Origin of the sequence: Sulfitobacter guttiformis, assembly GCF_003610455.1 — a bacterium.
Taxonomy (GTDB): Bacteria; Pseudomonadota; Alphaproteobacteria; order Rhodobacterales; family Rhodobacteraceae; genus Sulfitobacter; species Sulfitobacter guttiformis.
Genome location: NZ_RAQK01000001.1, coordinates 458,137 through 572,934 on the forward strand (window position 1 = coordinate 458,137; position 114,798 = coordinate 572,934).

112 protein-coding genes, 2 tRNA genes and 1 pseudogene (2 of these 115 cut by a window edge) are annotated in these 114,798 nt (G+C 56.5%); 50 read left to right on the forward strand and 65 right to left on the reverse strand.

Features of this window, described 5'->3' with window-relative positions:
- On the forward strand, positions 1–814 hold the 3' portion of the coding sequence (locus tag C8N30_RS02135; RefSeq protein WP_025062848.1) for a diguanylate cyclase. Its footprint begins 602 nt before the window's first position; only the last 814 of its 1,416 coding nucleotides appear in the window; its start codon lies beyond the left edge, outside the window; it ends in the stop codon at positions 812–814.
- A gap of 74 nt (positions 815–888) precedes the next feature.
- Here the strand turns inward: C8N30_RS02135 and C8N30_RS02140 are convergent, their stop codons facing one another.
- The 4 genes from C8N30_RS02140 to C8N30_RS02155 form a co-directional block, all read right to left on the reverse strand.
- A complete protein-coding gene (locus C8N30_RS02140) occupies positions 889–1,359 on the reverse strand; it encodes a periplasmic heavy metal sensor (protein ID WP_051567198.1) in 471 nt (156 codons plus the stop codon).
- A gap of 1 nt (position 1,360) precedes the next feature.
- Entirely contained in the window at positions 1,361–1,720 is a 360-nt protein-coding gene (locus tag C8N30_RS02145) for a hypothetical protein (RefSeq protein ID WP_156949575.1), read from the reverse strand.
- Positions 1,707–2,318, reverse strand: a complete 612-nt coding sequence (locus tag C8N30_RS02150; RefSeq protein WP_025062851.1) for an RNA polymerase sigma factor — start codon at positions 2,316–2,318, stop codon at positions 1,707–1,709. Before C8N30_RS02150 ends, C8N30_RS02145 begins: the two co-directional genes overlap by 14 nt.
- Positions 2,319–2,437: 119 nt before the next feature.
- Positions 2,438–2,983 (reverse strand): CREC-EF hand family protein, encoded by a 546-nt coding sequence (locus C8N30_RS02155; RefSeq protein WP_025062852.1) that lies wholly within the window; start codon positions 2,981–2,983, stop codon positions 2,438–2,440.
- Between the two features lie 282 nt (positions 2,984–3,265).
- Here C8N30_RS02155 and C8N30_RS02160 point away from each other — a divergent pair, with 282 nt between their 5' ends.
- A complete protein-coding gene (locus C8N30_RS02160) occupies positions 3,266–3,616 on the forward strand; it encodes a DUF983 domain-containing protein (protein ID WP_051567292.1) in 351 nt (116 codons plus the stop codon).
- A gap of 26 nt (positions 3,617–3,642) precedes the next feature.
- Positions 3,643–4,350 (forward strand): NUDIX hydrolase, encoded by a 708-nt coding sequence (locus C8N30_RS02165; RefSeq protein WP_025062854.1) that lies wholly within the window; start codon positions 3,643–3,645, stop codon positions 4,348–4,350.
- Here C8N30_RS02165 and C8N30_RS02170 read toward each other — a convergent pair.
- The 5 genes from C8N30_RS02170 to C8N30_RS02190 form a co-directional block, all read right to left on the reverse strand.
- The gene (locus tag C8N30_RS02170) at positions 4,347–5,252 is read right to left on the reverse strand and encodes a DMT family transporter (RefSeq protein WP_025062855.1); all 906 of its coding nucleotides are present in this window, start codon (positions 5,250–5,252) and stop codon (positions 4,347–4,349) included. The genes C8N30_RS02165 and C8N30_RS02170 overlap by 4 nt on opposite strands.
- Before the next feature lie 197 nt (positions 5,253–5,449).
- A complete protein-coding gene (locus C8N30_RS02175; RefSeq protein WP_025062856.1) occupies positions 5,450–6,919 on the reverse strand; it encodes a carnitine 3-dehydrogenase in 1,470 nt (489 codons plus the stop codon).
- Positions 6,916–7,434, reverse strand: a complete 519-nt coding sequence (locus C8N30_RS02180) for a lipocalin family protein (protein WP_025062857.1) — start codon at positions 7,432–7,434, stop codon at positions 6,916–6,918. Before C8N30_RS02180 ends, C8N30_RS02175 begins: the two co-directional genes overlap by 4 nt.
- On the reverse strand, positions 7,431–8,342 hold the full coding sequence (locus C8N30_RS02185; RefSeq protein ID WP_025062858.1) for a beta-keto acid cleavage family enzyme: 912 nt from the start codon (positions 8,340–8,342) through the stop codon (positions 7,431–7,433). The genes C8N30_RS02180 and C8N30_RS02185 overlap by 4 nt, the downstream gene beginning before the upstream one ends.
- A 99-nt stretch (positions 8,343–8,441) precedes the next feature.
- Positions 8,442–9,485 carry an aldo/keto reductase gene (locus C8N30_RS02190; protein ID WP_025062859.1) on the reverse strand — a complete coding sequence of 348 codons (1,044 nt, stop codon included), beginning with the start codon at positions 9,483–9,485 and terminating at the stop codon, positions 8,442–8,444.
- Positions 9,486–9,641: 156 nt separating this feature from the next.
- Here C8N30_RS02190 and C8N30_RS02195 point away from each other — a divergent pair, with 156 nt between their 5' ends.
- Complete coding sequence (locus C8N30_RS02195) at positions 9,642–10,874, forward strand: MFS transporter (protein ID WP_025062860.1); 1,233 nt, start codon at positions 9,642–9,644, stop codon at positions 10,872–10,874.
- 64 nt (positions 10,875–10,938) lie between these two features.
- Entirely contained in the window at positions 10,939–12,651 is a 1,713-nt protein-coding gene (metG, locus tag C8N30_RS02200) for a methionine--tRNA ligase (protein WP_025062861.1), read from the forward strand.
- A 174-nt stretch (positions 12,652–12,825) separates the two neighbouring features.
- Here the strand turns inward: metG and C8N30_RS02205 are convergent.
- The 3 genes from C8N30_RS02205 to C8N30_RS02215 all read right to left on the reverse strand — a co-directional run bounded on the left by C8N30_RS02205 (position 12,826) and on the right by C8N30_RS02215 (position 14,059).
- Positions 12,826–12,911 (reverse strand) — tRNA-Leu (locus C8N30_RS02205).
- A gap of 57 nt (positions 12,912–12,968) precedes the next feature.
- Entirely contained in the window at positions 12,969–13,538 is a 570-nt protein-coding gene (locus tag C8N30_RS02210) for a tetratricopeptide repeat protein (protein WP_025062862.1), read from the reverse strand.
- 44 nt (positions 13,539–13,582) lie between these two features.
- Entirely contained in the window at positions 13,583–14,059 is a 477-nt protein-coding gene (locus C8N30_RS02215) for an Lrp/AsnC family transcriptional regulator (RefSeq protein WP_025062863.1), read from the reverse strand.
- Between the two features lie 107 nt (positions 14,060–14,166).
- Between C8N30_RS02215 and putA the strand changes: the two genes are divergently transcribed.
- On the forward strand, positions 14,167–17,586 hold the full coding sequence (putA, locus tag C8N30_RS02220) for a bifunctional proline dehydrogenase/L-glutamate gamma-semialdehyde dehydrogenase PutA (protein WP_025062864.1): 3,420 nt from the start codon (positions 14,167–14,169) through the stop codon (positions 17,584–17,586).
- A 203-nt stretch (positions 17,587–17,789) separates the two neighbouring features.
- A complete protein-coding gene (locus C8N30_RS02225) occupies positions 17,790–18,506 on the forward strand; it encodes a rhomboid family intramembrane serine protease (protein WP_025062865.1) in 717 nt (238 codons plus the stop codon).
- A 3-nt stretch (positions 18,507–18,509) separates the two neighbouring features.
- Here the strand turns inward: C8N30_RS02225 and C8N30_RS02230 are convergent, their stop codons facing one another.
- Entirely contained in the window at positions 18,510–19,295 is a 786-nt protein-coding gene (locus tag C8N30_RS02230; protein WP_025062866.1) for an inositol monophosphatase family protein, read from the reverse strand.
- A gap of 149 nt (positions 19,296–19,444) precedes the next feature.
- Here C8N30_RS02230 and C8N30_RS02235 point away from each other — a divergent pair, with 149 nt between their 5' ends.
- Positions 19,445–20,485: an NADP-dependent oxidoreductase gene (locus C8N30_RS02235; protein ID WP_025062867.1), complete on the forward strand. Its 1,041-nt coding sequence runs from the start codon at positions 19,445–19,447 to the stop codon at positions 20,483–20,485.
- Positions 20,486–20,573: 88 nt separating this feature from the next.
- Here C8N30_RS02235 and C8N30_RS02240 read toward each other — a convergent pair whose 3' ends face one another.
- Positions 20,574–21,479, reverse strand: coding sequence for a LysR family transcriptional regulator (locus tag C8N30_RS02240; protein WP_025062868.1), 906 nt, complete (start codon positions 21,477–21,479; stop codon positions 20,574–20,576).
- A 108-nt stretch (positions 21,480–21,587) separates the two neighbouring features.
- On the opposite strand from C8N30_RS02240, the gene metF reads away from it, so the two are divergent.
- Together metF and C8N30_RS02250 are read left to right on the forward strand one after the other, a co-directional pair.
- On the forward strand, positions 21,588–22,454 hold the full coding sequence (metF, locus tag C8N30_RS02245; protein WP_025062869.1) for a methylenetetrahydrofolate reductase [NAD(P)H]: 867 nt from the start codon (positions 21,588–21,590) through the stop codon (positions 22,452–22,454).
- A 65-nt stretch (positions 22,455–22,519) separates the two neighbouring features.
- Complete coding sequence (locus C8N30_RS02250) at positions 22,520–23,002, forward strand: PaaI family thioesterase (protein WP_025062870.1); 483 nt, start codon at positions 22,520–22,522, stop codon at positions 23,000–23,002.
- Between the two features lie 91 nt (positions 23,003–23,093).
- On the opposite strand, the gene C8N30_RS02255 is transcribed toward C8N30_RS02250, so the two are convergent.
- Both C8N30_RS02255 and C8N30_RS02260 read right to left on the reverse strand, forming a co-directional pair.
- Positions 23,094–24,101 carry a DUF2235 domain-containing protein gene (locus tag C8N30_RS02255; RefSeq protein WP_025062871.1) on the reverse strand — a complete coding sequence of 336 codons (1,008 nt, stop codon included), beginning with the start codon at positions 24,099–24,101 and terminating at the stop codon, positions 23,094–23,096.
- Positions 24,102–24,213: 112 nt separating this feature from the next.
- Positions 24,214–26,511 (reverse strand): xanthine dehydrogenase family protein molybdopterin-binding subunit, encoded by a 2,298-nt coding sequence (locus C8N30_RS02260; protein WP_025062872.1) that lies wholly within the window; start codon positions 26,509–26,511, stop codon positions 24,214–24,216.
- A 206-nt stretch (positions 26,512–26,717) separates the two neighbouring features.
- On the opposite strand from C8N30_RS02260, the gene C8N30_RS02265 reads away from it, so the two are divergent.
- On the forward strand, positions 26,718–29,864 hold the full coding sequence (locus tag C8N30_RS02265; protein ID WP_025062873.1) for a valine--tRNA ligase: 3,147 nt from the start codon (positions 26,718–26,720) through the stop codon (positions 29,862–29,864).
- A 92-nt stretch (positions 29,865–29,956) separates the two neighbouring features.
- Here the strand turns inward: C8N30_RS02265 and C8N30_RS02270 are convergent, their stop codons facing one another.
- The gene (locus C8N30_RS02270) at positions 29,957–30,760 is read right to left on the reverse strand and encodes a crotonase/enoyl-CoA hydratase family protein (protein ID WP_025062874.1); all 804 of its coding nucleotides are present in this window, start codon (positions 30,758–30,760) and stop codon (positions 29,957–29,959) included.
- Positions 30,761–30,906: 146 nt separating this feature from the next.
- On the opposite strand from C8N30_RS02270, the pseudogene C8N30_RS02275 reads away from it, so the two are divergent.
- A pseudogene (locus C8N30_RS02275) lies at positions 30,907–32,008 on the forward strand (pyridoxal phosphate-dependent aminotransferase).
- A 158-nt stretch (positions 32,009–32,166) separates the two neighbouring features.
- Here C8N30_RS02275 and C8N30_RS02285 read toward each other — a convergent pair.
- Positions 32,167–33,456, reverse strand: a complete 1,290-nt coding sequence (locus tag C8N30_RS02285; protein ID WP_025062875.1) for a pyridoxal-phosphate-dependent aminotransferase family protein — start codon at positions 33,454–33,456, stop codon at positions 32,167–32,169.
- Positions 33,457–33,618: 162 nt separating this feature from the next.
- On the opposite strand from C8N30_RS02285, the gene C8N30_RS02290 reads away from it, so the two are divergent.
- Positions 33,619–35,478 (forward strand): ABC transporter ATP-binding protein, encoded by a 1,860-nt coding sequence (locus C8N30_RS02290; protein ID WP_025062876.1) that lies wholly within the window; start codon positions 33,619–33,621, stop codon positions 35,476–35,478.
- A gap of 28 nt (positions 35,479–35,506) precedes the next feature.
- Here the strand turns inward: C8N30_RS02290 and C8N30_RS02295 are convergent, their stop codons facing one another.
- Positions 35,507–36,190, reverse strand: a complete 684-nt coding sequence (locus tag C8N30_RS02295) for a TIGR04283 family arsenosugar biosynthesis glycosyltransferase (protein WP_025062877.1) — start codon at positions 36,188–36,190, stop codon at positions 35,507–35,509.
- A gap of 78 nt (positions 36,191–36,268) precedes the next feature.
- Between C8N30_RS02295 and ygfZ the strand changes: the two genes are divergently transcribed.
- The gene (gene ygfZ / locus C8N30_RS02300) at positions 36,269–37,012 is read left to right on the forward strand and encodes a CAF17-like 4Fe-4S cluster assembly/insertion protein YgfZ (RefSeq protein ID WP_025062878.1); all 744 of its coding nucleotides are present in this window, start codon (positions 36,269–36,271) and stop codon (positions 37,010–37,012) included.
- Positions 37,013–37,071: 59 nt separating this feature from the next.
- On the opposite strand, the gene efp is transcribed toward ygfZ, so the two are convergent.
- Positions 37,072–37,635 (reverse strand): elongation factor P, encoded by a 564-nt coding sequence (efp, locus tag C8N30_RS02305; RefSeq protein ID WP_025062879.1) that lies wholly within the window; start codon positions 37,633–37,635, stop codon positions 37,072–37,074.
- A gap of 219 nt (positions 37,636–37,854) precedes the next feature.
- On the opposite strand from efp, the gene C8N30_RS02310 reads away from it, so the two are divergent.
- Positions 37,855–38,175, forward strand: coding sequence for a DUF6280 family protein (locus C8N30_RS02310; protein ID WP_008228933.1), 321 nt, complete (start codon positions 37,855–37,857; stop codon positions 38,173–38,175).
- A 54-nt stretch (positions 38,176–38,229) separates the two neighbouring features.
- Here C8N30_RS02310 and C8N30_RS02315 read toward each other — a convergent pair whose 3' ends face one another.
- Positions 38,230–38,805, reverse strand: a complete 576-nt coding sequence (locus tag C8N30_RS02315) for a hypothetical protein (RefSeq protein ID WP_025062880.1) — start codon at positions 38,803–38,805, stop codon at positions 38,230–38,232.
- 64 nt (positions 38,806–38,869) lie between these two features.
- On the opposite strand from C8N30_RS02315, the gene C8N30_RS02320 reads away from it, so the two are divergent.
- Positions 38,870–40,330, forward strand: coding sequence for a cobyric acid synthase (locus C8N30_RS02320; RefSeq protein ID WP_025062881.1), 1,461 nt, complete (start codon positions 38,870–38,872; stop codon positions 40,328–40,330).
- 3 nt (positions 40,331–40,333) lie between these two features.
- Here C8N30_RS02320 and C8N30_RS02325 read toward each other — a convergent pair whose 3' ends face one another.
- From C8N30_RS02325 to C8N30_RS02335, 3 genes are all read right to left on the reverse strand, one after another.
- Positions 40,334–41,521, reverse strand: a complete 1,188-nt coding sequence (locus tag C8N30_RS02325; RefSeq protein ID WP_025062882.1) for a hypothetical protein — start codon at positions 41,519–41,521, stop codon at positions 40,334–40,336.
- A 182-nt stretch (positions 41,522–41,703) separates the two neighbouring features.
- Positions 41,704–43,131: a TolC family outer membrane protein gene (locus tag C8N30_RS02330; RefSeq protein ID WP_025062883.1), complete on the reverse strand. Its 1,428-nt coding sequence runs from the start codon at positions 43,129–43,131 to the stop codon at positions 41,704–41,706.
- A gap of 77 nt (positions 43,132–43,208) precedes the next feature.
- On the reverse strand, positions 43,209–43,862 hold the full coding sequence (locus C8N30_RS02335) for a protein-L-isoaspartate O-methyltransferase family protein (protein ID WP_025062884.1): 654 nt from the start codon (positions 43,860–43,862) through the stop codon (positions 43,209–43,211).
- Positions 43,863–44,027: 165 nt separating this feature from the next.
- Here C8N30_RS02335 and C8N30_RS02340 point away from each other — a divergent pair.
- Positions 44,028–44,101: transfer RNA gene (locus tag C8N30_RS02340), tRNA-Cys, on the forward strand.
- Positions 44,102–44,175: 74 nt separating this feature from the next.
- Here C8N30_RS02340 and C8N30_RS02345 read toward each other — a convergent pair.
- From C8N30_RS02345 to C8N30_RS02385, 10 genes are all read right to left on the reverse strand, one after another.
- On the reverse strand, positions 44,176–45,228 hold the full coding sequence (locus C8N30_RS02345; RefSeq protein WP_232222828.1) for a tyrosine-type recombinase/integrase: 1,053 nt from the start codon (positions 45,226–45,228) through the stop codon (positions 44,176–44,178).
- On the reverse strand, positions 45,215–45,418 hold the full coding sequence (locus tag C8N30_RS19150; RefSeq protein WP_025062886.1) for a hypothetical protein: 204 nt from the start codon (positions 45,416–45,418) through the stop codon (positions 45,215–45,217). Before C8N30_RS19150 ends, C8N30_RS02345 begins: the two co-directional genes overlap by 14 nt.
- 16 nt (positions 45,419–45,434) lie before the next feature.
- Positions 45,435–45,764, reverse strand: a complete 330-nt coding sequence (locus C8N30_RS02350) for a DUF2190 family protein (protein ID WP_025062887.1) — start codon at positions 45,762–45,764, stop codon at positions 45,435–45,437.
- Complete coding sequence (locus C8N30_RS02355) at positions 45,764–45,997, reverse strand: phage head-tail joining protein (RefSeq protein ID WP_025062888.1); 234 nt, start codon at positions 45,995–45,997, stop codon at positions 45,764–45,766. Before C8N30_RS02355 ends, C8N30_RS02350 begins: the two co-directional genes overlap by 1 nt.
- Positions 45,994–47,757, reverse strand: coding sequence for a prohead protease/major capsid protein fusion protein (locus C8N30_RS02360; protein ID WP_025062889.1), 1,764 nt, complete (start codon positions 47,755–47,757; stop codon positions 45,994–45,996). The genes C8N30_RS02355 and C8N30_RS02360 overlap by 4 nt, the downstream gene beginning before the upstream one ends.
- Before the next feature lie 28 nt (positions 47,758–47,785).
- Positions 47,786–48,085, reverse strand: coding sequence for a hypothetical protein (locus tag C8N30_RS02365; protein WP_025062890.1), 300 nt, complete (start codon positions 48,083–48,085; stop codon positions 47,786–47,788).
- Positions 48,075–49,493: a phage portal protein gene (locus tag C8N30_RS02370; RefSeq protein ID WP_025062891.1), complete on the reverse strand. Its 1,419-nt coding sequence runs from the start codon at positions 49,491–49,493 to the stop codon at positions 48,075–48,077. Before C8N30_RS02370 ends, C8N30_RS02365 begins: the two co-directional genes overlap by 11 nt.
- Positions 49,486–50,100 (reverse strand): hypothetical protein, encoded by a 615-nt coding sequence (locus C8N30_RS02375; protein WP_147419668.1) that lies wholly within the window; start codon positions 50,098–50,100, stop codon positions 49,486–49,488. The genes C8N30_RS02370 and C8N30_RS02375 overlap by 8 nt, the downstream gene beginning before the upstream one ends.
- A gap of 104 nt (positions 50,101–50,204) precedes the next feature.
- Positions 50,205–50,585, reverse strand: a complete 381-nt coding sequence (locus tag C8N30_RS02380) for a hypothetical protein (RefSeq protein ID WP_025062893.1) — start codon at positions 50,583–50,585, stop codon at positions 50,205–50,207.
- On the reverse strand, positions 50,582–50,764 hold the full coding sequence (locus C8N30_RS02385) for a hypothetical protein (RefSeq protein WP_025062894.1): 183 nt from the start codon (positions 50,762–50,764) through the stop codon (positions 50,582–50,584). Before C8N30_RS02385 ends, C8N30_RS02380 begins: the two co-directional genes overlap by 4 nt.
- Before the next feature lie 81 nt (positions 50,765–50,845).
- Here C8N30_RS02385 and C8N30_RS02390 point away from each other — a divergent pair, with 81 nt between their 5' ends.
- Together C8N30_RS02390 and C8N30_RS02395 are read left to right on the forward strand one after the other, a co-directional pair.
- The gene (locus C8N30_RS02390; RefSeq protein WP_025062895.1) at positions 50,846–51,073 is read left to right on the forward strand and encodes a helix-turn-helix domain-containing protein; all 228 of its coding nucleotides are present in this window, start codon (positions 50,846–50,848) and stop codon (positions 51,071–51,073) included.
- Between the two features lie 12 nt (positions 51,074–51,085).
- The gene (locus C8N30_RS02395) at positions 51,086–51,361 is read left to right on the forward strand and encodes a hypothetical protein (RefSeq protein ID WP_147419669.1); all 276 of its coding nucleotides are present in this window, start codon (positions 51,086–51,088) and stop codon (positions 51,359–51,361) included.
- Between the two features lie 15 nt (positions 51,362–51,376).
- Here the strand turns inward: C8N30_RS02395 and C8N30_RS02400 are convergent, their stop codons facing one another.
- From C8N30_RS02400 to C8N30_RS19155, 5 genes are all read right to left on the reverse strand, one after another.
- On the reverse strand, positions 51,377–53,155 hold the full coding sequence (locus C8N30_RS02400) for a phage terminase large subunit family protein (RefSeq protein WP_037967953.1): 1,779 nt from the start codon (positions 53,153–53,155) through the stop codon (positions 51,377–51,379).
- Positions 53,145–53,636, reverse strand: a complete 492-nt coding sequence (locus C8N30_RS02405; protein WP_025062898.1) for a DNA packaging protein — start codon at positions 53,634–53,636, stop codon at positions 53,145–53,147. The genes C8N30_RS02400 and C8N30_RS02405 overlap by 11 nt, the downstream gene beginning before the upstream one ends.
- Before the next feature lie 103 nt (positions 53,637–53,739).
- The gene (locus C8N30_RS19240) at positions 53,740–53,907 is read right to left on the reverse strand and encodes a hypothetical protein (protein WP_156949577.1); all 168 of its coding nucleotides are present in this window, start codon (positions 53,905–53,907) and stop codon (positions 53,740–53,742) included.
- A 320-nt stretch (positions 53,908–54,227) separates the two neighbouring features.
- Positions 54,228–54,482 carry a hypothetical protein gene (locus tag C8N30_RS02410; protein WP_025062899.1) on the reverse strand — a complete coding sequence of 85 codons (255 nt, stop codon included), beginning with the start codon at positions 54,480–54,482 and terminating at the stop codon, positions 54,228–54,230.
- Entirely contained in the window at positions 54,479–54,715 is a 237-nt protein-coding gene (locus tag C8N30_RS19155; protein WP_147419670.1) for a hypothetical protein, read from the reverse strand. Before C8N30_RS19155 ends, C8N30_RS02410 begins: the two co-directional genes overlap by 4 nt.
- A gap of 968 nt (positions 54,716–55,683) precedes the next feature.
- Between C8N30_RS19155 and C8N30_RS19160 the strand changes: the two genes are divergently transcribed.
- The 3 genes from C8N30_RS19160 (at position 55,684) to C8N30_RS02430 (ending at position 58,361) form a co-directional block, all read left to right on the forward strand.
- On the forward strand, positions 55,684–55,884 hold the full coding sequence (locus tag C8N30_RS19160) for a hypothetical protein (protein ID WP_147419671.1): 201 nt from the start codon (positions 55,684–55,686) through the stop codon (positions 55,882–55,884).
- On the forward strand, positions 55,881–57,356 hold the full coding sequence (locus C8N30_RS02425; protein WP_198021480.1) for a sodium:solute symporter family protein: 1,476 nt from the start codon (positions 55,881–55,883) through the stop codon (positions 57,354–57,356). The genes C8N30_RS19160 and C8N30_RS02425 overlap by 4 nt, the downstream gene beginning before the upstream one ends.
- A 345-nt stretch (positions 57,357–57,701) precedes the next feature.
- Positions 57,702–58,361, forward strand: a complete 660-nt coding sequence (locus tag C8N30_RS02430; protein ID WP_025062903.1) for a glutathione S-transferase family protein — start codon at positions 57,702–57,704, stop codon at positions 58,359–58,361.
- A gap of 592 nt (positions 58,362–58,953) precedes the next feature.
- Here the strand turns inward: C8N30_RS02430 and C8N30_RS02435 are convergent.
- Positions 58,954–59,853, reverse strand: coding sequence for a LysR family transcriptional regulator (locus C8N30_RS02435; protein ID WP_025062904.1), 900 nt, complete (start codon positions 59,851–59,853; stop codon positions 58,954–58,956).
- A gap of 209 nt (positions 59,854–60,062) precedes the next feature.
- Here C8N30_RS02435 and C8N30_RS02440 point away from each other — a divergent pair, with 209 nt between their 5' ends.
- The 11 genes from C8N30_RS02440 (at position 60,063) to C8N30_RS02490 (ending at position 71,123) form a co-directional block, all read left to right on the forward strand.
- On the forward strand, positions 60,063–60,845 hold the full coding sequence (locus tag C8N30_RS02440; RefSeq protein WP_025062905.1) for a 5-oxoprolinase subunit PxpA: 783 nt from the start codon (positions 60,063–60,065) through the stop codon (positions 60,843–60,845).
- A 19-nt stretch (positions 60,846–60,864) separates the two neighbouring features.
- Positions 60,865–61,101 (forward strand): acetyl-CoA carboxylase, encoded by a 237-nt coding sequence (locus C8N30_RS02445; RefSeq protein ID WP_025062906.1) that lies wholly within the window; start codon positions 60,865–60,867, stop codon positions 61,099–61,101.
- A gap of 1 nt (position 61,102) precedes the next feature.
- Entirely contained in the window at positions 61,103–62,488 is a 1,386-nt protein-coding gene (locus tag C8N30_RS02450) for an acetyl-CoA carboxylase biotin carboxylase subunit (protein ID WP_025062907.1), read from the forward strand.
- On the forward strand, positions 62,485–63,360 hold the full coding sequence (locus C8N30_RS02455; RefSeq protein ID WP_025062908.1) for a 5-oxoprolinase subunit B family protein: 876 nt from the start codon (positions 62,485–62,487) through the stop codon (positions 63,358–63,360). Before C8N30_RS02450 ends, C8N30_RS02455 begins: the two co-directional genes overlap by 4 nt.
- Positions 63,350–64,321, forward strand: a complete 972-nt coding sequence (locus C8N30_RS02460) for a 5-oxoprolinase subunit C family protein (RefSeq protein WP_025062909.1) — start codon at positions 63,350–63,352, stop codon at positions 64,319–64,321. Before C8N30_RS02455 ends, C8N30_RS02460 begins: the two co-directional genes overlap by 11 nt.
- A gap of 61 nt (positions 64,322–64,382) precedes the next feature.
- Positions 64,383–65,456 (forward strand): TMAO reductase system periplasmic protein TorT, encoded by a 1,074-nt coding sequence (gene torT / locus C8N30_RS02465; RefSeq protein ID WP_025062910.1) that lies wholly within the window; start codon positions 64,383–64,385, stop codon positions 65,454–65,456.
- A gap of 66 nt (positions 65,457–65,522) precedes the next feature.
- Positions 65,523–67,031, forward strand: coding sequence for a sugar ABC transporter ATP-binding protein (locus C8N30_RS02470; RefSeq protein ID WP_025062911.1), 1,509 nt, complete (start codon positions 65,523–65,525; stop codon positions 67,029–67,031).
- Positions 67,028–68,038, forward strand: coding sequence for an ABC transporter permease (locus tag C8N30_RS02475; RefSeq protein WP_025062912.1), 1,011 nt, complete (start codon positions 67,028–67,030; stop codon positions 68,036–68,038). Before C8N30_RS02470 ends, C8N30_RS02475 begins: the two co-directional genes overlap by 4 nt.
- 250 nt (positions 68,039–68,288) lie before the next feature.
- Positions 68,289–68,477: a transposase gene (locus C8N30_RS19920; RefSeq protein ID WP_120222834.1), complete on the forward strand. Its 189-nt coding sequence runs from the start codon at positions 68,289–68,291 to the stop codon at positions 68,475–68,477.
- A 211-nt stretch (positions 68,478–68,688) separates the two neighbouring features.
- A complete protein-coding gene (locus C8N30_RS02485) occupies positions 68,689–69,477 on the forward strand; it encodes a carbon-nitrogen hydrolase family protein (protein WP_025062913.1) in 789 nt (262 codons plus the stop codon).
- Positions 69,474–71,123: a flavin monoamine oxidase family protein gene (locus tag C8N30_RS02490; protein ID WP_025062914.1), complete on the forward strand. Its 1,650-nt coding sequence runs from the start codon at positions 69,474–69,476 to the stop codon at positions 71,121–71,123. Before C8N30_RS02485 ends, C8N30_RS02490 begins: the two co-directional genes overlap by 4 nt.
- Before the next feature lie 134 nt (positions 71,124–71,257).
- On the opposite strand, the gene C8N30_RS02495 is transcribed toward C8N30_RS02490, so the two are convergent.
- From C8N30_RS02495 to C8N30_RS02550, 12 genes are all read right to left on the reverse strand, one after another.
- Positions 71,258–72,028, reverse strand: a complete 771-nt coding sequence (locus tag C8N30_RS02495; RefSeq protein WP_025062915.1) for an SDR family oxidoreductase — start codon at positions 72,026–72,028, stop codon at positions 71,258–71,260.
- Positions 72,028–72,951, reverse strand: coding sequence for a dihydrodipicolinate synthase family protein (locus tag C8N30_RS02500; RefSeq protein ID WP_025062916.1), 924 nt, complete (start codon positions 72,949–72,951; stop codon positions 72,028–72,030). Before C8N30_RS02500 ends, C8N30_RS02495 begins: the two co-directional genes overlap by 1 nt.
- Entirely contained in the window at positions 72,948–73,619 is a 672-nt protein-coding gene (locus tag C8N30_RS02505; RefSeq protein ID WP_025062917.1) for an aspartate/glutamate racemase family protein, read from the reverse strand. The genes C8N30_RS02500 and C8N30_RS02505 overlap by 4 nt, the downstream gene beginning before the upstream one ends.
- 5 nt (positions 73,620–73,624) lie before the next feature.
- Positions 73,625–75,061 carry an amidohydrolase family protein gene (locus tag C8N30_RS02510; protein ID WP_025062918.1) on the reverse strand — a complete coding sequence of 479 codons (1,437 nt, stop codon included), beginning with the start codon at positions 75,059–75,061 and terminating at the stop codon, positions 73,625–73,627.
- Positions 75,062–75,063: 2 nt separating this feature from the next.
- Positions 75,064–76,491, reverse strand: a complete 1,428-nt coding sequence (locus tag C8N30_RS02515; RefSeq protein WP_025062919.1) for an ABC transporter substrate-binding protein — start codon at positions 76,489–76,491, stop codon at positions 75,064–75,066.
- Positions 76,488–77,522, reverse strand: coding sequence for an ABC transporter ATP-binding protein (locus tag C8N30_RS02520; RefSeq protein ID WP_025062920.1), 1,035 nt, complete (start codon positions 77,520–77,522; stop codon positions 76,488–76,490). The genes C8N30_RS02515 and C8N30_RS02520 overlap by 4 nt, the downstream gene beginning before the upstream one ends.
- A complete protein-coding gene (locus C8N30_RS02525) occupies positions 77,519–78,508 on the reverse strand; it encodes an ABC transporter ATP-binding protein (protein ID WP_037967954.1) in 990 nt (329 codons plus the stop codon). Before C8N30_RS02525 ends, C8N30_RS02520 begins: the two co-directional genes overlap by 4 nt.
- Positions 78,505–79,377: an ABC transporter permease gene (locus tag C8N30_RS02530; RefSeq protein WP_025062922.1), complete on the reverse strand. Its 873-nt coding sequence runs from the start codon at positions 79,375–79,377 to the stop codon at positions 78,505–78,507. Before C8N30_RS02530 ends, C8N30_RS02525 begins: the two co-directional genes overlap by 4 nt.
- A gap of 7 nt (positions 79,378–79,384) precedes the next feature.
- Positions 79,385–80,350, reverse strand: a complete 966-nt coding sequence (locus C8N30_RS02535; RefSeq protein WP_025062923.1) for an ABC transporter permease — start codon at positions 80,348–80,350, stop codon at positions 79,385–79,387.
- An 81-nt stretch (positions 80,351–80,431) separates the two neighbouring features.
- Positions 80,432–81,991 (reverse strand): ABC transporter substrate-binding protein, encoded by a 1,560-nt coding sequence (locus C8N30_RS02540; RefSeq protein WP_025062924.1) that lies wholly within the window; start codon positions 81,989–81,991, stop codon positions 80,432–80,434.
- Positions 81,992–82,067: 76 nt separating this feature from the next.
- A complete protein-coding gene (locus C8N30_RS02545) occupies positions 82,068–82,469 on the reverse strand; it encodes a VOC family protein (RefSeq protein ID WP_025062925.1) in 402 nt (133 codons plus the stop codon).
- A gap of 101 nt (positions 82,470–82,570) precedes the next feature.
- Positions 82,571–83,218: a GntR family transcriptional regulator gene (locus tag C8N30_RS02550; protein WP_025062926.1), complete on the reverse strand. Its 648-nt coding sequence runs from the start codon at positions 83,216–83,218 to the stop codon at positions 82,571–82,573.
- A 117-nt stretch (positions 83,219–83,335) separates the two neighbouring features.
- Here C8N30_RS02550 and hydA point away from each other — a divergent pair, with 117 nt between their 5' ends.
- From hydA to C8N30_RS02590, 8 genes are all read left to right on the forward strand, one after another.
- Positions 83,336–84,730, forward strand: coding sequence for a dihydropyrimidinase (gene hydA, locus C8N30_RS02555; RefSeq protein WP_025062927.1), 1,395 nt, complete (start codon positions 83,336–83,338; stop codon positions 84,728–84,730).
- Positions 84,731–84,889: 159 nt separating this feature from the next.
- On the forward strand, positions 84,890–85,477 hold the full coding sequence (locus C8N30_RS02560; RefSeq protein WP_025062928.1) for a TetR/AcrR family transcriptional regulator: 588 nt from the start codon (positions 84,890–84,892) through the stop codon (positions 85,475–85,477).
- Positions 85,478–85,534: 57 nt separating this feature from the next.
- Positions 85,535–85,951, forward strand: coding sequence for an organic hydroperoxide resistance protein (locus C8N30_RS02565; protein WP_025062929.1), 417 nt, complete (start codon positions 85,535–85,537; stop codon positions 85,949–85,951).
- A gap of 3 nt (positions 85,952–85,954) precedes the next feature.
- Positions 85,955–87,112: an iron-containing alcohol dehydrogenase gene (locus tag C8N30_RS02570; protein WP_025062930.1), complete on the forward strand. Its 1,158-nt coding sequence runs from the start codon at positions 85,955–85,957 to the stop codon at positions 87,110–87,112.
- A 12-nt stretch (positions 87,113–87,124) separates the two neighbouring features.
- Positions 87,125–88,159 carry an NADP-dependent oxidoreductase gene (locus C8N30_RS02575; RefSeq protein ID WP_025062931.1) on the forward strand — a complete coding sequence of 345 codons (1,035 nt, stop codon included), beginning with the start codon at positions 87,125–87,127 and terminating at the stop codon, positions 88,157–88,159.
- An 11-nt stretch (positions 88,160–88,170) separates the two neighbouring features.
- Complete coding sequence (locus tag C8N30_RS02580; RefSeq protein ID WP_025062932.1) at positions 88,171–88,851, forward strand: type 1 glutamine amidotransferase domain-containing protein; 681 nt, start codon at positions 88,171–88,173, stop codon at positions 88,849–88,851.
- 124 nt (positions 88,852–88,975) lie between these two features.
- Entirely contained in the window at positions 88,976–89,446 is a 471-nt protein-coding gene (locus C8N30_RS02585; protein ID WP_025062933.1) for a (2Fe-2S)-binding protein, read from the forward strand.
- A gap of 4 nt (positions 89,447–89,450) precedes the next feature.
- Positions 89,451–91,751: a xanthine dehydrogenase family protein molybdopterin-binding subunit gene (locus tag C8N30_RS02590; protein WP_025062934.1), complete on the forward strand. Its 2,301-nt coding sequence runs from the start codon at positions 89,451–89,453 to the stop codon at positions 91,749–91,751.
- 261 nt (positions 91,752–92,012) lie between these two features.
- On the opposite strand, the gene C8N30_RS02595 is transcribed toward C8N30_RS02590, so the two are convergent.
- Entirely contained in the window at positions 92,013–92,507 is a 495-nt protein-coding gene (locus C8N30_RS02595) for a hypothetical protein (protein ID WP_147419672.1), read from the reverse strand.
- Entirely contained in the window at positions 92,500–93,552 is a 1,053-nt protein-coding gene (locus C8N30_RS02600) for a DoxX family membrane protein (RefSeq protein WP_025062936.1), read from the reverse strand. Before C8N30_RS02600 ends, C8N30_RS02595 begins: the two co-directional genes overlap by 8 nt.
- Before the next feature lie 628 nt (positions 93,553–94,180).
- Between C8N30_RS02600 and C8N30_RS19245 the strand changes: the two genes are divergently transcribed.
- Genes C8N30_RS19245 through C8N30_RS02610 form a run of 3 tightly spaced genes read left to right on the forward strand, consistent with a single transcriptional unit; the run spans position 94,181 to position 95,912 of the window.
- A complete protein-coding gene (locus C8N30_RS19245) occupies positions 94,181–94,354 on the forward strand; it encodes a hypothetical protein (RefSeq protein ID WP_156949579.1) in 174 nt (57 codons plus the stop codon).
- A 14-nt stretch (positions 94,355–94,368) separates the two neighbouring features.
- Positions 94,369–95,595 (forward strand): FAD-binding domain-containing protein, encoded by a 1,227-nt coding sequence (locus C8N30_RS02605; protein WP_025062937.1) that lies wholly within the window; start codon positions 94,369–94,371, stop codon positions 95,593–95,595.
- An 11-nt stretch (positions 95,596–95,606) separates the two neighbouring features.
- Positions 95,607–95,912, forward strand: coding sequence for a hypothetical protein (locus tag C8N30_RS02610; RefSeq protein WP_025062938.1), 306 nt, complete (start codon positions 95,607–95,609; stop codon positions 95,910–95,912).
- Between the two features lie 307 nt (positions 95,913–96,219).
- On the opposite strand, the gene C8N30_RS02615 is transcribed toward C8N30_RS02610, so the two are convergent.
- The 6 genes from C8N30_RS02615 to C8N30_RS02640 all read right to left on the reverse strand — a co-directional run bounded on the left by C8N30_RS02615 (position 96,220) and on the right by C8N30_RS02640 (position 103,261).
- The gene (locus C8N30_RS02615; RefSeq protein WP_025062939.1) at positions 96,220–97,635 is read right to left on the reverse strand and encodes a M20 family metallopeptidase; all 1,416 of its coding nucleotides are present in this window, start codon (positions 97,633–97,635) and stop codon (positions 96,220–96,222) included.
- 44 nt (positions 97,636–97,679) lie between these two features.
- The gene (locus tag C8N30_RS02620; protein WP_025062940.1) at positions 97,680–98,690 is read right to left on the reverse strand and encodes an ABC transporter ATP-binding protein; all 1,011 of its coding nucleotides are present in this window, start codon (positions 98,688–98,690) and stop codon (positions 97,680–97,682) included.
- A complete protein-coding gene (locus C8N30_RS02625) occupies positions 98,687–99,679 on the reverse strand; it encodes an ABC transporter ATP-binding protein (protein ID WP_025062941.1) in 993 nt (330 codons plus the stop codon). The genes C8N30_RS02620 and C8N30_RS02625 overlap by 4 nt, the downstream gene beginning before the upstream one ends.
- Positions 99,676–100,599, reverse strand: coding sequence for an ABC transporter permease (locus tag C8N30_RS02630; RefSeq protein ID WP_120222835.1), 924 nt, complete (start codon positions 100,597–100,599; stop codon positions 99,676–99,678). Before C8N30_RS02630 ends, C8N30_RS02625 begins: the two co-directional genes overlap by 4 nt.
- Before the next feature lie 2 nt (positions 100,600–100,601).
- Positions 100,602–101,579, reverse strand: coding sequence for an ABC transporter permease (locus tag C8N30_RS02635; protein ID WP_025062943.1), 978 nt, complete (start codon positions 101,577–101,579; stop codon positions 100,602–100,604).
- Positions 101,580–101,656: 77 nt separating this feature from the next.
- On the reverse strand, positions 101,657–103,261 hold the full coding sequence (locus tag C8N30_RS02640; protein WP_025062944.1) for an ABC transporter substrate-binding protein: 1,605 nt from the start codon (positions 103,259–103,261) through the stop codon (positions 101,657–101,659).
- Between the two features lie 139 nt (positions 103,262–103,400).
- On the opposite strand from C8N30_RS02640, the gene C8N30_RS02645 reads away from it, so the two are divergent.
- Positions 103,401–104,342: a LysR substrate-binding domain-containing protein gene (locus C8N30_RS02645; RefSeq protein ID WP_025062945.1), complete on the forward strand. Its 942-nt coding sequence runs from the start codon at positions 103,401–103,403 to the stop codon at positions 104,340–104,342.
- A 21-nt stretch (positions 104,343–104,363) separates the two neighbouring features.
- The gene (argE, locus tag C8N30_RS02650) at positions 104,364–105,527 is read left to right on the forward strand and encodes an acetylornithine deacetylase (RefSeq protein WP_025062946.1); all 1,164 of its coding nucleotides are present in this window, start codon (positions 104,364–104,366) and stop codon (positions 105,525–105,527) included.
- Between the two features lie 8 nt (positions 105,528–105,535).
- On the opposite strand, the gene C8N30_RS02655 is transcribed toward argE, so the two are convergent.
- A complete protein-coding gene (locus tag C8N30_RS02655; RefSeq protein WP_025062947.1) occupies positions 105,536–107,164 on the reverse strand; it encodes an MFS transporter in 1,629 nt (542 codons plus the stop codon).
- A gap of 434 nt (positions 107,165–107,598) precedes the next feature.
- On the opposite strand from C8N30_RS02655, the gene C8N30_RS02660 reads away from it, so the two are divergent.
- From C8N30_RS02660 to C8N30_RS02670, 3 genes are all read left to right on the forward strand, one after another.
- The gene (locus tag C8N30_RS02660; protein WP_170151154.1) at positions 107,599–108,054 is read left to right on the forward strand and encodes a GNAT family N-acetyltransferase; all 456 of its coding nucleotides are present in this window, start codon (positions 107,599–107,601) and stop codon (positions 108,052–108,054) included.
- A gap of 433 nt (positions 108,055–108,487) precedes the next feature.
- Complete coding sequence (locus C8N30_RS02665) at positions 108,488–109,378, forward strand: lysophospholipid acyltransferase family protein (protein WP_025062949.1); 891 nt, start codon at positions 108,488–108,490, stop codon at positions 109,376–109,378.
- A gap of 134 nt (positions 109,379–109,512) precedes the next feature.
- A complete protein-coding gene (locus C8N30_RS02670) occupies positions 109,513–110,577 on the forward strand; it encodes a hypothetical protein (protein WP_025062950.1) in 1,065 nt (354 codons plus the stop codon).
- Between the two features lie 25 nt (positions 110,578–110,602).
- On the opposite strand, the gene C8N30_RS02675 is transcribed toward C8N30_RS02670, so the two are convergent.
- The 4 genes from C8N30_RS02675 to C8N30_RS02690 form a co-directional block, all read right to left on the reverse strand.
- On the reverse strand, positions 110,603–111,457 hold the full coding sequence (locus C8N30_RS02675; protein WP_025062951.1) for a glycosyltransferase family 2 protein: 855 nt from the start codon (positions 111,455–111,457) through the stop codon (positions 110,603–110,605).
- Positions 111,458–111,515: 58 nt separating this feature from the next.
- The gene (locus C8N30_RS02680; protein ID WP_025062952.1) at positions 111,516–112,574 is read right to left on the reverse strand and encodes a glycosyltransferase family 4 protein; all 1,059 of its coding nucleotides are present in this window, start codon (positions 112,572–112,574) and stop codon (positions 111,516–111,518) included.
- A gap of 106 nt (positions 112,575–112,680) precedes the next feature.
- The gene (locus C8N30_RS02685) at positions 112,681–113,637 is read right to left on the reverse strand and encodes a glycosyl transferase family 90 (protein WP_025062953.1); all 957 of its coding nucleotides are present in this window, start codon (positions 113,635–113,637) and stop codon (positions 112,681–112,683) included.
- Between the two features lie 85 nt (positions 113,638–113,722).
- Entirely contained in the window at positions 113,723–114,466 is a 744-nt protein-coding gene (locus C8N30_RS02690) for a 3-deoxy-D-manno-octulosonic acid kinase (RefSeq protein ID WP_147419673.1), read from the reverse strand.
- A 233-nt stretch (positions 114,467–114,699) separates the two neighbouring features.
- On the opposite strand from C8N30_RS02690, the gene C8N30_RS02695 reads away from it, so the two are divergent.
- Positions 114,700–114,798, forward strand: the start of a protein-coding gene (locus tag C8N30_RS02695) for a 3-deoxy-D-manno-octulosonic acid transferase (RefSeq protein WP_170151155.1). It continues 1,155 nt past the right edge of the window; 99 of the gene's 1,254 nt are visible here — the first part of the coding sequence; it begins with the start codon at positions 114,700–114,702; the stop codon falls past the right edge of the window.

A 114,798-nucleotide genomic window follows, 5' to 3' on the forward strand; every position in this document is an offset into this window, starting at 1 on the left:
TCTGGCTTTGCCCGACAACCTCTCACAAAGTGATACCTGCTTGCGCCTGATCTCAGCCTTGCGGGCCAGTGCACTTATGCAGGATATCGCGCTACTTGTTATCCAGAAAACCGAAGATCCCTTACAGGCGACGTCAGCTCTCGACTTGGGTGCTGATGATGTCATGACAGGTGGATTTGAGGCCGCCGAATTGGCGGTGCGGATTGACATATTACTCAAGCGCAAGCGTCAGCTCGCCCATCTTCTACAAAGCGTTCATACCGGCCTGCAGGCTGCGGCGTATGATCCGCTGACGGGTCTTTATAATCGCCGATATGCCATGCCGTATTTGAGTGGCCTGATCGAGCGGAGTGCTGCAACGCAGATCTCGTTTGCAGTAATCGTCGCCGACATGGACCACTTCAAACGGATCAACGACCTCTATGGCCATGCCTCCGGCGATGCTGTTCTGGTGGAAACCGCGCGCAGGCTGCGCAGGGCGGTACGCGGATCGGATATGGTTGCGCGGATCGGCGGGGAGGAGTTTCTCATCGCCCTGCCCGCAGCCGATGTGATCACAGCGCGCTCCCTTGCACACCGTATTTGCGATGCAATCGGCGGCACGCCCTTTATCATCCCCGGTGCGGCTGATCCGGTTCACATCACCATCAGCCTCGGCCTCGCCATGAGCAAAGCGCCGTTTCAAGCGGAACGCGGTATACCCGAAACACCAAGTACCCTGCTCGATCATGCAGACAAAGCACTTTATGCCGCGAAGATGCAGGGGCGTAACCGCGTAAATTTTAGCCTTTCCCAGGCCAGCCCAGCGGCCTGAACAAGCAGCTGAGGCGGGTGATCTACGCGCCACCTTGATAGTCACAAATCGCAGAACATAGTAAAACCCAACGATCAGCGCTCCTTTTTTCGCACTTTGTTGTCAGCTTCAAACGCCTCTATCCGGTCCGCATAGGCGGCGCGCTCCTCAACACTCATCGCGGCAACCTGCGCAAGCCATGCCGCACTGACAACACGTTGCTGCTGCGCGCCAGTATCGCGCTGCGCTTCCAGAACGCCCATCGCGGCTGCGTGATCGAACGGTTCACGGCGCAGGGCCTCTAGCATCGCATCGACACCGCCTGATGCTGCACGCGGGACAGTCTTGATTTCCTCGCGGATCGCCTGCCGTGCCTCATGGGGAAGGGCCTTCATAAAGATCGCACTGCCTTTCGCGCCGCCGCGGGGGCCACCGCCGCCACGCTCGTCGCCCTGATGGCGCAAGGCAGCACCGCCAAGGGCCGCTGCCACTGCAAGGTTGATCGCGAGCGAGACCCCCAAAATCACTGGCATCCAGCGTCTTTTGCTGCCTGTGTTAGCCATCATATCATCCCTCATCATTTTCCAGAACGAAACCGGACAAGCCAAAGCCGGTCAGATCCGTCACATCCTCGTCAGCCATTACCTCGACCGCGCCCAACAGGACCAGCGGGTCCATCGCATCTGCCGGTGGCGCTACGCCGAACCAGAAGCCGACCGCCGTCGCCGTGACCAATCCGCCAAACCCCGCAGGACCGCCAATTCCGCCCAAAATCCGCTGCCAGAGCCGTAGAAGTTTCCGCTGTCGTGGCATCTGCGCCTGCGCATCCGCAGCAATACGAGCTGCCAGATCCTGCGATATCTGGGGCGGCGTGGCACGTGCATCCTCGAAAAAGGCCTCCAGATCAAATTTTTCAGGTTGTGTCATCATCATACCCCAATGCATCGCGCTGTGCTGCCAGATCGGCGGAAAGCGCCCGTTTACCGCGGGCTGTCAGGCTCTCTACGGCCTCAACACCCACGTCCAAAATCTCGGCGATATCAGGGTTCGCCAACCCTTCGATGTGCCGCAAGATTACTGCCTGTCGCTGCCGCTCGGGCAAGCGCAAAAGCGCAGCCTGTAGCGCATCATGGCGCGCCGCGTTTTGCAGACGCGTCTCGATCGCGGGTGCGGGGTCTACTGGCGCATCAATCTCGTCGAGTGTTTGCGTCCGCTGCGTACGCAGGCGATCCATACATAGATTGGCCACCACACGGTATAGCCATGTTGCCGCCTGTGCGCGCCCGTCATCCCATTTCGGGGCCTGCTTCCACAGACGCAACAATGCTTCTTGGGTGACGTCTTCTGCCTCGGCCCGGTCCCCTAGTACGCGGTATGCATGCGCATACGCCCGCGGAGCAAGACGCGCGGACAATATCCGCGCCGCAGCTCCGTCTCCCGCCGCATAGCGGGCAAGCAAGGCGGCATCGGCATCACGCACCCCGTCGAAGTCGCCGTTTTCTTTATGATCGCTCGTATCTTTCAAGAGCTTCTTTCCGCAGATGCCGTCAGGGGGATCCAGCCCCGCAATATGCAGGGCCGGACAATATGCCGGACCTCGTTCTTTCAACAGCCGGTGGAATTTTCTACCGGTTGATCCGGACCTCAGCCCTTTTTATGGTCGTCTTTCTTGCCATGACCTTTGCCATGGTCACGGGCTTTTGCAAACTCTTCCATGCTCAACGAGCCGTTCTTGTCTGTGTCCAGCTTCTCGATCATCTTTGAGGGATCGCGACGGGCGTGCATCTCTTCGAGGGTAACGCCCCCGCTTTTATCCAAATCCAGCCGCTCAAAGCGTTTTGCCGCCTGCTTGCCCATTTTGCTGTCGTCCACAGCTGCCAGTTCTTGTGCACTCAAGGCGCCATCCTTGTCGGCATCGAACCTTTTGAGCAAGCGGTCGCGGAACATAGCCTGAGTGGCAGCTTTCATCTCCTCGGCGTTGAGCGCGCCGTCTTTATCCGCATCGGCAGCGGTAAAACGTTCGTTGGCCTGTGCCGACATCTCTTCCGCCGTGATCTGGCCATCGCTGTTGGCATCAATTTGGGCAAAGCGCTCCTGCTGTCTTGTGCCGCGGTCCTGATCCTGAGCCTGTGCAGTCGTTGCAACCAGACCTGCCACGATGGCCAATGCAGTGAGTGTTTCCTTAAACATGGTGTTCTCCATTTGTTATGTGGCTGCGCGGTCCGGGCGCCTGTTTGGTCCCGTTGTCGCCGTGCAGTTGGGAGTAATACGCATCCCCGCGCATCTTCCGTCGCAAAACATGCAAAAAACTTCTGGGCTCGCCCGTTGAGACAAATCGCCACCTTTTATTCTGGCTTCAGTTGGCCCATTTAGGGAATGAACCGCGATTTAGGACCTAACATGCCAAATTCCGCCACTGATACCGCTGCACTTCCTGCAAATGAGGTCACCGACCCTTCCGAACGGCTTCGAATGCCTGCGATGCGGCGCGGTTGGCGCGGACGATGCCCCAATTGCGGTGCGGGTCCGCTTTTATTCGGGTATTTGAAGGTTCACGATCATTGTACCGTCTGCGAGCAGGAATTCCATCATCACCGCGCCGATGACGGCCCCGCATATATAACCATTCTGATCGTCGGTCATCTGATGGCGCCGTTGTTGCACATCGTTTTTGTGCAGTTCCGCCCAGAGCCGATTGTCCTTTTTACCATCTTTGCTGTTGGCACGGTCGGTTTGTCGCTCTACCTTCTACCCAGACTGAAGGGGGCCCTGATCGGCTTTCAATGGGCCAAGGGAATGGGCGGCTTTGCCCGAGACACCTGACAACGCCCCGAACAACCGAAGGCCCTATGAGCATCGATAAAACAGCGATCCGCCACGCCGCCACTGTTATTGTGATCCGCGACCGCATGACAAACCCTGCAATCCTGATGGGGCAGCGCGGCGCGAATGCAGCATTCATGCCAAATAAATTTGTTTTCCCGGGCGGGGCTGTTGACGCAGCCGATGCGCATATCCCCCTCGCCACGCCGTTGACCGCACAATGCGCGGCCCGCATCGGTGAGGATGCGGATGCCGACCTCGCACACGCGATCCCTGTCGCTGCCGTCCGCGAGTTGTGGGAGGAAACCGGCCTGATCCTCGGGACACGCGGCACATGGGAGGGCGACATTCCTCCCGATTGGGAAACATTCGCGGCAACGGGCCATGTTCCGCACGCGGCGCCGCTGCAATTTGTGTTCCGTGCCCTTACCCCTCCCGGACGTCCCCGCCGCTTTGATGCACGGTTTTTCCTGCTTGATGCTGATGCAGTTGCCAGCGATCCCGATAATTTCGATGCTGCATGCGACGAGCTTTCACACCTTCAGTGGGTGCCCCTCACACAGGCGCGAAAATTCGATATGCCCTTCATAACCGAGGTAGTTCTCGCCGAGGTAGAAGCCCGCGCACGCGACCTCAACGCGCCTACCTCTGTCCCATACTTCAAGAACAATGACGAAGAGAGCCTGTTTTTGCGCTTGCACGGTCACGCGGCACCCTACACCTCCAAGCCCTAGATCACGAGCACAAGCAACAGGATCGACGCAACAAGGACCGTCATCCCGATTGCTTCGCGCACTGTTATTTTCTCTTTGAAAAACAACGTTGAGGCTATCACGCTCAGGATCAGTTCCACCTGCCCCAACGCTTTTACGTAGGCGGCATTTTGCAGCGTGAAGGCGATAAACCAGCACAGAGAACCGCCCATGGACGTCAGGCCGATCCATACCGCGACCCGACGTGCCTGCCAGACCCGTGTCATTTCCCCCCGCTCCCGCAGCCAGAGCCAGACCGTCATGATCACAGTCTGCATTGCCACTACTGCCATCAGCGTCACACCGGCCCGCATCAGTGGATCATCAGTCGCTAACGTTAGCGAAGCGCCACGATAACTTACCGCCGAAAAGGCGAACAGGACACCGCTCGCGATGCCCAGACCGGCCGCACGGTTTGCCATTCCTGACAGGCGAAACCCGCGCGCCTCCTTTTCCCCTGACAAAAGCAACAGTCCCACCAGCCCCAGCAAAATTGCACCCAGCCCGCCCCAACTGACGCGGTCGCCCAACAGAATCGCGCCCACCAGCACAGTTTGGATAACTTCGGTCTTTTTAAATGTGATCCCAACGGCAAAATTGCGCTCTTTGAAAAGCAGAACCACACAAATTGTTGCGAAAATCTGGGTCGTGCCGCCTAACAGGCCAAACCCCCAGAACCGCGCATCAAGCGCCGGCAGGCGCGCCCCAGTTGCTTGCGTATAGCCAACTAAAAGCAGCGCAATGAACGGCGCAGAGTATAAAAAGCGCGCGAATGTCGCTCCCGCCGCTGATAGCGTCGAGGTTGCCAGCACTTTCTGCAGCATAAAACGAACCGTTTGGAAAATCGCTGCCATCAGCGATACAACGATCCAGAGATCGGGCATGGTCATAATAATTCCTTCACGCCGCCAGCGCGGTTTTCATCGGACAGACAAAGCCCCGATTGGGTTTGTTGAAAAAGATCTCATCAAGACCGCGCCCCGCCATGACCAGCCACAGATCTATGCGCCAAAAGATAAGCGCGCACCTGCGCAATTATTTCCGACTGCCAAAAGCCGAACCTTCAACTGGCCCCGCTTTTTCACCGTGGTGCGCCGATGGCCCGTCCAATTCCCGCAGGGAGCGGCAATTGCGCGTGACCCGCTGCAATCCGCATCAATGCCGCCTCGATCTGCGGTACCGGTGCTGTGGGTTTGCGGGTCTCAAGGCTTACGTGGAGCAGAAAATGCTCGCCTGTGGCCAACAGCCTGTCGCCCTCGTGCATCTCGTGGAACAAATGCATTTTCTTGCCTTCTCCCAGCACCACACGGGTCCGTATGGTGATTAAAGCACCAGCATGGACCTCGTCGATGTGGCGTATATGGGTTTCGGCGGTGAAATAGCTGCCACCGGTTTTGATATATGCAGCATCACAGCCGATGATAGTCATGAACCTGTCCGTGGCATCGGCAAAGGCCTGCAGATAACGCGATTCCGTCATGTGCCCGTTGTAATCCGTCCAGTCGAGCGGCACCGTGCGGTGCGCGGTCTCCACCAGTTGGGCAGGATCCAGATCAGCCGCGACAGCACCGTGCACAGTTCCCGCCCGCATTGCGGCCTCCTGCGCGTTGATCAGTGCACCAGCGCCCCAATCCTGCGCTTTGAGGGCCCGCAGCATGCTCACCAGATTGTTGTCACGAATACGTTCCAGATCACGGATGGCATGCATGCCCGATTGCGCGTCCGACTGTCCTGCGATCAGATCAACAAGCGCGTCGTTGAAGTCGGGCACATCCATCAACTTTGTCCACGGCCACTTCAATGCGGGCCCGAATTGCGCCATAAAATGCTTCATTCCAGCCTCGCCTCCCGCCACACGGTACGTCTCGAACAGACCCATCTGCGCCCAGCGAATGCCAAAGCCGTAGCGGATAGCATCGTCGATCTCCTCTGTCGTGGCGATGCCATCCTTTACCAGCCACAACGCCTCGCGCCAGACAGCCTCTAGCAGACGGTCGGCCACATGGGCGTCGATCTCCTTTTTAAGGTGCAGCGGGTACATCCCCAGCGAGGAAAGAATCGCCTTGGCTGAAGCAACGCGATCTATGACCATATTCGTAGCAACAACCTCGACCAACGGCAGAAGGTATACAGGGTTGAACGGATGCGCGACCATGATTTGTTCAGGCCGCAACGCGCCCCGCTGCAATTCTGTCGGCTTAAAACCCGAGGTGGAGGAGCCGATGAACGCATCCGCGTCGCAAGCCGCCTGTATCTGCGCCAGTGTCGCGTGCTTGATGTCCAACCGTTCCGGCACGCTTTCTTGGATCCAGACGGCCCCTGCAACCGCCTGCGCAATCGTGTCGCAAAACGTCAGCGTCCCTTCGAGAGGCAGCGCAACATCGGTCAGGCCCGGCAGGGAGCGCCGCGCATTTGACAGTACCTCAGCTATTTTGCGCTGCGCCTGCGGGTCGGGATCGTACACCGACACATTCCACCCGTTGAGCAAGAAGCGCGCAGCCCAGCCGCCCCCGATGACTCCTCCACCAATAATCGCAGCCGTTTTGCTCATTTCATCATCCTCAGCTTGCGTACATCATACCCGTTGAAGTCCAGTATTTCGCGGGCAGCCGCGATCCGGTCTGCGCCGCCCGTGGTGCTGCGGTCCACGATCCAGCCAAATGTGCCATCGCGATTGCCCAGCACCGCAGTGCGAAACCCCTCGTCCACCCACAAGACCCAAAACTCCCGCGCCTCGCCGCTGGGCATTGTAACGGTAAAGCGCCCCTTGCCGTTGCGCCGCAAGGCAAGATCTTCGGCCACCTCGCCACACAGGCCCGATACATCACAGACAGGCGCCCCCAGACGCATAGACGTCGGGGTCAGACGAAACGATAATTTCGGCACACCCGGATCGAACTGCGCCCGCACGTACCAGAGCCCGTCAAATTTCGCATCCTCGAAACGGGAGGTTACACCGATCAACGCATCCGGGTCGCGGTACCCTTGAAGAGTCGTAACCTTGGGCGGATTCGCGGCGCAGGCGCCCAGCGCCAGCATTACCGTGCCCACGAAAAAAAATCTCATTTCGGCATACGCTTTTGCAACCCCAACCGCTCGCGCACATCCTGTGGTCCGATCAGGCGCGCACCCATCGCTTCGATAATTCCGCGTGCGCGGCTGACCAATTGGTGGTTTTCAGCCAGAACACCACGATCAAGCCACAGGTTGTCCTCAAGGCCCACGCGCACATGTCCGCCTGCCAGCACGGATGCCGCGACATAGGCCATCTGGTTACGGCCCAGCCCGAATGCCGAAAACGTCCAGTCATGGGGCACATTGTTTACCATCGCCATAAAGGTGTTGAGATCGTCAGGCGCGCCCCATTTCACGCCCATACACAACTGGACCAGTGCGGGACTGTCGATAATACCCTGCTCTACGAGATGCTTAGCGTACCACAGATGGCCTGTGTCAAAAGCCTCGATCTCGGGCTTCACACCCAGATCGGTCATCATCTGGCCCATAGCCACCAACATACCGGGCGTGTTGGTCATCACATAGTCGGCCTCGGCGAAATTCATAGTTCCGCAATCGAGCGTGCAAATTTCGGGACGGCATTCGGCGATATGGGCCATCCGCTCGGTGGCGCCCACCATATCGGTGGCATCGGTGTTGACGTCCATGGGGGCCTCAACTCCGCCAAATACGATGTCGCCTCCCATACCAGCAGTCAAGTTCAGCACCACATCAGTATCGCTGTCACGGATCCGCTCCGTCAGCTCACGGTAGAGCGCTACGTCACGGCTTGGCGCGCCCGTTTCAGGGTCGCGCACATGGCAATGCACCACCGCCGCCCCCGCTTTTGCAGCCAGTATCGCGCTTTCGGCAATCTGCTCAGGCGAGCGTGGCACATGATGGCTACGGTCTTGTGTGGCGCCCGATCCGGTTACGGCACAGGTGATGAACACCTCGCGGTTCATGGTAAGTGGCATGGCAAACTCCCTGATATTTTGCGCGATACTGCGCGAGGGGATGGCACATTTCCATCCCCTAATGCGGCCATCCGATGTCGTGTTTGGCCCAAGCTGCGGTTAGTAAGGCATCGGATGCGCACGGTGGGCTGCATCTATATCGGCCATCACCTCCTCGCCCAACACCAGGTCGGCGCCCGCGATGATCCGCTTCAGCTGTTCCAAACTGGTCGCGCCGAAAATCGCACTGGCCATGAACAGGCGGTCACGCACGAAGGCCATTGCCATTTGGACCGGATCCAGCCCGTGTTTTTTTGCCACCCCCAGATAGGCATCCACCGCCTCAAACGCACGCGGCGTCTTGCGCCCGCCCAACTCTCCGTTGAGTGACATCCGCGACCCCTCCGGCACTTCGCCCCTCTGATATTTCCCCGTGAGCAAGCCCGCAGCCAGCGGCGAGAAGGACAACATGCCAATATCCTCGTTGTGACACACCTCGGCGACATCCGTGTCGGCCAAACGGCACATCAGCGAATATTCATTCTGCACCGTGGCAATGCGCGGTCCGCCGACGCGCTCCGCCGCATTGGCCCACTGCGTCAGCCCCCAAGCACTGTCGTTACTCATGCCAAAGGCGCGGATACGGCCCTTGTCCACCTCGATCTGCAGGGCTCCCAGACAGTCCTCGATATTCTGGATCGTTTCCGCGCGGTTCTGCGAAGACGGATCAAAAGTCCAGTTCTTGCGAAACATATAACTGCCGCGGTTGGGCCAGTGAAACTGGTATAGATCGACATAATCGGTTTTGAGCCGCTTGAGTGATCCCTCAAGCGCCAGCGGGATGGACTCTGCGGTAAAGTCCTTGCCCTCCCGCACGTATTCAATGCCATTGCCGGAATGTTTGGTCGCCAGAACCATATCGGCACGTTTGCCCCCCTTGGCAAACCATTCGCCGATCACCTCTTCGGTGCGCCCTTGCGTCTCTGCGCTCAGCGGGTTGACGGGATACATCTCGGCAGTATCGACAAAGTTGATGCCATTAGCCAACGCATAGTCGATTTGCGCATGTCCTTCGGCGGCAGTGTTCTGCGTGCCCCATGTCATGGAGCCGAGGCAGAACTTCGATACCTCGATATCGGTGCGGCCCAGTTTCGTCATTTGCATCGCAATATCCTCTCATCCTTATTTCGCCGCAAACTACGCCCGTCCCAGCGCCATGCAACCGACATTCGCGGCGCGGCACATATTTTCAGCGCTCCGCGACGCCACCCTGTCGGTTTTCGCTGTCCATCGCTTTGCAAATGCGCACAAGATCGCAGCATGCGATTAATGATCTCTTTCGCGGCGCTGTTTTTCTCGGTCGTCCTTCTACAACTCTCCTCCGGTGGGGTTGGCCCGCTCGACGTGCTGTCGGGCTCCGAGCTGGGGTTTTCGCGGCAGGAAATCGGGATGCTGGGCTCCGCGCATTTCTTCGGTTTTTTCATCGGCTGCTGGTTCGCTCCACGCCTGCTGGGCTCGGTGGGCCACTCCCGCGCATTTGCGGCCTTTACCGCAGCAGGCAGCATCGGCCTCATTGCGCATATGATGGTGATTGATCCCTACGCATGGGCGCTGATGCGCGTGGCCTCGGGCTTGTGTGTCGCGGGATGCTATACGGTGGTCGAAGCGTGGCTCCAGGCAAAAGTTACCAATGAGACACGCGGCCGCGCAATGGGCACCTACCGTATGGTCGACATGACCGGCAGCCTCGCGGCGCAAGGGATCATCGGCATCCTCGCACCTGCTGATTACATCTCTTACAATGTGCTGGCCATTCTGTGTTGCGCCGCGCTGCTGCCCATCACCCTCACAACCGCCGAGCAGCCAGAGACGCCAAAGTCCCCGCGCCTGCGCCCCGCGCTGGCCTATAGCCGGTCCCCCCTTGCTGTCGCGGGTGTGATTGTCGCCGCCCTGTCGAGCGCATCTTTCCGAATGGTCGGGCCCATCTATGGACAGGAAATGGCACTGACGGCAGGGCAGATCGCGTGGTTTCTGGCGTGCTTTGTGATCGGCGGAGCAATCGCGCAGTTTCCAATCGGTTGGCTGGCGGATAAATACGATCGCAGAAAAGTACTAATCTGGCTGTCGGTTGCAGCCATCGGCAGTTGCGTGTTCACGATGCAGACTACAGGCTGGGGTGTTGCTGGCATCCTGCTTTCTTCGGGTATCTTCGGCCTGACCACCTTCCCTATCTATTCGGTCGCAGCCGCCCATGCCCATGACTTTGCCTCCTCAGACGAACGGGTCGAGCTGTCGGCAGCGCTGATGTTCTGGTTCGCCATGGGTGCCATCGCAGCACCCTATGGCGCGTCCGTGCTGATCGACAATTATGGACCGCAGTCGATGTTTATAATGTTGGCACTTGGGCACGCGGTGCTGATCGTATTCGGTATCGTCCGTATGCGCGCAGGCCGAAGCCCGCGCCGCCGCACCCGCTATATCAATTCACTGCGCACCAGCTTTGTTGTGGGCAGGCTTACAGGGCGCAGCCGCGACACAGCACCGAAGGATTGAACAGGCTGGAAGCTACGGCGCGCCCCTGCTAAAGCAGCTTCAACACAAGTAAAGGCGCCCCATCATGACCCGTCACCTGATCACCTCTGCCATTCCCTATATCAACGGGATCAAACACCTCGGAAACCTTGTGGGCAGCCAGCTTCCCGCCGACCTCTATGCCCGCTACCTGCGCGGCCGCGGGAACGAAGTGTTGTTCCTGTGCGCCACCGACGAGCATGGCACCCCCGCAGAACTTGCCGCCGCGAAGGCAGGCAAACCGGTCGAAGAATATTGTGCGGAAATGTACGCCGTGCAGGCCGATATCGCCACCCGCTTCGGTCTCAGCTTTGATCACTTCGGGCGCAGCTCCTCGGAGCAAAACAAGCGCCTGACACAGCATTTTGCCGGTGCACTGGCCGATGAGGGCCTGATTGAAGAAGTCGAGCAATCGCAGATTTACAGCGAGACCGATGGCCGCTTCCTTCCAGACCGGTATGTCGAGGGGACCTGCCCCAATTGCGGGTTCGAGGACGCACGCGGAGATCAGTGCGACAACTGCACCAAACAGCTTGATCCCGAAGACCTGATCAACCCCCGCTCGACCGTATCGGGCGCTACCGATCTGGAAATGCGCGCCACCAAGCACCTGTTTCTCAAACAGTCAAAGATGAAGGACCGCTTGGGCGACTGGATCAATTCCAAAACCGACTGGCCCGTCCTCACCACTTCAATTGCGAAGAAATGGCTGAACGATGGAGACGGCCTACAAGACCGCGGCATTACCCGCGACCTTAGCTGGGGCGTGCCCGTCAAACGCGGCGATGCAGCGTGGCCGGGGATGGAGGGCAAGGTGTTCTATGTATGGTTCGATGCGCCCATCGAGTACATTGCCTGTTCGCAGGAATGGGTGGATGCAGGTAAGGGTGCTGATTGGGAGCGCTGGTGGCGCACCGACAAAGGTGCGGATGACGTCCGCTACACCCAGTTTATGGGCAAGGATAACGTCCCCTTCCACACCCTCAGCTTCCCCGCCACGATCATGGGCTCGAACGAGCCTTGGAAGCTGGTCGATTACATCAAATCGTTCAACTACCTCAATTATGATGGAGGCCAGTTCTCGACCTCGCGCGGGCGCGGCGTTTTTATGGATCAGGCTTTGGAGATTCTGCCAGCCGACTACTGGCGCTGGTGGCTACTGTCCCACGCACCAGAAACGTCCGACGCAGAATTCACGTGGGAAGCCTTCCAAACCGACACGAACAAGGATCTTGCCGATGTTCTGGGCAACTTTGTCAGCCGCATCACCAAATTCTGCCGTTCCAAGTTCGGCGAAGCGGTACCATCGGCGGGCGAATACGGCGATGCCGAGAATACCCTCATCGCCGATCTGACCACCCGCGTTGCGAAGTACGCCGAGCTTATGGACGCCATGGAAGTCCGTAAATCAGCCGCAGAATTGCGCGCCATCTGGGCCGCGGGCAATGAATATCTACAAGCTCAAGCGCCGTGGACAACCTTCAAAACCGATCCGGATACTGCGGCGGCCCAAACCCGCCTCGCGCTCAACCTGATTCCGCTCTACGCCACTCTGGCTGCCCCCTTCATCCCCGACGCTGCTGAGAAAATGCTTGCTGGCATGAAGGTTAGCGACGCAGGCTGGCCCAACGATGTTCCAGCCGCAGTAGCCCAGCTGCCTGCGGGCCATGTGTTCGAAGTGCCTGAGGTGTTGTTTGCCAAGATCACAGACGAACAGCGCGAGGAATGGGCGGAGAAATTCGCAGGCAAGCGGGACTGACACAGGCGAGGGCAAGCCCAAGTGGCCTGCCTTCTGACCATTGTGACGCTTCATGCATAAACACTGCTTATCAAAGACGCAGCGTAACCGCTGACAAAAATGACGACCGGAATAAATCCGTGCGACCATCCCGGAAAGTCCAAAAGGAAACACATAAGTCTTGCTGAATTATTGTGGTACGGACGGGGGGACTTGAACCCCCACGGGCATACGCCCAACAGATTTTAAGTCTGGTGTGTCTACCATTCCACCACGCCCGCACTGCCCGCACCATACAAAGCAATGCGCGGGTGTAAATATGGCACGGTTCAATTAACTCAAATGTCTTGGCCGGTGTCGCCCAAAGGGGCACCTTTTGCCAGCAACGCTTTTTCCGATAGCCACGGATTATTGGCCACAGCCTCCAGCATCTGTTGGCGCGCCTCCGCGATCCGCCCCAAGTTCATCAGCGTGAGCGCCCGTCCCGATTGTGCTGCCACATGGCGCGGCTGAAGCGCCAATGCACGATCAAGATCCGTCAACGCTGCGTCATAATCCTCGCGCAGAAATGCGATGTAGGCCCGCTGGTTCCAGCCCTCGGCATAGTCGGGGCAATATTCGGTCAAACGCGTAAATTCGCTGTAAGCATCGACAAAGTTATAGCTTGAGCGCGCGGCCATTCCCCGATCAAGCACCGCCTGCGCAGCCTCGTCAGGTGCCCGCAGCCAGACCTTCCACATCGCATCCGACGCTGCCTGCCCCTCGCGGAAATCCGATGCCGCCTGCGCCTGCGCAAACAAGCCTTCCATCTCCGCACTTACATCGGGCGCAGCGGGACACTCCTGTGCCGAAACTACAGTGGAAAAGGCGGGGCCGACCATGACGGCTAAGGCAAAAAGAAAACGCATGCTAAATAGGATGGCGCGCCTTACCTCTGCGTCAAGTCCTGATATTATGTACCGTCAGACAACATCACTTCCTTCACGGCTTCCATCGCGACGTAGGTTGAGGTGGATGCCACGTGCGGCAGCGCAGAAATCGTATCCCCCAAAAAGGCGCGATAGCTGTTCATATCACGCGTGCGAACCTTCAGCAGATAGTCGAAATTACCCGCAATCATATGTGCTTGCTCGATCTGTGGTACCCGTAAAACAGCAGCGTTAAATGCCGCCAGTGCCGCCTCGCGGGTGTCTGTCAGGCGCACCTCGACAAATGCAACATGATCCAGCCCCAGACGGATCGGATTGAGCATCGCACGATAGCCCAAAATCACGCGGTTTTCTTCCAGCCGTCGCAACCGCGCCTGTGTCGGTGATTTCGACAATCCAATCCGCTTTGACAGGTCGGTAATACTGATACGCCCGTCCTCGGCCAGCTTTGCAAGAATCGCCTGATCGAACTGGTCGAGGTCAGAAGTGTTTTGCGCCATAAATTTACCCTTAATAACACAATCCGCCCTGCAATCAGGGCATCTTAAGTCAACATGCCTGCGAATTCTGCAATACACTAGAAAAATACCATTGATGGAGTTACCAAATGGCCCGTGACACCTCCTCCTCCTTGCGCGCAACCATCGACGCGAGCACCTATGCCGAACCCGAAAGCGTGCTGGTCACCTTGATCGAGACTGCGAATTTGTCCGCGCAGGATCGCAAAGATATCACCTCTGTGGCCGCTGGCCTTGTCCGCGACATTCGCGGCACGACCGCCCCCGGTATGATGGAAGTATTCCTCGCCGAATATGGGCTTTCAACAGATGAGGGCGTGGCGCTGATGTGTCTCGCAGAGGCACTGTTGCGCGTGCCAGACGCCGATACCATGGATGCGCTGATCGAGGACAAGATTGCGCCCTCCGACTGGGGTCGCCACTTGGGTCATTCCACCTCTACGATGGTGAACGCCTCCACTTGGGCGCTCATGCTGACGGGCCGCGTTCTGGATGATGCACAGCCTGGTCCCGTGCGCCATTTGCGCGCCGCAATCAAACGCTTGGGCGAACCTGTGATCCGCACTGCCGTTGCCCGTGCCATGAAAGAAATGGGTCGCCAGTTCGTGCTGGGCGAAGACATTCACAAAGCGATGAAACGTGCGGCCGGAATGGAGGCAAAATGCTTCACCTATTCCTATGACATGCTGGGCGAAGCTGCACGTACCGAAGGCGATGCCCGCCGTTATCACCTAAGCTATTCTGACGCGATTTCTTCTATCGCACGCGCCTGCACGCATGATGACATTCGCAAAAACCCCGGCATCTCTGTAAAGCTCTCCGCCCTGCACCCCCGATATGAGGTCGCTCAGGAAGCAAGCGTGATGAAGGATCTCGTCCCGCGCCTCCGTGCGTTGTGCCTGCTTGCCAAATCCGCCGGCATGGGCCTGAACGTGGATGCAGAAGAGGCCGACCGCCTTGGCCTTTCGCTCGATGTAGTCAATGCTGTGATGGCGGAGCCCGCACTCGCCGGTTGGGACGGCTTCGGCATTGTGGTTCAAGCCTATGGACCCCGCGCTGCCGCCACCATCGACGCACTCTATGATATGGCGGTCCGCCACGACCGCCGCATCATGGTCAGATTGGTGAAGGGCGCCTACTGGGACACCGAGATCAAGCGCGCACAGGTTGAGGGCATAGACGGCTTTCCTGTCTTCACTCGCAAAGCCGCTACCGATGTCAGCTACATCTCGAATGCGCGCAAGCTGCTGGGGATGACCGATCGCATCTATCCCCAGTTTGCGACCCATAACGCCCACACTGTCGCCGCCGTTCTGCACATGGGCAGCGACAAGGAAACCTATGAATTCCAGCGTCTGCACGGTATGGGTGAGACCCTGCATAACATCGTGCTGAAAAAATTCGGTAGCCGCTGCCGCATTTATGCCCCTGTGGGTGCACATAAGGATCTACTTGCCTATCTGGTACGCCGCCTGCTTGAAAACGGTGCCAATTCCAGCTTCGTAAACCAGATCGTAGACGAGGATGTGGCCCCGGAAGAGGTCGCCGCCGATCCGTTCTCCAAGCTTCAGGAATCAATTCCGGTTATTCCGCGTGGTCCAGAAATCTTTCGGCCCCTGCGCGCGAATGCCCGCGGCTTTGATCTCGCACATACGCCGACGCTGACTGAAATCGAAAAAGCCCGTGCGCCCTTTGCCGATGCGACCTGGACCGCGACGCCACTTATCGTCGGCGGTTCAAAAGGCGGCGCGGCGCAGGCCGTGCAAAATCCGACCGGCGCCACCTCGCTCGGCACCGTACACCCTGCTACACCAGCAGATGTGGCGCAGGCACTTGATGCTGCGACGCCTTGGGCTGCCCCGCTCGAAGAGCGCCGCAAAGCATTGTTACGCGCCGCCGACATCTACGAGGAACGCTTTGGCGAAATCTTTGCCCTGCTGACCCGTGAGGCAGGCAAAGGACTGCCGGATTGTGTGGCCGAACTGCGCGAAGGCGTCGACTTCCTGCGCTATTACTCAGCTCAGGCGACCAATATGCCCCCTGCAGGCGTGTTTACCTGCATATCACCATGGAACTTTCCATTTGCGATATTCATGGGCCAGATCAGCGCAGCGCTCGCGGCAGGCAATGCCGTTCTCGCCAAACCGGCGGAGCAAACGCCCCTGATCGCTCATATGGCAGTTAAGCTCCTGCACGAGGCCGGTGTACCAGTCAGCGCCCTTCAGCTTTTGCCGGGTGGAGGCGATATCGGTGCGGCACTAACTTCCGACAGCCGGATCAAGGGTGTGGCCTTCACCGGATCCACAGGCACCGCGCAACGCATCCGCACTGCTATGGCCGACCACTGCGATCCGGGCACGCCACTCATCGCTGAAACAGGTGGCCTCAACGCCATGATCGTGGACAGCACCGCCCTCCCCGAACAGGCCGTGCAGGCCATCGTCGAAAGCGCCTTCCAATCCGCTGGTCAACGATGCTCAGCCCTGCGCTGCCTCTACGTTCAGGAAGACATCGCAGACAGCATCAGGCACATGCTTATCGGCGCCATGCAGGCCCTCGAAATGGGCGACCCGTGGCAGCTGAGCACCGATGTGGGGCCAGTTATCGACGAGACAGCGCGCAAGGGCATCGCCGATCATATCGCAATTGCCCGCGAGGAGGGTCGCCTCATCGCTGAACTCCCCACACCGGCCGAGGGTACCTACATTGCGCCCACCATCCTGAAGATCAGCGGTATCGCTGATCTGGAGCGTGAAATCTTTGGCCCTGTCCTGCACATGGCCACTTTTAAAGCTGGCGAGCTTGACCGCGTCATCGACGCGATCAATGCCACTGGCTACGGCCTGACCTTCGGCCTGCACACCCGCATCGACGATCGGGTACAGCACGTATCCGAGCGGATCACCGCAGGTAATATCTATATTAACCGCAACCAGATTGGCGCCATTGTAGGCTCCCAACCTTTCGGCGGCGAGGGATTGTCAGGGACCGGCCCAAAAGCGGGTGGACCGAACTATTTGCCGCGATTCTCTGCGCCTGACCTTGCTGACATCTCTGCTTATTGGGACACAACCGGCACGCTGCCAGCACTTCCCGTTCATAATGAGGCCTTGCAAACCCTCGACACACTGTCTCTTCCCGGCCCTACCGGCGAGAGCAACCGCCTCTCTACCCTGCCCCGCGCGGCCTTGCTCTGCCTCGGACCGACAGCCGAAACAGCCGCAGCGCAAATGCGTGCCGTCGAGGCATTGGGCGGTATCGCGGTCGTCACAAAGGGTGCGATACCGCCAGATGCACTGGCGACAGGTCCCGATTATGGGGGGGTGATCTGGTGGGGCGACGAGGAAAGCGCGCGCAGCTATGATCAGGCACTCGCCAAGCGGACGGGCCCGATTATACCCCTGCTGCGTGGATTGCCAGACACCGCACGCGTCAGGCTCGAACGCCACGTCTGTGTCGATACTACTGCATCTGGCGGAAATGCAGCCCTACTGGGTGCCTCTGCCTGACACGTAAACGCCAGCTTCCTTTCAGCAGGAAGCTGGCCCGCCTGCCACTGTTTTTAATTTTTCCCTTTAAACTCAATTTGACTGCACCCCTTCAGGCCATCCGGCTGCCGGAGCGCATACCCACTGCCAAGCGTTTAGAATTACTTATAAATCCCCTACTTACACTCTTGACCAGCCACAGCCGATCGCGGAACGTGCCGACTATGTTTCCTATCCGCGATCATAACCCGTCCGGCCGCGTTCCTTATGTGACCTATGCGCTGATGGCCGCAAATATCGGGATATTCCTCAGCATGCTGCCCATTTCGGGCGATGAGCGGGCCTTGGCGCAGGTCTATTATGACTACGCCTTGCTGCCGCGCCGTGTGACCGGCGGTGATGGCTACGCAGGCCTGCTGACCTCACAATTCTTGCATGCAGGATGGGCGCATATTGCGGGCAATATGCTGTTTCTTTGGATTTTTGGTGACAATATCGAGGATAGGATGGGCCATCTGCGTTATCTGGCCTTCTACCTCATGGCCGGCATGCTTTCCGGCTATGCACATGTCATCGCAGATCCACTGTCCTATGTGCCTACTGTCGGTGCCTCGGGCGCGATTGCGGGTATCATGGGCGGCTACCTGCTACTTTTCCCCAAGGCGCGCATCGACATTCTGTTTTTCGTAAAGATTTTCCCGATCCCTGCATGGATCATGCTGATGGTATGGTTCATGATGCAGTTTATCGGCGGCTTGGGCGCTACGCCGGACACCGGCGGCGTTGCATATTGGGCCCATGCAGGCGGCTTTGTCTCGGGGATTTTCCTGGCTTTGCCGCTCTGGCTCCGCTTGGGCGGGCCTGTGTTCTGGGACAAAACACACGGCCACCCTCCGCATCCACCTGCGCGCTACGCCATGCCAAAGGTCAAAAGAAAATAGCGGCTAGCCGCGCACAAGCTTGGCAAATCCGCTGAAAACCTGCTCGTTTGATGCAATAATCTCACCATTGGCAAGTATATCGCCCTGCGGATTGATCGGCTCCACCAGACCGCCAGCCTCGCGCACGATGATCACGCCAGCCGCCAGATCCCAGGAGTTCAAACGACGCTCCCAAAACCCCTCGTAACGTCCTGCCGCGACATACGCGAGATCGAGGGACGCCGCCCCCCAGCGCCGTATGCCAGCACACGAGGGCGCAAGACGTGCTATATCTTGCAAAGTCGCGGGAAGGTCCGACCGGCCTCCGAACGGAATACCGGTGGCAAAGATCGACTCGATCATCTTATGGCGCGCCGACACGCGCAAGCGGCTGTCATTCATCCACGCACCAGCGCCTTTTTCGGCGAAAAACATCTCTTCCTTGGCTGCGTCAAAAATTACACCGGCCACAACCTGCCCCTTATGCTCCAGAGCGATGGAAATCGCCCAGTGCGGCAAACCGTGCAAGAAATTCGTGGTGCCATCCAGCGGGTCTACGATCCAGCGGCGCGTGGGGTCTTCACCCTCTTCGGCGCCACCCTCCTCGGCGATCCAGCCATAGGTGGGGCGGGCGGTTCGCAACTCGTCTTTAATGATCTTCTCGGCATTTATGTCGGCACGGCTCACAAAATCGCCTGCACCCTTCATCGAAACCTGAAGCTGCTCGACCTCGCGAAAGTCCTTGACCAGCGCGCGCCCCGCTTTGCGCGCAGCCTTGATCATGATGTTAAGATTTGCACTGCCTACCATGTCAAAACGGCCTTTTTCAAAGTGGATTTCCGCCCTCTTAGGCCGTGGCGCTCGGATTGCCAAGGGCCAGCAGAAAAGCTGTGACGCTGCGTGCCCCTTGTAAGGCAGTACAACTGCGATACCGTGCCCGCGAACCATAGGAGAATACCATGTCCGACATAATGAAACAAATCGTCCTCGCCAGTCGCCCCGACGGGGCTCCCACCCTCGAAAACTTCCGCCTTGAAGAGCATCCTGTACCGACCCCCGCCGAAGGCGAAGTCCTCGTGCGCGTACATTATATGTCGCTCGACCCCTACATGCGCGGGCGCATGGACGACGCAAAATCCTATGCTGCAAACATTCCGGTAGACGGCAAAATGGAAGGTGGCTCCGTAGGTGAGATCATCGCGTCGAACGCAAAAGGTTTTGAAGTGGGCGAATTCGTCATGGGTGGCTTTGGCTGGGCTACACACGCTGTAGCGCCCGCTGCCGGATTGGCAAAGGTTGATCCCGCCACTGCCCCTATCACCTACTCACTTGGCGTACTGGGTATGCCCGGCCTGACAGGATGGTACGGTCTGACGGAACTCGGCAAACCGAAATCCGGCGAAACACTTGTTGTAGCAGCGGCCACCGGGCCGGTCGGCTCGATGGTGGGCCAGATCGCGAAATCCATGGGCCTGCGCACCGTCGGGATCGCCGGTGGTGCAGCGAAATGCAAGATGGCGGTCGAGCACTTTGGCTTTGACGTCTGCCTTGATCACCGCGCCTACGAAAGCGCCGCCGATCTGCGCACGGCACTCAAAGAAGCGGCTCCAAAGGGCGTTGATATCTATTTCGAAAACGTCGGCGGCAAAGTCCTCGAAGCGGTAATGCCTCTAATGAACCCGCATGGCCGCATCCCGATTTGCGGCATGATCTCATGGTACAACGAGGGCGGTCTTGGCGCAGATGCCATCGAAAAAACCCTTACGGCCCCCAAACTGTGGCGTACCATTCTGGTCAATTTCCTGAGCGTGAACGGCTTTATCATCTCCAACCACTGGAACCGCATGGGCGATTTCCACAAAGCAGTTGGCCCGATGATTGCCGATGGCTCCGTAAAGGTTCAGGAAGATATCACCGAAGGATTGGAGAATGCCCCTGATGCCTTCATCAAACTCCTGACTGGCGGCAACACCGGCAAAGCCATGGTAAAAGTGATCTAAACCATAGTGCTGCGCGCCGCCGCAACAGGTGGCGCGCAACCTATCGCTTCATTTTCCTCGCTGTACTCAGGCTCCACCTGCACAGCGATTACACCGCCTGTAATTTGCGCGCCTCTGTGCCCGCCAGCGCAAGCAGCTCCTGCATAAACGGCTTTTCGCGATCATCACTACGGATCGCTGCATAAAGCCTGCGTGTCACGCCGTCTTTGGTGAGTTGCCGCGTCACGTAGTCGGACGAATATTTGACTTCGCGCACCACCCAGTCGGGCAGCACCGAAACCCCTCGATTTGATGCCACCAGCAGCAAGATTACCGCCGTCAGTTCTACCTGACGGATGCTTGCAGGCTCGACCTTCGCGGGAATCAGCAACTGGCTGAAGACATCCAGCCGCGAGCGCTCGACCGGATAGGTGATAAGCGTCTGGTCGCGAAAATCCTCCGCCTCGACAAACTCTTTTTGTGCCAAAGGATGCGTGCTCGCTGCGACGAAAACCGCGCGGTAGTCGAACAGTTCGATAAACTCTACGCCCGCGATCTCCTCTGGATCTGAGGATACGACCAGATCGACCTCCTCGCGCAGCAGAGCAGGCAGCGCGTCGAAGGCCAACCCCGGCCTGATGTCTACATCCACTTCGCCAAAGCTGCGGCGGAATTGCTCCAGCACAGGAAACAGCCACTCAAAGCAGGCGTGGCACTCAATGGCTATGTGCATCCGCCCCGTACTCCCCTCCCGCAATCCGCTGAATTCTTCTTGCAGGGCTGCCACTTGCGGCAATACCTGCTCGGCCAGCTTCAACAGCCGTTGCCCTGCCGGCGACAACTTGAGCGGCTTGGAGCGGCGCACGAACAGCTCGACCCCCGCTTGATCTTCCAACCCTTTGACCTGATGGCTCAGCGCGCTTTGGGTAATGTTCATCATCTCTGCCGCCCGCGCCAATCCCCCCGCACGGTGGATCGCCTGAATTGTGCGGAGATGTCGGAATTCGATATGCATGGCAGAATCTTCCTTATGAGGCGGAACTCATGTTCAAGATGAAAGTTATGAATTTGTTTCACATCTCTCTTCATGCGACAAGAGGGCAACCAAGTAAGGATTTGCACCATGACAACCCCCGCTGTCTCATTCGAAGTTTTCCCGCCCAAAACCGTCGATGCCGCGTTCAAGCTGTGGGATACGGCTCAGGCACTTGCTCCGCTCGCGCCGCGCTTTTTCTCGGTTACATATGGTGCTGGCGGTACCACTCGTGACCTGACCAAGGATGCCGCGCATGTTCTGCGCCGCACGTCGGGGCTGCCGGTGTCTGCCCATTTGACCTGCGTTGGTGCCTCGGTCGCAGAAACACTGGCCGAAGCTGAAAAATTTCACGCCGCCGGTGTCACTGAAATCGTCGCCCTACGCGGTGACCCCCAAAACGACGAGACAACCTTTACCCCCCATCCGGAGGGCTTCAAAAACTCCGTAGAGTTGATCGAGGCGCTTGCACTGCTTGATAAGTTCACCATCCGTGTCGGCGCCTACCCCGATTGCCACCCGGATGCGACAAGCCAGCATGCAAATATCCAGTACCTCAAGCGCAAGTTTGACGCTGGTGCCCATGAGGCGATCACGCAGTTCTTCTTCGAGCCGGAGCAGTTTCTCCGCTTCCGCGACCAATGCGCCGCTGCTGGCATCGATAAACCTATTGTTCCGGGAATCCTTCCTGTCACGAACTGGGCCTCGGCGCGCAAGTTCGCGATCCGCTGTGGCACGAAAATTCCAGCATGGCTGGACGAAGCGTACCGCGCCGCCGAGCGTGACGGCAGGACCGAACTGCTGTCGACATCGCTTTGCTCCGAGCTCTGTAGTGATCTGGTCGATGAAGGTGTGGATAGCCTGCACTTTTACACGCTCAACCGCCCCGACCTGACGCGCACGGTCTGCCGCGCGCTAGGCGTTACACCGCAGTCTGCTCTTTCAAACGTGGCGTAACACCTTGCACGCCTGCGCAAAACGGCTCTAGGCTGGACCTAAATATATCCAGCCGGAGCCATCCTATGCCACGCCGCGCCCTCTCTCCCGATGATCTTCTGTCCCCAACCGAAGCGCTTGCGCTGTCGGGGCTTGAGTTCATGCAAAAGATTCTCGATGGCACCAACGCCGGTCCGCCCATTGGCGCCACAATGGGCTACACACTTCACAGCGTCGAGGAAGGGCGCTGCGTGTTTCGTGGCGCGCCCGAATTCAACGTCACAAACCCGATGGGAACCGTTCACGGTGGCTGGTACGGCACATTGCTGGACTCGGCGATGGCCTGTGCAGTGATGACCATGGTTCCGCGCGGTTCGGTCTATACGACGCTGGAATACAAGGTGAACATTCTTCGCTCTATCCCGCTGGGAATGGAAATCGATTGCACCGGCGTGATTGACCATGCGGGCCGTTCGACGGGCGTTGCGCACGGCGAGATCAGAGGCGTCGAGGATGGCAAACTTTATGCAACAGGGTCAACCACATGCATCATCATGAAAATCACCTAATACGCATTTAGAAAAAGATAGCTCATGACTGGTAGCGTTCGGGAGGAGAGAGCGAATATCTTTCAGGACATTGCAGATTTTCAAAAACCGCTCAACCGCCAGATGCGACTTTCACCACTATATCTGATGAGGCTATTTCGTTCCCGCCGATACTGTGATGCAGGCGCTCTGACGGGTCGCGTCCCACCACCCGCCTGCGTCGCGTCATCAGAAAGCGGCCGATTCCAACCCAAGTTCCGATCGAAGGGGCGGACACGTCTTGGGCAAATCTTTCTTCCCAGCTTGCTGGAAGAGGCAGTCCTGCCGCCTGCGCCTGTTCCAACATCCACACCAGAGGAATATTCGCCAATGGCCTTGCCGCGTGGCGCCCGCCCAACTGCCCGCCCACATCCCCGTGACTGCCGCGGAACCAGACCTGCTCTATCTTTTGCTGAAGCGCTGGGTCGCTGTCCCATAGCACAGGGCGATAAGCGACGCGGGTTTCGTCACGGCCCAGCGCGTGAAAGCCGCGTTTCACCCCACGCCCCAACGCATGATTGTGAAACGCATGACGCGATACGCTCAACCGCCACAGAATAGGCGCATTGATCCCTAACGATTTGACGGTATCCCAGACGCCGATCATCTCGATGGGTACTTCGGTGTGGCAATGCGTACGGGCGAAAAATCGCGCTGCCTGCCCGTCAGGATTGCCTTCATAATGGCGGTAGATTTGTCGTATGTTACGCTCGGTCGCGCAGTCACTACGCAGCAATCCCAAACGGTCGATCACCCCTGCAAGCGACCGTACAGCATAAGCACCCCGCGAGTAGCCTATAAGATAAATCCGGTCTCCCACGCGATAGCGTGATGAAAGGTAGCCATAAGCGCGCTTTATCTGGCGGTTTATGCCGCGCCCGGTGCATACATCGCGCAGTGAGCGCCAGTCGCTCCATTGCAGCCCAGGCTCGTAATAGATCGAAATCCGCGGTCCCACTTCCTGCGCCAGCCGGTAGAGCAGGCCCGCGTTCGTCTCAGCCCCCTCGCCGAGCGATGACATGGTGCCATCGAGGATTATCAGATGCGTTTGCGCCCTGCGCTCAGGCCTCTCGTTGCGCATCCCACCCGCATTACTGCCGGTATCACCACCCTCCCCTGTCAGGGGGGATGGGCGATGCCAGAGGCGGCCGAACAGCCGCCTCAGATATCTGTTTTCCAGGTCACCCTGTCTATTACTCTGCCGCGATGGCCTCACCTTGCAGCAACTCCCAAACTTTATGCGGCGTAAACGGCATATCCGCCTGACGTACCCCATGATCCCACAGCGCATCCTGCACGGCGTTCGATACCGCCGCCAGCGCGCCAACCGTGCCTGCCTCGCCGCAGCCCTTCATCCCCATTATATTGGCTGTGGAAGGGACGGGCTCACTGGTGAAGGCGATGAACGGTACATCCTGTGCACGTGGCATGGCGTAATCCATAAACGAAGCTGTGAGAAGCTGCCCGTCTTCGTCATAGACGACACGCTCCTGCAAGGCCTGCCCGATGCCTTGCACCACACCGCCATGCACCTGACCCTCCGCCAGCAATGGATTGATCAGATTGCCGAAATCGTCAACAACTGTATAGCGATCGGTGGTTACGATTCCCGTTTCGGGGTCAATTAAAACCTCGCAGAAATGCACCCCGTTGGGGAAGCTGCGCCCCTCAAGTGTAGCGCGTTCGTGATGGCTCAGCAGATCGTCGCGCCCCTTTTCGCGGGCCATATCCGCTACCTCCAGCATGGTGGGCGTGAGGTTACTTCCCTCCGCACGGAACCGCTCGTCGTCAAAGCTGATCTCGGTGGCAGGTACGCCCATCTCCTCCGCCAGAAATGCGGTGAACGCATCCTTGATCACAGCGACAGTGGCCAGCGTTGCATTTGTCTGCGTTGTTACAGATCGCGACCCGCCTGTACCGCCACCTGTTTTGATCCGGTCGCTATCGCCCTGCACAACGATGATTCTGTCTGCAGGAATTCCCGTCTGATCACTCAAAAACTTGGCGTAGACAGTCTCGTGCCCTTGCCCGCCTGACTGTGTGCCTACCAGAATCTCCACTGTACCATCCTCAAGGAAATTAACCTTTGCCCCTTCGCTCGGGTCTCCGAGGATACTCTCGATGTAATAACAAATCCCTGATCCGCGCAGCATTCCGCGCTTTGCATCCGCCGCTTTGCGTGCCGCAAACCCAGCAACATCCGCCTCCTGCGCGCCGCGTGTCAGCACCTTGTTGAAATCGCCCACATCATAGGTCTCGCCGGTGGCGGCAGCATAAGGAAACTGCTCGGGCTTGATAAAGTTGATGCGCCGCAGCTCCAGCGGATCAATTCCCAGCTCCCGCGCTGCACGGTCCATAATCCGCTCAAGCACATAAATCGCCTCTGGTCGCCCCGCACCGCGGTATGCATCGACCTGCACGGTGTTGGTGTAGTAGCCCTCCACCTGCAACCACGTTGTCTTGACGTCATAGACCCCCGCCAACACACGGCTGAAAAGCTGTGTCTGGATGTATTGCCCAAACTGGCTGTTGTACGCCCCCAGGTTGCATTTGGAGGTCACGCGGTAGGCCGTAATCTTGTTGTTGGCATCAAACGCCAGCTCCGCCAGCGAGGTGAGATCACGCCCGCCATTGTCGCTTAGCATGGCCTCGGTGCGCTCGGACATCCAGCGCACCGGCTTACCCAACACCCGCGCGGCATGGCTGATCAGGAAATACTCGTGATACGACATCGATTTCATGCCGAATGCACCACCCGTATCGGGATTGGTAACCCTTACATTCTCGTCCTCAAGGCCGAACGCCTTAACCAGATTGTTTTTATGCACCCAAACGCCCTGCCCGTTGTTCGCAAGATGCAGACGCGTGCCATCCCATTCTGCGTAACAGCCGCGCGGCTCGATGCTGTTGACGATGATCCGGTTGTCCGACACATCAAGGGCCACAGTCCGCGCTGCTGCCTTGAACGCGGCTTCTGTCGCCGCCTCGTCGCCCATACCCCAGTCGAAGGCACAATTGTCTGCCGCCTCTGCATGGACCGCCTCGCCGCCGCGCGCTGTGTCCATTTTGGCCGGCAACTCGTCTACGTCAAATATGATCAGCTCGGCCGCATCACGGGCCTGCTCGTATGTTTGCGCAACAATCATCGCCACAGGCTCGCCCACGAAACGCACACGGTCGCGCGCCAGCATAGGGCGCATCGGCGCAGCCGCGTTGGTGCCATCACGATTTTTTATCGCGGCTCCACTTATGGCAATATCGACACCGGCTGCTTCGAGATCGGCGCACGTAAATACCAGATGCACGCCCGGGGCTGCTGCCGCCTCGCTCACGTCAAGCTCGGAGATCACCCCGTGCGCCACCGACGACCGAAACACATAAGCATGAAGAGCCCCTTTTGGCGCGATATCGTCTACATACCGTCCCTGACCGGTCAAAAACCGGACATCCTCAACCCGTGTGACCGACTGGCTTTTTCCGAATTTTTCCACGCCAAAGCTCCCTGAAATATACAATAAGTTTTCCCTGCGGAACCTAGCATCTCGTCCCAGCCTGTCCAGCCTGCACATAACGTCACACCACGCCTGCGTCCGGCATGCACCAACCTGGCTAATCACCTCACTCCCCATGCACCCTTCCCCTCACGCTGTTCCTCCGTTACATCAAACTCCAAACACAAATGACGGGGGCCACGATCATGGCACTGGAAAAAAACTTCGACGCAAAAGAAGCCGAGGCACGCCTCTACGCCGCTTGGGAAAGCTCTGGCGCTTTCAAGGCCGGGGCAAATGCCTCGCGCTCCGAGACGTATTGCGTGATGATCCCGCCGCCCAACGTCAACGGCTCGCTGCACGTGGGTCATGCGTTCAACAACACTCTGCAGGATATTCTGACGCGCTGGCACCGTATGCGCGGGTTCGACACGCTCTGGCAGCCAGGTCAGGACCACGCCGGTATCGCCTTGCAACTGGCCGTGGAAAACCAACTCGCCAAAGAGGGGATCAAACGCACCGATCTGAGCCGCGAAGAATTCCTTGCCCATGCATGGTCCTACAAAGAGGCCACCGCCGACACCATTGTAGGCCAGCTTAAACGTCTCGGATCGTCATGTGACTGGTCGCGAAACGCCTTCACCATGTCCGGCGCGCCGGGCGATACCCGCAAGGGCCACGAGAATTCGCCCAACTTCCACGATGCCGTGATCAAGGTATTTGTACAAATGTACAACGAGGGCAAAATCTACCGTGGTAAACGTCTGGTCAATTGGGACCCGCGCTTCGAGACAGCGATCTCGGATCTCGAAGTCGAGAACACCGAAGTGCCCGGTCACATGTGGCACTTCAAATACCCTCTCGCGGGCGGTGCGACTTATGAATATATCGAAAAGAACGAGGACGGCGTTGAGACGCTGCGCGAGACGCGCGATTATATCTCAATTGCAACAACGCGCCCTGAAACCATGCTCGGTGACGGGGCCGTTGCGGTTCACCCGTCAGATGAGCGTTACGCGTCAATTATTGGAAAACTTTGCGAAATTCCTGTTGGTCCAAAAGCGCTCCGCCGCCTGATCCCCATCATCACAGACGAATATCCCGATAAGGACTTCGGTTCTGGTGCTGTGAAAATCACAGGCGCGCATGACTTCAACGACTACCAAGTGGCCAAGCGCAACAATATCCCCCTGTATTCACTGATGGACACCAAAGCCTCGATGCGCGCCGACGGCAAACCCTACGCCGAAGAGGCCGACGTGGCCCAAGCCATCGCCAATGGCGAGCAGACGTTCGACGAGGCGATGATCGCTGCGATGAACATGGTACCCGAAGATTACCGTGGTCTAGACCGCTTCGACGCGCGCGACAAAATCGTGGCGGACATCACCGCTGAAGGCCTCGCCGTCATGCATGATGTGACGCGCACGGTGAAGGACGAAGAAGGCAACAAGATCGAGCAGACCGAGACTGTCCCATACGTCGAGAGCAAACCCATCATGCAGCCCTTCGGCGACCGCTCGAAGGTTGTGATCGAGCCAATGCTCACGGATCAGTGGTTCGTGGACACCGACCAGATCGTCGGCCCCGCCCTCGACGCGGTGCGCAACGGCGATGTCAAAATCATGCCGGAGAGCGGCGAGAAGGTGTACTATAACTGGCTCGACAACATCGAGCCGTGGTGCATCTCGCGCCAGCTGTGGTGGGGACACCAGATCCCTGTCTGGTACGGCCTCGATCTAAACGCGAGCGGATTCCTTGACGACGAAGGTGATGGAGTCCTGGATCTAGTTGAAATTGGCCGTCTGTTGCTGGATCAATCGCTGCCAGAAGGCGGCGACCACATTCAATGTGCCGCTAACTTTGACGCGGCCAGCGAGGGTTTCGCGGATTTCACTGCTGCCTTGCCGACCCCGCTTAACCATGCGCGCGTGATTGAAGTATCGACACGCGCCGAAGCAATGCATGCCTTGGCAGAAAGTCTTGGCAAATACGCGTTCAGTCAGGACCCGACAGAGATCGTCTTCCCTGTCTGGCGCGACCCCGACGTACTCGACACATGGTTCTCCTCTGGCCTCTGGCCTATCGGCACCCTCGGCTGGCCCGAGGAGACGCCAGAGCTTCAAAAATACTTTCCCACCTCCGATCTCATCACAGGTCAGGACATCCTCTTTTTCTGGGTCGCGCGCATGATGATGATGCAGCTTGATACCACGGGAAAGATCCCCTTCGACACCGTTTATCTTCACGGACTCGTACGCGATGCCAAGGGCAAGAAGATGTCGAAATCCGTCGGCAACGTCATTGATCCACTCGAAATCATCGACGAGTATGGCGCCGACGCGCTTCGCTTTACCAACGCTGCCATGGCGTCCCTCGGCGGCGCGCTCAAGCTTGACGCATCGCGCATCGCAGGCTACCGCAACTTCGGCACAAAAGTCTGGAACGCCCATAAATTCGCCGAAATGAACGGCGTGTTCCAGGGTGCGCCATCTACTATGCCAAAACCCCAAGCGACGCTGAACAAATGGATCATCGGCGAGACAGCACGCGTCCGCGAAGAAGTCGACGCAGCCCTTGAGACCTACCGCTTCAACGATGCCGCCAATGCGCTTTATGCCTTTGTCTGGGGCAAGGTCTGTGACTGGTACGTAGAGCTTTCCAAGCCGCTGCTTCAAGATGACGACGGCAAAGGTCCCTTGGCGAAAGAGACCCGTGAAACAATGGCTTGGGTGCTAGATCAATGCCTGATCCTGCTTCACCCGATCATGCCATTCATCACCGAAGAACTCTGGGGCCAGACCGCCAAACGCACCAAGATGGTCGTCCATGCCGATTGGCCGACTTATACCACCGCCGATAATCTGGACGAAGCTGCCGACCGCGAGCTTAACTGGGTGATCTCGCTGATTGAAAACATTCGCTCCGCCCGCGCCCAGATGCATGTGCCTGCAGGCCTCAAGGTGCCGATGATCGTCACTGTAATGGATGCGGCAGCGCAGGCGGCATGGGACAATAACGAGGCAATGATTAAACGCCTTGCCCGTGTGGAGACCCTCAACAAAGCAGACGAGTTCCCAAAAGGGACAGTTGCCATCAGCGCAGCCGGTGCCACCTTCGGCCTGCCTCTCGAAGGCATCATCGATATCACCGAAGAAAAGAACCGCCTGCAGAAATCGCTCGACAAACTGGCCAAGGAAATCGGCGGCCTCAAAGGGCGGCTGAATAATCCCAAGTTCGCCGTCTCCGCACCGCCCGAAGTGGTAGCGGAGGCCGAGGCCAACCTCGACGAAAGGCAGGAAGAAGCGGACCAACTACAGTCCGCTTACGATCGCCTCGCCGAAATTGGGTAATCAACAAAAAGGGGCGCAGGTATGAACACCCGCGCCCCTTTTCGTATTTGCACTGATCGTAAATCCGGTGGGTCAAGCCATTGAGATTGATGCTATTTGAAGACCGCCGCACGTTTGCCAAAGGCCGCTGCGACAACCTCCATCTGGTGCGGCTTACCCATCAGGGCCACCTGCTCACGGGACTCCGCATCCAGAACTGCCGCCTCGTCGGCCGTCTGTGCAACCGCGATCAGGCGCTTCGCCGCCCGCACCGCTGATGGGCTTTTGCCCGCTATAGTCTCCGCCAGCGCCTGCGCTGCCGCCAGCGGATTATCTGCCAGCTGCGTTACCAACCCCCAGCGCTCCGCTTGCTCTGCACTTATAGGCTCTGCCGTGTAGGTCATCAGCCGCAGCACATCCGAGCGGACAAGGCGCGGCAACAAAACCATCCCCCCCATATCTGGAACAATGCCCCATTTCATCTCCATCACCGCAAAGGATGCGTCCGGTGCCGCGATCCGGATATCCGCGCCCAGCGCCAACTGGATGCCAGCGCCGAAACAAACGCCCTGCACCGCAGCGATCACGGGGATATCCATCCGCGCCCAGACCATCGCAAACTCCTGCCACTGGTTGGTGGTGTTTTGGCCGTCCGCATCCGCACCATGTGTGCGCGGCATAAGTAATTCTGCTGGGTCCTTGCCGATCATGCCAGACAGGCCGGAAATGTCGATGCCCGCACAAAATGCCTTGCCTTCGCCCGACACGATCACCACCCGCGCATCCGAGGCTGCGACCTCGTTGCCCGCGGCAATAACTGCCGTGATCATCTCCTGATCAACCGCGTTCATTTTGTCAGCGCGGGTCAAACGGACATGGGCAATGTGGTTCTCGTAGGTGACTGATACGCGGGACATGAGCTTTCCTCCGGTGCTAATTTCACCATGATCACAGCAGAACATCACCCTACGCACCAGCAAAACGTGGCGGCACTTGCCATTCCGCCAGCGCGCGCGCATCACGAGGCTTGCTCTCACCGCAGGTCCCGCATTAACTGCGGCGCATGACACATATACGCCTTACCCCGCTTGCCCTCTCACTGCCCGCCACGGTCCCTTTTGTAGGCCCGGAGACGCAAGAGCGCGCGCGGCGCTGCCTTTACTGCGCGGCTGGGTGCGAACGAGAGTGTATTTGGCCCCTCGCCAGCAGCCATCACTGCGATGGCGGAAACGCCGCAATGGATGTACGGCGATCCTGAAAGTTTTGATCTGCGCATGGCTCTTGCTGCCCATCATGGCTGCAGTCCGGACAACATTATGGTGGGCGAGGGAATCGACGGGTTACTTGGCTATCTGGTGCGCATGTTCGTTGCTACAGGGGATGCGGTCGTGACCTCTGCCGGCGCTTATCCGACATTCAATTACCATGTCGCGGGTTTTGGCGGCACACTGCATACAGTACCTTATGTCAACGACCGCGAGGATCCTGCCAGCCTGTTCGCAAAAGCCGCCGAAGTTGACGCAAAGCTTGTGTACCTTGCCAACCCTGACAATCCCATGGGGACCGTTCACAGCGGCGCAGAGATCGCAAGAGCCCTCGATGCGCTGCCCGCAGGTACGCTCTTGGTGCTGGACGAGGCCTATGTCGAATGTGCGCCCGAGTGCACAGCACTGTCTCTGCCGGTAGATGATCCGCGCGTCATTAGAATGCGCACGTTTTCAAAGGTATATGGCCTTGCAGGTGCACGTGTCGGTTATGCCATCGGGCATCCCGATCTTATCACGGCCTTCCACAAGGTGCGAAACCATTTCGGCATGAACCGCGCAGCACAGGCGGGCGCGCTCGCCGCACTTGAAGACCAACCCTATCTTGCTCAAGTGCAGGATCAAATTGTCCAAGCCCGCGATCGCATCTCACAGATCGCGCGCAGCTGCGGCCTCACGCCGATTCCCTCTGCCACTAATTTCGTGACCATCGACTGTGGCCGCGATGCCGTCTTTGCAAAAGCGGTCCTCGACGGCCTCATCGCACAAGGTATTTTTGTGCGCATGCCTTTCATAGCGCCACAGAACCGCTGTATTCGCATCAGCTGTGGCACGCCTGAAATGCTGGATGCTCTTGCCACCGCCTTGCCGGTTGCGCTGGAGAGCGCAGAAAAAGGCTGACGTTTGGAAAACAGGCGTTAGTGTTGTTGAATACTTCAGCGATGAGGCGACTGATGCACAACAGCCCGGGCAGCGCGCCCGACTACACAAAAGCTGCGGTTGTGATGTTCGGAGTGAACATCACATGGATTTTCATGATGATATGGGCGATCTGGGGGCTATTGGCCGTGGCCGCAACAGGTTGGGTCATTCATCACTGCATCAACTGTATCGGAAGACGGCGCGGATAACCCATCTGCCTCACCTCCTGCGATCACATCTGCCGCCGCATCCAGCGCGCCCCGCCCGTGAGCGATGCCCAGCGCCGATAGTCCGGCCTGAATACTCCCCAACAGGCCCATGATCATCTGGCCGTTTACATGGCCCATGTGTCCAAGACGGAAAAACGCATCGCGGGCCGGATCACCGACCTCGGCCATGCCCAAACCAATGCCGAGGGTCAGGCCTAACTCCTGCTCGACCCAATTGCGCAGGCGCGTACCGTCATTTCCGTTCAGACGAAGAGAGGTCACGGCGGTGCTGCGGCAGGACGGATCAGCAATATTCATGCGCAGGTCGCCACCCGCACCCCATGCATCGCATGCCGCCCATATTGCCCGCGCCAGCACACCGTGACGTGCCCAGACATTCTCGATCCCTTCATCGTGGATCATATCAAGGGCAGTCCGCAGTCCGTATAAATGATGCGTGGGTGCGGTGCCGTTGAAGTACATCCAGAACTCTGTCGCCGTGCTGCGCGGTATCCAGTCCCAATAACGGCTGACACGCGGCATCGCCTCGCGCACTTTTTGAGCGCGCTCGTTGAAGAATACAAAGCTGCATCCGGGCGGCACCATCAGCCCCTTTTGGCAGCCTGTGACCATGACATCCACGCCCCAGTCGTCCATCTCAAAGCGGTCACAGCCCAGCGAGGCGATGCAATCGGCCATCAACAGTGCGGGATGTCCAGTAGCCTCCAGAACGCCGCGTACCCCCTTGATATCATTCAAGACAGAGCTGGAGGTATCCACATGCACCGCAAGCACCGCTTTGATCTTGTGATCCTCGTCCGCGGCCAGTGCGGCAGCAATCACATCAAGATCCATCGGAGAGGATTTGCCGAACTCGAGGATTTGCACCTGCGCGCCGATCCCTGTTGCCATATCTCCGAATCCATGACCGAAGCGGCCTGTAGCAGGTACCAGAACATGCTCTCCGGGAGCAATTACATTGCTTAGCGCAGCTTCCCAAGCGGCGTGACCGTTGCCAATATATATCGCCGCATAATGCTTGGTACGCGCAACGCGTTTGAGATCTGCCATGATGCCCGGCATCATATCTACCAACTCGCCCGCGTAGATGTTCGGCGCGGGGCGGTGCATCGCCTGCAAAACGGCTTCTGGCATCACGGAAGGGCCGGGAATCGCGAGGTATCCGCGACCATGTGACAGGTTTGGCGTTCGGGTCATGCGTATCGGTCCTATATATCAAACATTTGCCACGATCGGCTGTTAAGTGAACCATACTCAAAGCGGCAACAGCGTCAATCGCGGCACATGCTTGCCCCTCGCCGAGGGCCGCTTTATGTTAGCTCAAAGCGCCAAGCGCCAAAATCAAAGGCCAATCCCCCCATGAGCAGCGAACAAACCTACACTTCAGGCGTTCTTTTGCGCTGGCTCTGGCGCGATTATCTGCGCCGCCACATGGGCAAACTGGCTGTAGCGATCCTGTTTATGATGCTGGAAGGCGCCAGCCTTGGCGCAATGGCCAAGCTTATGGAGCCCATGTTCGACCGCGTGTTTGTCGCAGGAGAGCAATCGTGGCTGCTGGTTGTGGGCTTCGTGCTCATGGGTATTTTTCTGGTGCGCGCGGTGTCCGGTGTCGCGCAAAAGGTGCTGCTGACACGGATCGCACAACGCTCGGCTGCGGATATGCGTATAGATCTGCTCGACCGGATGATGCAGCAGGATGGTGCCTTTCACCAAACCCACCCGCCGGGCTTTCTGGTGCAGCGCGTACAATCGGACGTAAACGCCGTGGGCGATGTCTGGCGCGCGATCATCACGGGCGCGGGCCGCGATTTGATCGGACTGGTCGTACTGCTCGGCGTAGCAATTTCCATTGATCCTATCTGGGCGCTGCTGGCCTGTATCGGTATCCCGGTGATGGTCCTGCCTGCCGCTGTTGCACAACGGTTTGTGCGCAGCCGTGCCCGCGAGGCCCGCGATCTGGGGGCCACCCTATCGACCCGTCTGGATGAGGTCTTCCACGGAATCGTCCAGATCAAGCTAAACGCGCTGGAGGCCTACCAGTCGCGACAGTACCGCGATATCACCAAGCGCTTTGTCTCTACCGAAGTGCGCACCGCGTTTGGCAGCTCTGCTATTCCTGCAATGATCGATATCATCTCGGGCATCGGTTTCATGGCCGTGATCCTTTACGGCGGGTCCGAGATTATATCGGGCGATAAGACCATCGGCCAGTTCATGACTTTTTTCACTGCGATGGGCTTTACCTTCAACCCGCTGCGCCGTCTGGGCGGCATCAGCGGCCAATGGCAAACAGCCGCTGCCGCCCTTGAGCGGATCAAAGAGCTGATGGATGCCCCCCTCAGCCAGACGTCGCCCGCCAACCCTCTTTCGTCGCCTAAAGGGGCCTCTGATATCACGCTGGAAAATGTGACGCTCTCATTTGGTGATACAGAAGTACTGCATGGCCTGTCTCTGACAGCAAAAGCAGGCCAGACAACGGCCCTTGTGGGGGCATCCGGCGCAGGGAAATCCACCATATTCAACTTGCTTACCCGCCTGCTTGACCCAACCACCGGCACCGTGCGGATCGGCGGTGTCGCAACCACTGAGATGAATATTCCTGACTTGCGCACTCTGTTCTCGGTGGTGAGTCAGGAGGCGCTTTTGTTCGATGAGACGCTTCGCGAGAATATCGTGCTAGGCCGGACCGATGTGACCGACGAAGCACTAAAGGACGTGCTTGATGCGGCTTTCGTATCGGACTTCCTGCCCCAGCTCGAGCACGGTCTTGATACCCATGTGGGTCCGCGTGGCTCTGCCCTGTCAGGAGGCCAGCGCCAGCGTGTCGTCATTGCCCGCGCGCTGCTCCGCAACACGCCTGTACTTTTGCTCGACGAGGCAACAAGCGCGCTCGATGCACAGTCCGAGCAGGTCGTGCAGGACGCGCTTGACCGTCTGTCAAAGGGACGGACAACGCTGGTCATTGCCCACCGCCTCAGCACCATTCGCAACGCCGACAAGATCATAGTGATGGACCGTGGCCGCGCTGTGGATGAAGGCACCCATAAGGAGTTGCTGGCACGGGGCGGCATTTATGCCGATCTTTACAGACTGCAATTCAAGGATGGCAAGATCGTCTCGGATCGCAGGCGCGGGGTCATGCGGCGCAGTGAAAATGACGGGCAAGAGCGTCAGCCGAACCTGCTCCAGCGCATTGGTAACAGCCTGTTCGGCATCTGAAGTGCCGCGACGCAAATCTGCCTCACGTTTACTTTTCCCGACGGTAGGACCGTGCCAGGGCATGTGGAGATGTACCCACCGCATATCGTAGAAGTGTCCACAAGTTGCGCCCGCCGCGCCGCAGCCATCCCTGGGCGCGATATTTATCGGCAGACGTTACCGCGACCGCACCGAGCGCACTAAGTCGCCCGCGCAATGCCCGCGCTATCGCCACGTCCTCCATCAGCGGCTGGTCTGGGTAGCCCCCCACCGCGTCATAAAGCGTGCGGTGGATCAATAGCCCCTGATCACCATAGGGCAGTCCCAAAGCGCTGCGCATGTTGGCCCATCCCGCCACGATGCCCGCAGCCAATCCGCGCTGGTCGAACGCGAGGGTGAACCAACCTGCCTTCGATGGATCCTCGAGATGTTTGTGCACCGCATCGGTCCAGCCTTTTGCCAAAACCGTATCGGCATGCACCACCAACAGCCAGTCGCCCTGCGCTGCCGCAGCACCGCGCCGCAACTGCCCACCACGTGATGCCGCGCCGTGCACAACCAAGGCGCCCCATGCCTGCGCAGTGGCTCCCGTTGCATCGTCCGAACCACCATCGCTCACGATCAATTCGCGGATCAGCCCGTGTTCAAGCCCCTCCATCAACGCAGCAAGGCACGCACCCAAAGCGCCTTCGGCGTTCAGGGTCGGCACAATAACTGAAATCTGCGCGCGCATTGGGCGGTCCTTCTACGATGCCCCTGTAATACGGGCCGTAAATTGCTATATAAAAGACGATACTAAAAGGATACCCCGATGACCTCATCTTCCCGACGCATCCTGCGCCTCTCTGGAACCGCCAACCGCGATTTTTTGCAAGGTCTTATCACCAATGACATCAAAGGGATCGATCACGGACTGGTCTATGCCGCGCTCTTGACGCCGCAGGGCAAATACATGGCCGATTTTTTTATCTTTGCCGAGGGCGAAGATGTGCTTCTGGACGCCGATTCAGCGCAGGCCGACATGCTGATTCAGCGGTTGTCGATGTACAAGTTACGCGCTGATGTACAGATCACCATGACGGATTTTCACCTGCACCGTGGCACAGGCGACAGGCCCGCAGATGCCCTGCCCGATCCACGTCATACCGCCCTTGGCTGGCGCGCCTATCGCGATACCGCGCAGCAGACATGCGAAACGGATTGGGATGCTGTCTATGTCGCGCACATGATCCCGCAAAGCGGGATCGAGCTTAAGCCTGACAGTTTCATTCTGGAAATGGGGTTCGAGCGCCTTCACGGCGTCGACTTTCGCAAAGGATGTTACGTGGGACAGGAAGTCACGGCGCGGATGAAGCATAAAACCGAGCTGCGTAAAGGGCTGGCCAAGGTTGCCGTTTCGGGTGATGCGGGCACCGGTTCCACAATCATAGCGCAGGGCAAACCCGCAGGCACCCTGCTCACCCGTGCAGGCAACGAGGCGCTCGCCTATCTTCGGTACGACCGCGCAACGGGCGAGATGACAGCAGACGCCGCGACGCTCACGCGCATCGACTGAAATGGAAAACGCAGCCCCCTTCGGGACTGCGCCTCTATTAGGTCTCCAAGAGCTATGCTTCAGGCGCGCTCGACGTACTCGAAGGTTTCCGTATTCACGATGATGTCTTCGTCCGGTCCGACAAATGGCGGTACCGAAACTTTGATACCGTTGTCCAACAGTGCAGGCTTGAATGAATTGGCAGCAGTCTGCCCTTTCACAACAGGCTCAGTCTCGACGATCTTGCATGTAACCTTCTGCGGCAATGCGGCATTGATCGCTTCCTCGTTGTGGTATTCGACCACAACCATCATGCCGTCTTGCAAAAACGGGCGTCGCTCGCCCAACAAATCGGCAGCAAGCTGGACTTGCTCGTAGGTATCAGTGTCCATCAGGATCAGCATTCCCGCATCTTCATACAAAAACTGCTGGTCCTTCTGCTCGAGGCGTACCTTTTCCACCTTATCGGCGCTGCGGAAGCGTTCATTGAGTTTGGAACCGTTGCGCAAGTTCTTCATTTCGACTTGCGCAAATGCACCACCTTTGCCCGGTTTAACGTGATCGACCTTCACCGCAGCCCAAAGACCACCGTTATGTTCCAATACGTTTCCGGGGCGAATCTCGTTTCCGTTGATTTTGGGCATGTGTCAAAACTCTGGCAAAAGGTTGATGATTTCTTGAACCGTCCTATATCTTGGGTAGAAAGCACACACAAGGAGCCGTGTTTAGTAGTAGAGCACCTCTAAGCTATGCGTTTTTTGCATAGGGGCCATGCGATAACAGGGTATCCGAATCGCTCATGATATGTCAGAAGAGGCAGACGCCGAAAATGACAAGAGCAAGAATAATGGAAGGACGACGAGTTGAAAGATTTCGTTGATGGCACTGCCTTTAATAATGAGCAAGGCAACCGTGCCCGTAAACTGTTTGCAGCGGTAGTACTGGCCGCATTGGATGACGCAATAGCTGACGACAAGAAATATGGAAACGGTCCAGAGCAGATTGCCCGTTGGGCGCGCTCACGTGATGGCCGCGAAGTACTAAGCTGTGCGGGCATTGACCCGAACGAGCGTGTTGTGACCGGTCTTATGGACTTTGTTGGTAAAGGTGTACGTACGTCCGTCGCCCTTTCCCGCGAAGAATCAGAGCGCCGCAACGCTGCGCAGCAGGCCGAAGCCGCTTAAACGCGCTGTAGGTTCTGCAAGGTAAAAAAGACGCAGCTTTAGAGCTGCGTTTTTTTATGTTCTGAACACGAAAACCCAGATCCATGTAACCGACAGCTCCGCAACCAGAAGGGCTGCAACGGTCACTCCTATCCTCCACCCCGGCCGCCACAGCCATAACCTGACAGCCGCCGCAGCTGCGAGCGCCCCTTCAAGCGGAGCAATCCATGCTGCCCCGTGCCCATGATCCCAATAACTGAGCGGGCTTTCAAAGACCCAACTGCTGATTGGCCAGAAATGGGCGCGCCCGTCGTCATGATGCAATGGAAAATCAAGAGCCAGATGGATCAGACCCGCACCGGCGAAGGCCACCGCCCATGCCCTGCGCCGCCAACACGCGATTCCAAAAAGCGCGCCCCAAACGATAAATGAGTTATCAACTGCAAAGATTGCCTGCCACGCATCCGAGAAATAGAGCTGGTTGAATACAATATCAGGCGGCGTACCAAGCACATAGAGCGCGCCTGCCGCTAGCACATAAAGTGACACGTCAGGCGTCAATGCCCCCGCTACCGCAGCCCAGATCACGGCGGGTTGGCCACGCTTGCCCATCGCGGCTGCACCGATCAGAAGATGTGCAGGTGTGTTCATCTTATCCTCTTTTCCTTCCGCCCTGTTTAAGCCAACTTGCCGTAATAAAACAAAGGGGCACACAATGGCAAAAGCGATCATGATTCAAGGGACTGGCAGCAATGTCGGCAAGTCGATGATCGTCGCCGGCATTCTACGCGCCCTGCGCAATCGTGGCCTGACTGTGCGCCCTTTCAAGCCACAAAATATGTCCAACAATGCTGCCGTCACCTCTGACGGTGGCGAAATAGGTCGCGCGCAAGCGCTTCAGGCACGGGCCTGCGGCGTTGCCCCCCACACCGACATGAACCCTATCCTGCTAAAGCCGCAAACCGCCACTGGCGCGCAGGTCATCGTACAGGGACAGGTTGCGGGCCATCAGGAGGCGCGCGATTTTGGCCGTAATAAGAAAACGCTACTGCCCGCAGTGCTGGAGAGTTTTTCGCGCCTTGCCGCGTCGTGTGATTTGATTGTGATCGAGGGAGCAGGATCACCCGCCGAAACGAACCTACGCGCGGGCGACATTGCCAACATGGGGTTTGCACGTGCCGCAGGCGTGCCTGTGATCCTGATGGGCGATATTGATCGCGGCGGTGTCATTGCCCAGATCGTCGGAACACAGGCAGTGCTGAGCGATGCCGATAACGCGCTTATAAAAGGGTTTTGTGTCAACAAGTTCCGCGGTGACCGCAGCCTGTTTGATGGCGGCCGCGATGATATTGCGGCGCGCACGGGATGGCCTTCGTTGGGGGTGCTACCATGGTTCGACCGCGCATCACGCCTTCCCGCAGAGGACGTGATGGACCTGCCAGCGCGGGCGCGCTCGGGCGGTGCGGGACTTGTTGTGGCGGTACCGCAATTGCCGCGCATCGCAAATTTCGACGATTTGGACCCGCTGGCGGCGGAACCGGCGGTAGACCTCCAAATGATTACACCCGGCATGGCAATCCCTGCGAACACTGATCTGGTTCTATTAGTGGGTAGTAAATCAACCATCGCCGATCTGGCAGCTCTGCGTGATGCAGGCTGGGACATCGACATTGCCGCCCATATCCGGCGTGGCGGACATGTCATGGGCCTGTGCGGCGGTTACCAAATGTTGGGTAAAACAATAAGTGACCCTAGCGGAATCGAAGGACCAGCCGGAACTGTCGACGGGTTGGGCCACCTCGACGTGCACACCGTCCTTGAACCGGTCAAAAACCTGTTGCTCCGCGAAGGACAGCACTTAGACAGCGGTAGTGACCTGAGCGGATACGAGATCCACATGGGCCGAACCGACGGACCCGACTGTGCGCACCCGTGGCTACGCCTTGGAAACAGTGATGATGGCGCTGCGAGCCGCAATGGCCGCATTCTAGGCTGCTATCTGCATGGCATATTCGCATCAGATAGCTTTCGTGGGGCGTTTCTTGAAGCGCTCGGCGCACCAACGTCTGTCATATTCGAAGACCAAATCGAAGAAACACTGGACGCGCTTGCCGCACATATCGAAGCTTATTTCGACCTCGATGCCCTTATCGCAGCCGCCGCCGAGGTCACCTAGACATTATTCCAGTTCTTGCGCGGTCAGCGCACGGTGGATTTCGCGTCGCACCAGTTTGCGCACGTTGCGCGTAATCCGCTCACCCAAGGCGCCTTGTAATTCTGCACGCACAATTTCGCTCACCAGATCACGAAGAGCCTCTTCATCCATCAGCTGATCTTCTGCAGATAAGCCTGCCGTAGCGGCGGCGTCATCCTGCGCTTCGGGGGTGTGGGCCATCTCGCCCTGCGCCATCTCTTCGGGCGCTGAGACAAGCGGTTCACCTCTGGCGTCAAGCTCGACATCATCCTCCCATGCCATTGGCTGGGTTCCACCGGCGATGATCTCGTCCGCATCCTCGGCTTCAGGCTCCCAAGCTTGGCGTGTGCCTCCCATTGCCGCACCCAATGCCGCAATTTTGGAAACTAGAGGCGTGACAGAGGCGCTTTTTCTCGCCCCTTCAATTATCTCTTCAGAGTGGCTGCTTTCAGCTGCACCATCGAAAAACGGTGCTTCGTCGATCTGGTCTTCTGGCGCTGGATCGATGTGGTACGAGCTGGGGGCTTGACCGTCGAATCCGTCCTCGCCAAGGTCCCATTTGTCGCCCCCCGCGGTCGATACTTCAGTCTCGATTAGACTGTTGCCATCCTGACCGCCCGCTTGCGCCGAGGCAGCATCGTCTTCATCTTTTTCCCAAAATCCTTCGTCGGTGTAATCACCGTCTTCATGGGCTTTCTCGACGGCTTTCATTTCACTCTCAATCGCATCGTGCACCAACGCGTCAAGTGCGTCCATCGCCAGATCAGGAGTGTCCGTGTCATTCGCAGTTCTCGCGGCAGGGAACAAAACCATCGGAGAATCGTGGCCTTTATCGGCAGAAACATCATCAGGCAAAACGGCTGCGCGATCATCCGCACCCCAAGTTTGACGCGCAACAGATCCAAGATCGAGTGGGCGGTCAGCTTCTTCGGCCTGTGGACGGTGCAGCGGCTCAGGCTCGGATGGCGCTACGCGTAGGGCGGGGGTCAATACCAAACGGTCAACCTCAGCGACAGGACGCTCCGGCTGTTTGTCAGGTTCGAACTCGTCAGCGTCGTTTTGCGGCGCCAGTGCGCTGCGCAGACCTGCGAGGGGGCGCTTGTCTTCGGAAACCAATCTGCGGATTGAAGAAAGTACATCTTCAACCTCTTCGTTTGTTACGGCTTTTGACATTTTTTACCACTCTCTGCTCAGGAGCAAAGATAACCCGCATAACCGATTCCCACAATGGTGCGAAAAATCTTTAAAAATATAAAATTAGCTCGTTACCTTAATGCTTGTTCTACCGAGAAATAAAAATGGCCGCCCCATATGGAGCGGCCCTTTCCAATCGGTATGAAAGACCAGCTTCCGGATTATTTTTGTAATTTCTGTAGAACACGGTCCAGTTGCTTGCCCTGCTTAGATTGCGAGGTGGGGCTGTTCTTGACCAGATTATAATACTCGTTCACGTCATATTGCTGAACTGGCAACCGCAGTTCACGCGCAGTCAATTGGCCGGTCGACGCCAAGACTGCATATGCTGCGTTGTAGATCAGTGATTGCGCAGAAATCCGCGCCGCTTCGGCATCCAGAAGGGCCTGTTCTGCATCCAAAACATCCAGAGTGGTTCGTGCTCCCAGCGTCGCCTCCTCACGTACACCGCGGAAAGCGATCCGCGCCGCCGTGATCTGGCGGTCTGAGGCGTCAATCGTGGCCCGCGCGGAGCTGAGCTGTGCATAGGCGATACCGACGTTTTGCTGGATGTTGTGCCGCACAACGTGCAGGTTGCCACGCTGTGCATCACGCTGCGCCTGTGCCTTACGCACTCCAGAGGACCGCGCACCACCGGCGTACAACGTACCGCCAGCATTGAGGCCGATGCTGGCACCTCTGTTAAAATTACTACTATCTAGGTTCTCGCTCAGCGACAGGATACCCTGTGCACTGATTGTCGGACGCTTGCTCGCTTCCGCTGCCTTTATTGCAAGCTCCGCTGCGGAAACCTGATATTGCACGGCACGCATATTCGGGTGGTTGCGTACGGCAACAGCTTTCGCCGCCTCGATATCACTCCCGATCCTTGGCAGGCTCGGTGGTGGAGACAAGCGGCCAGGCGCACGCCCGATCACATTGCGATACTCCTCGACGGCGATGGCATAATTACCCTGGGCGCCGGCCAGACCGCTTCGCGCCTGCGCCAGCTGTGCCTCGGCTAGTGCAACATCTGTACGCGTGACTTCGCCCACTTCAAAGCGATTGCGCGCAGCACTCAGCTCCTGCGTGAGTACCCGAACGTTGTTTTGGCGCAGTGTCACGAATTCAGCCGCCTCGATGACGCCCATATAGGCCTGCACACCCCGTTGCAGAACCTGCTGCTCGATCCCGATGAGGGACTGTCGCGTGGCCAGTACCGTTTCCTTGGCAACCTCGATACCAAATGCCGTCGCACCGAAATCATACAGCAGAACATCCGCAATCAACTGACCGCTTGCCACTAGACTGTCAGAATTCAGTGCGCCTAGTGCGCTTGAGCCCTGCCCCCGCCCGATGCTTTCGGTAATGCTTGCTGTCCAGCGCAGTACGGGTTCGAGTGCGGCACCCGCTGCTGCAACATCTTCGTCGGCAGCACGCAATAGCGCGCGATTTTGATCAAGAAGTCCTGAATGATTATAAGCACTTACCAGCGCGTCAGCTAATGTCTCCGCCCGTGCGGTCGTGCCGGTTATTACGGCAGCGGTCGTTATCACAGCAGCCACGCGAGCGAAGCGTGCTGCGCCCTTCCTGATCTCACCAAATACCATTCGATATGCCTCCGAGCATGTTTTTATTTGTACATATCAACGGTGAACCGACGTATGTATACAAGTTATTTGCCCACTCAAAAACTGAACGTTTTTTCTTTGTCAAAGCCCGGCAGGATCGGCGCGGTAGCGTTAAAGGCAAGCCGCCAGCTTACCTGGCCTGCGCGTTTGTGCCCCACGCGAACCTCGCCGAGCGGGCCGGACATAAACATCGCTGCAATTCGGCCACCCTCTTTGAGCTGCTCAAGCAAGGACGCGGGCACTTCCGCCACACCGCCCTGAAGCACGATCACATCATAGGGTCCGTGTTGCGGGGCACCATCCACCAGCGCGCCGGTATGCACGACCGCGTTGTCAGCGCCGGCCGCCACCAGCGCATCCTGCGCCTCACGGGCCATGGATTCGTCCTCTTCGACCGCAACTACAGCTTGCGCCATCCGCGCGATTACCGCAGTCGAGTAGCCCATCGCGCAGCCGACATCGAGGACCAGTTCGTCACCGCCAATCGCCAGCACATCAAGGATTTTTGCAAGACTGCGTGGCTCCAGAAGGACACGTCCCTGCCCCAGATTGAGGTTTTCCCCCACATAAGCAGCCTCCCGCTGGGTGGCAGGCACGAAGTCTTCGCGCGCGACACTGAGCATGGCATCAATGATCGGAAATTTGGTCACATCAGAGGGCCGCACCTGCGTGTCGACCATCATCGTGCGGCGTTTGGAGAAATCGGTCATGAAAGTTGCCCGCCTGTCAGAATCCTGTTTGATGCAATGTGCCACAACCCGCAGCGCGCAGCAACGGCACAACAAGCAGCCCCCGAACCCCGTCAAATCAACCCTGCGCGGCAACCATGTTCGCCCTTGCAGCGCTTAAAGTCCCAGTTTATAGCAGCAAAAGGCGGCGAGTTGGCGGAGTGGTTACGCAGCGGATTGCAAATCCGTGTACAGGAGTTCGATTCTCCTACTCGCCTCCAAGCCTTTTCAATCACTTAGCAGTCCTTTCAGTTTGCGCGCAGTGCGCGGTTTACAGGTGCGTTTACAGTTTTGTTCACTGTGCGCCCCCTTTGGCCCGTGCCAGCTTCACCAGCACAGCATCGGTTTCGTCGGGTGATACGCGGGCGTAATGCTCGATCACGTTCGCCGCATTGCGAATTGACCAGCCCATATGGTTGGCAATCTCCGACAGGCTCAGGCCAGCGTCCAAGAGCCGCGTTGCCGCTGTACCTCTGCAATCCTGCAATCTCAGATCACGGTTCAATCCGGCCTTGTCACGCCATTGGCGCAGACCCTCAGACGCGCGATGCTCAGTCAGTTGCGCGCCGCTGGCATTGGTCAGAATCAGCAGTTGCCCGGTGGGTATGGCGTCGATCACTTTTGCGAGTACGGGCGTAATCGGGATATGTGCCAGCTTCTTGCGCTTGTTTGTGCGGACACGCAGACGCCGCCCGGCTGGCGTGTTCTCCACCGCCGCGCGGGTCAGCTTGATCAGATCGCCCGGACGCAGGCCGGTTTCACAGGCTACGCACAAGATCCGCTGCACCCACTCCGGCGCGATTGCGTTGATCGCGTCACGGTCGGAACGGGTCCAAACCACGCCGGAACGGTCCACTTCGTACAGGCGGCGCAATTTGTGGCAATGATGCTCAGACAGTAAGCCCTCCTCAACAGCCCAGTTCAATACCCGCACCGCGTGAGTGCCAGCCATATCGTGCTGTTTTGGTGAGTGCTTCCAAACCGCGCGCCATTTGTTTAACTCGCCGCGCGCGCGGCGATCCTCAAAGATAGCGGCGGGCGCAGTCGAAAAGTGCTGAGCAAATCTCCATGCCCACTTCTTCGCATCTTCGCGTGATCGCTTCGCTTGCGGCATCGAACTGCTGGACAAGAAATCATCCACCATTTGGGGAACCATGTAATCGGCGGATTTCGGGCGAGCTGTAGCTTCGGAAAATGCGTGAAAAAAGGCTTTATCTTCCGGAACCTTTTTATCATCTGTCCAGAACCTTGGGCCACCGCGCCAAGCATAGAAATGCCAGCGGCTCAGGCCATTGGCTAAACGACGGCGAACGCGATGAACATTCTTGGGCAAACTAACTTGCTTCATTATCCGACTTCCATTTATCGAATGGGGTAATGTCCGCTTGATTTACTTCAGCACTGGCATCCGAGGGCATCATAACAACTGTACCGTCAGGCTGGACATGAACGGCAGGCGGCGTTCCCCACGCCGCCTTCCATGCCTTCAACATGCGGGTCAGGTCCGTTTGCCTCACTGTTGCCTTGATCGCTGACACCGTCTAATCCCCCTCGCTACACCGCCGCGCCGTTCAAGCGGACGCGAACCAAATTTGCGCCGTCAGTCGCGGCCTCAGTGGCAGCGCCGATCAGCTTATTCCCGGATGCGGTGGTGGTGACGTCGGCTGTGTCTGCCTTCCAATATACCTTTGCACCGGGCGTGATCGCGCCCGCAGTCTTCGGCAGCTCGAACACGCCAACCACGGCGGCTTCGAAGGGGTCACCGGCGGCGGCGGCGCTTGCTGCTACCCCGAAGAGGGAGTTCATCATAACGCCTTGACCGGAGTTAACCGGATCGGAGCTGGTGAAGGTGAGCGTGTCACCGGGCTGTATGAAATTGCGCATCAGATCAGTCCTTTCGATGTCTGTGGATAAGTGGTGCGCGGGCGTGGCCCGCGCGTAAGTTTCGAGATTTCGACTTCAATCGCCGCCAAGGCGGCCGCCATCTGGGCGTCCGACTTGTAGGTGACGGTATCTTCCCCAAAGGCGACTGTCAGAAGCCCCGAGAAGCGGGCAAGTTGAAGCTCTTTGCGGCGCGCTTTTAGCTGAAACAAATGGTCTTGATCTTCCTGGGTCATTCCGCTGGAACCTTATGAGCGCCACGCCAATCCAGCCAACCGCATCCGAAGTCGAGAAATGCCCGGAATTTCAGCCCCAGTGTATCCCACGCTTCGGTCCGCTGGATCTGGACCCCTTGAGCGGCGGAGAGATAGGCATATTGCATCGCTGCCAGCCGCGCCGGATCTGCGAATACAAAGCCGGTGCTGTCCGTAATGCGGGGTTCGACCAGCAGGACGAGCTTGCCTGCCATTGTGTTCACGTCGGCAGAGGTCGCGGGATATATCTCCGCCAAGGCCTTTTCCGCTTCATCCTCGATATCGGGCCCCACCAGCAAGTACCGTGGACTGACGTTGATCAGGGTTTTCCCGTCTAGGCCGGTGCGCTTGCGCATAGCCTTGCGTGCCGCAGCTATTGCGAGCTGCGCGCCCCCTGAGGTCTCGAAAGCATTTGCCACATCGTGCACATTGCCCCGACTATCGTCGAAGACAGTAATGCCGTCTGACATGGCCGGGTTATCAATGAGCAGCTTCACCAGTTCATCAGCTTCGGTCTGCGCGGCGGCTTCACCAAGGGCTGCGGTCATATCACCCAACATGTTGAGGTCATCATTGATAAGCAATTCACGGGTGACAGTCAGACCGCGCGCAAAGGTCTTCAGACGCATGGATTCGCCGTTCTCCGCGCGGCTGGTTGCCTTGATCTCGCCATCTTCATTCAGCGGCTCCAAGCGCCCCATTTCACCCAAGCGAATGGCGATGCTTTCCTTGAAGTTCGCCAGCGTTTTCTGGCGACACAGGGATTTCAAAGGGCTTTCCGCCGCCTTGTAGGTATCGAGCGCCACCTTGTTTGCGGCGTTGGAAACAACCAGGGGAAAATCGCTGGATGTATGAGCTGCGCGGGTGAACACTTCATCGGCGGACATGCCACGTGTCGAGATACCTTCGCGTGCAAGGCTTTCAGATGCCATGTCGCGCAGGCTCAAATTCACATACTGGCGCGCATCCTCGGGCAGTTCACCACCGGCCATGCGATAGGCAACCGCGTCCGTCTGGCGGCGCGTGATGACCGCCGGATCATCGTTTGCGGGGGCGTGGCTACGGATGATCGGGGCGCTACGCTGGCGGTTCTGTTGCGCGTCAAAGATTTCGGCCTTGGCGCGGGTCAGGTCCGCACCTGCATCGATCAGATCATCTGCAATCGCAGGCTCAAGGCCAGCAAATCGCACCAGCGACCTTATTTCTGTGCGGCGGGTCGTTTCGGCTTCATCTGCCGGGGTCGTGTCAATCACATCATTGGGCACGGTGGCCTCCTTTTGTCTTAGTGTTGCTGCCGGATCGGCGGGGTTCGAAGTCAGGGTGATTTCAGTAAGCTCCCATTCCATGGGGCGGCGGGTGCGGGTGCCTCCGCTGGATTGCTCAGACCACCGCTTCACGCGGTACCCGATGGAAACACCGCGAATGGTGCCGTCTGCGATCCGTTGCAAAACCGGTGCCACATCATCGGCGGCGCTCAACCGAAGTTTGGCAATCAGCTTGTCGCCCTCTACGCGAACCGCTTCTACTGTGCCCATTGCGTCCCGGACGCTCGCAGTGCGGTGGCTGTCGAGAACACGCAAATTGGTGGCATTGCTCAAGTCCAGGGTGGAAAAGTCCAGCACTTCGGAGTATATGCCGCGCGCATCCCGACGCATGACGGGGTATGTGGTAGCAATGACGGCCTCTACCGTGCGGGTCTCCGGGTCAAAGCTGGCCGGGGCCATTGTAGCATCAAGCGGCATCTTTGCGCTCCTTAGTTGATGAAGGTGCCTAATGGCACTTCGGGATCACGCGGCGAATACATCCCTTGGGGTAACTTTCACCCGGAAAGCGACGTTCGACTTCCAAAATGAAATCATCTCTAAAAGCATGTTCCTTGCTGGTCTTTGGTTGGCAAAGCCCCATTGCAAGGTTCCACGCCAAAGAGAAATTAGTCCGGCCGTCTTTTCGAAAAAAGGAATAATAAGGAATAATCAAGGCAAAATTGATCTGTCCAATCCAGGAGTTTTTCGTAGATTTCTTCCTGTGTATGCGGCCTTGTTCCATTGGGGGAAGGTATTCAGTCGGCATCGGCGCTCTCCTTTGGTTTGGTTGTGGCGAAGTTCAGGCCCAGCTCGGCTTCACGGGCGCGATCTGACTGAATTTCTTCATCGATATCGTCGGCGTTCCACCCCAGCTCATTGATCGCGTGGGTGCGGCTGGTCAGGCCAAGGGCAATCGCCTTTTCGGTCGCTTCCAGATCCTTGGCGGGGTCTACCTGTTGCGGGCGCGGCATGATCCAATCGCAGGGCGTATCGGCGGAAGCATCGATGCGGCCCGCGAGAATTTCCAACGCCAGCCAGCGCCGCCAGACAGGGCGAAGAATTTGAGGCACAAGCGTATTGTGCTGCACCTGGTCGATGCGCGCCCGGAAGGGTATCAGGCCAGCCCGGAGGCTCGAATAATTCGCACCGGTCAGGTCACCGGAAAGCAGGAATTCTGGCACCCCAAGCGCCGCAGCCAAGGCTTGCAGGTTCATCCGCATCAGAGCGGGTGCGTCCTTCAGCTGTTCAGGTGAACTGAATGTGACATCGGTGCCAAGCGGCAAGCGGGTCATTGCCCCCGGCTCCCAAACCGGATCAGAAAACAGCTCTTCGTCACCACCTGTGTCAGTCGCGTCAGTGATAAATGCCGCGTTCATAGCAGCCATCTTTGCGGCCAACAGTAGAGCATCCCGGTACTGGTCGAATTCGTTGGCGGTCAGGACCGCAGCGGCCAGCCATGAAAGGCCGCGCACTTGACCGGCGCCGATCGGGTGGAAGACGTGCAGCACATCCCCAGCATCCACCCGAACGGCGGGTTCATGACCAATGAACACAGAATCGGGACGTTCAGGAAAAATCCAGTAGGCTGCCCGCCGCCCTCTCGCGTCGAATTCCACGCCCTGGACGATCTGCCGTCCGTCGCTAAGGATTACAGTCTTTGCCGCGTCCAGGTGATCCGGCGGGATGACTTGGATTTGCAGCCCCTCAGCCGTGTTGTGCATCAATGCCAGTGCTTCCCCACGCACCACGATATCTCTGGCCATCTGCTCCATCAGCCCGCCAAGGTCGGTTCTTTCCGCGAAGTCTGCTGTCTCGCAGAAACGGTCAAAAGCGAAGTGCAGCCCCCGGCGTTGTTCGCGATCAATCCCGCGAACATTCGGGCGCGGCCCTGTGCCAACCAGGAAGGCGACAAGGTTTGCCACCGCATTGGAGATATAGGGATTGTTGACCGCCTGATATGCGGCCCGACTGCCAACCAGAGACAGCCCCGCCGCAACCTCGCCGTTGATCGGTCCGAAGGTACCCATACCACCGCCGCGCCGTCCGCCGGTTGCGGCGTCGAGGCTGCGACGATGGTTGCCACCCGCACTTTCATCTTGACCCATAAGCAAGGTGATAGCGCGGGTGACGAGGCCGCGGACCAAATTTGGAGAAACCATCCGCGGCCTATTCATGTTCGTCGTCCATGTGGTGGCCGTCCGCAAAGACTTGCTTGAAGATCATGTGAGGTTGAAAAAACAGCGCCGTGGCCGGAAGAAATTCCGGCCCCATCATTCCTCGGCGAGTATTCCACCCTCGCTCAGCGCGCCATTCTTCATCTTCTTTCCAAGCGAAGAAGCACTCCAGATCGCCCGTTTGACGATCATCATCAGGATCGTTGTTCTCCAAGATTTGCTCGATGTCGCGAATTAGCAGCTCTAGAATTTCTGTGGCGTCCGTAACGGAAACCCGAACGTCAGATGAGATTGACGCTAAGCTAGCGATACGCACAGCGTCTCGATAGCTGAACAATCGCCATTTCGATTCACTGTGATTTTGATCTGCGTCCAGCGAAAGCTGTTTGCGGGTAAGCCATGTTCGAAGGGTTGCAGGTTTCACGTTCGTAAGAAGAACCAGCTTACCGAAGCCAAACCTTGGGCGCGAAAGGAACGCGCGATTCCTCTCAATATTGAGAAATCGCTTCTTACGGTCGGCTTCGAAAAGCTCGGACGCGCCGCTGATAGCGGACTCTCTCACCCGCTGCACTTCGTAATCGCCTTTTTCTCCATCTTCGTCAGCCATAGGTGCACTCTCAAAGTCAAAACGCTTCATTGACTTTTTTTGCCACGCTGCTCCTAGAATTGCAAGACAAATTCAACGCATCGCTTTTAGCGCCTGCGACCCGCTCATTTCAAGGTCCCCGTCAGGGCGCGGGCTTCCTTCCAGAGCGCGCCGGTTTCCCAGTCGGAGAAAGTGTCGCCACTGCAGGTATCCACTACTAGCTTTGCCGCGAAGTCTGCGGCGCAGGTAGAGGGCAGCGCCATCAACTCACTTTCGATCTCGTCAGAGCGACGATAGAAAAGGCGCTCAAGATCTTCGTCCACGTCCTTCCCGTTGGCTGCGCGGACGTGCACTGAAGCAGCACTTAGGATCGCCTGATGTTGACTGAAGAGGCGCAGGATCGGCGTGTCATCTTCGGCCCTCGCCATAGCGGGCGAGGAAGCCGTCGATCCCACTGCAATGGTCGATGCGGGCAAGGACGCAATCATGGCGCGACGGGTCATCATTGTGAACCCCCCTCGATCAAGATCATTGCTTCCGTAAGTGCAGAGTGAGCCTCCAAGCGGTTGCGCTCCGATAAATCTGGTGCTTCGGTCGCGTCCAGGGCGATAAGGATCATATCGCGGATGACTTGAGAACTTGCATCAGGCAAGGTGGCGCTGTTCGCGCAGGCGCGTTTTTTCATTGTGATTTTCTCCGATCATGGTATCAATGATTTACGTTGATAATCCTCGGCAGACGTGCCGTCAATGAAAAACGTTGATTAATGAAACCAGCACAATCCCGCGCGGCCCGAGGCCTACTCTCAATGACCCAAACTGATCTCGCAAAAGCGGCGGGTCTCGGTCAGTCAACAGTCATAGATTTTGAGAAAGAACGCAGAGTTGTTTCCGACGCTGCCGTCACCGCAATGCGCTTCGCACTCGAAGAGGCTGGTGTAGACTTCATCCAAGAAAATGGCGGGGGCGCTGGCGTCCGCCTGAAAAGACGATAGGAAACAATGATCATGCGGAATAGTTGGACCGGTAGCGAACTTGACCAGCTCGAAAAGCAAGTTTCGAATTTTGAATTCGTCGCGTTTAAGAAGAAATTTGATAGGTCAAGTGATCGAAAGAAAGCAATCAAAGCCGCCGCGCGCGTTGCCGACGATCAAAACATACGATTCATCCTTGGCGGCTCGATAGATTATCTTTTGTCACGGCCAGAGCTTGTTAACGCGGCTATCAGCAAGGCGAGAGATCACATCGCAACCCTTCGCGCCAACGGTCCAAGGCTCAATTGAGCACAGGCCGTCGATCTATCCGGTCAACCATTTCGAGCGATAGACGTTCTTAGGCTTAACCTGATCTTGAAGCCCACCGGCGCGCAGCTGCGCTTCACGCTCTTCGAAATTCACGTGAACCACCTGTCGCGCCGCAATGGCATAAACAACACAATCGAGCGCCTCAGCTCTACGCCCTGGCACCCGCTCAAATCTCCTTTGCGGCTGCCCCCGCACATAGCGCGTCACTGCCCTTTCGCTGGTCAGTTGCTCATACCACACAGGCGGAAGATCACCTGAAAAGCGGATCGATCCAGCCCGCGTCAACCGGGCCATGATTGCGGTCTTGATCCCGTCCACGCCGATCAGCCAAAGACGCGCAACCGACTTCTTGCGGGATTGTGAAGGTTCAATGAATGGGCGGGTTCCCGAAACTCCCTTTCCAGCCATGATCCGGCGGCGCTGGCGGGGGCCGCAAAATGACATGACTGCCTCCATGGTCACACCGTCGCCTGCATCGATCACCGCTGCATCGATACCAAGCGAACCGCCCAGGGGGTGTTTCCAGCGTGTCTTTAGCAAGCCGTCAAGCTCTGACCAAGTTTCATCATGATCCCAATTCCCCCATATGACCTTATGCCCAAGGATGAATGCCGTTTCGTCCTTTGCGGAGCCGATGAAAGTGCATTCAAGCCGGTCGTGTTGTGTGTCGATTCCGGCAGCAATCGTAAGGACTTCTTCCGGCAACGATTCCAGACCGAAAGCCTCATTGCGCCCGGCCAGCTCCGCTTCGTCAAGCTCATCACCCGCACCGCTCCAACCTTGACCCAAGATGGTATTGACGAAGGTCTGCAATGTGACCGGGTCTTTTCTGGCTGAGAGGAATTCCCGGACCAACTGTGGCCAAGATGCATTTGCATGAAGCGATACCAAGGCGTTCAACTGGAAGCCTGCATGGCCCTTTACTTCAGGACGGGTTGCGCGCCATTGCCCCTGAGCTACCATCTTGAGCTTGTGGCGTTCTGCGATCTCTTCACTGCAATGCGGGCACTGCCAGCGCGCGGTTTCCGGCTTGCCTTCGTCCCAACGGATAGCCCCCCACAGAATTTCAGAGAAAGCGCCACATTCTGGACAGGGCACCTCGAAAATGCGCGCGTCTGACTCGGCGAAGGCGCGCAGCACATTACTGCTTTCACTGTGAACGGGGGTGCTGCCCATGACGATCTTTCGATCAGGGAAGGACAAGGTGCGCTTTTCCGCAAGAAGAATGGGAGATCCCTCGCTTGTCGGGTCCATGCCATCCACCTCATCCATGAACAGCACCCGGACGTTGTGCCGGCGCAAGTTGCGGGCGGCTTTCGCAGCGACCACCTTGAGCGATCCACCCGGAAACCGTCGAGACATGAGCGTGTTTCTGTCATCGCCGTCGACTTCATAGGCCAGCGCCTTCGCCACCGCTGGTGATGATGCAAAGATAGGCTCAACGTCCGACACCATGTAATCCCGACAGTCAGCTTCAGCGGGCAAAAGGCAAAGGATCGGGGCGGGTTCATTGGCAACAAAAGACGCGACCGCCGATGTAAGGAGCGTTGTAAACCCTACCCGCACCGGCTTGACCAGCGTCACCCGTTCAATGCTCGCGTCTCCGATAGCGTCCGCGATTTCCCGTTGGAAGGGCCAAAGCTGGACTGGCCCTGGCTGAGCACTGACTCCCTCGGGAAGAACAATCTCTGATTCAATCCATTCGGAAAGCCGGAGGCGGGGCGGTGGAATAAGGGCGCGCAAGGCGCTGGCCAGAACCTGTTCAATTTCCATTGCCAACCTCGGTCAAAATGCTGCGCAGAGCGCGATCTATGGCGTCGATAGTTTGCGGATCAATATCGGGCAGATCAGACCGCATACGGGAGGGGACAGCCAAGATACGGGCGCGAAGCTGGCGCAGAGCATCTCCCCAGGTGCGCTCAACATCGGATGCTTCGACCAGCTCGCCGCGTAGCTTGGCGTTCTTGATCGCTTGCGCGTCCGCCTGTTCTTTGGCAAGCCGTGCCCGTTCGTTAGTCAGGGTCACCGCCTGGTCACCCGTGCCCCACCCTGCCGCCATGCTGCGAAGATGCTGGACGTACGCGCGCGTTGTAGCGGTCAGATCATAGCAGTCATGCGATAGATGAACCGCAAGGCCGCGTTTCTTCAGATCGGTCAGGGCGGCGGGTGAAATGTCGAAGAGCGCGCAAAGATCCTTGCCGCCTACGGTGTGCAAAGGCTCTTCCCCAAGGGCCAATTCTGACAATATCTTCATGTATTTAACCCCTTAGTAATTTCTAAAGCGGCTGGTATCTCGGGAGTCGCTATACCCGCATGGGGGAAAGATAGGAGGGACCCGCAACAGGCTATGAATGAGGTCACGCGATCGACCTCGCTATCTTTGACAGCTCATAAGCGATCTCGCTCTTCTCTTCGTGGAAGCGGTGCGGGTCGCGGTGGCATACACTGAGGCGCTGCACACGAGTGACAATCACGCGGATGTGCTCGCCAATGTGCTCGAAATCCTCTCTCTTCTTTTCTTTCATCTCGCGTATCTTTCTATCTATGAGCTTCATGCTCAATGGTGAGGGTCTGAGCTGAGGGCATAGGGCGACTAAGGCCGGGCAATGCCCAACCCGTCCCTAGCCCTCAACGTGAAGTCCTTGCTCAACGGAGCCGGGCCATCGCATTGGGCGCACAGGTCGCAGCGTTCGCGCCTGTGCTTGCTCACTTCTTCACCGTTGAACGCGACGGCAGGGCCTCAGGGATTGAGCTTTAGGGCTCCCTTTGCGCTTTGACCCACTCAAGATAACGCAGATACATGTGGTGCCTCTCCAGTCGTCCGAAAACACCCCACGGACGCGGATTAGACGGCGTCAGACCCTTTCTCTGTCTCAATCAATTCAATGTTGTCTGGCGTACTGTCGGCACTGCCCCCGAAGCGGCTCTCATTGATCAGCTTTTCAATGATAGGCTGCTGCCGTGCTGTCGGTTTCCATTTGGGGTTCTTGGCTTGACGCAAGATCGAGCGCGCAAAGTTCACGCTCCACTGGTCACCGTGGCCGCGTGTCACTCGTTTGAGGTGGTAGAGCTGCTCTTCAAGCTGGGCTTCGGTGATCATCGGACCAACTCCCCCTTGTAAACGCCGTACAGGGCAGCATTGGCGATTTGGTAGGCTTGATCATCTTCGAGGGTCATCAGGCTGGCATATGCCAGCTTTGCGCGCTCCTCTGGCTTCAACCGCGCCAGTAAGACGATGATTAGACCGCTCCAAGCCTCAGATGTGCCAAGGGTAAGGACAAACCCTAAAGCCTTTGCCGCGCGCTTATGGCGGTCTTTTGCATACAAAGACATTGCATTCCGGCGCGGCTTCGGTTTACCTGTGCCAAGAGATTTTTGATGGGTCTCTGTATTTCTAGCGCCGTGTTCCATGTCAGTGGACGCGGCGTTTTCTTTTTCCGCACTCGTTTGAGCGTTTACACTTGTCGTGCAACCCATTGATATCCCGTCGTGAACAGATCGGGTACGTTTACACAGTTTTTGTTTTGAATCAGCACCATGATCTGGATTGCAAATCCGTGTACAGGAGTTCGATTCTCCTACTCGCCTCCATATGCTCCAATGACCTAATTGTTTTTGCTTTGGAGTGGGCACCGCCGCGAATTGGTTTGATTCTGCGGACGGACGCCGAGGCGTAGTGTGCTGGAGACGCATCAAGATCTAGCAGGAAACTATGCGTTTTCGACCGGATCAGTCACGCCTACAGATGAGCGCATTGTAGTGACATCAGTGACTGAACTGTTTTCCGGCCTACTTGAATATAATTTGGGCTACTAACCGCGATGCCCTGACTTTAGTTGTCCAATGGGAAACTGCATCGCATCATCACTGAAACAGCCAATTATGTATCAATCAGCATTTCGACCGGGCAGGTGACAATTGTGCCAGACTTAGCGGACAGTTGTCGCATTTGCTGCTTTGAACGATGTGAGTGGCGGTTACGCGCGGAGACCCAATCCGCTTCAGACGCGGCATTGAATCACCCACCTGAACCCGCTGATGCTGCCGTCTATTATCAACGCTTGCTGCTTTTGGTTGCATATTTGCAGTTTCGACGACACGCCACGGTCTCGGTATTTCACCTTGATTGCGCCCTGCCGGACTTGGGCGGCGTTGCGCCAATCCAAACCTTCCTGGCGCGCAGCGACCGACATTTGATATGAACACATCCTCTAGATCCGAGGCTTTAACATGCTTGTCTCATGTCGCGTCAGCGGGTACTCAGTGAACTCTGAATTGGGGGAAAAATCATCGATCAGATCGTGAAAAAACGGCAACAGCGCGGCAGGGCCATCTGGCTTGCAGCTATGGCGATAACAGTGCTGGCAGGCGTCGCTGTGCCTTATGGGGTGTTGTCAGACAGCCCGATGATCATGGCCGTGCCGCTGTTTTGGTTGCTTTTCGGAGTGGTGGTGATCGGCCTGATCGTCATAGGCGTAACGCGTTGGAGTGACGAGGCGTGATCGCGCCGGGCCTTATATGGGCGGTCATTGCGATTTTTGCGGCGTTCGGCTTTGTCATTGCCGTGCGCGCGGCGCGCGCGAATTCTGGGTCGGCGGGTGATTACTATATCGGAGGACGGGACATCGGCGGCATGGTAGCCGGACTATCTTATGCCGCTACGACTTATTCCGCCTTCATGCTCGTCGTTCTGACAGGCCTCACCTACCGCGGCGGGATCGGCGCGCTCGGCTTCGAGTTAATCTATTTCGCTGGTCTGTCCTTGTTAGTTATCTTTGCACCGCGGTTTTGGCTGGTGGGGAAGCGTTGGGGATTCATTTCACCTGCCGAGATGATCGGTGCGCGCTACGGCAGCAGGGGTGTCGCCCGTGCGATGGCCGTTGTAAGTATTGTGTTTCTTCTGCCCTATTGCACGACGCAGATGGCCGGGATCGGGCTGTTGCTGTCAGGTGTGACGGGCGGAGGAATCAGCCTCTTTCAAGCGGTCGCGACAGGTGCAGCACTTGCAATGTTCTGGGCCTTGCTCGCGGGTCTACGCTCCGTGGCTTGGACCGATGCTGCGATGTCGGTTGTTATGTTCGTCTCAGGGCTGCTGGCGGTGGCGTTTGCAATCGCGGCGTTGGGCGGTCCGGCCAAGTTCATTGGTACCCTGCAGGCGGATCATGCCGAATGGCTAACGGTTCCGGGGCCCGGACTCTGGAGCCTTCCGACCTTCATCGCGCTGTCGCTTCCGTGGTTCTTCTTCACCCTCTCCAACCCACAGGTCAGCCAGCGGTTGTTCATCCTGCGGGATTTTAGGGCCATGCGCCGGATGATCCTCTGGGTCCTCGGGTTCGGCTTTATCTTTACGCTCGTTGCCGTGATCTGGGGGCTGGCCGCGCTTCAACTTGCGCCAAATATCGCAAACACTTCGATGGCGACACCTGCCCTTCTTTCCTCGGGGGTCATCCCGACATGGGTGGTGCTGCTCTTAATCATCGGCATTCTGTCGGCAGCGATATCAACACTGGATTCAATCGCGCTGACCGTCGGCGCGATGATCGCCCGCGACGTTGTGCCAAGCGTGGAAACCCAAAGCGATGCGCGACAGATATTTTCCGGTCGCCTTGTCATCGTTGCAGTAGTTTTATTCGCCAGCTATTTTGCGCTAGAGCAGGCTGCCATTGTGGATCAACTCGCGGCGCTTTCTGCGGCGGGTCTTATGGTCTCTGTACCACCAATCGTCGGAGCCTTTTTCTGGCATCGCGGTACAGCCGCGGGCGCCTTTGCGGCCATCATCGGCGGCGCGGCCGTCGCTGTCTGTCTCGCCATATTTCTGAAGGTCAGTGTATTCAATCCGGTTCTCCCCTTCACTGTCGGGGGATTGAGTGCGGCACTTTTCATTGTTGTGAGCCTTTTAACAAAGCCACGGGCAAATGCGCTGGATTTCCAGAGCGAGATTGCCGACCAACTCACCTATCACCGTGTCTGGTGATATGGATGTGATCATTTGTCGGAGATGTGCCGCATTTGACCCGCCTTGCCATATAAGGTCTCTTGCCTGACTTGATCTCGTCCGTGCCCCACAGAACTAAACTTGGTATAAGTCGCAGTGAGTGAACACCTTCTGATCCCAGTGGTTGATGGCGCGACCGGCCCAAACCGGAGGTCGACCGATGGTTGCAACGTTAAACAGTGTCTTTCCGAAGAATTGAGTTTCATGCATGGTTCAGGAATTCGAGCCGTCTTAAAGTGACATCCTTCTCTTGCGCAGCATTGCCAATGGTCGGAATTCTGGCAATCCGGTACAATACGCCAATGCGATACTTAGGAAGCACACATGAGTTATAAGCTGTACTACGCACCAGCAAGCGCATCATTGGGTGTGCGGGTTATACTCGAAGAGATTGGAGCGGATTACGAGCTCATTCCAGCCAACATAGAAATGAACAAACCTCGGTCTCAAAGCCATATGGCATTAAATCCGAATGGATGGTTGCCAGTACTCATCTGGGGTGACAACGCAATGTACGAGTGCGCTGCTATTACAGTCTTTCTTTGTGATCGACATCCCGAAGCAAAACTCGCACCGGCGTTTCATGAACCTGAACGCGGGTTATTTCTTCAGACGCTAGTCTATTTTTCCAGCACTGTGCAAAATGCGTTCCAGCTGGACTATTACCCAGATCGATTTGCTGACACGCCTGCCACAGAACCGAGTGCGCGACGCCGTGGACTTCGCCGATTGCGCGAGACTTGGGCGATCGTTGACGATCAGATTGGCAACAACAATTGGATGATTGGTGATCGCTTCAGCGCTGCTGACATCTATCTCTTCATGTTGACAACGTGGCTACAACCCGCGCGGGGACAGCCATCGACGCAGGAGTTTCCAAACGTAAAGCGTATCTCTGATGCTGTGATGAAAAGACCAAGTGTACAACTGGTGTACGAAAAATGGATATCAGAACAAAAGATTGTTAGCCAGTTTGCAAAGTAAGGACTGAACGACCCAAACCGGACAACTATCCTATCAGGGCCACCGAATGGCGCTTCAATACGCGCATCGGTTAGCTTCGTCACACGGTTGACCACGTTGTTATTTCCTTACTTGATGGTTTCTCGAAGCTGACCTCACAGACGGCGGGCATATTAAAGCTAGAATGCAAAATGCTGTGCTAAACTTCCGCAAAATCGGTGTCTGACACGATGTCATCAACGACAATGATTTTGGATGCTCATTTGTTGGGGTGGCGCTCTTCAAATACAGCTGCAAAGAAAATGTATTAGCTTAGCCTTTTCGCAGAATTGAATGCGGAGCTGACCTTGAATGCGGCTCAGCACGACGTGCTATGACGCATTCAAGATTGGGTTGTCGGCATAGGAGGCGGCTGGCAGAGGACCGTCTCAGCCAGATCAAGTTTGAAACCTGTCGCCGATGGTTGCCGTTTGACGACGGAGCGTCTTGCCCTGACCGGTACGGCACCGCTATGCCAGATGGGCGTTGAAGCTCTCGAAGTCAGGGAAACACAAAGCCGGCACTATGTGGTTGCGACGGCAGAGCCCAACAGGCTCTCGACAAAGCTACATCGTCAAAATCGTGTGGCGAGAAAGGCTTCGTTAAAATACTCAAGCACGGATTGAGCCGCGTGCGACAAATCCGTTCCCTTTCGCCAGGCAAGGCCCACGTCCATTGACGGGATCGGCCGGTCAGTCTCTGTCACACCTATTCGCTTACCCTCCAACGACCAGGGGCGGTATACCATATCCGATAGGATCGTTACCCCCTGCCCGTTCCCAACCATCGAGCGTACCGCCTCAACCGACGAAGTCCGCAGTGTGACGCGAGGCTGGGCATTGCTGAGGCCCCAGTAGTTCATGGTCGTATGGGCGGCCTCATCCACGGTAAGCATGATATAGCCCTGCTCTGCAATCTGCTCGAATGTAACTGCCTTTCCCTGACGAATAAACTCATGCGAATTGGCGGCCCACAATCGCCTCTCAGAACGGAGGAGAGTTTTCGTCTCGATCTCGACATTCTTTAAATTCGAGGTCAGCACGACCGCTAGATCGAAACGGTTGGATAGTAACCCCTCCTCGATGCTTTCACGATTTAACTCGCTCAGCCGTATCTCAAGATTTGGGAACAATTGATTAAGGCGATCCAGATGGGGCGGCAGAAAATACCCGATCACAGTATAGGTTGCCGCTATGGAGATACGACCTTTTACGGGGGATTGTTTCTGGCGCACTTTCTTGGCCTGCTCGACTTTTTCAAGGATCTCCCGCGCCGAGGAAAGGAAATCGCGCCCTGCCTCTGTCATCTCCATCCCGTGGGCCGAACGCATAAACAAGGGCGTTCCCAATTCTGCCTCAAGCTCTTTGACTGCGTTGGTTACAGCAGATTGAGAGATTGAAAGCTGCGCTGCCGCTCGGCTGACCTGACCGGATTCGGCGGTAGCCACAAAGAATTTAAGATGCCGGAAGTTCATGAAGCCCCAATCTCATAATATATAAATTAGCATTATCTGATTATCGAATACACGCTAGACACGAACTTTGCAAAATTAGTTTGTTCTAGTTATTCCAACGCCCCAAGCATTATCAATTTATCAGATAACTCAACCCCCATAATTAATATTGTACATACCTCATAGCCTTCGCCAAGCTTTTTCCATGCTAACAAAGAAGGTCGTTGCGGATGCGGGAACTAGTGGATCTGAACTGTGACATGGGCGAAGGTTTCGGCCAGTGGGTGCTTGGCGACGCACCCGATGAAGAAATCATGGCGCTGATAAGTTCTGCCAACATCGCTGCCGGATTTCATGCCGGTGATCCAAATACAATGGACCGCGTCGTCAAGCTTGCTCATTCGCACGGTGTCGGTCTCGGCGCGCATCCCGGCTACAATGACCTCCAAGGCTTTGGCCGCCGAATGATCAAGACAACACCTGAAGAGTTGGTCAACGACATCATCTACCAGATCGGCGCGATCCGCGAATTCGGCCGCAAGCATGGTATTGGCCTCCAGCACGTAAAACCCCACGGCGCGCTCTACATGGAGGCTGCGGTCAACGCAGAGCTTTCACAGCTTCTTGTCGATACACTGGGCAAGATGAGCAGCGACACCATTTTGTTTTGCATGGAGGCGTCAGAGACCTACCGCATCGCCAAACGCTCCGGTCATCCGGTCGTGCGCGAATTCTACGCTGACCGCGACTATGGCAACTCCGGCTCGATTGTCTTCACCCGCAAGGTAGGCCGCCCCGACCCCGAAGCCATCGCCGCAAAATGTGTAAAAGCCTGTAAAACAGGCAAAGTGACCACAGTCGAGGGCGACGAGATCGAGATCGGCTTTGAATCGATATGCTTTCACTCCGACACACCCGGGGCGCTGGATATGGGCCGCGCCATTCGACAGGGTTTGATCGACGCGGGCATCACAATCGCATCCGCCGCAACCGTTCTGGCGCAATCCAAGTAATCAAAAGAGAGATATAATCATGGCAGACATCCAATCCCCTCTCCCCGGTACCTTCTATACTAAACCTTCCCCCGAAGAACCCGCGTTCAAATCTGCGGGTGATGCAGTCGCGGTGGGCGATACCATCGGTCTGGTCGAAGTGATGAAGACATTTATCGAGGTCAAGGCCGAGACGGCAGGCACTTTTGGCGGCTATGTCACCGAAGATGCTGCACCCGTGACGGCAGGTGCGGTTCTGGCAACGCTGGACGCGTGATATGACAATTTCCCGCCTGTTCATCGCAAACCGGGGCGAAATTGCCGTACGCATAATCCATGCAGCAAAGGCACTCGGGATCACCACGATTCAGGGCTACTCAGAGGCTGATGCCGACATGCTTGCGGTCAAGCTCGCAGATGAATCAATCTGTATAGGACCGGCACCCGCCAAGGAAAGCTACCTCAAGATCGACAGCCTGATGGCGGCAATCAAGAGCAGCAATGCGGACGCCGTTCACCCCGGTTACGGTTTCCTGTCCGAGAGTCCAGCGTTCGTGCGGGCGGTCGAAGCGGCGGCTGTCACCTTCATCGGTCCGAGCGCCGCAACGATCGAGCGGATGGGTGACAAGGTCGAGGCGCGCAAGGCCGCAGAAGCAGCCGGAGTCCCTGTGGTGCCCGGCTCCAAGGGCCGTGTGGAAACCGTGGACGAAGCGGCGCGAATTGCGGCCGAAATTGGCTATCCGGTGATGATCAAGGCCGCCGCCGGGGGTGGCGGGCGCGGTATCCGCGTGGCGGATAATGAAGCGGAGTTGCGCAAACTCGCCCCCCAAGCCCAACAGGAGGCAGCTGCTGCTTTTGGGGATGGCGGGCTCTATCTCGAACGCGCCGTTCGCTCTCCTCGCCATATAGAAGTACAAATTGTGGGCGATGGCACAAACGCCATACATTGCTTCGAGCGAGAATGCTCGCTCCAGCGTCGCCGCCAGAAGGTGTGGGAAGAAGCTGGTGCCGACTGTTTGGATGCCAAGACCCGCGATGATCTCTGCGCCTCTGCCGTGGCACTTGCGAAAGACGTAAACTACCGCGGCGCAGGTACATTGGAATACCTCTATGACGAGGCCACGAAGGAGTTTTTCTTCATCGAGATGAACACCCGCATTCAGGTTGAACACCCCGTAAGCGAGATGATCACCGGCATTGATTTGGTGCAAGAAATGATCCGCGTATGCGGAGGCCAGAAGCTAAATATTACCCAAGACCAGATCACCCGCAACGGGCACGCCATCGAAGTGCGCATAAATGCCGAAGACCCCTACAAGCAGTTTATGCCATGGCCCGGCAAGCTGGAGTCGATGCACCTGCCAGAAGGTGACGGCATCCGCATCGATCACTTTTTATATGAGGGCTACCAGATCCCGCCCTTCTACGACTCCCTTCTGGGCAAGGTGATCGTACATGCGCCGACCCGTGCCGAGGCGATAAAAAAGCTCAAAACCGTTTTGCAACAAATCGAGCTGAAAGGGCTAAAAACCACCATCCCGCTGCATCTGGCGCTGGCCGATGATCCGGACGTACAGGCCAGGAAGTTCCACACTCAATGGCTTGAGCCTTGGCTTGCCGCGGGCAATCTCAAACAAACCAGTACAACAGGAGGTGCATCGTGAAAACACGTTACACATTTGGGGGTGACGAGCATATCTACGTCGAAATGGATGAAGAGATGTCTTTGGACGCTTTCTTCAAATCCCTCTCGATGAGCAATGCGGTTCGGGACGCCGACATCCCCGGCGTGACCGAGATCTGCCCTGCCAATGCATCCTTTCAGGTCAAGTTCGACCCCGACGTGACCCATCCCGACGACATGCTCAAACGCGTGCAGGAACTGGAGAATAAGGCAGACAGCGCGGAAAAGCGACTGTCCACGCGGATCATCGAGATCCCTGTTTTCTATCAGGACCCATGGACCCAGGAATGCGTTATGCGCTTCCGCGAACGGCATCAGGACCCGTCGGGCACCGATCTGGACTATGCCGCGCGCATTAACGGCTTTGACAGCGTCGAGGCCTTCATCGAAGCGCATCACTCGCAGCCATGGTTCGTCTCCATGGTCGGATTTGTGGCGGGCCTGCCGTTTCTTTACCAACTGGTCGAGCGCGACAAGCAGTTGCAGGTACCAAAATATCTACGCCCACGCACGGACACTCCCAAACTGACCGTCGGCTACGGCGGATGCTTCTCGTGTGTTTATTCGGTGCGCGGTGCTGGCGGCTATCAGATGTTCGGCATCACACCAATGCCCATCTATGACCCTGAGCAAAAGACAAGCTACCTCAAAGACTTCATGGTCTTCTTTAAGCCAGGTGACATCGTCAAATGGAAACCCATCGACCGCGCCGAATACGACCGCATCGTGACCGCTGTCGAGGAAGGCACCTATACCCCGCGCATCGCCGTAGTCGATTTCGACCTTGAAGAGTTCAACGCCGATATGACGGGCACAAACGCGAAATTGATGGAGGCTCTCGATGGCGCTTAAAATCAACAAACCCGGCCTTTCCACCTCTGTTCAGGACCTCGGACGCCCCGGGTACTTCCACCTCGGCATCCCGATCAGCGGTGCAATGGACCGGTTCGCCTTACGCGCTGCCAATATGCTGGTGGGAAATCCCGAGGACGCCGCAGGTCTTGAGGCAGTGTTCATGGGCCCCGAGATTGAGTTTACCGAAGACGCTGTCGTGGCGGTGACAGGCGCAGATATGCCAATGATGCTTGACGGAAGTCCGGTCGAGGGCTGGACATCGTTCGACGTCAAGGCAGGCCAGACACTAAGCTTTGGTTTCCTCAAAACCGGCGCTCGGGTCTATATTGCGATCAGCGGCGGCATCGCCACCGATCCCGATCTGGGCAGCCGCTCTACCTACCCCATCGGCGCATTGGGCGGGATCGAAGGACGCGCTATTGCGGCGGGCGATCTGGTGCCTGTGGCCAAGGGCGATCTATCCAAATCCGGGCGCAGCGTTTCCCCTGCCCTTCGCCGTGGTCCTGATAACCCAGCCTCCTTGCGTGTGCTGCCGGGCCTCTACTGGAACCGCTTAACAGAGGCGGCAGGCAAGGGCTTTTTCGAGGACACATGGACTGTCGCTGCCGAAGCAGACCGCATGGGCTACCGCTTTAAGGGTGGGCGCGCACTGGAGTTCGTTGACCGCGAGCAACCCTTCGGCGCAGGCGCTGATCCATCCAACATCGTCGATGGCTGCTATTCTTACGGCTCCATTCAAGTCCCCGGCGGGACAGAACCAATCGTGCTTCACCGCGATGCCGTCTCTGGCGGTGGGTATTTCACCCTCGGCGCGATCATTTCTGCCGATATGGATCTAATTGGCCAATTGCAGCCCAATACCCCCGTTAACTTCGTGAAGGTTGATATGGAACAGGCCCTTGAGGCGCGAAGAGCCCGCCGCAAGATGCTGCAACAAATCCGAGAAGAGCTCAACTAAGAGCCACAAATCTAACCAGCGGGCACGCCCCGCCAACAACACCGACAAGGAGAAGATCACGATGAAACATTTTCTGAGAGCAACTGCAGCTCTGGCACTTGCCACGGCGATCCCGGCGGGCGCTTTTGCGCAGGACGCATGGTTCCCTTATGAGGCCGAGGAGGTCACACCTGCCTTTGCCGCGGATGGTACGGTATCGGCGGTGACCTACACGCCACTGGAAAAAGCCGAGAAGGCGTGGAACATTTGCGTGTCCTTCCCGCATATGAAAGACGCCTACTGGCTGGGCGTGAACTATGGCGTGGCAGACGAAGCCAAGCGCCTTGGGGTAAAGATGAACAACGTCGAGGCCGGCGGCTATACCGAACTGGCCAAGCAAATCACCCAGATCGAGGATTGCGTCTCCGCCGGTGCGGATGCGGTTGTCATTGGGGCGATATCTTATGACGGCCTGAACAACGTGATCAAGGAAGTCGCAGCAAAGGGTATTCCGGTAATTGACGTGATAAACGGCGTATCTTCGCCCGACATCTCCGGCAAGTCGCTGGTGTCTTTCCAGACAATGGGCGCCGAAACCGGCCGCTATCTGGCTGCAAAACATCCCGCAGGCTCCGAGCCGGTGAAGGTGGGTTGGTTCCCCGGTCCCGCCGGTGCAGGTTGGGTCGAGGCGGCCAATACTGGGTTTATGGAAGCGATCAAGGGGTCTGCAGTCGAAGTGCTGGAGCCGCGCTTTGGCGACACCGGCAAAGAAGCACAACTCAAGCTGGTTGAGGATGTACTGCAAGCCAACCCGGAAGTGCGCTATCTTGCAGGGACAGCCGTGACAGCAGAAGCTGCCCAAGGCCTCATCCGCGAGCGCGGATTGCAAGGCAAGGTAGACCTGCTGGCCTTCTACATGACACCCGGTGTCTACACCGGCATCCAGCGTGGCTTTATTTTGGCGGCCCCGGCAGATTCCATGGTCGTTCAGGGCCGTATCGCTATCGATCAAGCGGTTCGTATTCTTGAAGGCAAGGAATACGTTAAACACGTAGGCCCCAAAATCTTCGTCGTTGATCCCGATAACATCGAAAGCGTGTCGCGCACCAACATCCTGCCACCGGATGGCTACAGCCCCGTGTTCTCGGTCGAGTAAAACCTTACGGACCTGAAACCTCATGGGCCGGATGTTTCCGTCCGGCCCATGCATATGGAGCCTCCCATGACCCACCCCCCACTGATCCAAACCACAGCCCTGTCCAAGTCGTATCCAGGCGTTCTGGCATTAGACGCGGTCGATCTTGATCTACGCGCAGGTGAGGTGCATGTTCTCTTCGGTGAGAACGGTGCGGGGAAATCCACACTGATTTCGATGCTGGCAGGCTCTAACACGCCGAGTGCAGGCAACATCCAACTGAACGGCGAAACAGTGTCTTTCAAAAGCGTGGCAGATGCGCAGAAAGTCGGCATCTACACGGTATTTCAAGAATTCTCGTTGATCCCGACGCTGACGGTGGCGCAGAATATATTCCTAGGCAAAGAACCCAAGCGCGGCCCTTTCATAGATCACCGCGCTATGCGCACTAAGGCCGCAGCAGTGTTTGCCGAGCTGGATTTTGACATCGACCCACAGGCTTTGACCGCCGGTCTATCGCGCGCGCAGCAACAAATGGTCGAGATTGCCAAAGCATTCCACGGCGATCTGTCGGTTCTCATTCTGGACGAACCGACCGCCTCGCTCACTGACCGGGAGGTAGATCACCTCTTTGATTTCATTAAAAGGCTAAAGGCCGATGGTGTGGGCATCCTCTATATCTCCCACCGCATGCAGGAATTCGCGCGCATTGCCGACCGGATCACCGTGCTGCGCGACGGAGCCAAGATCGGCACCGTCAATATGGCAGATACGAATGATGCGGCGCTGGTGGAGATGATGACCGGCCGCAGCATCTCCGAGATATATCCCAAGATCGCCAAGCGCGACGGCGAGGTCGTGATGCAAGTAAAAGACCTGCGCGCGCCACGCCTACATCCCGCTAGTTTCGAGATCCGGGCCGGTGAAGTCCTCGGCGTGGCAGGGCTGGTCGGTTCCGGAAAGTCGCGTCTGTTTCGCACAATCATGGACCTCTATCCGCGCACTTCCGGCAGCGTCACCTTTCGCGGGCGCGACATCAGCCGTGCCCCTACCCGCGAGATCATTCAGGCGGGGGTCTATTACCTATCGCCCGACCGCAAACACGAAGGTCTCGACCTTGCCAAATCCTCCAACGATAACCTTGCTGTAAACCCGATGATGGCCCGGCTGGATGAGCGGCTGCGAGGGTTCGTGAACTGGTCCGCCGTGCGTGCGGCCACCGATGTGACCGCCGACAAGGTAGAACTGCCACAAGGCTACCGTCCCAAGCTCGTCTCGCAACTGTCGGGGGGTAACCAGCAGAAGGTGCTGTTTGGCAAAGCCTTTGGCCAGCCCGTGGATCTATATATCTTCGACGAGCCTACGGTGGGCGTGGATATGGGCACCCGTGCCGCACTTTATATGATGATCAAGGAGTTGGCCGAGGCGGGTAAGGCGGTGGTGTTGATTTCCTCCGATCTGCCCGAAGTCCTGAACCTGTCGCACAGGGCGTTGGTGTTCGCACATGGCCGCATCTCGGCGGAGCTCGATGGAGAGTCCATGACTGAAGAACTGATTTTAAAACACTTTTTTGATGAAACAGGAGCCACCGCATGAGCCCCCAAACCGAGACCCAGGCCGCGTCGAACATCTTCAAGCAGCTGTTTATCAAGGTTGGCGTACTGCCCTTTTTCCTTGGCATCGCGCTGGTGGTGTTCACCGCCCTGTCGGACAAGTTTCTGACAGGCCAAAATTTGTTAAATGTAGCGCGCCAGTCGGTCTATCTGGTGCTGGTGTCCATGGGGCAAATGCTGGTGCTGATCTCGGGCGGGTTCGATCTGTCCGTCGGGACGGCAATTGCTCTGACCTCGGTGGTGTCTGCTACCGGAATGGTCGCTATGGCAGGTATTTTTCCTGATATGATCTGGCTTGCGATTATACTTGGCGCCTTTATGGGCTTTGGGGCGGCACTTTTGATCGGGGCGGTAAACGGCATCGGTGTTGCTTATTTCGAGGTCTCTCCCTTTATTATGACCCTTGGTGTATCCTCTGTGGGTGCGGGTCTGGCGCTGTTCCTGACGGGTGGCGTACCGGTCAGTGGTATGCCATTCGCCTTCGGCGATACCTTCGGATTTGGCCGCCTCTGGGGTATTCCTGTGCCCGTAATCGTCGCATTGATCTGTATTGTTATCATGTGGGTGTTCATGTCACGCACGCGGCTGGGCACGCAGGTCTATGCCGTAGGTGGCAACATCAAGGCAGCCCATCTGTCGGCTATAAACACCAAACAGACGCTGATGCTGGCCTACATCATTTGCGCATTGATCGCCTCGCTGACGGGTTTACTACTCACCGCGCGTGTCGAATCCGGCGAGGCAAACCTTGGCGGTACCATCGCTCTTGAATCGATTGCCGCCTGCGTTATCGCAGGTGTCTCCCTGCGCGGCGGGATCGGACGGGTTGAGAATGTAGTTTTGGGCGCGTTCTTTATCGTTCTCGTGCAAAATGGTATGAACCTTGCTCAGGTTAGCTCCTATATGCAAATGGTTTTGTTGGGTATGTTACTGATCCTCGCCGTAATCTTCGATCAATTGCGCTACCGAATGATTTTAAGTGGCAATTAAGATCCCGTTCCGCATGGGTAAAAGCCGGGCTTTGTTGCGCTAATCTGATCCCGACAGGATATACTGCATCAATCCAGCGTAATAGCTGGCGATTATGAGCAACTGTACACTGACGACATACCAGACGTGGAACCGCGCAGAGTATAAAACCCTCCACTGAGGCGGTGCGGATCATTATCAATCCCTCTGCCGACAGCACATGCGTGCATGAGTTAGAGGTTGGTTTGATCCTGAGGCAGGCGACCGGTTTATGGAGAGCCTTATGAAACGGGTTAGGCAAGACTGGCATTTGGCGGATTTCGCCACCCTGTGTCGGCGTCAGAACACGTTGCCCGTCTCCATACCTTACAAGGGACCAACAGGTGCGAACGTGCGCAACGAAGCTCCACCATCCTCAACGGCTTCGCAACTCTTGGTATACCTGGTACCGTGGCCGTGAGCTAAATCCGTCCGGGGTAAGGGAAATACCGTCCGCAAGCGGGATTTGTTCGACACAGCCCGTTGACACTCAACACAGGGAAACCCGTGGCTATTGGCGAGTACATCAGGTACTTTTCAGGTCGAAATCAAATCTTCGCTTCACTACTGAAAGCCGGAAAACAGATGCTTATAATGCAGATATCATCAGTTTCACTAAAATATTCTTTTCTATGAAAATCGCTCTTTGGCAAACAACACCCGATGATGACATCGGTAACAGCCTCAAGCGTCTGGCAGCAGCCGTTGAAGCAGCGGTACGCGCCCAAGCTGATCTGCTTGTGTCACCTGAAATGTTCATAGGCGGATATAACATTGGGGAAACGGCAGTTCGGAAACACTCCGAAGTTTATGAGGATGTGAAACGTCAACTCTGTGATCTTGCGGCACATCATAAGATTGCGCTTATAATCGGATTACCAGCACCTCATGGGACCCTGCCATTCAACAGTTGTATTGCTATTGATGAAATGGGTATTCAGCAGGCACTTTATCACAAAACCCATCTTTACGGCGATGTTGATCGCAAACAGTTTTCCCCCGGCGCCATGCTTTCCCCCATATTCGAGCTTGGCGGTTGGCAGATCGGACTTGCGATTTGTTATGATATCGAGTTTCCGGAAGTCGCACGCGATCTTGCCCTGCGCGGTGCTGACCTCATAATCACACCAACAGCGAATATGGCACCATTCGACAGCGTCGCAACTCGGCTCGTCCCTGCGCGCGCCGAGGAAAACGCGGTTTACGTGGCTTATTGCAACTATCTGGGAACTGAAGGCGCGTTTCACTACAACGGGTTATCTTGCCTTTGCGGCCCTGATGGAAAAGATCTGGTCCGCGCGGGCGTAGACGATATCGGCCTGTTTTTTGGAACACTTACCCGCGACGCGTTGCAGACTGCACGTGGCAAACAATGTCATCTGCGAGACCGCAGACCTGACCTTTATGGAAAGTCTGAATGAAACCTGTAACTGTTTTTGGCCCCGACTTCCCCTTTGCCTATGACGATTGGATCAGCCATCCGTCGGGGATTGGATCCTTGCCAGCAAGTGCTCTGGGCTCAAAGGTGGCGATCATCGGCTCGGGTGCGGCGGGCGTCATAGCTGGATATGAATTAATGAAGCTCGGCCTTCAGCCCATCCTCTTCGAATCCGGCCAGTTTGGCGGGCGGCTGCGGTCCCAACCATTCGAGGGTGTAGAAGGGGTCATCGCTGAACTGGGCGGCATGCGTTTTCCTGTCTCGTCAACCGGATTTTACCACTACGTCAACTTGCTGGGACTTGAGAGTGCACCCTTCCCCAATCCACTAACCCCTGCTGCCGGATCTACCGTGATCGATCTGCTCGGGAAGACGCATTATGCGAAAACACTTGCCGACCTGCCCCCCCTTTTTTCCGAAGTTGCTCATGCCTACGCCACAGCACTGGAGGAGGGCGCAAACTTTGGCGCACTAAAGCAGGCTATCAGACATCGGGATATCCCCCGTATCAAGGAAATTTGGGATCCCCTTGTCAAGGCATGGGACGAACGGACCTTCTACGATTTCGTCGCTTCCTCCGAGGCGTTTCAAAAACTTTCGTTCCATCATCGTGAGGTATTCGGACAGGTGGGGTTCGGGACTGGCGGCTGGGATTCCGACTTTCCCAACTCAATGCTCGAGATACTGCGGGTTAATGTAACCGAATGCGATGACCATCAACGCTACATTATCGGAGGCGTTGAACAGGTGCCCCGCAAACTGTGGACCCATTGCCCCGAAAAAATTGCCCATTGGCCGTCAGCCACCAGCCTTGCCGGTCTTAATGGCGGTGCGACACGAAGTGGGGCTTCCCGCATACGCCGCAAATCGGAGACGACAATCGAAGTTACGGACAAGTGGGGCCGCGCCGATGATTTTGAAGCGGTTTTGGTGACGTGCCAGAGCCATCTTTTATCCACCCAGATCGACACCGAAGAAACGCTCTTTTCACAAGATTTATGGATGGCACTGGACCGCACGCGTTTTATGCAATCCGCAAAGACCTTCGTGATGGTTGACCGTCCGTTTTGGAAGGACAAGGATCCAGAAACCGGCCGGGACATCATGTCGATGACATTGACCGACCGCATGACGCGCGGCACGTATCTTTTCGACAACGGGCCGGACAAACCATCTGTTATATGCCTTAGCTATTCTTGGATGACCGATGCCCTGAAGGTTCTTCCCTTGCCAACAGACAAACGTGTGGAATTAGCGCTGTCAGCACTAAACAAGATCTATCCGACTTTAGATATCCGCAGCCATATCCTCGGTGATCCGATCACAGTCAGCTGGGAAGCGGATGAGAACTTCCTTGGCGCTTTCAAAGGCGCCCTACCTGGTCACTACCGCTATAACCACCGGATGTTTGGCCATTTCATGCAGCAGAACATGCCACCCGAGCAACAAGGAATTTTCATCGCCGGAGATGGCGTAAGCTGGACGCCTGCGTGGGTAGAAGGCGCCGTGCAGACCTCATTGAACGCGGTATCGGGTATCATCCATCATTTCGGAGGATCGTCCCATGCCGACAACCCGTCGCCTCGCGATGCATATCATGCGTATGGACCAGTCACGTTGCTTAACTGATGCGCAAGTCTCGGCATCTTGTCCAACGTGTCGGGGTCGGACCGAGCGAGAAGGACCAAGAACCTAGCACAACAAATCCGTTTAACTGACGCGGCGCCACTATAAGCCGCGTCAGACTAAAACCAGTTTGATGCCTAGATCGACTTGATCGCGCCACCATCGATGCGGATGCGCGAGCCTGTGACATAGGAAGCCCGAGCGGACGCAAGGAATGTCACAACATCAGCGAATTCTTCGGGTTTTCCGTACCGACCAACGGGAATCGCTGCACGCGAATTTGCAGCAACTTCGGCCACATCTTTTTGCGTTCGCTTCGCTGCCGCTGCGTCCAGTTCATCAACACGTTGTGTGTGAATGCGCCCGGGCATTACGACATTCACGGTGATCCCATCAGCAGCTACTTCGCCTGCCAGCGTTTTGGACCAACCGACCAAGGCCGCACGAATACCGTTCGAGAGCGCGAGGTTCGGGATCGGCTGCTCCACGCCGGATGACGTGACAGAAATCACTCGGCCCCAACCGCGTTCTTTCATCGGCGGTAAAAGGCGTGTCGTCAAATGAAACAGGTTCGCCGCCATCGCTTCAAAATTGGTAATCCAAGCAGCCCGCTCTGTCGCCTCTGCTGTACCGGGGGGTGGCCCACCGCCGTTATTCACAACAATATCAACTCCGCCTTCGGTCAGAAGCCTGTCTATGACGGTATCCACCGCTTGAATAGCTGACAGATCCAGCTCGATAGGGTGCACGTTGCCCATCCCGTTCGCCCAGCCTTCGATCTTGTCGATACTGCGCGCTGCCGCGAATACCACAGCACCCTCGGCAGCCAAGGATTTGGCAATTGCCATGCCAATGCCACGGCTGGCCCCCAGCACAAGTGCGCGTTTCCCACCTAGTTCCAGATCCATTAATTCAGCTCCTTAAGTCTTTGCTCTTGTCGTATAATCAACTGATCAACCTCCCGGCGGCTCGCTTCCGACAAAGCCGCCCCTGGCCTGCGCAACGCGTCATGCGCAATAATTCCGCGCTTCGCTAGGGTGTATTTGCGGATAGCGAGACCCATACCGGGCTGCTGTTCGAACCGTGCCAAGGGGAGATAAGCGTCAAAGAGATCACGTGCACGGTCGGGCTCGCCACGTGTATAATGCTCCACAACCGTTACCATCATCTCTGGGTATGCAAATCCGGTCATGGCACCGTCAGCACCGCGCGCCATCTCCTCTGGCAGGAAAAGGCCCCCGTTGCCGCACAGGATCGAGATGCGTTTGTTCAGGACGCCTTCGCGGCGCAGATAGCTGATCTTTTCCAGCCCCGGCCAATCTTCGTGTTTCAGACAAACACATGACGGCAGATCGTTGACGATACGCGCGATGATCCCCGACGACATCTGAACGCCAGTCGCGAGCGGAAAATCCTGCAAGACAAATGGCACATCGCCGATCAACTCTGCCACTTGGGTGTAATAGCCTATAATCTGGTCGTCGGTGCGCAAACTTCCGGGTGGGGCTACCATAACACCGGCCGCACCCAGATCCATAACCATTGTAGTGAGTGCATCTATCTGCGCAAACCCGGGAGCAGAAACACCGACGACGACCGGCACTCGCCCATCCACCCTTTTCAGGATGCGCGCGACGACATCACGCGATTCCTCTACCGTGAGCTTGGGTGCCTCGCCCATCATGCCAAGAACCGTTAGTCCTGTCGCTCCGGCGTCCAGATAAAAATCGACCATCCGGTCGCAGCTTTCCATATCGATCCGGCCATCGGGGTGAAAGGGTGTCACCGCGATCACGAAAACGCCCTGCGCGTCAGTTGTCAGTTGTTTCATACTTTGTCCAATCGTGTCTTTTGTAACGCAACGCGCCCGATTGCCATGGCGGCAGCCGCCTGACAGGGTTCGACCACGGGCACGCCGAGGTGATTTTCGAGATTAGTGCGAAAGGCTGTCATGCCTGCGCAGCCCAGAATAAGCACATCCGCCATAGCAGCGTCGCGCAGGCGTGTTCCCACGACTTTAAGACGGTCAAAGGTCTTTTCTTCGTCCGCCAGCTCCAACACCCCAAGCTCGAGCGGCATGTCGGCGGCCAACCGGTCCATCACTCCCATCGCACCGACATAGCGCATGTGTCGCGGGATACTTTTCGACAGGATCGAGATTATCCCAAAGCGCTGCCCCATCGTCATTGCTGTCAGAATGGATGCCTCGGCGATGCCAATGACGGGACGTGAGGATTGTTCGCGCAATGCGGCCAAACCGGGATCAGAGTAGCAGGCAATCACAAACGCGCTTGCGCTGTCTTCGAGTGCTGCGCAGTGCGTCAACAATGGACCAACCACCCCATCAACATGCGCTTGGGTTTCAATACCGGGCGGGCCCTCGGCCAGAGTGCGCGCAGCGATACTGACGGAGCTCGCTGTGCGCATAGGCTCAACCGCGCGGTCAATTCCATCGGTAACGTGTTGGCTGCTATTGGGGTTAATTATGTAGATCGTCATTTCATTTATCCTTCCTGTCCCCAGAAATCTGACGGTAGTTCCAGATCATTCTGCCCGCCGATACGCGTAATCATTTGCGCCGCTTGTGCGTTGGCGTCGTCAAGAATTTCGGCCTCGTCTACGCGCGTTGGTCGGCCCATCCGCAAAACAACCTGCCCCCCAACCAGAACGGTGTCGACATCATTGCCGTTAGCAAAACACACCAGCCGGTGAACTGGCATATTGAGCGGGTAAAGATGCGCGCGCCGCAAATCGACCACCGTCAGATCAGCATCCTTGCCCACCTCCACCGAGCCTATGCGACCTTCCATTCCAAGAGCTCTCGCACTTGCAATAGTACACATTTCCAGCGCCTTGCCGATCGGCAGAACTGATGCATCGCGAAAATGGGTACGATGATAATGCATTGCCTGCTGCATGTGACGGAACATGTCACTCGAACGATCAGGTGCTGTCGCATCCGACCCCAGCGCAACAGTAGCACCCGCCGCCATTAGCTCAATCGCGGGACAACGGCCCAAAATCGACGCATTCGCGGATGGATTATGGGCGATCTTCGTATCACTGGCCGCGACCAGGGTGATTTCATCCTCGTGCAGATCAATACAGTGTGACAGCAGGGTTTCCGGCCCCAAAAGGCCCAGTTTTTCAGCCCTACGGATGGAACCACGCCAATGGCCGTCTTGAGTAAAGATCAAACCACGCTCGCGGGCAAATGCGCGCACAATCCGCACCTGCTGGCAGGCTACGGCATAGGCTTCCGGCGGCATATCTTTCTCGTGCTCATCGCGCAAAACGGGATAGAGCATTGCAATCTGAATACGTCCCTCATTGGTGTTATGCCACACTTCCGCAATCTCACGAGACGTCTGCATTTGTTGTTCAAAGCTAACTTCGTATTGCCGCCGTTCGCCGGTATACCAATCGGCGTAGAGGCGCGGATGTGGCGCACGCGTGGGACCAACGGCCACCATGCTGCGTGTGCCCACCTCTACCACCCCGCGACAATGCGCAGCGGCGTAGGCAGGATTATCCGTTCGCATAATTGTATCGCCACCACCCAAAAGGGAAACGCCAGTTGTCACGCCAAAACGCAACCGCTCCAACGCGGCCAACCGTGCCTCGGCATACCAGAATTCGGGCGGCGACGCTTGAGTGTAAACCTCACCGCAGATGTCCTCCCACCGATCGCCCCCGTGCATTCCCATTGATTTGATCAATCCATGCCCTGCATGGGCATGGACGTCGATCAAACCGGGGATGATGATCTTACCCGTGCAATCAATAATCTCAGTGGTTTCAATCTGCGCCCGAAGATCATGGGCAGTGCCTACAGCAGCGATCTTGCCACCAGCGACAGCGACGGCGCCTTCTTCTATCACGCGGCGCTCCGGATCCATCGTCACCACAGTACCGCCAGCCAAAATTATATCAGCTTGCATCGTTATGCCCCGCTCAGCTTGGGAAGACGGGCGACATCAATCACGCCGTCGGCGGGCATTTTGAAATCAGGGTGTTTTCCTGCCAGACCAATAACGCGCAAAGGATTGTAAAGCGTCAGCCAAGCCGGATCATCTTGAAGCATTTTATAGGCCTCACGCCAGATTTCGGCGCGCGCGAAGCGTTTGGTCGTGACACGCCCTGCGTCGATCAGCGCTTCAACTTTGGGGTTCGCGTACCCCTGCCACCATGAACCTGCCACGCGTGAATCGATTTTTTCGAAAAGCACGCGGTATGTACTCATCGGACTTGAATCAAACACGCACAGATCACGGATTTCCTTAAGCCGCACCATATGCGCGTAGTCCTCCCTTTCGGGATGGATGAACACCTGTAACTTGATACCTACCTGCGCCAATTGATCCCCCAGCGCAGCGGTCAATCGCTCCGCCTCATCCGGAAGGCGCGTTGGGCAGTCCACGTTCAATGTGAGGCCCTCGGCGTAGCCTGCTTCGGCCAAAAGGGCCATCGCGCGGTCGCGGTCCACCACGGCACCATTACCCTGCCCCGCACCGAAATGGTTCGGACTGACAAATCCGCGCAAGGGGTGGGCAGCCCCCTGCATGACTGTCGTGATCAGAGCCTCTCTGTCGACGGCAAGGCTTAGCGCAAGACGGACGTTTGCGTCAGCCAAAGGTCCACGGGCCGCGTTCAGCAAATATATGATCGCAACGGGCGACAGAAATTCGTGGCGCATCTCGCCAAGACGCCGCGATTTTTCGAAATCAAGGCCAATGGCAGCCTGCACCTTGCCCTGTTCCAGCAGTTCCAGACGCTGTTGCGGATCAGCTTCCAGTTGCCATGTTACACGCGCGTTTGCAGCCTCACCGGCAAAGTGGCCTGCTATCCGCTCTGCGGTGATTTGGGTCTGAGTGATCTTGATCAACCTATAGGGACCCGATCCGATTTGAACGCTGAAATCCTCCGCGTCCAGTGCTGCAAAAGCCGAAGGTGCGACGACAAAACCCTGCTCCAGCACATCAAGAAGATCCGCCATCGGGGCAGCAAGCGTCAACTGCAACGTTCGCTCGTCCAATACGTCGATCTGTGCGCCGCCTAAAAACTGGCGCCAGACAGCAGGCGCACCAAGCGTATACCCCTTATCCTCCCGTGCCATACGGGTCAGACAAGCGGAAACCGCGCCTGCATCACAGCGTGTCCCATCGTGAAACGTGACATCAGGCTGCAAATAGAACGTCCATTGGCGCGCGTCGGTCGAGACCTCCCAGCGCTGCGCAAGATGTGGCACGAAATCCTGCCCAACACGGCGCACAAGCGTATCATAAATCGCGTGCAGTATCGTCAGTTCATCCGTCGCATCGGTGCAGTCATGGGGATCGTGCAGGCCCAGCCTTGGTTGCGCAATGATCATCTTATCTTATCCCTTTCAGGTTCATCGACCAAATGGCACGCCACAGTCTGGTCATCGCCAACGTCCCTCAAAAGCGGACGTTCTCTGGCGCAGCGTTCCCACGCAAAAGGGCAACGGGTCCTGAAGCAGCATCCAGAAGGCAACTCCAACGCCGAGGGCACTTCGCCACTAAGAGTAATCTCTTCAACGTCGCGCTTTTCTTTTATGCTCGGGGCTGCCGAAAGGAGCGCGCGCGTGTAGGGGTGGCGCGGTTTGGCGAACAGCACATCACGCGGTGCGTTTTCGACCATGAACCCGAGGTACATGACCCCTACCCGATCCGCGATGTGGTTCACTACCGACAAGTCATGGCTGATAAAAAGGTATGCCAGACCGAACTCATCACGCAGGTCCATCATAAGATTGAGAATCTGCGCCTGAATGGACACGTCGAGCGCAGAAACCGGCTCATCTGCAATGATCAATCCAGGCGTCACCGACAATGCACGCGCAATTCCAATGCGCTGTCTCTGCCCACCGGAAAACTGGTGCGGGTAGCGCCCCGCATGCTCTGCATTCAGGCCGACCTTGGCCAACAGCGCTTCGGTCTTTGCCGCTACGCCTTTGCGATCAGCAGCATTTTTGGTCTGCTCCAACAGCGGTTCGGCCACGATATCGCGTACGCGTTGCCGTGGATTAAGCGAGGCGTAGGGATCCTGAAAAATCATCTGCATCTTTGCCCGTACCGGCAACATTTCTGCAAATCCGTGGTTGGCAATATCCTCGCCATCGACCTTCACCGCCCCCCGCGTAGGCTTATAAATCCGTGCAATCGTTTTTGCGACTGTGGACTTGCCACAACCACTTTCGCCAACAAGGGCCATGATTTCGCCGCGCGCGATCTTAAAGCTGACCCCGTTCACCGCATGGACAACGGGGCGGTCAAGCTTGAACCCCTTCGCGCTCAGCCTGAGGCGGTCAAGCACACCGCCCCCGATGGAGAAATGCATTTCAAGATCACGCACTTCGAGCATGGGTGTCGCATCGTTCATGCGCTTTCTCCCGGAACCAGTGGAAAGTGGCACGCCGCCTCTAGCGACATATGTTGTGCGCGTAGAACCGGCTCTTCTTCGGCACAGCGGGCCTGCGCACGCGGGCAACGGTCCCGAAAATTGCACCCTTCAGGCAGGTTTCGGATATCGGGCACCGAGCCGGGGATCTGCTTGAGCCGCGCATGACGGTTCAGCGGATCAGGGATACTGTCGATCAATCCTCGGGTATATGGATGCGCCGGCGACGAAATCAGATCGCGGGTGCGCCCCCGCTCGACGACTTTGCCACAGTAAAGAACGGTAATATGATCCGCCATTTCAGACACGACAGCCAGATCATGGGTTATCAGGATCATTGACGCGCCCTTTTCAGCGATCTGGGCGCGCATCAGCTTCAATATCTGGCTTTGGATTGTTACATCCAAAGCCGTCGTTGGCTCATCCGCGATTATCAGACGCGGCCGCGCAAGCATGGCGATGGCAATCACAACGCGCTGACGCATACCGCCGGAAAACTGGTGGGGATAGGCGTTGAGGCGCTCTGCAGCGCGGCTGATACCGACGCTTTCGAGCATATCGATGCAAGCCTGCTTGCGCGCTGCTGCGTCCAGATCGGTATGCAAGCAGAGCATTTCGTCCATTTGACGACCAACCGTATGCAGTGGATTCAGCGAGGTCATGGGATCCTGAAAAACCATAGCGATGTCGCGCCCGCGTATCTCGCGCAGCCGTTTTTCGCCGGCCTGAACAAGGTTCTCACCCTCCAGCAAGATTTCCCCACCTTCAATTTTTCCCGGGCTGTCGATCAAGCCGAGGATCGAAAAGCCAACGACTGATTTACCGCCACCGCTCTCGCCGACGAGCCCCATCACCTCACCTTTGCCGATGGAGAAACTTACGCCGTTGACAGCCTTAACCGTGCCGGAAAACGTGTGGAAATAAGTGCGCAAATCACGCACATCGAGCAAAGTATCAGGCACAGTCATTTCAACCTCGGATTCAATTCGTCACGCAAGAAATCACCGAACAGGTTGATCCCGAAGACCAGCATCATAATCGCAAGTCCGGGGAAAACCGATGTCCACCACAGCCCCGAAAATAGAACGTCGAATCCGTTCTTGATCAGCAGGCCCAGCGACGGTTGGGTGATCGGCACACCCACACCTAAGAAGCTGAGCGATGCTTCGATGAGGACAAAGGTTCCGACCTGTATTGTCGCAATAACGATGAGTGGTGTCAGCACGTTGGGCAAAACATGTTTGCGGATAATTTTAGCATTAGACAGCCCTGCAACTTTCGCAGCCTGAACGTATTCTTTTTCGATTTCGGACAAGGTGGATCCGCGCACAGTGCGGGCGTAAACGACCCAACCAACAGCCGTCAAAGCGATCAAGACCTTATCCACGCCTGTTCCCACTGCCGACATCAAAAACAGGGCGATCAAAATAGACGGAAACGAAAGCTGGATGTCAGCGATCCGCATGATGACCGCATCGGCGATGCCGCCGTAGAACCCTGCGATTAGGCCCAGTATTGTCCCGATGGTACAAGACGCGATCATCGCCACCAGACCGATAAAAACTGAAATACGCGCACCATACAAGATCGATGCCCAGACATCGCGGCCCTGCCCGTCCGTGCCCAGCACGAATTGCGCATCGCCTCCTTCAAGCCAAACGGGTGGCTTGTAGCTGTCCATCAGGTTCAAAGAAGCAATGTCATATGGGTTTTGTGCCACCAGAAACGGACCGGCGATTACCGCAAAAGCGAAAAGAGCCATAAACGTACTGCCGATAACGGCCGATGTGCTGCGCGTGTAGTTGTGGAAGAACTCCGAGCGGAGGAAAGAAGTCATGATGCCCTCATTTCAGCGTAATGCGCGGGTCGATCAGCGTATAGACAAGATCGACCAGAAAATTGATGACAACAAAGATCACCGCAACCAGCATCAGATAGACAACGATCACGGGCCGGTCGGCACGGTAAATTGAATCGATAAGCAGCTTGCCCATGCCGGGCCAGGAAAAAATCGTTTCGGTAATAGTAGCAAAAGCGATGAGGTCGCCCAGTTGCAGGCCGAATATTGTGACAACGGGGATCAATGCATTTTTCAGACCGTGCTTATACAAAACGTCTCGACGCGTAGCTCCTTTGGCCCGCGCGAATTTCATATAGTCTTGGCGCCCGACCTCCATCATTCCCGCGCGTGTCATACGCAACAAAATGGCCATTGTTCCCAGCGACAGAGTTACCGCGGGCAGGATAATGTGATGCCAGCCGTCCCATGTCACAAGGCTCAGCCGCAAGCCGAATACCTCTGCGGTGTCGCCCCGCCCGGATGACGGGAATATCCCCCAGTTGACTGCAAACAAATAGATCAGAACCATGCCGACCCAAAAACCGGGCAGCGAAATCCCAAGCAACGACCCTGACATGATCGTACGGCTCAGCCGGCCGTTCGGGTTCGCGCCAGCATAAACGCCCAGAGGGATCGCAATGACGATTGCCAGAACCATCGCGACAAGCACCATTTCAACAGTCGCGGGCAAGCGTTCCAGGATCAGTGTCATCGCGGGCTGGCGAAAAACATAAGAGTGACCGAAGTCACCCTGCAACAGGCTGGTGAGAAATTTCCAGTACTGGACAATCAAAGACTGGTCGAGCCCGAGAATACGGCGCGCCTGCGCGATTTCAGAGTCTGTAGCGTCAATCGGCACGATCATGAAAACCGGATCACCGGTAAAGCTCATCATCATGAAAACCACGACAGAGACAACCCACAGCACGAGCAGCATCTGTATCAGCCGTTTGAGAAGATATCCAAACATCGGAACGGGCCGTCTTTCATTGAAGGGAAATAAACGCGCGCCCCACAGCATCTGAGCTGCGGGACGCGCAAATTATCAGGATCAGTCGACGTCCATTTCGAAGGCCGAGATAAATTTGTCCACGCGCGGTTTAAGCGTAATACCTTTGCGTACTGCATAAATATCCTGCTCATAGTGCATCGGGATCATCGGAATATCAGCCATCAGGATTTTGGTCGCTTCCTGCAGGTATTCGTCACGCTTGGCGAGGTCGGGCGTGGAGTCCGCCTTGTCGATCAGCGCATCCAGTTCAGCGTTGGAATAGGAACCGCGGTTAACCTGCCCATAGCCTTCTTTTTTGTCACGGCTATAGAATAGCGCGCCATACATCGAACCGGCATCTCCCGAGGGAACATCCCAGCCGCTCATGATAAAGCTGGAGTTTTCAGTTGGGACGCGGATGTAGCCCCAGAAGTTGGACTTGGGCATGATATTCAGTTCAAGATTAACGTTGATCTTGGCGAGCATCGATGCGAGCGCCTGAGCGATTTGCGCATCGTTGACATAACGGTTGTTCGTCGCATCCAATGTCATCGTAAAGCCGTCAGGATACCCTGCTTCCGCAAGCAAATCCTTGGCTTTTTCAGTATCTACAGGATACATTTCGCGGAAATCCATCCCGTCAACAAAGCCTAAGTGAGCTTCGGGCACGAACTGTGCCGATGGTGAGGCAAGCCCGTTCATGACGATCTTGTTGATCGCATCCACGTCAATGGCGCGGGCAATCGCTTCGCGCACGCGCTGGTCAGTCATCGGGTTCTTGCCCTCGATGGTCGGCGACTGCTCGCGGGTGTCCATCGCAAGAACAACGTTCAACAGGCTTGGTCGTGTAATAACCTCAAATGCGTCCTCGGACTTTACGCGATCGACATCACGTACCGCGAGATCCTGAATAACATCGACCTCACCCGTCAGAAGCGCTGCAGTGCGGGTCGCAGGATTGGTGATCGGGCGAAACGTGACGGTCTGGATCGCGGGCGCACCGCCCCAATAATCGCCGAAGGCCGTCAGCACCAACTTCTCTTCCTTGATCCACTCATCCAGCATGTAGGGACCTGTGCCCATAGGCTTGAGGTCCATCTGCTCATCACCGGTCTGGGTCGTGTACTCCTCATCAAGGATCAGCAATTCTGCCAGATCATTGGGAAGCACAGCATATGGCTTCGGCGTCGTGATCTCGACCGTCAGATCGTCGATAGCAGTAACAGAAGCGACATTCGCAACAAGATCAGGGCGGATCGATGCGCGCGCCTTCTCAACGGTGTAGACAACATCGGCTGCCGTGAATGCGTTGCCGTTATGGAACGTCACACCGTCGCGCAGCTTGAACCGCCATGTCAGATCATCCACGTTCTCCCAGCTTTCTGCCAGACCGGGACCGAATTCCAGTTCGGGGCTTCGCGAAACAAGCGGGTCGTACAGGTGGTAGTACATGATGTTCGACGAAAGCTCTTCTCCAGCAAGCGGAAACAGATGGCTAGGGTCAGACGTCAGCCCGATCGTCACGGATTTCTCCTGGGCCAGCGTAACACCTACACTGGCGACGACAAATGTCGCGCCAAGAATCCCAATGCGCCACGCATTTTGACTTAGATTTTTCATGATAACTCCTTTGTTGGTCGCTTTCGCGTGAGGTCGTTCGGGCGGTGTGCCGCCTCTTTAGGTTATACTTTGATTATCAGTGGCCCGGCTTCGCGGTTTGCACCTCGATCTGATATCCTTCAGGATCGTTCATGGCGAAGGAACGTATGCCCAGCTCCTCACTGTCACGCAGCTCGGTCATTCCCGGAACGCCTTGCGACTGGGCCCAAGCGTACCATGCATCCACATCCGGCACGCGCAGGCAAATCTGAACCGTCTTGTCCTCGGCCCAGTTTTGCATTCCGCGCGCCTCATCGACCAGACCAAGATGCGCCTGACCGTCTATCCGGTAGATTTTCGACCAACCCTGATCAATGGCCAACTCGAATCCCAACACATCTTCGTAGAATGCCATCGCGGTCGGCAGATCGCGATAATACTGAAACGTAATCGCAAGGATGATTCCGCCAGTGGGTCTTTGAGGGGCTATTTGTGACATGCAGCTTCCTGAATTTCTGATTTGGTATGCAGACGGTATACAAGAAAAAAACCGAGTCAACGCCTGTCAGAAAAAATGCGGTCGCAGTGCAGCTTATTAGGTCAGAATGGGTGATTAATGTGCGAGATGATCGATTCGCGAACTTTTTTGAGATGAAACCTCATCGCTTCAGCGGCATTTTCAGGCTCGCCGCTCACGATCGCGTCGATGATCGCCAGATGCTCATGGCAGCCCGGCTCGAACCTTTCAGGTATAGACCCTTGGCCATACATGCGGGTTTTGACCTTCAATCCTTCGATCAATTCGGCCAGCAACCGTGACCCTGCATTGCGGGCAATCGCGAGGTGAAGCTGGACGTCGAGCGCAAAATGCGCTTCGGAATTAGGGCGAATGCCATCCAAAAACCCTACAATTTTTGCCCTCAACTCCAACAAATCATCCTTTTTTCCATTGGAAAGAGCCGCTTTGCGCGCAGCTTCGCACTCCAGCAGACTGCGGACATGCAGGATCTCCATAATGTCCGCCAGCGATATACTGCTGACCACAGGTGTGCCGGAGGTTGCACGTTCAGCAAACCCCTCACTGACCAATTGGCTGATAGCCTCACGCACGGGCGTGCGAGATACACCAAGACGGTCGGCAAAGTTTTTTTCCCGCAACGGAGCGCCCGGCTCCAACGTCCCATCAAGGATCATCGCCTTCATCCGCTCGAACGTCGAGGTGCCCAAAGTTTGTGCAGCGTCGCCCATGTAGTCCCTCCTGATAGCATGCAATTCTCTACACCAGAGCACGCAATGTATTCCAAGTTGTAGGATTTGGTATACACTTGGTATTTCATAGTACAAAATCTAGGCGGCGGAAACCATATGAAAGAAGCAGATTTCGACACACTGATCCGAGGGGCCACCGTTGTGTACCCGAATGGCGCTGATGAGGCCGACATCGGCATTCGAGACGGTGTCATCGCTGCGGTCGGACCCGACCTGCGAAACGGGGCAAAAACAACGATCAATGCACGCGGACTGATCGCGCTTCCCGGCGGTGTTGATACGCACTGCCATATAGAACAAGTTTCAGGTGCGGGCCTGTTAAACGCCGATACGTTTGAGACTGCTACACGCTCTGCCGCGATGGGTGGTACCACGACCGTAATATCCTTTGCTGCGCAACACCCCGGCAACAAAATCACAGATGTCGTAGACGCTTATGCCAAACTGGCGCGCAAGGGCTCGCTGATTGACTATGCGTTTCACATGATCGTCGCCGAAACCGCACATGGCAATCTTGAAGATGATATTCCTGCAATGATCGCGAAGGGCCACCGCTCAATCAAGATATTCACGACCTATGACAAAGTGAGGCAGGACGATAAATCGATCCTAGACATTTTGGCTGTGGCGAAACGCGACGGAGCGCTGGTTTGCTTCCACGCGGAGAACGACGGCTTAATCCGCCACATGACCGAAAAGCTTTTGGCCGAGGGAAAAACCGCGCCGAAATACCACGCAAAGTCCCATCCTCGTATGGCCGAGATAGAAGCAATTGAGCGCATGTGCCGCTTTGCCGAGTTCACGGACTCGCGCATCATGATCTTCCACGTCTCAACACGTGAAGGCGCCCAGATTGTTCGCGCATCCCAAAAGCGCGGCGTAAAAGTATTGGCGGAAACCTGTCCTCACTACCTGTTCATGACCGAGGATATTTTGGAACAAGACAACCCTGCCCGCTTCATGTGTTCACCTCCGCAGCGAACCTCCGACGATCAAGACGCTCTGTGGGATGCAATTGCCGACGGGACGATCAGCTTGGTAACATCGGATCACGCCCCTTACCGAATGGATGAAAGTGGGAAGTTTGCCCATGGCAACGACGCTCCATTCAACAAGATCGCCAACGGCATGCCCGGTCTCGAAACGCGATTGCCCCTAATGTTCAATGAATTGGTCAGTAAAGGGCGCATGGACTTGAACGCATTTGCCCGACTAACAGCAACAGCGCCTGCGGATGCCTTTGGCCTAACGCGGAAAGGACGCATTGCCGAGGGTTATGATGCCGACATCGTCCTCTGGAATCCCGACCTATCACACACATACGGCGCTAATGATCTGCACGACAATGTAGGCTACAACCCGTTTGAAGGCACCACGGTTCGCGGGCTGCCCGTAAGAACCTTATCACATGGCCGCATCGTTGTGAATGAGCGCGCGATTGAAGGGCTGCCCGGTGAAGGCGAATGGCAGCCCATGCTGCTGCCGGAGTAAAAAAGTCCCAACAACTAACCTTAGAGCATTGTAAAAGCTTAATTTTCAAACAACGCGCGCTGGTCCGCTCGCAGCTTTCATCATCTCTCACAGGTGCGTGGTCAAAAAAACCTAAGTCAAAGGTAGACGACCAGTCTAATGGGACCTAAGTAATGTCTCATGGAACAACAAAACGACACCCGCTCTCTGATACTGACGACAGGACGCCGCCTGACAGCCCAACAGGGTTATACAGGCGTCGGCCTGAGTTCTCTCTTAAAGGAAGCCGGTGTTCCAAAGGGATCGTTCTATCATTACTTCGCCTCCAAGGAAGCCTACGGTTGTGCCCTGCTGGATGAATTTGTGACCCAGTATGGCATCGTGCTAAAGGCATCTCTGTTGCATCCCGACATGGATGCGCGCGCTCGGGTTTTTGCCTACTTTGAAGGCTGGAAAGAAAAGCAACTGAGTGGAAACCCCGAAGATCGGTGTCTGGTCGTAAAGTTATCGGCGGAGGTTGCTGACCTCTCCGGAGACATGAGCAACATCTTGCAGAAGGGTGTATCCGAAATCGTGACGCATCTGGTGCAAACACTTGAACAGGGTGTGAAAGATGGCACGATCGCGCCTCTTGAAGACCCCTTAGCAACAGCGGAAACGCTCTATCACATGTGGCTTGGCGCCAGCCTGATTGCGAGCGTTTCGCACAGTGATGCGCCGTTCAACTCCGCGATGAATGCTACAAACATGCTGGTTCCAGCGCCCTAACACTAAAAAAATTTACACGCTTAATAGACGACCGGTCTATTAAATAAAGGACATTACATGAAGATTTTTTACAAAACCGCCGCTAGCGCAACCGGAGGCCGTTCGGGGACCGCAGCACTTGATGATGGCAGCTTTTCGGTACATATGGTGCGCCCTGACAGCGGGGAAGCTGGGGTAAATCCCGAACAGCTTTTCGCACTTGGCTACGCCGCGTGTTTCGATAGCGCAATGGAGTTGACGGCCAAACGCCTAAATCTGGACGCGGCAGGTTCCATGACGACAATCGACGTTGGCATCGGCCAGACCTCGGAGGGAGGCTACGCTCTTGATCTGGATATCACAGCTCATTTGCCCGGCATGGCCCGCGACGATGCACAGCGACTGGTCGAAGCCACACATCAGGTTTGCCCGTATTCCAACGCAACCCGCGGCAACATCGACGTGCGCCTGCACATAAAGACCGAAGAGGTATAGCCGATGAACAATTTTGATTTTCGCAATCCGACCCGTATCCTGTTTGGTAAAGGCCGCATTGCGGACCTTAAAGATCAGGTTCCAAAGGGGGCTAAGGTTCTCGTCATCTATGGCGGAGGAAGTGCTGAGCGTACCGGCGTATTGTCACAAGTGCGCGAGGCACTCTCGTGTCACACCCTCATTGAATTCGGCGGGATCGAGCCGAACCCGCGCTTTGAGACCGCCCTCAACGCAGTTGAGCTGGTCCGCGAGGAAAGTATCACCTTCCTACTTGCCGTTGGCGGCGGGTCCGTCATCGACGCCACAAAATTCATCGCTGCTGCCGCAACGGACAAGGGGGACGCATGGGACATCCTGACCTCGCGCGGTTCGGTCGTAAAAGGTGCCCTGCCGTTTGGTACCGTGCTGACGCTGCCTGCAACGGGATCAGAGATGAATCCAGCCTCGGTGATTACTCACGCAGAAAAGGGTGCAAAGCTCCCCTTCATGAGCTCGCACTGCTATCCGCAATTTTCGGTGCTGGATCCTGAGATCACATTCTCGCTGCCACCACGGCAGATCGCGAACGGTGTCGCCGATGCATTTGTTCACATCATCGAGCAATATCTGACTTACCCCGTTGCTGCGCGTGTTCAGGACGGCTTTGCCGAAACGCTGCTGCGGACCCTGATCGAGCTGGGGCCCAAAGCGCTGGAGACACCGGGCGACTACGACATCCGTGCCAACCTGATGTGGACCGCCACGCTGGCCCTGAACGGTCTGATCGGCGCGGGCGTGCCGCAAGACTGGGCAAGCCATATGATCGGTCACGAGATTACCGCGCTCAACGATACAGATCACGCGCGTACGCTGGCCGTTGTGCTGCCATCGCTAATGCACGATCAGCGTGGCCCGAAGCGAGAGAAACTGCTCCAATATGCCGCTAACGTTTGGGATCTACGCGACGGATCCGACGACGCCCGCATCGACGCCGCAATCGACGCCACCCGCCGCTTCTTTGAGACAATGGGGATGAAAACACGGCTGGGCGATTATGATATCTCCGCACCCGAAATCGAGCGCATCGTCAACGCTCTAAAAGATCACAACATGACCGCAATCGGCGAGCATGGCGTCATCACACCCGAGGACGCCCGCCGCATTCTCGAAGCGGCGCTATAGGGAGCTTCGAACATGGCACAGACCGACACCACAAACCGCCAACTCGTGCTCGCTGAACGCCCTGAAGGAGAGCCGACCAAGGATACGCTTCGTCTGGTGGAGGGAACGGTTCCCGCCGCGGCCACAGGCCAGATGTTGCTACGCACGCAGTTCTTATCGCTTGACCCTTATATGCGCGGCCATATGAGTGACGCCCCTTCCTATGCAGCTCCGGTTCCAATCGACGGTGTCATGCAGGGAGGCACTGTTGCACAGGTCGTCACCTCGCGGGTCGATGGCTTTTCGACAGGCGACTACGTTCTCAGCTTCAGTGGTTGGCAGGACTATGCTCTCAGCGATGGTGCAGGTGTCACAAATCTGGGAAAAACGCCTTCCCATCCGTCCTGGGCGCTTGGGATCATGGGCATGCCCGGCTTCACCGCTTGGGCCGGTCTTACAAAAATCGGCGCGCCAAAACCACACGACACAATCGCCGTGGCCGCGGCAACTGGTCCGGTCGGGGCCACTGTGGGGCAGATCGGTAAAATCCTTGGTTGCCGCGTCGTTGGCATCGCGGGCGGACCTGAGAAGTGCGCCTATGCGGTAGATGAACTAGGATTTGACGCCTGTATCGATCACAAGGCGGATGACTTTGTTGAACAGCTCTCCGAGGCAAGTCCCGATGGAATTGACGTCTACTTTGAAAATGTCGGCGGTAAGGTTCTGGACGCAATTATCCCGCTGCTGAATCCCAACGCACGCATGCCTGTTTGCGGATTAATATCGCAATACAACGCAACTGCACTGCCGAAGGGGCCGGACAGGATGAACTGGCTCATGGGTCAAATTCTTCGCAAAAAGATTAAAATGCAGGGATTCATTGTCTTTGACGATTTCGGCCACCTCTATCCTGAATTTGCAAAGGAAATGGGTGCTTGGGTCGAAAGCGGAAAAATCAAATACCGCGAAGAGATTATTGATGGCCTCGAAAATGCGCCCGAAGCGTTCATCGGGTTGCTTCGCGGCGAAAACTTTGGCAAGCGCGTCATTCGCGTCGGCCGCAATTGAAAGGTACGAACATGAAAATTCTAATGGTTCTCACATCTCACGACACACTCGGGGACACTGGCAAGAAAACCGGCTTCTGGCTGGAGGAATTTGCGGCCCCCTATTACGTATTCAAAGATGCGGGCGCAGAGATCATGCTGGCATCACCAAAAGGCGGTCAACCTCCGATTGATCCGTCTAGTGATAGTGACGATGCACAGACGGATGACACACGTCGCTTCAAAAACGACAAAGAGGCGCAAAAACACCTCGCGGACACGCTGACGCTCTCGGACGTGACAGAAGGCGGATTTGACGCTATATTCTATCCAGGTGGCCATGGCCCATTGTGGGATCTGGCCGAAGACGCGGACAGTAAGCGCCTGATTGAAGCGTTTGCCGCCGCTAACTTGCCTGTCGGGGCAGTTTGCCATGCCCCTGCCGTTTTCCGTCACACGCAGGGGGCAGACGGCAAGCCGCTGGTTTCTGGCCGTCGCGTGACAGGCTTTACCAATACCGAAGAAGAGGCTGTGGCCCTCACCGAGGTTGTGCCGTTTCTGATCGAAGACATGCTGAAAGAAAATGGCGGTCACTACGAAAAAGGAGCAGACTGGAGCAGCTTTGTACTGACTGATGGCAATCTTGTGACGGGACAAAACCCCGCTTCATCCGCGGCTGCTGCGCAAGAGATTCTTGCACTGCTCAAATCGTAAGAACACTGCCGGCAGATCATAGCCGGCACCCTGATAAAGCCCGCCGTGATGCTCTGTTAGAGTAATCAGGACGGGCTTTATTATCCCAACTTCTGCAGATCATACGCAAAGGAAAAAACATCCAATGATAGAATTCGAATTGAACGGACGGCAGGTCTCTGTCGACGCCGACCCAAACACGCCGCTGCTTTGGGCGCTCCGCGATGAGGTAGGTCTGACCGGCACAAAGTTCGGCTGCGGCATCGGTGCCTGCGGTGCCTGTACCGTACATATCGACGGCTCGGCTGCGCGGTCGTGCATTACCTATCTGTCGGATGTCGAGGGCCTGAAAGTTACAACCATCGAAGGCCTTGACGAAAACGGAAACCATCCCGTGCAGGAAGCATGGCGAAATTTGCGGGTCCCGCAATGCGGCTACTGCCAGTCAGGTCAAATCATGCAAGCAGCTTCATTGCTGAAAGACACACCAAACCCAAGCGATGAAGACATCGACGCGGTAATGACCGGCAACCTGTGCCGCTGCATGACCTACTCGCGCATCCGTCAGGCCGTGCGTACGGCAGCAACATCAATGGGAGCTTCCAACAATGACTAATCTGATGTCCCGCCTTTCAGGCTCCGACACCAAGCCACAGCTTACCCGCCGCGGGTTTCTGGTCTCCATGACCGCCGCTGGCGTTGCTTTCGGCTTTCCGCAGGCCGCTCAGGCAGCAATGAACCCCGCAGTACCAAGCGGCACACCGGTCACGCCGAACGGCCAGACCTTCGAGCCTTCGATGTGGTATTGGATCGACGCGGACAATCAGGTCAACGTCAACATTATACGTGCCGAGATGGGCCAGCACGTTGGCACCGCAATCGCCCGCATCCTTGCCGATGAGTTGGAAGTAGCATGGGAAAACGTTCACATCACCCATGTAGACACGGATGAAAAATGGGGCCTCATGGTTACCGGCGGCAGCTGGTCTATCTGGCAAAGCTGGCCGGTTTACCGTCAGGCGGGGGCCGCTGGCCGTACTGCCCTGATCGAAGCTGCTGCCGCAAAATGGGGCGTTGACGCATCGAAGTTGACTGTACGCGACGGCATGATAACCGACGGCACCCAGACCATCAGCTACGGTGATCTCGTAGCGGAAGGCATCGACCGCTCCTTCTCCGAGGATGAGCTGGCGGCGCTTCCGTTGAAGCCGCATGCTGACCTGCGCCTTGTCGGACAGGACGTGCATCCGCTCGATCTTGACATGAAAACAACTGGCCAAGCGATCTACGGCCTTGATGCCAAAATCGACGGCATGGTCTACGGCGTCCCGATGCTCCCGCCAACGCGCTACGGCTCATCCGTGAACTCTGTTGACGACAGCGCAGCAAAAGAGATCAAAGGTTACCTCGAAACAGTCGTTCTCGAAGATCCGTCTGGTACGGTCCCCGGTTGGGTCGTCGTTCTGGGTGAATCCCTCTATGCCGCGCGCACTGCATCGCTCGAAATTAGCGTCGACTGGACAGCAGGCGAAACCGCCAATGTGTCCGAGGACGATATTCAGGCCCGGGGCCGTGAACTCATTCAGGGTGAAACAGGCTCTATTCTGCACACCGAGCAGCCTGATACTTCTGCGGTCTTCGATGCCGCCTCCGATACACTGGAAGCCGAATACACGACACAGTCCGTGCTGCATTTCCAAATGGAGCCGGTGAACGCTACCGTGTTCCAGAACGCCGATGGCATCTGGGAAACCCACGCAGGAAACCAGTGGCAGTCTCTCATACTGCCTACATTGGCAACCGCACTTGAGGTACCCGCAGACAAGATCATCATGCGCAGCTATATGTTGGGCGGGGGTTTTGGCCGTCGTCTCAACGGCGACTACATCGTACCTGCCGCACTGGCGTCAAAAGCTGCGGGCAAGCCGGTCAAGCTGGTCTTCTCCCGCGAGGAAGACGCCCAGTTCGACAGCATCCGCTCCCCTTCTGTGCAAAAGCTACGGATGTCTTTTGACGATGCAAAAGCAGTTACAGGTATGGAGCATCACGCCAGCGCGGGTTGGCCCACCCAGGTAATGGCACCAGGCTTTATGCCCAAAGGTTCGAACGACGAGCCATACGATCCTTTCGCGATCGACGGGGCCGATCACTGGTACACCGTAGGGGCGCACCGCGTGCGTGCCATTTCAAACGATCTGGCGAACCAGACATTCCGCCCGGGCTGGCTGCGGTCGGTTGGACCCGGTTGGACCAACTTTGCCGTTGAAAGCTTCATGGACGAAGCAGCGCATAGGGTCGGTGCCGATCCACTGCAATTCCGTCTCGATCATCTCAAAGCCGAGGGAATAAATGCAGGGTCCGCCCCCAACGCAGTTGGCGGCGCATCACGGCAGGCGGCCGTCTTGCAACGCGTCGCCGCAATGTCGGGATATGGCAAAGCCGAACTGCCCGAAGGCACAGCAATTGGTATTGCCACTACCTTTGGCCAATCGCGCAGCATGCCGACATGGTCAGCCGCCGCTGTGCAAGTGGCTGTGGATGCCGAAAGCGGTGAGGTCAGTGTCCAGAAGATGTGGCTGGCCTTTGACTGCGGGACAGTCGTCGATCCCGATGGCGCACGCGCACAATGTGAGGGTGCCGCACTTTGGGGCCTTTCCATGGCACTCCATGAGGGTACCCGCATTGAAAACGGCAATGTCGTTGATCTCAATCTAGGCGCCTACACGCCCCTGCGTCTGGCTGACGTGCCGGAAATGGAGATTGAATTCCTCGAAAGCACCGAAGTGCCGGTAGGTCTTGGAGAGCCGGGCACTACGGTCATCGCGCCCGCCATCGCCAACGCCATTTTCAGCGCGACAGGCGCACGTGTCCGCCATCTGCCGATCACCGGTGACGCGGTCCTCGCCGCACTTAAGGCCTAAAACCAAAACGCGGGCGCATTCGAGTGCGCCCGCGTTTCCATTTTTCTTGCCGATGTTCATTTTGGATTTTACCTTGAAAAACAGAGGCATTTAAACGGCCCCTTTTTCCAAGCGTTTCTTTAATCTTGTTCAGGCCATTTCCCAATTTCGCCGTTTTTGAATTCCGCCAATGCTGTACACAGCGCCGGCGAGGCGTTCTCACCCCGCTAAGTGGGCATATGAAGGGACTTTTTCATACATGCAGGGCGGTGGCTAATATATCTACTCAGTATCCATTTCGGTTTCATCTTCTGTGATCGTGGCACGCGCTGAAATTACATTGCCGTCGATCATATAATATGAATGATCATTGCTGCTGAGGCTTACAGAGACTTCATGATCGCCTACCGGCAACCGTGGCAGATGAAAGTGAAGGCTATAAAGTCGCGCTATCTTTATTCCATCAACATACAGGTGCGCGTGTCCGGTGTTATCGACATTTTCACTTCCAACCCTTTCCGGCGTAAAAGTGAAGTTATTGGTCATTACCGTTACGTTCCAGCCGTTCATCGCGTCTTTTTCGACAGCAATATCAACCTGCGGTGCACCAAGTGCGGGAATTTCGAGCATCCCGTGCTCCATCTCGTGCGCCATCATATCCGCCGCCCCGCCCTGAACGGGAAGATCGCGAAAAAGCGGTGCTGCGATAACACCGATCAAAATTGACGCTATGCTGAGATATATAAGGTAGGGGAAGCGTAGAGAAATATTAGACATCACTGGGGACCCGAATTGTTTTCAAATTTGTATTTTTACGCCAATCGGGGAGAAGCTTGCGCAGCTTCCAACGCTGCCCTGCCCCCAGAAGAAGAAGCACGAGAGCAACGCCGATGACGGGCATATGTCCGACAAACTCAACCAGCGCGGCCTCATTATTGCCCTCAATGAGAAACAGGATGTTAGAGGACAATAGCACGACAGATAGCGCAAGAACATTTAGGCGCGTGGTCGTGCCTAGAACGAGGATTATACCGAAAATAACTTCCGTAAATCCGGCCGACAGTGCAAACAGGCGGTCGGTAAAGAAATCAAACCCAAGCGCAGGCAAGAAATTCCATGGGTTTGCTGCGAGGAAGCTCTCGGCCAAAATTGCCCCGAACAGTTTTTCGGCAAGGCCGAGCGTGATCAGCGATATACCTGCGAGAATACGCATAATCGCGACCGAGAACGGCTTGTACTGTTGGCGCAATTCGACGGTCGGTAAGTTGTTGATCAACAGAAAAATCGCAATACCGATCATGATTACGTATTCAAGCGCTGCGAGTATCCCGAATTGAACCGTCAGCCCTAGGTGAAGAATAATCAACAAAATCGCCGCATGACGTACGAAGCGGTTGGCAATGAACAATATTCCGATAATGGCCTGCAGAAAGATCAGCTTTGTTCCGAACGCTCCGTAAGCAATCAAATGAGGAGCAACAATCGCGCCCTCATACGCCGTCAGAAGCAGCGACATCCCTGTAAATATCCGGAGTATTTCAATGAAATCATGACGGGTTTCACTTCCGACGATCCGGACATTCGGTAGCTTTGCATCCAAAATGATGGACGTACCCACCAACGCGAAGGTGACCGCGATCCAGACCAAGACCTCAATATCGGTAATGCTGTAAGCTACAAAATTATCAATTGTGACATTGGTATCGACAAACCATCGGACATGAGCAGATGCCCCTGTTGCCTGAAGACCAAGGATTAGCGTCAGAAGTGCGCCCGCCATAAAAAACGGCGAGGAAAGCAGCTTGGGTCCGGTACTTCGCATGGGCCATCCTCAAAATCTCAATACACAGTAGGTTAGCGTGATACTCAGTAGGTTAGCGTGATGCTAAGACCAATCCAGCTATCCCTCGTCACTTACGGGGTTTCAACAAAACCCAAGCGGACGCAAAATAGCTCAATTTGGTATCTCACGGGAAAAAAAAGTGAAGGCTTGCACTATCGTCAAATGCCCCCCCCCCGAGCCGGTCTCCTCCTGATTTTAAAAAGAAATTATAAGACCGGATACGATTGGGTGCCCTTTGAATAGCACTCAAAAGCCGAAAACAACGTTAGGCCAACCAAAACCCTTTCGGACAAATTACCGCACCTCATTAGGCATAACCGCAGATCATCGAACGGGTAAAAACTGGTGATCCAAAAGACCAACAAGGGCCACCCTGAAGCCTAACAAACATGCGAAAACTCCATTATAACCAAGACCGAATTATCGATCCGGCTAATGGGTCTTTGGGGTAGCACCTTATACTCCGCCCGCTCATTTCCAGCGCGCAGCACTTCGCAAATCGTGCCTCGTCGGCGCGCAGAGGCTGAAGACCAATCCATCTAAAATAGAACCAATTGGCGGTTCGAGACGTAATATTAGCACCTAGACCATTCCCAAGGAGGCCCAAATGTCCGGCACAAAAATCAATTTTACCGACGTCAACAAGTTGGACCGCCCGTCCGAAAATCTTGCCACCATCGATACCAACAATGCACCTTGGTATGACGGTAAAGGCCGCCATGCAAACGACAAGGCGCAGCATCGGCGTTATCATGGTCTGTTCGAAGATCTGATGAATTAAGGGGCTTTGCACCAATGACCGAGCATATCGCGACTCGTTCCGCAGGCAAGATGGCAATGACGTCCTTTGCCGCAAGTATGGGGACGCGTTACGAGACGGGCCGCAATTACGATTGCGGGCCCGGTCGCCATAATGACGTATCGATGCTGTCGCCCTACATCCGTTGCCGCCTGATCACGGAAAGAGAGGTGATTATGGCTGCCCTTGCTGCGCACGGTCCCGATGATGCGTCAAAGTTTATCGAAGAAGTGATCTGGCGCGGATATTACAAAGGGTGGCTGGAACGGCGCCCGAATGTTTGGCACAGTTACGTAACTGGACGAAATACCGATTTGGTCGCTTTGAAACGGGACCGCCGCCTGCGCCGCGATCTCGAGCTTGCCGAGACCGGCAACACAGGCCTCGCCTGCTTTGACAGCTGGGCCCAGGAACTTGTTGGGACGGGATATCTGCACAACCATGCACGAATGTGGTTTGCATCCATCTGGATTTTTACGCTTGAACTGCCTTGGCGACTGGGGGCGGATTTCTTTTATCGGCATCTGCTTGACGGTGATGCGGCGGCAAACACCCTGAACTGGCGTTGGGCGGCAGGCCTACATACCCGCGGCAAGCCTTATCCTGCCCGCCATGACAACATTGCAACATTCACCAACGGTCGCTTTACCCCTACACGTGCGGAACTGGCAACGGTGACAAGAGGCTTGGAAGCATCAGAGCCAGACGGCCTGCCTACGGTTCAGGCGATGCGGGACATCCAATCTGTCAAATCCAATGTACCCACGGCCCTTTTGGTTACTGTCGAGGATTGTCTAGTCGAGGATTTTGATACTGCGGGCATGGACATCTGTTCAACAGCCACACTGGCTACTAGTCATTTACGATCACCAAGGCCCGTTTCGGGCGCCGTTTCGCGGTTTGAAAACATGGCGCTCCAAGATGCAGCGGCACGACTGGGCAAGACTACGGATACGCTCTGCGCGACCGACCCCGCTGGTCTTGTCGCTTGGGCGGCAGCTGCTAAAGCAAAGCAGATTTTCACACCATATGTCACGCACGGCCCGCTGCGCGATTGGCTCGACGCGGCCCAGCCTATCCTTGCGGCGCATGGCATAACCCTGTGTGAGCAAAGGCGGGATTGGGACATGCTGATCTGGCCCCATGCAACAGCCGGATTCTTCAAAGTCAGAAAGCAAATCCCGCACATTCTGAAGCAAACGATGGATTACGCGCAAATATGAAAGAGAGCGAAATGCACCGCACCGCTGACCTTGTCAGCCGCTATATGATGCTGACTAAAGAAGTGATGCCAAAAATGGCGCGTGAAGGGGCGGCAAATTGGCCTGTGCGGAATGACCACTGCTTTCAGCGCATCGTTCTGGACAATGTCTGTGGCGGACCATGGTTCGATCACATTGCGCGGCCGGCCTACAAAAACCTTTCGCGTGATCAGGCGATGCGTGCGCTGCGCTTGTGTGAATCTATTGTGGAAGGCCGTGAAAATCTTGTGAAGCTCAACAACAAATCGCTTATCTGGCGGGGAAAACCGGTGAGATAGGGACTGGTCGCGGGACGCAGCTGTTAGCTGATCACAGAACCGTGTGTTTATCCACGACATACTGAGGTGTCTCAACCTGTCTGTGAATTGACCGAAAGGACTGAAGCGGGACAGGTAAATATCCTCCCCGTAAGGAACCGGCGCAAAATCGCGCCGGAACAAATGCTCAATCAGGTCATCAGACCCCTGACCGACGGCATCCCGCTCAGTAGCGCATCAAACCAAGCACACTGTTTTATGTGCTTGCTTCGCCATTCTGTGCCGAGGCCTTTTCGCGGTCAGCAAAATCGGACGAGGTGCCTTTGGACTAGCTCTGAATGATCGGTGGATTGGTCTCAGGGGGAATTGGACAAGAATAGGGATGCTCGGCCAAGTGTTCTGCATGGGCTTTTTTTGCCGCCTCGCGCAACTTGCTGTCACAGATTGCTGCCCTTGCAGTTGCGGCCATCAGCTTTGCCGCATGCAGCATACCCTTATGGGCTGCCGGCACCTTTCCCTGCGCTGTTTGTTGCCAACTGTGCAACGCAGTTCCCACAGCACACGTTGTAACACGCGCCTGAACGGTCGGCACCGCCCAACTCACATCACCGACGTCGGTAGACCCCATTCCGCCCATAAACGGCCGGTCCAACGGTGCGATAAAATCACATAGTGGCAGATCATAATCAGGCTTCATGGCCAACCGCTCAAAAGTATCGGCAATATCATCGCGGCCCAATGTTTTGCGAATGTCGCGGGCAAAGGCAATGTCCTGCGCATCAAAGGCGACAGGACCCAAAGCATCGAACTCTGCCTGCATCGCTACAGACAATGGCAGGTTGCAGGTGAGGTTGGATACCGCTGAGAACACTTTGGAAGATACTGTCGTGCCGGACATAAGCGCCGCGCCTTGAGCTACATCACGGACCCGCTGCACCAGCGCTTCCAGCCCTCCCAGACTTGGACTCCGGATCAGATGGCGGACCGTGGCGTTGGCCTGCACCACGTTGGGCGCCTCGCCACCCGCATCCAGATAGGCATAGTGAATGCGGGCGGCGTCGGGCATATGCTCGCGCATATAGTTGACGCCAATATTCATAAGCTCGACGGAATCCAGCGCAGAGCGCCCCAATTCCGGCGCAGCAGCAGCATGAGCGGCCTTGCCGGTAAAGGTGAAATCAATTCGCGTATTGGCGAGCGAGCGCATATCGTCAACCGCATTGAAACTGGCCGGATGCCACGTAATTGCGATGTCGACATCATCGAACAATCCGTCCCGAACCATGTAGGTTTTAGCAGCGCCGCCCTCCTCTGCAGGACACCCGTAATAGCGGATGCGACCCTTGATGCCCTCCGCCTCCAGCCAATCCTTGACCGCGGTTGCAGCAGACATCGCTGCTGACCCCAGAAGGTTATGACCGCAACCATGGCCGTAGCCTGCGTTACCAATCTGGCGTGGCTCTGCAACGCCGGGTTCCTGACTTAGCCCCGGCAGGGCATCATACTCGCCCAGAATGGCGATCACAGGCCCACCTTCGCCCGCTTCACCCATTACTGCGGTGGGGATGCCTGCGATACCTTCGTGTACTCTGAACCCCTGCTCGCGTAGCATCTCGGTGTGGGCGGCGCAGGAGCGGGTTTCGGTATAGGCTACTTCAGGCGTATCGAACACACGATCAGCCAAGCCGATAAAGGCCGCGCGCTTCTCTTCGACAAGCGACCAGATCGGATTTTCATTCTGCATTTTGGGTCTCCATGGAGGTCATGTTTTTGAAAAAGGAATGGCCGCTATGCCCTGCTGGTGTCATCGTTCAGGTGACATGCGGACAAGCGTCCGGGCGCCACCTCGCGCAAGGCAGGTACCTCGACGCGGCACCGCTCGTGCGCGTGCGGACATCGCGGATGGAAATGGCAGCCGGGTGGCGGACGCATCGGGGACGGTATCTCGCCCTTGATCGCAGAGTACACCTTCTTGCCCACCTCGAATGTCGGAATTTCTGCAACCAGAGCAGCGGTATAAGGATGGTTGGGGCGCGCGAGCAAATCCTCCGCATCGCCAAGTTCAACCAACCGCCCCAGATACATCACCGCAATCCTGTCGGAGATGTGTTCGACCACACCAAGGTCATGGCTAATGAACAGATAAGTCAGGTTGAAGTCTTCTCTGAGCTTCACAAAAAGGTTCAGAACCTGCGCCTGTATAGACACATCAAGGGCCGCAACGGATTCGTCGCAAACAAGGAAATCCGGCTTGACAGCAAGAGCGCGCGCAATGCCGATCCGCGCCCGCTGACCACCGGAAAACTGGTGCGGGTACCGCTTGCTGGTTGAGGGATCAAGCCCGACCTGCTCTAGTAACCCCTCTACATATTCCGACACCTCGGCCTTCGGGACAATGCCATGGACACGGGGAGCCTCACCAATGATATCGCGGACTCTCAGCCGAGGATTGAGCGAGGACATCGGATCTTGAAATATCATCTGGATGCGCAGCGCTGCCTGATGCGCCTCGGCGCCTTTCAGGGTGGCAACGTCACGGCCGTGGTACTCAATTTGGCCTTCGCTCGGCCTGAGGAGTCCCGCCACCATCCGGCCCAGCGTTGATTTACCGCACCCGGATTCCCCAACCAGGCCCAACACCTCGCCGGATCGGACGGACAGCTGGACGCTGTCTACCGCATGTACAGTCTGTGCCTCGATTGAAGCCCCCAGCTTGCGCGCTGTCCGCTCCGCGATATCCAGTTCTTTGACAAACCGCCGCGAGACATTGTTGATGGTAAGGATGGGCGGCATGGTCATCGAGCGGAGGCCTCCATGGTTGCGGGGGTTGTATGGGGGTGGATGCAACGGACCATCCGGCCCTCCTGCACAGTTTCCAGCGCTGGCTCAACATTACATTCGGCTGTGGCACGTGGACAGCGCGGGCTGAACTTGCATCCCTGCGGCAGACGAAGCAGCGAGGGTGTCATCCCCTTGATCTGCGAAAGCAGAGCACCGTGTTTCTTACCCTGTGGAACACTCTCGATCAGGCCTTTTGTATAGGGATGCGCAGGATTTGCGATCACGTCGGCGGTCGGCCCCTCCTCAATGATCCGGCCTGCGTACATTACTGCCAACCTGTCCGCGAGACCCGAAACAACCGCCAAATCATGAGTGATCCAAATGAGTGACGTCCCCGAATTCGCGCATAGCGACTGCACTTCGGACAGGATCTGCGCCTGAATGGTCACATCGAGGGCGGTGGTCGGCTCATCCGCAATAATCAGGTCGGGTTTGTGCAAAAGGGCAATAGCAATCGCAACACGCTGTCGCATACCCCCCGAAAACTGGTGCGGATAGGATTGCAGCCGCTCGTCCGGTGAGGAGATGCCGACAGACACAAGCGCCTCTCTTGCGCGGCGCAGTGCCTCTTTGTAGGACACCCTGTCGTGCGCGCGCACCGCTTCAACCATTTGTGTGTCGATGCGCAAGACGGGGTTCAACGTCATCATCGGATCCTGAAAGATCATTGCGATCCGTTTGCCGCGCAGGCTTCGCATTGCGCGCTCGCCACCGGCGACCAGATCGGAGCCGTCAAATATGACCTGCCCTGACACAACCCGCCCCGGTGCATCAACCAGTCCGAGGATCGAGAAGCCTGTCACAGATTTGCCAGAGCCGGATTCACCGACCAAGCCCAGTATCTCGCCCCGCTCCAACGTCAGGCTGACGCCATCGACCGCCTTTGCCACGCCATCACGGGTAAAGAAATGCGTATTCAGATCGCGGATTTCCAGAAGTTTTGTCATTTTTGCAGCCGCGGATTAAGAATGTCGCGCAAACGGTCGCCGACGACATTGATTGCGATAATGGTCAGGACAAGTGCGATGCCCGGAAACAGGCTGATCCAGTAGCGCCCCGACAATAGATAATCGTAGCCGTTGGCAATCAGCAGCCCCAGCGAAGGCTCCGTAATGGGCACGCCCACTCCGAGAAACGACAATGTAGCCTCAAGTGCAATCGCCTGTGCGATCTGCACAGTCGCCACGACAATCAACGAGGGCACACAATTGGGTAGAAGGTGGCGGAACATGATCCGCCTGCTCGACAGCGCCAAGCATTGCGCCGCATCAATGTAATCCTTGCGCCGCTCTACGATCGCGGAGCTGCGCACAGTGCGGGCGTAATACGCCCACTGAACGATCACCAGTGCCAGAATGACTTTATCCACCCCCCGCCCCAGCAGCGCCAGCAGGATCAACGCAATCAGAATCGAGGGAAACGACAGCTGCAAATCAACAACACGCATGATGAACGAATCCAGCCTGCCACCAAAATAGGCCGCCGTGACGCCCACGATAGTACCGACTGTGATAGCAATCCCGAGAGACACCGATGCCACCAGAAGGCTGACGCGCAAACCGTACATAATAGCAGAGACCATATCGCGCCCCTGCTGGTCAGTGCCCAATAGATAGACCTGCCCGCCAAAGCTTGTCTCGCCCGGTGGCAGACCGCCATCCATTATGTCCAGCTGCGCAAGGTCATATGGGTTCTGTGGGGCCAACCAAGGCGCGGCGAGCGCAATGAATGCAATCGCAACAAAGAGAATGAGGCCAATAACTGCAACCTTATCTTCCACGAACTCCTTGGCGACGCGCTTCAACGGGCTGTCGATGCGCGCAGGTACGGAGCCCGCGTCGGACTGTGGCTCTGAAGGGTTAATCATGCTCATCCTTTCATGTCCGACAGACGGATCCGCGGGTCGAGCAGGGAATAAATCACATCAACGAGGAAGTTGATCATGACGATGATCAGAACAGTCAGCATCAGGTATGCAACGATAACGGGCCGGTCGAGCAGGTTGATGGAGTCGATCAACAGCTTTCCCATTCCCGGCCATGCAAAAACCGTCTCAGTCACAATCGCAAAGGCCAGCATGGAGCCCAACTCCAGCCCGATAATGGTGACAACCGGTATCATGATGTTCTTGAGAATATGAACCAACACCACGCGCCGGCCTGAAAGGCCCTTAGCACGGGCGAATTTCACGTAATCCTGCATGACGACCTCGCGGGTGTTGGCACGCGTCAACCGGATGATCAGCGACATTTTAAAAAGGGCCAGATTGACCGCAGGCAGGATCAGATGTGACAGTCCGTCGAGCGTCAAAAAACTGACCTGCATGCCCAGAAACTCTGTCGTATCGCCGCGTCCTCCGGCGGGCAGCCAGCCCAGCAAAACCGCGAAAATCAGGATCAGCAGCATTCCCTGCCAAAAGTTGGGCAGCGAAAATCCGAGGATTGATCCCCCCATGATCGTCCGCCCCGCAATGCTGTCGGGCCGGAGGCCCGCCCACACGCCCAAAGGCACGCCTAACCCAACGGAAAGGATCAGCGCAACAACAGCAAGCTCGAATGTGGCCGGCATACGCTCCATAATGATGTCGAGGGCGGGACGACCATATACAAAGGAAGTCCCCAGATCACCCTGCAACGCATTGCCAACAAAGATACCAAACTGCTGCCACAGTGGTTTATCCAGCCCCAGCCGCGCCATGGTCGCCGCGATGTCGGCCTGAGATGCTTCTGGGTTGATCAGAACATCAACAGGGTTGCCGATTGCATAGACCCCCAAAAACACCAGAACTGCCATAGCAACAACGGCGAGAAGACTTTGTCCAAAGCGTCGGACGAGATAGACGATCATGCGGGCCTCCTCGGGCAGTAGATGTCAGGAGAAAAGCAAAGCCGGCGCAAGCAGACAGCAAGCGCCGGCTTCAAATGTCAGTTGCCCGAAGCTTTTACTTCGGATGCCATCGTGTACTGATCGACGCGTGGCTCGTAGTCGAAGCCGGGCTTCATGGCCCAGACCGTCTGCTCGAAATGCAGTGGGATGATGCCGAAATCATCCAGCACAATCGTCCCCGCCTCTTGAAGCAATTCGTCGCGCGCAGTGTCATCAATGGTCGACATGGCACGTACCAGAACCTCGTCCATCGCAGGATTAGAGTAGCGACCTGCGTTTGTTGGCCCCATCCCCGTATCAGCATCAAAGGTTGCCACAAGAGATTTCAAAGGTGACGACATCTCGCCCGAAGCAGCGCCCCATCCGGCCATAAAGATCGGGAATTCAAGCGCGTTGCGGCGCGAGAAGAACTGACTGGCGGTGCTGGCATCGACGTTGATGGTGATGCCCACCCGCGCCAGCATTTGCGCCACGGCCTGCGCGACCTGCTCATCGTTGATATAGCGGTCATTTGGCGTGCCTAACGTCATCGTAAACCCGTCGGGATAGCCCGCTTCGGCCAATAGCGCTTTTGCGCGGTCAGGATCATAGCTGTCTACGGGACGCCCTGAAGAACCGAACATCGGCGGCGGCAGCAACTCGCCCGCAGGTTTGGCGTACCCCCCCATGATCCGTTCCGCGATGGCGTCACGATTGATCGAGATCGAGATTGCCTCACGGACACGCGCATCCATCAGCGGGTTTTTCCCGTCGGTACCCTCAATGCTAGGCGCACCCTCTTCCTGACGCATGGCGAGATAGATAATCCGGTTGGACAACGCATCGACGATCTTGAAATCTGCTTCCTGAAGCCTCGGGATATCTTGAATCGGAGGCGATTCAATCATATCGACATCCCCCGCAAGCAGTGCCGCTACGCGCGGGCCATTGCTCGTGATCGGACGCATGATCACATTCTCCCACGCGGGCATACCCCCCCAATACCCGTCAAACCGTGACAAGGTCAGCTCGGATCCACGCGTATATGTGTTCAGCGTATAGGGTCCCGTTCCAACGGCAACCGCCGGATCGTTGAAAGCAGGCGATTGCGGGACATCCCCCATGCCGGTGCAAGCACCCTGCGCTCCGTATGCAAGGTCGTCCCCTGCACCCAACGTGTCAGCAGAAACAATTGCAACACTCCAGATTTCGGCCGGAAACAAAGGGTTTGTATTCCCGGTCTTAAAAACAACTGTGTAATCATCTTCGGCGATGATGTCGGTCACACCGGCGGTGTAAATCGTGAAGGCAGAGGGCGAATTTTCGACCAGCGGTACGCGACAGAACGAATAGATCACATCCCGTGCTGTGAAATCACTACCATCATGGAACTTCACGCCTTCACGCAACTTGAAGCGCCACGTGTTGTCATCCACTGCTTCCCATTCAGACGCGAGGCCCGGCCCGACCTTTTGCACGGCGTCCTGCTTGGTCAGGGTCTCGAAAATATTCTTGTGCACCTGAATATTGGTAGAGAGCTGGTGAAATTGCGGGTCCATGGATGTCGCTTCGGATTTCAATCCAAGTGTCAGATCCTGCGCTGTTACCGGCATCGCAACTGCGGCAAGCAGACCTGCCAAAAGCGAAAGCTTTAATGTCTTCACGTCCTGTCCTTCCTGTTGACTAATTCTATTTTTAAACCGCATCCCGACACGAACGGGATACAAATCATTTATTGCAATCACCGTATTATGCGTTAATCAAATGTCAATTGGAAAAGTCTATGCGTTTTAGGAATACTGAATGAGCGGCGGCGAAATCGAAGCAGATGCACACGCAGGCATCACTTTGCGCGAACTCGAGGTGTTACAAGCCCTCGTGAATGCCGGCACGGCGATGAGTGCGGCACGCAAGCTTGGCATTTCGCAGTCGGCTGTGAGTCGCCGCCTTGCCCAACTGGAGGAACGGCTTGGATCGCAGCTTTTTCTGCGCTCTGGTGGACGGTTGGTACCCACGGTTCAGGCGCTCTCAATCAACGAGCAGCTCAAGCCCGTGTTCGAGACTTTGGCCCGGATCGCGAGCCGGATTGACAACTATGCGACAAGCAAGACAGGTACACTCACCATCGCTGCGCCGCCCACGATCGCGCACAGGTTCCTGCCTGGCAGGATCTCGGAGTTCAAAAAGCGCAATCCCGATCTGCACATCATCTTTGAGGTGATTGCCAGCGACGCGCTGGTCACCGGCATTGCCGAGGGCCGGTTCGATGTTGCGCTGACCGATTCAATCCCGCCCCACGAGGGCATCCAGACCGACCTGCTGATTTCGACCCAAGCGATCTGCCTGCTACCCGTCAATCACCCGCTGGCAAAACGCGATACGATCACGGCGCAGGACCTGCATCACCAACCCTTCGTCGCTCTGTCGCGCCGCCATGCCAGTCGCGGCGTGGTAGAACGCGTTCTGGACCGGCTAGGAGTGGAGCCGCGCATTACCATCGAGGCCTCTACAAACGTCTCTGCGGCGGATTTTGTGCGCGGAGGCTTGGGCCTTGCGCTGGTCAACCCGTTCCCCATTATCCATCAGCTGGGACCCGATATTGTCGCATTACCTTTTTCTCCAGCACTCAACTACAACACCGCGTTCGTAATGGCCTCCAGCCGCGCACCCTCGGCAGCGACACTTGCCTTCATAGAGGAAATACGTGCGAGCCTTGACCGTAGCGCCTATCCCGCCCTTCTCTGAAACTATCTTACAGGCTCCTATATGACCCGCCAAACCAGCCAAGAAATCCTTGCACAGCTGATCGCCTTCGACACAACAAGCCGCAACTCGAACCTGCCGCTGATTGAATATATAGAAAGATATCTGGACAGCTATAGCGTCAGCAGCAGACGGGTGTATGATGCGACCGGCCTCAAGGCTAACCTGTTTGCGACTATAGGCCCAGCAGAAGCGCAAGGCGCAATCCTCTCCGGCCACACCGATACTGTGCCGGTCGAAGGTCAAAACTGGGCCAGCGACCCCTTCACACTCGAGGCGCGCGGCGGAAAGCTGTTTGGCCGCGGGTCGTGTGACATGAAAGGGTTTATCGCCTGCGCACTGGCCGCGGTGCCTGATCTTGTGGCGCGTCCGCTGGCAAAGCCGGTGCATCTGGCGTTCTCCTATGACGAAGAGGTTGGATGCGTTGGTGTGGTAGGCCTCCTCGAAATGTTGAAAGCCAATCCGGTCAATGCCGCATTCTGCATCGTGGGCGAGCCTACGTTGATGACGGTGATGACCGGACACAAGGCCAAGCGATCAATGCAGGTCACAGTGCGCGGCCGCAGCTGCCACTCCTCGTTGGCGCCGCAGGGAGTGAACGCGGTAGATTACGCCGCACGCATAATTGTGCGGATGCAGGACATTGCACAGCGTCTGGCCGAGAAAGGCGGGCGGGACGAGGCATATGATGTACCGCACAGCACCGCCCATACCGGAGTTGTCACTGGCGGGACCGCACTCAACATCGTGCCGGACCTGTGCAGCATTACCTGCGAATTCCGCGTTTTGCCATTTGAGGACGCCGATGCGCTGGTGGCCGAATTGAAGGCCTACGCCAAGAATGAACTGGAGCCAGCAATGCAGCAAATTGCACCCGAAGCAGGGATACAGATTGATCTATACGCGCAATTTCCGGGCCTCGACACTGATCCCGCGCAACAGGTTGTGCCGCTGGCCAAGCGGTTCGCGGGGGGAAACAGTCAGGGTAAAGTTGCCTTTGGCACCGAAGGTGGACGCTTCCACGAAATGCTGGGCGTTCCTACTGTGATCTGCGGGCCGGGTTCCATCGTGCAGGCACACAAGCCTGACGAATACATCGAGATCACCCAACTGGACGCTTGCGATGCATTCATGGTCCGATTGGCCGAGTGGGCAGAACAGGCCTGACCGCAAGCTTAATGTTCTTCGGGTATAAGTCTAAGCGATACATCATTATCACGCGGAACGGTCTGCCGCTCGATCATCCTGCGCACCTGCGGGGGTTTCGCACCTTTGTGCAGCGCCAGCAGGTTCTGGTAGACTTCCCCATCCGATGTGACGCGGCGCTCATGATGGCGTAGATATTCGACCCAAGTCGGAACATGGTAGCTCTCGGTCCAGATTTCGGGATTTTCCAGATCGCGCATCAGCACCCATTGGCGTGCGCCGTCGCGGATGCGGATACGCCTGCGCTCGACCATCAGCGCTAGAAAGGCCGGTACATCGCTCTGCCCGATCTCGTAATCAACGATCACCATGATCGGGCCACTTCGGGGCGCGAGATCCAGCTTAAGTGAAGGCTTTATAAACTTGTTGAGCGGACTGAAGTCGCGCGTGCTAAAATTTTCCAGCGGAAATTTGAGACCGATTGCGGCACCGAATATCAAAGGCAACGACGCAAAAACAACGGCGAGCGGCGCTCCCACCTGCTCGGCAATTGCACCCCACAGCCATGCGCCAGCGGCCATACCCCCAAACGCCGCCATCTGGTAGATCGCCAGTGCCCTGCCCACCACCCAGCGTGGCGTCGACAGCTGGACGGTTACATTGAACAGCGAGAGCGCCAAAACCCATGATGCACCGCACGGCAGCAATATCAGACCCGACAACACCATGTTGCGGCTCAGCCCAAGGGCTAAAACACCCATCGCCATCACAACGAATGCGGCGCGAACGATCCATTCATTCTCGAAGCGGGTGCGCAAACGACCGGACAAAAGACCACCGCCGATCGCTCCAAACCCGAAACACCCCAGTAAAATACCGTAGGTCAGCGCCGATCCGCCCAGCAGATTGCGCGCAAGCACAGGCAAAAGCGCCAGAATAACAACCGCGCCCAAACCAAATACAAAGCTGCGGCACATAACGCGCAGAAGCACCGGCGACAACAAAACATACCGGACACCCGACGATATTGACGGGCCGAACGCTTCTCGCGGGAGTAGCTTTTGCACCACTGGCGGGTGCCAGCGCACAAGACCTGCGATGATCGCAAAATAACTCACTGCGTTTAGCGCGAATGCTGTGGCGACGCCTGCAAAAGTGACAACAATGCCGCCAATCGCAGGTCCGACGCTACGCATCATGTTGAACCCCATTCCGTTCAGCGTCACTGCGGCGGGAATGTCTTCTTTTGGTACAATGTCTCCCATTGAGGATTGCCATGACGGGTTAAACAGCGCCTGCCCCGATCCTATCAGAAAGGTGAACGCCAAGAGTAGCCAAGGGGTCAGCATACCGAAATAGGCAAAAACACTCAGAAGGACAGAGAGGCATAGCATCCAGCACAACGCCACAAGCATGATCCCGCGCCGGTCAAAGCTGTCGGCAAGCGCCCCGGACGGCAGCGAAAACAATACAACTGGCAGTGTCGTCGAGGCCTGCACCAGCGCTACAAGGCTGCGGCTGTCGGACAACGTCGTCATCAGCCAAGCGGCCGCAACACCCTGCACCAGCCCGCCGAGATTGGACACCAGCGTGGCGAACCAGAGCGAGGCAAAGACACTGTGGCGCAGGACATGGAGTGTACTTTGGCGAGATACTATCAAGCTTTCGTCCCTTGTTGTATCATGCGTAATTTAGTCCCTCATTGTCGGTACAAACGCCATCTACAGGCAGTTGGGACCAATCAAGGGCGTCCGCCCGTCTGGTCTGTCGGGGTCGTTAGCCTGATTGATGCCATGATTGGTTTGGGAACGAAAGGGCGCGGCGACCTGCCCGACAGCTTTACTCCTTAAAATATCGGAAGCCCCTTAAATGCCAATGAGTTTGCCGGCATCAGTGTCTAAAGATCGACAGCGAATAGTGCAGCCGCAGGTTCCGGTAGGGCCTCATTAACTTTAAACTGCCGCGGTCTTCCCGAATTCATCCCCGTGCAGTGAAATCAAAGCTATGCGCCAGACGCATTGCTGTGACGCTCAAATGCATCTACCAACAGCAGCCTCCCAGCCCCATGTACTGTATCAGATTGGACAGTTTCATGCAGCTTATAACAGCACACCCCCTCACCTTGCCATTGTTCCGGTTGCGGAATGTGTTGCTTGGGCACTATCGGCGCCTAAGCAATGCCTCGCGTCGCCTGCGGTTTATGGGGGGCGTCAATACAAAGGCACTCGAAATGATTGCCAAGGCTTCAGTGCCTGACCTAATCTTGGGAATAAAACGGGACGGTGCCTACCGCGCTGTTCTGGAGTTGTTTGTACTTGATAGCACTCACGCAGAGGTGGGGCTGTCTGTCGAGGACGCGTATCAAGGTCAGGGCTTCGGTCGGGCCCTGTTTCAACGGGGGATAACCGAAGCCCGCCTCAGAGACATGGAGACGATCGAGCTGAGCTTTCTGCCTTCAAACGTTGCGATCAGGAAACTCTGCGTTGAAGCGGGCGGTGATATCCATTGCTCGGCCGATGACTGCGTTTCGCATATCCGGATCTCGTAGATACGACAGCGAAAGCCTGTGTCTGTGTCGCCCTGAACCGATCACCGTTTGTCGTGCATCATCGACATGCAAGCGTCAACCTCTGCTCATCATCTAGGACCTACAGCGCATTCACTCGGTAGCGGCAGGAAAATCCGTACGCGAACCAACACACCAAAGCCGAACATGCGGGCCGTTATCGCGTAGAAATGTCTTGGCCTTGGCATCAGGGGCACGTGACATGTCCTACAGCATTTCATCATACCACCGACTGCCGTTCACCGGAACATCGGTCGGTCAGGGGCTCAGCGGCCAAAACGCTGTTTCCTTCCTGCACATTCATGGTGTAGCCAGAAACTCCCATCGGGAAACCGAAAACATGAAAAATTCCTTTCGAGGCAAACTGTCATTGTTCGTATATTTTAGAAAAATTCGGCACGGGGAGGTATTATAGATGGCAAAAGCAAGGGCGGCATATACGCTGCGGTATCGGCTGGAATACTATCTTATCCGGTCCATGCTTTTTGTGATGGGTATACTTCCGTTTCGGCAGCGAAGCGCCCTCATGGCGTGGGGGATGTCGCGGGTGGTTGCGCCTCTCGTGGGGTATCAGAAGCGAGTGCGCGACAATCTGGATCGCGTTTGGCCGGAAATGGACCCTGCCAAGCGGGATGCGCTCACCCTCGAAATCAACAGGAACGTGGGGCGCACCATCTGCGAGCTTTTTTCGCCCCGCGATCTGGTTTCGATGGCGCAAAAAACAGCGATGACGGGTGCAGGCTTGGCTGCACTGGAAGCAGCGCAGGCGGCTAATCGACCAGCAATCGTCATCTCCGGCCATTTCGGTAATTACGACATCGCCCGCGCCCGAATGATCGCTGAAGGCTTTAAGGTTGGCGCCTTATATCGGCATATGAACAACCCGATTTTTCACGACTTTTACCTCAAAAACATCTCCACCATCGGCACACCCCTGTTCGAGCGTGGTCGTCCGGGCCTTGGCCAGATGGTCAAACATCTCAAAGGGGGCGGCACACTGGCCGCCTTGATCGACGTACGTGCAAATAATGGAATCCCGCTGCCCTTTTGCGGACACATGGCATTAACGGCTACTTCAATGGCTGAACTGGCGCTGCGCTATGACGCGGTGCTGATCCCCTTCTATGGCACGCGGCTCCCGAACGGAGAAGGGTTTGCCATCGATCTGGAAGACCCCATCCCGCACTCGGACCCTGAAACGATGACGCAAGCGCTCAACCTCTCTCTCGAAGCGCGTGTGTTGCAAAATCCTGAGCAGTGGTTCTGGATACACAACCGGTGGAAAGGCGCTGATCAGGAGCAGTAGTTGCTACCGCCGCCACAGGCCGATCCTGCGAGGCGCATTGACACCGTTGCGGACTGATTAACCAATAATTACGGCTCGTCTGAACCCCCCTTTTACGGCCCGCGCAACGATATTTTGGAAAGAGGTGAACACCAGTGGCAAAGATCGCGTTCTATGCAAATCATCTGACCGAACGCGGCACCGCCGTGGCCTTGTTCGATTACGCAGATCAGAACCGCAGGCTTCTTGGCAACGAAAGTGTGGTTATCTACGATCGGTCCTTTGCTGGCAACAACCTCAAAGTCATTGATAAATTCAAAGAAACCTTTGATTTGATCCCTTGCGACAGTTTCGCTGAGGCCGACACGCACATCAGGTCTGAAAACTGTGATCTGATGTATGTTCTGAAGGCGGGTAAACGTGACGGTCTGATCTCCAAGGCAGTGCCGACGATGGTCCATTCTGTTTTTGCAGCGACCGTCGGACAGGTTCACGGTGCCTCATATGCTTATATTTCAGAGTGGTTATCCAATCATTGCACACAGGGCCGTGTGCCTTGGGTTCCGCATATGGTCACCATCGGAGATACGGATGAAACAATGCGAGCAGCGCTGGACATACCCCAAGATGCTATCGTGTTTGGCTGCTACGGTGGTCGAGACAGCTTTGACATCGGATTTGTGAAAGATCTCGTTATTCCGAATGCTTTGGAGACGTTGCCGAAGGCCTACTTTGTTTTCATGAACATTGAAAAATTCATAGATCATCCGCGGGTCATTTTTATGCCTGCAACTGCAGATATGGGTGAAAAGACCACTTTCATAAATACTTGCGATGCGATGTTGCATGCGCGACGCCGCGGTGAAACATTCGGACTGGCTGTCGGGGAGTTCTCACTCCGTGGAAAACCGGTACTCACCTTCGGAGGTTCGAGGGAACGAGCGCATCTCGACTTCCTTGGTGCCGCCGCACAGATCTATCATACCGCCGATGATCTTTATAAACTTATCGTTCAATTTGACCGGTCGGCCCCATCTGCGCAAGAGGCGTATCAACGCTTGTTCTCGCCTGCACCGGTGATGCGAAAATTTGAAGAAAACCTCATCCTGCCCGCAGAAGCAGGGGATCTGGATGCCGCGCGCAGATCGCTTGGCTGGCGGCGCTGGGATCCGACACTTCTGATGCGCCCTAAACTGAGGAAGATATTCAAACGATACTAAGTGCTCGGGCACGAAGCGCGCCATACTACTCAGAGCCGTTTCGTCCGCCATCCTTCAAAGCGCTTAACGCGCCCCTCATGTATCCCATGTTCTTCGAACGCTTGCGTTTGATAAACAGCGTATCAAGCCCCATCAAACGAAAAGCGGCAGCCAGCAGTGTGTTCAATCCCGGGCTTGGATGCCCGTGCTTGCCGAGTGCGTAGACCCGCGAACGTGCCGAGTGATAGGCCTTGAAGGCCGCAACTGCTGGCACGCGCGGCGAGCCGTGCCCGCTGAGGTGGACGACCTGTGCGTCGTGACAATAGATAAGCGGCCCGTGTTCACGCAGGCGCAAAGACAGATCATCATCCTCATGATACATGAAAATTGCCGGATCAAAGCCGCCAATCCGTTCGAACAGGGCACGGCGGCAAAAGATTGCAGAGCCTACCAGAACCGATAGTTCGGTATCCGAGGTCGGAACCGGTCCTTTTAAGCGCTCCTTCGGTCTAAGCTTGGAACCACGTCTAAAGCTCTGTCGCCCTTTGCCATCAAGGATCCTCGGATTGAAACCGCTGGCGTCTTTGTGCTTTTCTGCGGCCGCGATAAGGGCATCAAGAGCATCGGGCTGTAGCTCTGCATCCGGATTGAGAAAAAGCAGGAACTCTGTTTGCGCTTTTGCAGCCCCCTGATTGCAGGCGGGGCCGAAACCGATGTTGTCGGTGTTCAGAAGCAACTCAACACCGTGTTCATCCGCTAGTTTTTGCAACGCTGAAGTGTCAGATGATGCATTATCTACCATAATTACCGGCGTACCGGCCGGAACGCTTTTTAACATAGCTGGCAGCACCGCCATGCTGTTGTGGCAAACAGTGACAATTGTGACCGTAGTATTGAGCAAGCGGCAATCCTTCCCGCGGGGTTTCTGTAATATGCGCCACAAATGACGATTGACCGGTTTACGCTTCAGAAATCAGACGGCGGTAAATCGCAATGATTGCGTCAGCCTCCTGGACTAACTGATGCTGCATCACAGCCTTATGCCGCGCTGCTGAAGCCATTGATTGCCGCAGGGCTGCGTCGGACATCAACGCATCTGTCGCCTTGACCAGCTCGTCAATATCTTCGGGGGGCACTAAATATCCTGTCTCTCCGGGCGCTATCAGATCCTCAAATGCCCCCACCCGCGTCGCGACGACAGGCACACCGCATGACATCGCCTCCAGTGGCGTCAGTCCGAACCCCTCCCACCGCTGGGGTGCCACATAAATATCGCTTGCCTGGAACCACGGGGCAATGGTGAACCCTTTGTCTTCGGGCAGTATATGTATCCGTTCGCCCAGACCCGCCGCCTCTATTTTTGACTTCAGGCCGTCAACGAAACTTTGCTGTTCGCGGGTAACACCCCCCATGATGACACCCTGTGCCGTGGGATGGCGAGGCAAAAGGTCGATCATGGCATCAACAAACAGATCTGTGCCCTTCTGCTTTCTGATACGGCCAAAACAGCCGACAATAAGCGCATCCGGATCAAGACCCAGTTTGATACGCAACGCACGACGATCTGTTGAAGGTGCGAAATCATCTGTATCAATCCCGTGCAAAACCACTGTCGCGGGAACCCCCAGATAGGATTTCGCCTTGCCAGAAGCTGCGATAACGGCGTCCATTCTGCGGATAAGCCACCGCGAATACTCTCCCCTGCGGCGCTGTGCAGCCGAGGTGAATACGAGCTTCAGACGCTTTCGCAACACAAACTTGAGCAAGACCCCGACCAGCATTTCTATGTTACGGCGCGAATGCCAGACGCGGTACCCCGACGGCCCCGACCGCGTCAAAAATGGAAGCTTTGAAAGCGGGAACTGCGGGATATTTGCGGGTAGAACGGGACCTGTGGTCGCAATAGCAATCTTGTCTGCCTGTACCGGAACAAGCCGGAATACGGTCGAGGAAACGCCCGAATACCGCCGCTTCAAATTTGGCGCGATGACGTCAATCGTATCGGGGTTTACCTGCATATTTTGATCCTGAATTACGACAGTCTGCATTTGTCTCGTTGTGTAAATGATAGAGCCGCAAAAGACTATGCTATGCTCAAACAGCCTCAATCGCCAAACGTCAGATCTATAGGTCTGATGACAACTGCCCTGACAGCCGGAAATATTTCTCGAGCACGCGGGTGGAAATGATGCTTTCCTTCATAGGATCAGTGAACAGTCCGATCCAAGCATGGGCATTGCGGATAATCTCTTCGGCCTCTTGGGTGTGGGTTGCATAGTATTCAACCTTCTCCTCGAGGTCGCTCAGATCATCTTTGAGCAAAACAAAGTGCCTGTCAGGCTCGAGCCGCCCCTCCATGAACCACGATTCGTACCGCGGTAACGGCGACATCACGAGCATATTTGAAGCCATGGCCCATTTTAGGTTTGTGGCAACGTCATTCCCCTCAATCGACACAAAGAATTTATGTTCCATTTGCGCACGATGGGTCAGATGATCTTTGGCAGGAAGGCCATCGACCAAGTGACGCGAATGGCCAATCTCAAAGGTTGGGTGGTTGTAAAACATCTTTACAAACTCTTGGCGCTGGTGCGTCAGTGGCGTGCCGCGCCATACTGCCGAGGGCTTTTTATCTTTGAATGGCAGTGGGTCGGCTTCCCACCTGAAATGCCGCAGCTTATCGAGATTGAGTATGACCGAGTTTGCATGATCGGCGTAAATTGGGCGGGATTTCACGACCGTCGGTGCAGCGGGAACATGTATGACATCGCCAAACAGGTATTCGAGCCTCAGGCGGGGCGAAAATCCTTTGCAATGCTCGTCCAAATCCAGGAAATAACGGCTCTTATCTTTGCACATGTCGCATAGATGGGGGGCGCTGGATGCATCAAACGGCTTTGTCAGCTTATTATAATAAGCCACCCGTTCATCGATTTCAGACAGATCAGGGTGGTCATCAGCAGCCGCAAGCAACGTGTCACGATGCCTTTTGGCGATGGCGTATGGCACGAATTGGCGAAACAATCCCTGAGCGTAGTATGAAAGGCGGCCCGAGAGCTTTGAGGTATCATGCGTAATCATAAAGCGCTGAGCGGACCCGTATTACAGTACTCTTTTATAGCATGCACATAGCATGCGCACAGCGCAAGATGAACGTTTCTTGCCCTCAGCCCTGTTCATCTCTGATATGGATTGCTGTATCATCTGCATAACCCGCCAGAAGATTTTCCCAATCCTGTCGGCACCAATGCACATTTGGCGACTGCGCTGCCGTCTTGACAAGCGAGCGATGCAGCCGGTCCAGATTGGCGCGCGCCCATCGACCGGGCTTGCGCTTTTCGCATTTGTCAAAGTCGATGAACCAGATACGGTCGCGGGTATCGAGCATGATATTGCGGCAGTTGAGGTCGGAATGAAAAACGCAATGATCATGCAACTGACGCACATGCGCGCCGATTTGACGCCACAGGTTTGTAGATAGCCCGCGATCAAACAGAACTTCTTGGAGGGGCCGTGCATCGGGGATCCGCTGGGTTATGATATCAGCGCGATAAAAAGGGCCAAAGGGGATGAATTGCGCGGCCACAGGCAACGGCACCGGCAGGCCCTCGGCGTGCATCTCGCTCAACAGATCAAATTCGCGCAAAGCGCGGCTTTTAGCGGCGGGCACACGCAAATACAGGTCGCGGTTCACCCGCCCGACAAGCCCCCCGCGGTGAAAGTGGCGCAGCACCATGTCATGATCCGCAACACGGAAAAAATGCGCCTGACTTCGGCCACTCGTACTTCCGAGCCAAAGCTTATTGCGACGCAGCCAGTCGACCTGAAAAATGCGGGGGTCCACGGTGGTCAACACGCTCGCGTCGAAGCGAATGATTGTGCCGTTCAGGCAAAGGTCCGAAGGCGTCATGGCAAGTGCTCCGGCTGTACACGACAGATCAATATGTGCACTGTCATATTCATACTCAAACAGAACCACAACTACGGCAAAATCACAATCTGCTGGCCACACGGCGGCGAAAGTGTATTTCTGTCAAACGGACCGGCAGCAAACAGGATCGGACTGCCACACGCGCAAAAGGGACGCTGTAACACCATATGGTATCAAAGCGACTTCCACCCTTAATCTCTGTCTGGATGTTGGTGACACGGGTTTTTGCACTCCCCATAGCCGCCGTAGCATCGATCTTACACCGGCGTATGGGCGCAGATCCCAAGCGTTTTTCCGAGCGCCTCGGAAGG

Bases quoted from the DNA above. Each gene is read 5' to 3' on its own strand.
- C8N30_RS02140 (WP_051567198.1), bottom strand. From the start codon at position 1,359: ATGATGGCTAACACAGGCAGCAAAAGACGCTGGATGCCAGTGATTTTG.
- C8N30_RS02145 (WP_156949575.1), bottom strand. From the start codon at position 1,720: ATGACACAACCTGAAAAATTTGATCTGGAGGCCTTTTTCGAGGATGCA.
- C8N30_RS02155 (WP_025062852.1), bottom strand. From the start codon at position 2,983: ATGTTTAAGGAAACACTCACTGCATTGGCCATCGTGGCAGGTCTGGTT.
- C8N30_RS02160 (WP_051567292.1), top strand. From the start codon at position 3,266: ATGCCTGCGATGCGGCGCGGTTGGCGCGGACGATGCCCCAATTGCGGT.
- C8N30_RS02165 (WP_025062854.1), top strand. From the start codon at position 3,643: ATGAGCATCGATAAAACAGCGATCCGCCACGCCGCCACTGTTATTGTG.
- C8N30_RS02170 (WP_025062855.1), bottom strand. From the start codon at position 5,252: ATGCCCGATCTCTGGATCGTTGTATCGCTGATGGCAGCGATTTTCCAA.
- C8N30_RS02175 (WP_025062856.1), bottom strand. From the start codon at position 6,919: ATGAGCAAAACGGCTGCGATTATTGGTGGAGGAGTCATCGGGGGCGGC.
- C8N30_RS02180 (WP_025062857.1), bottom strand. From the start codon at position 7,434: ATGAGATTTTTTTTCGTGGGCACGGTAATGCTGGCGCTGGGCGCCTGC.
- C8N30_RS02185 (WP_025062858.1), bottom strand. From the start codon at position 8,342: ATGCCACTTACCATGAACCGCGAGGTGTTCATCACCTGTGCCGTAACC.
- C8N30_RS02190 (WP_025062859.1), bottom strand. From the start codon at position 9,485: ATGCAAATGACGAAACTGGGCCGCACCGATATCGAGGTATCGAAGTTC.
- C8N30_RS02195 (WP_025062860.1), top strand. From the start codon at position 9,642: ATGCGATTAATGATCTCTTTCGCGGCGCTGTTTTTCTCGGTCGTCCTT.
- metG (WP_025062861.1), top strand. From the start codon at position 10,939: ATGACCCGTCACCTGATCACCTCTGCCATTCCCTATATCAACGGGATC.
- C8N30_RS02210 (WP_025062862.1), bottom strand. From the start codon at position 13,538: ATGCGTTTTCTTTTTGCCTTAGCCGTCATGGTCGGCCCCGCCTTTTCC.
- C8N30_RS02215 (WP_025062863.1), bottom strand. From the start codon at position 14,059: ATGGCGCAAAACACTTCTGACCTCGACCAGTTCGATCAGGCGATTCTT.
- putA (WP_025062864.1), top strand. From the start codon at position 14,167: ATGGCCCGTGACACCTCCTCCTCCTTGCGCGCAACCATCGACGCGAGC.
- C8N30_RS02225 (WP_025062865.1), top strand. From the start codon at position 17,790: ATGTTTCCTATCCGCGATCATAACCCGTCCGGCCGCGTTCCTTATGTG.
- C8N30_RS02230 (WP_025062866.1), bottom strand. From the start codon at position 19,295: ATGGTAGGCAGTGCAAATCTTAACATCATGATCAAGGCTGCGCGCAAA.
- C8N30_RS02235 (WP_025062867.1), top strand. From the start codon at position 19,445: ATGTCCGACATAATGAAACAAATCGTCCTCGCCAGTCGCCCCGACGGG.
- C8N30_RS02240 (WP_025062868.1), bottom strand. From the start codon at position 21,479: ATGCATATCGAATTCCGACATCTCCGCACAATTCAGGCGATCCACCGT.
- metF (WP_025062869.1), top strand. From the start codon at position 21,588: ATGACAACCCCCGCTGTCTCATTCGAAGTTTTCCCGCCCAAAACCGTC.
- C8N30_RS02250 (WP_025062870.1), top strand. From the start codon at position 22,520: ATGCCACGCCGCGCCCTCTCTCCCGATGATCTTCTGTCCCCAACCGAA.
- C8N30_RS02255 (WP_025062871.1), bottom strand. From the start codon at position 24,101: ATGCGCAACGAGAGGCCTGAGCGCAGGGCGCAAACGCATCTGATAATC.
- C8N30_RS02265 (WP_025062873.1), top strand. From the start codon at position 26,718: ATGGCACTGGAAAAAAACTTCGACGCAAAAGAAGCCGAGGCACGCCTC.
- C8N30_RS02270 (WP_025062874.1), bottom strand. From the start codon at position 30,760: ATGTCCCGCGTATCAGTCACCTACGAGAACCACATTGCCCATGTCCGT.
- C8N30_RS02285 (WP_025062875.1), bottom strand. From the start codon at position 33,456: ATGACCCGAACGCCAAACCTGTCACATGGTCGCGGATACCTCGCGATT.
- C8N30_RS02290 (WP_025062876.1), top strand. From the start codon at position 33,619: ATGAGCAGCGAACAAACCTACACTTCAGGCGTTCTTTTGCGCTGGCTC.
- C8N30_RS02295 (WP_025062877.1), bottom strand. From the start codon at position 36,190: ATGCGCGCGCAGATTTCAGTTATTGTGCCGACCCTGAACGCCGAAGGC.
- ygfZ (WP_025062878.1), top strand. From the start codon at position 36,269: ATGACCTCATCTTCCCGACGCATCCTGCGCCTCTCTGGAACCGCCAAC.
- efp (WP_025062879.1), bottom strand. From the start codon at position 37,635: ATGCCCAAAATCAACGGAAACGAGATTCGCCCCGGAAACGTATTGGAA.
- C8N30_RS02315 (WP_025062880.1), bottom strand. From the start codon at position 38,805: ATGAACACACCTGCACATCTTCTGATCGGTGCAGCCGCGATGGGCAAG.
- C8N30_RS02320 (WP_025062881.1), top strand. From the start codon at position 38,870: ATGGCAAAAGCGATCATGATTCAAGGGACTGGCAGCAATGTCGGCAAG.
- C8N30_RS02325 (WP_025062882.1), bottom strand. From the start codon at position 41,521: ATGTCAAAAGCCGTAACAAACGAAGAGGTTGAAGATGTACTTTCTTCA.
- C8N30_RS02330 (WP_025062883.1), bottom strand. From the start codon at position 43,131: ATGGTATTTGGTGAGATCAGGAAGGGCGCAGCACGCTTCGCTCGCGTG.
- C8N30_RS02335 (WP_025062884.1), bottom strand. From the start codon at position 43,862: ATGACCGATTTCTCCAAACGCCGCACGATGATGGTCGACACGCAGGTG.
- C8N30_RS02345 (WP_232222828.1), bottom strand. From the start codon at position 45,228: ATGAAGCAAGTTAGTTTGCCCAAGAATGTTCATCGCGTTCGCCGTCGT.
- C8N30_RS02350 (WP_025062887.1), bottom strand. From the start codon at position 45,764: ATGCGCAATTTCATACAGCCCGGTGACACGCTCACCTTCACCAGCTCC.
- C8N30_RS02355 (WP_025062888.1), bottom strand. From the start codon at position 45,997: ATGACCCAGGAAGATCAAGACCATTTGTTTCAGCTAAAAGCGCGCCGC.
- C8N30_RS02360 (WP_025062889.1), bottom strand. From the start codon at position 47,757: ATGCCGCTTGATGCTACAATGGCCCCGGCCAGCTTTGACCCGGAGACC.
- C8N30_RS02365 (WP_025062890.1), bottom strand. From the start codon at position 48,085: ATGCCGACTGAATACCTTCCCCCAATGGAACAAGGCCGCATACACAGG.
- C8N30_RS02370 (WP_025062891.1), bottom strand. From the start codon at position 49,493: ATGAATAGGCCGCGGATGGTTTCTCCAAATTTGGTCCGCGGCCTCGTC.
- C8N30_RS02375 (WP_147419668.1), bottom strand. From the start codon at position 50,100: ATGGCTGACGAAGATGGAGAAAAAGGCGATTACGAAGTGCAGCGGGTG.
- C8N30_RS02380 (WP_025062893.1), bottom strand. From the start codon at position 50,585: ATGATGACCCGTCGCGCCATGATTGCGTCCTTGCCCGCATCGACCATT.
- C8N30_RS02385 (WP_025062894.1), bottom strand. From the start codon at position 50,764: ATGAAAAAACGCGCCTGCGCGAACAGCGCCACCTTGCCTGATGCAAGT.
- C8N30_RS02390 (WP_025062895.1), top strand. From the start codon at position 50,846: ATGAAACCAGCACAATCCCGCGCGGCCCGAGGCCTACTCTCAATGACC.
- C8N30_RS02395 (WP_147419669.1), top strand. From the start codon at position 51,086: ATGCGGAATAGTTGGACCGGTAGCGAACTTGACCAGCTCGAAAAGCAA.
- C8N30_RS02400 (WP_037967953.1), bottom strand. From the start codon at position 53,155: ATGGAAATTGAACAGGTTCTGGCCAGCGCCTTGCGCGCCCTTATTCCA.
- C8N30_RS02405 (WP_025062898.1), bottom strand. From the start codon at position 53,636: ATGAAGATATTGTCAGAATTGGCCCTTGGGGAAGAGCCTTTGCACACC.
- C8N30_RS19240 (WP_156949577.1), bottom strand. From the start codon at position 53,907: ATGAAAGAAAAGAAGAGAGAGGATTTCGAGCACATTGGCGAGCACATC.
- C8N30_RS02410 (WP_025062899.1), bottom strand. From the start codon at position 54,482: ATGATCACCGAAGCCCAGCTTGAAGAGCAGCTCTACCACCTCAAACGA.
- C8N30_RS19155 (WP_147419670.1), bottom strand. From the start codon at position 54,715: ATGTCTTTGTATGCAAAAGACCGCCATAAGCGCGCGGCAAAGGCTTTA.
- C8N30_RS02430 (WP_025062903.1), top strand. From the start codon at position 57,702: ATGAGTTATAAGCTGTACTACGCACCAGCAAGCGCATCATTGGGTGTG.
- C8N30_RS02435 (WP_025062904.1), bottom strand. From the start codon at position 59,853: ATGAACTTCCGGCATCTTAAATTCTTTGTGGCTACCGCCGAATCCGGT.
- C8N30_RS02440 (WP_025062905.1), top strand. From the start codon at position 60,063: ATGCGGGAACTAGTGGATCTGAACTGTGACATGGGCGAAGGTTTCGGC.
- C8N30_RS02445 (WP_025062906.1), top strand. From the start codon at position 60,865: ATGGCAGACATCCAATCCCCTCTCCCCGGTACCTTCTATACTAAACCT.
- C8N30_RS02450 (WP_025062907.1), top strand. From the start codon at position 61,103: ATGACAATTTCCCGCCTGTTCATCGCAAACCGGGGCGAAATTGCCGTA.
- C8N30_RS02460 (WP_025062909.1), top strand. From the start codon at position 63,350: ATGGCGCTTAAAATCAACAAACCCGGCCTTTCCACCTCTGTTCAGGAC.
- torT (WP_025062910.1), top strand. From the start codon at position 64,383: ATGAAACATTTTCTGAGAGCAACTGCAGCTCTGGCACTTGCCACGGCG.
- C8N30_RS02470 (WP_025062911.1), top strand. From the start codon at position 65,523: ATGACCCACCCCCCACTGATCCAAACCACAGCCCTGTCCAAGTCGTAT.
- C8N30_RS02475 (WP_025062912.1), top strand. From the start codon at position 67,028: ATGAGCCCCCAAACCGAGACCCAGGCCGCGTCGAACATCTTCAAGCAG.
- C8N30_RS19920 (WP_120222834.1), top strand. From the start codon at position 68,289: ATGGAGAGCCTTATGAAACGGGTTAGGCAAGACTGGCATTTGGCGGAT.
- C8N30_RS02485 (WP_025062913.1), top strand. From the start codon at position 68,689: ATGAAAATCGCTCTTTGGCAAACAACACCCGATGATGACATCGGTAAC.
- C8N30_RS02490 (WP_025062914.1), top strand. From the start codon at position 69,474: ATGAAACCTGTAACTGTTTTTGGCCCCGACTTCCCCTTTGCCTATGAC.
- C8N30_RS02495 (WP_025062915.1), bottom strand. From the start codon at position 72,028: ATGGATCTGGAACTAGGTGGGAAACGCGCACTTGTGCTGGGGGCCAGC.
- C8N30_RS02500 (WP_025062916.1), bottom strand. From the start codon at position 72,951: ATGAAACAACTGACAACTGACGCGCAGGGCGTTTTCGTGATCGCGGTG.
- C8N30_RS02505 (WP_025062917.1), bottom strand. From the start codon at position 73,619: ATGACGATCTACATAATTAACCCCAATAGCAGCCAACACGTTACCGAT.
- C8N30_RS02510 (WP_025062918.1), bottom strand. From the start codon at position 75,061: ATGCAAGCTGATATAATTTTGGCTGGCGGTACTGTGGTGACGATGGAT.
- C8N30_RS02515 (WP_025062919.1), bottom strand. From the start codon at position 76,491: ATGATCATTGCGCAACCAAGGCTGGGCCTGCACGATCCCCATGACTGC.
- C8N30_RS02520 (WP_025062920.1), bottom strand. From the start codon at position 77,522: ATGAACGATGCGACACCCATGCTCGAAGTGCGTGATCTTGAAATGCAT.
- C8N30_RS02525 (WP_037967954.1), bottom strand. From the start codon at position 78,508: ATGACTGTGCCTGATACTTTGCTCGATGTGCGTGATTTGCGCACTTAT.
- C8N30_RS02530 (WP_025062922.1), bottom strand. From the start codon at position 79,377: ATGACTTCTTTCCTCCGCTCGGAGTTCTTCCACAACTACACGCGCAGC.
- C8N30_RS02535 (WP_025062923.1), bottom strand. From the start codon at position 80,350: ATGTTTGGATATCTTCTCAAACGGCTGATACAGATGCTGCTCGTGCTG.
- C8N30_RS02540 (WP_025062924.1), bottom strand. From the start codon at position 81,991: ATGAAAAATCTAAGTCAAAATGCGTGGCGCATTGGGATTCTTGGCGCG.
- C8N30_RS02545 (WP_025062925.1), bottom strand. From the start codon at position 82,469: ATGTCACAAATAGCCCCTCAAAGACCCACTGGCGGAATCATCCTTGCG.
- C8N30_RS02550 (WP_025062926.1), bottom strand. From the start codon at position 83,218: ATGGGCGACGCTGCACAAACTTTGGGCACCTCGACGTTCGAGCGGATG.
- hydA (WP_025062927.1), top strand. From the start codon at position 83,336: ATGAAAGAAGCAGATTTCGACACACTGATCCGAGGGGCCACCGTTGTG.
- C8N30_RS02560 (WP_025062928.1), top strand. From the start codon at position 84,890: ATGGAACAACAAAACGACACCCGCTCTCTGATACTGACGACAGGACGC.
- C8N30_RS02565 (WP_025062929.1), top strand. From the start codon at position 85,535: ATGAAGATTTTTTACAAAACCGCCGCTAGCGCAACCGGAGGCCGTTCG.
- C8N30_RS02570 (WP_025062930.1), top strand. From the start codon at position 85,955: ATGAACAATTTTGATTTTCGCAATCCGACCCGTATCCTGTTTGGTAAA.
- C8N30_RS02575 (WP_025062931.1), top strand. From the start codon at position 87,125: ATGGCACAGACCGACACCACAAACCGCCAACTCGTGCTCGCTGAACGC.
- C8N30_RS02580 (WP_025062932.1), top strand. From the start codon at position 88,171: ATGAAAATTCTAATGGTTCTCACATCTCACGACACACTCGGGGACACT.
- C8N30_RS02585 (WP_025062933.1), top strand. From the start codon at position 88,976: ATGATAGAATTCGAATTGAACGGACGGCAGGTCTCTGTCGACGCCGAC.
- C8N30_RS02590 (WP_025062934.1), top strand. From the start codon at position 89,451: ATGTCCCGCCTTTCAGGCTCCGACACCAAGCCACAGCTTACCCGCCGC.
- C8N30_RS02595 (WP_147419672.1), bottom strand. From the start codon at position 92,507: ATGTCTAATATTTCTCTACGCTTCCCCTACCTTATATATCTCAGCATA.
- C8N30_RS02600 (WP_025062936.1), bottom strand. From the start codon at position 93,552: ATGCGAAGTACCGGACCCAAGCTGCTTTCCTCGCCGTTTTTTATGGCG.
- C8N30_RS19245 (WP_156949579.1), top strand. From the start codon at position 94,181: ATGTCCGGCACAAAAATCAATTTTACCGACGTCAACAAGTTGGACCGC.
- C8N30_RS02605 (WP_025062937.1), top strand. From the start codon at position 94,369: ATGACCGAGCATATCGCGACTCGTTCCGCAGGCAAGATGGCAATGACG.
- C8N30_RS02610 (WP_025062938.1), top strand. From the start codon at position 95,607: ATGCACCGCACCGCTGACCTTGTCAGCCGCTATATGATGCTGACTAAA.
- C8N30_RS02615 (WP_025062939.1), bottom strand. From the start codon at position 97,635: ATGCAGAATGAAAATCCGATCTGGTCGCTTGTCGAAGAGAAGCGCGCG.
- C8N30_RS02620 (WP_025062940.1), bottom strand. From the start codon at position 98,690: ATGACCATGCCGCCCATCCTTACCATCAACAATGTCTCGCGGCGGTTT.
- C8N30_RS02625 (WP_025062941.1), bottom strand. From the start codon at position 99,679: ATGACAAAACTTCTGGAAATCCGCGATCTGAATACGCATTTCTTTACC.
- C8N30_RS02630 (WP_120222835.1), bottom strand. From the start codon at position 100,599: ATGATTAACCCTTCAGAGCCACAGTCCGACGCGGGCTCCGTACCTGCG.
- C8N30_RS02635 (WP_025062943.1), bottom strand. From the start codon at position 101,579: ATGATCGTCTATCTCGTCCGACGCTTTGGACAAAGTCTTCTCGCCGTT.
- C8N30_RS02645 (WP_025062945.1), top strand. From the start codon at position 103,401: ATGAGCGGCGGCGAAATCGAAGCAGATGCACACGCAGGCATCACTTTG.
- argE (WP_025062946.1), top strand. From the start codon at position 104,364: ATGACCCGCCAAACCAGCCAAGAAATCCTTGCACAGCTGATCGCCTTC.
- C8N30_RS02660 (WP_170151154.1), top strand. From the start codon at position 107,599: ATGCAGCTTATAACAGCACACCCCCTCACCTTGCCATTGTTCCGGTTG.
- C8N30_RS02665 (WP_025062949.1), top strand. From the start codon at position 108,488: ATGGCAAAAGCAAGGGCGGCATATACGCTGCGGTATCGGCTGGAATAC.
- C8N30_RS02680 (WP_025062952.1), bottom strand. From the start codon at position 112,574: ATGCAGGTAAACCCCGATACGATTGACGTCATCGCGCCAAATTTGAAG.
- C8N30_RS02685 (WP_025062953.1), bottom strand. From the start codon at position 113,637: ATGATTACGCATGATACCTCAAAGCTCTCGGGCCGCCTTTCATACTAC.
- C8N30_RS02690 (WP_147419673.1), bottom strand. From the start codon at position 114,466: ATGACGCCTTCGGACCTTTGCCTGAACGGCACAATCATTCGCTTCGAC.